Origin of the sequence: Caballeronia sp. TF1N1 (assembly GCF_022878925.1) — a bacterium.
In the GTDB taxonomy this organism is placed as follows: Bacteria; Pseudomonadota; Gammaproteobacteria; order Burkholderiales; family Burkholderiaceae; genus Caballeronia.
Map to the genome: position 1 here is coordinate 1,997,788 of NZ_CP084626.1, position 113,085 is coordinate 2,110,872.

The 113,085-nt window shown below is 61.9% G+C and carries 105 protein-coding genes and 7 tRNA genes; 37 read left to right on the forward strand and 75 right to left on the reverse strand.

Translation table 11 applies throughout. The features are described from left to right. Positions 1–14 precede the first annotated feature (14 nt). On the forward strand, positions 15–335 hold the full coding sequence (locus tag LDZ28_RS09250; RefSeq protein ID WP_370652024.1) for a hypothetical protein: 321 nt from the start codon (positions 15–17) through the stop codon (positions 333–335). 38 nt (positions 336–373) lie between these two features. Here the strand turns inward: LDZ28_RS09250 and LDZ28_RS09255 are convergent, their stop codons facing one another. The 3 genes from LDZ28_RS09255 to LDZ28_RS09265 form a co-directional block, all read right to left on the reverse strand. Further along, a complete protein-coding gene (locus tag LDZ28_RS09255; RefSeq protein ID WP_244825728.1) occupies positions 374–517 on the reverse strand; it encodes a hypothetical protein in 144 nt (47 codons plus the stop codon). 289 nt (positions 518–806) lie between these two features. After that, positions 807–986, reverse strand: a complete 180-nt coding sequence (locus LDZ28_RS09260) for a hypothetical protein (protein WP_244825729.1) — start codon at positions 984–986, stop codon at positions 807–809. An 82-nt stretch (positions 987–1,068) separates the two neighbouring features. Then, positions 1,069–1,145: transfer RNA gene (locus tag LDZ28_RS09265), tRNA-Pro, on the reverse strand. A gap of 138 nt (positions 1,146–1,283) precedes the next feature. Between LDZ28_RS09265 and LDZ28_RS09270 the strand changes: the two genes are divergently transcribed. Continuing rightward, complete coding sequence (locus tag LDZ28_RS09270; RefSeq protein WP_244825730.1) at positions 1,284–1,742, forward strand: histidine phosphatase family protein; 459 nt, start codon at positions 1,284–1,286, stop codon at positions 1,740–1,742. A 139-nt stretch (positions 1,743–1,881) separates the two neighbouring features. Continuing rightward, positions 1,882–2,694, forward strand: coding sequence for a GNAT family N-acetyltransferase (locus tag LDZ28_RS09275; RefSeq protein WP_244825731.1), 813 nt, complete (start codon positions 1,882–1,884; stop codon positions 2,692–2,694). 18 nt (positions 2,695–2,712) lie between these two features. Here the strand turns inward: LDZ28_RS09275 and ppx are convergent, their stop codons facing one another. Then, a complete protein-coding gene (gene ppx / locus LDZ28_RS09280) occupies positions 2,713–4,224 on the reverse strand; it encodes an exopolyphosphatase (RefSeq protein WP_244825732.1) in 1,512 nt (503 codons plus the stop codon). Positions 4,225–4,477: 253 nt separating this feature from the next. Between ppx and ppk1 the strand changes: the two genes are divergently transcribed. Then, complete coding sequence (ppk1, locus tag LDZ28_RS09285; protein ID WP_244825734.1) at positions 4,478–6,541, forward strand: polyphosphate kinase 1; 2,064 nt, start codon at positions 4,478–4,480, stop codon at positions 6,539–6,541. Positions 6,542–7,693: 1,152 nt separating this feature from the next. On the opposite strand, the gene phoR is transcribed toward ppk1, so the two are convergent. The 11 genes from phoR to LDZ28_RS09340 all read right to left on the reverse strand — a co-directional run bounded on the left by phoR (position 7,694) and on the right by LDZ28_RS09340 (position 19,900). Further along, entirely contained in the window at positions 7,694–9,007 is a 1,314-nt protein-coding gene (gene phoR, locus LDZ28_RS09290; protein WP_244825736.1) for a phosphate regulon sensor histidine kinase PhoR, read from the reverse strand. Positions 9,008–9,077: 70 nt separating this feature from the next. Further along, positions 9,078–9,779, reverse strand: a complete 702-nt coding sequence (gene phoB, locus LDZ28_RS09295) for a phosphate regulon transcriptional regulator PhoB (RefSeq protein ID WP_244825738.1) — start codon at positions 9,777–9,779, stop codon at positions 9,078–9,080. A 33-nt stretch (positions 9,780–9,812) separates the two neighbouring features. Further along, complete coding sequence (gene phoU / locus LDZ28_RS09300; RefSeq protein ID WP_244825740.1) at positions 9,813–10,517, reverse strand: phosphate signaling complex protein PhoU; 705 nt, start codon at positions 10,515–10,517, stop codon at positions 9,813–9,815. Positions 10,518–10,566: 49 nt separating this feature from the next. Next, positions 10,567–11,442, reverse strand: a complete 876-nt coding sequence (gene pstB, locus LDZ28_RS09305) for a phosphate ABC transporter ATP-binding protein PstB (protein ID WP_370652025.1) — start codon at positions 11,440–11,442, stop codon at positions 10,567–10,569. Between the two features lie 15 nt (positions 11,443–11,457). Then, a complete protein-coding gene (gene pstA, locus LDZ28_RS09310) occupies positions 11,458–12,345 on the reverse strand; it encodes a phosphate ABC transporter permease PstA (protein ID WP_244825742.1) in 888 nt (295 codons plus the stop codon). Then, the gene (gene pstC / locus LDZ28_RS09315) at positions 12,342–13,325 is read right to left on the reverse strand and encodes a phosphate ABC transporter permease PstC (RefSeq protein WP_244825744.1); all 984 of its coding nucleotides are present in this window, start codon (positions 13,323–13,325) and stop codon (positions 12,342–12,344) included. The genes pstA and pstC overlap by 4 nt, the downstream gene beginning before the upstream one ends. Before the next feature lie 126 nt (positions 13,326–13,451). Further along, positions 13,452–14,483, reverse strand: a complete 1,032-nt coding sequence (gene pstS / locus LDZ28_RS09320) for a phosphate ABC transporter substrate-binding protein PstS (RefSeq protein WP_244825745.1) — start codon at positions 14,481–14,483, stop codon at positions 13,452–13,454. A gap of 204 nt (positions 14,484–14,687) precedes the next feature. Continuing rightward, complete coding sequence (glmM, locus tag LDZ28_RS09325) at positions 14,688–16,046, reverse strand: phosphoglucosamine mutase (RefSeq protein WP_244825746.1); 1,359 nt, start codon at positions 16,044–16,046, stop codon at positions 14,688–14,690. 93 nt (positions 16,047–16,139) lie between these two features. Then, positions 16,140–16,940 carry a dihydropteroate synthase gene (folP, locus tag LDZ28_RS09330; protein ID WP_244828084.1) on the reverse strand — a complete coding sequence of 267 codons (801 nt, stop codon included), beginning with the start codon at positions 16,938–16,940 and terminating at the stop codon, positions 16,140–16,142. Positions 16,941–17,165: 225 nt separating this feature from the next. Further along, positions 17,166–19,052 carry an ATP-dependent zinc metalloprotease FtsH gene (ftsH, locus tag LDZ28_RS09335; RefSeq protein ID WP_244825747.1) on the reverse strand — a complete coding sequence of 629 codons (1,887 nt, stop codon included), beginning with the start codon at positions 19,050–19,052 and terminating at the stop codon, positions 17,166–17,168. Positions 19,053–19,225: 173 nt separating this feature from the next. Next, positions 19,226–19,900: an RlmE family RNA methyltransferase gene (locus tag LDZ28_RS09340; protein ID WP_244825748.1), complete on the reverse strand. Its 675-nt coding sequence runs from the start codon at positions 19,898–19,900 to the stop codon at positions 19,226–19,228. Between the two features lie 323 nt (positions 19,901–20,223). Between LDZ28_RS09340 and LDZ28_RS09345 the strand changes: the two genes are divergently transcribed. Beyond that, entirely contained in the window at positions 20,224–20,766 is a 543-nt protein-coding gene (locus LDZ28_RS09345) for a YhbY family RNA-binding protein (RefSeq protein WP_244825750.1), read from the forward strand. A 56-nt stretch (positions 20,767–20,822) separates the two neighbouring features. Here LDZ28_RS09345 and LDZ28_RS09350 read toward each other — a convergent pair whose 3' ends face one another. The 7 genes from LDZ28_RS09350 to gloB all read right to left on the reverse strand — a co-directional run bounded on the left by LDZ28_RS09350 (position 20,823) and on the right by gloB (position 30,718). Beyond that, positions 20,823–21,338 carry a DUF4149 domain-containing protein gene (locus LDZ28_RS09350; protein ID WP_244825752.1) on the reverse strand — a complete coding sequence of 172 codons (516 nt, stop codon included), beginning with the start codon at positions 21,336–21,338 and terminating at the stop codon, positions 20,823–20,825. After that, positions 21,338–21,814: a transcription elongation factor GreA gene (greA, locus tag LDZ28_RS09355; protein ID WP_244825754.1), complete on the reverse strand. Its 477-nt coding sequence runs from the start codon at positions 21,812–21,814 to the stop codon at positions 21,338–21,340. The genes LDZ28_RS09350 and greA overlap by 1 nt, the downstream gene beginning before the upstream one ends. A 117-nt stretch (positions 21,815–21,931) precedes the next feature. Further along, entirely contained in the window at positions 21,932–25,186 is a 3,255-nt protein-coding gene (gene carB, locus LDZ28_RS09360; protein ID WP_244825756.1) for a carbamoyl-phosphate synthase large subunit, read from the reverse strand. 51 nt (positions 25,187–25,237) lie between these two features. Next, positions 25,238–26,380 (reverse strand): glutamine-hydrolyzing carbamoyl-phosphate synthase small subunit, encoded by a 1,143-nt coding sequence (gene carA, locus LDZ28_RS09365; protein ID WP_244825757.1) that lies wholly within the window; start codon positions 26,378–26,380, stop codon positions 25,238–25,240. A gap of 363 nt (positions 26,381–26,743) precedes the next feature. Then, the gene (locus LDZ28_RS09370) at positions 26,744–27,976 is read right to left on the reverse strand and encodes a nitrate/nitrite transporter (RefSeq protein ID WP_244825759.1); all 1,233 of its coding nucleotides are present in this window, start codon (positions 27,974–27,976) and stop codon (positions 26,744–26,746) included. Between the two features lie 108 nt (positions 27,977–28,084). After that, positions 28,085–29,731: a transglycosylase SLT domain-containing protein gene (locus LDZ28_RS09375; RefSeq protein WP_244825761.1), complete on the reverse strand. Its 1,647-nt coding sequence runs from the start codon at positions 29,729–29,731 to the stop codon at positions 28,085–28,087. A 159-nt stretch (positions 29,732–29,890) separates the two neighbouring features. Then, a complete protein-coding gene (gene gloB / locus LDZ28_RS09380; protein WP_244825763.1) occupies positions 29,891–30,718 on the reverse strand; it encodes a hydroxyacylglutathione hydrolase in 828 nt (275 codons plus the stop codon). Positions 30,719–30,735: 17 nt separating this feature from the next. Between gloB and LDZ28_RS09385 the strand changes: the two genes are divergently transcribed. From LDZ28_RS09385 to LDZ28_RS09400, 4 genes are all read left to right on the forward strand, one after another. After that, complete coding sequence (locus LDZ28_RS09385; RefSeq protein WP_244825765.1) at positions 30,736–31,557, forward strand: class I SAM-dependent methyltransferase; 822 nt, start codon at positions 30,736–30,738, stop codon at positions 31,555–31,557. Then, positions 31,557–32,030, forward strand: a complete 474-nt coding sequence (gene rnhA / locus LDZ28_RS09390; protein WP_244825767.1) for a ribonuclease HI — start codon at positions 31,557–31,559, stop codon at positions 32,028–32,030. The genes LDZ28_RS09385 and rnhA overlap by 1 nt, the downstream gene beginning before the upstream one ends. A 29-nt stretch (positions 32,031–32,059) precedes the next feature. Beyond that, positions 32,060–32,797: a DNA polymerase III subunit epsilon gene (gene dnaQ / locus LDZ28_RS09395; protein ID WP_244825769.1), complete on the forward strand. Its 738-nt coding sequence runs from the start codon at positions 32,060–32,062 to the stop codon at positions 32,795–32,797. 68 nt (positions 32,798–32,865) lie between these two features. Then, positions 32,866–32,940 (forward strand) — tRNA-Val (locus LDZ28_RS09400). 96 nt (positions 32,941–33,036) lie between these two features. Here LDZ28_RS09400 and LDZ28_RS09405 read toward each other — a convergent pair. The 3 genes from LDZ28_RS09405 to LDZ28_RS09415 all read right to left on the reverse strand — a co-directional run bounded on the left by LDZ28_RS09405 (position 33,037) and on the right by LDZ28_RS09415 (position 35,704). Next, positions 33,037–33,510, reverse strand: coding sequence for a DUF2214 family protein (locus tag LDZ28_RS09405; RefSeq protein ID WP_244825771.1), 474 nt, complete (start codon positions 33,508–33,510; stop codon positions 33,037–33,039). Positions 33,511–33,561: 51 nt separating this feature from the next. Then, entirely contained in the window at positions 33,562–34,398 is an 837-nt protein-coding gene (locus LDZ28_RS09410; protein WP_244825772.1) for a hypothetical protein, read from the reverse strand. Between the two features lie 241 nt (positions 34,399–34,639). Continuing rightward, complete coding sequence (locus tag LDZ28_RS09415; RefSeq protein ID WP_244825773.1) at positions 34,640–35,704, reverse strand: glycosyltransferase family 4 protein; 1,065 nt, start codon at positions 35,702–35,704, stop codon at positions 34,640–34,642. Between the two features lie 866 nt (positions 35,705–36,570). Here LDZ28_RS09415 and LDZ28_RS09420 point away from each other — a divergent pair. Next, on the forward strand, positions 36,571–38,394 hold the full coding sequence (locus LDZ28_RS09420; RefSeq protein WP_244825774.1) for an ABC transporter ATP-binding protein: 1,824 nt from the start codon (positions 36,571–36,573) through the stop codon (positions 38,392–38,394). An 89-nt stretch (positions 38,395–38,483) separates the two neighbouring features. Here the strand turns inward: LDZ28_RS09420 and otsA are convergent, their stop codons facing one another. Both otsA and otsB read right to left on the reverse strand, forming a co-directional pair. Continuing rightward, positions 38,484–39,866: an alpha,alpha-trehalose-phosphate synthase (UDP-forming) gene (gene otsA, locus LDZ28_RS09425; protein WP_244825776.1), complete on the reverse strand. Its 1,383-nt coding sequence runs from the start codon at positions 39,864–39,866 to the stop codon at positions 38,484–38,486. After that, positions 39,863–40,615 (reverse strand): trehalose-phosphatase, encoded by a 753-nt coding sequence (gene otsB, locus LDZ28_RS09430; protein WP_244825778.1) that lies wholly within the window; start codon positions 40,613–40,615, stop codon positions 39,863–39,865. Before otsB ends, otsA begins: the two co-directional genes overlap by 4 nt. 241 nt (positions 40,616–40,856) lie before the next feature. On the opposite strand from otsB, the gene LDZ28_RS09435 reads away from it, so the two are divergent. Next, positions 40,857–41,456: an SCO family protein gene (locus tag LDZ28_RS09435; protein WP_244825780.1), complete on the forward strand. Its 600-nt coding sequence runs from the start codon at positions 40,857–40,859 to the stop codon at positions 41,454–41,456. A gap of 17 nt (positions 41,457–41,473) precedes the next feature. On the opposite strand, the gene LDZ28_RS09440 is transcribed toward LDZ28_RS09435, so the two are convergent. The 6 genes from LDZ28_RS09440 to uvrC all read right to left on the reverse strand — a co-directional run bounded on the left by LDZ28_RS09440 (position 41,474) and on the right by uvrC (position 45,696). After that, the gene (locus tag LDZ28_RS09440) at positions 41,474–41,959 is read right to left on the reverse strand and encodes a GNAT family N-acetyltransferase (protein ID WP_244825782.1); all 486 of its coding nucleotides are present in this window, start codon (positions 41,957–41,959) and stop codon (positions 41,474–41,476) included. A gap of 172 nt (positions 41,960–42,131) precedes the next feature. Beyond that, a tRNA-Cys gene (locus tag LDZ28_RS09445) sits at positions 42,132–42,205 on the reverse strand. A 77-nt stretch (positions 42,206–42,282) separates the two neighbouring features. Further along, positions 42,283–42,358, reverse strand: a tRNA-Gly gene (locus tag LDZ28_RS09450). Positions 42,359–42,460: 102 nt separating this feature from the next. Further along, positions 42,461–42,536 (reverse strand) — tRNA-Gly (locus tag LDZ28_RS09455). A gap of 188 nt (positions 42,537–42,724) precedes the next feature. Next, positions 42,725–43,321, reverse strand: a complete 597-nt coding sequence (gene pgsA / locus LDZ28_RS09460; protein ID WP_244828086.1) for a CDP-diacylglycerol--glycerol-3-phosphate 3-phosphatidyltransferase — start codon at positions 43,319–43,321, stop codon at positions 42,725–42,727. A 119-nt stretch (positions 43,322–43,440) separates the two neighbouring features. Next, on the reverse strand, positions 43,441–45,696 hold the full coding sequence (uvrC, locus tag LDZ28_RS09465) for an excinuclease ABC subunit UvrC (RefSeq protein WP_244825784.1): 2,256 nt from the start codon (positions 45,694–45,696) through the stop codon (positions 43,441–43,443). Positions 45,697–45,829: 133 nt separating this feature from the next. On the opposite strand from uvrC, the gene earP reads away from it, so the two are divergent. From earP to LDZ28_RS09485, 4 genes are all read left to right on the forward strand, one after another. Next, on the forward strand, positions 45,830–47,011 hold the full coding sequence (earP, locus tag LDZ28_RS09470) for an elongation factor P maturation arginine rhamnosyltransferase EarP (protein ID WP_244825786.1): 1,182 nt from the start codon (positions 45,830–45,832) through the stop codon (positions 47,009–47,011). A 314-nt stretch (positions 47,012–47,325) separates the two neighbouring features. Then, on the forward strand, positions 47,326–47,883 hold the full coding sequence (efp, locus tag LDZ28_RS09475; protein ID WP_086966248.1) for an elongation factor P: 558 nt from the start codon (positions 47,326–47,328) through the stop codon (positions 47,881–47,883). A gap of 263 nt (positions 47,884–48,146) precedes the next feature. Beyond that, positions 48,147–48,491 carry a BON domain-containing protein gene (locus LDZ28_RS09480; RefSeq protein ID WP_244825788.1) on the forward strand — a complete coding sequence of 115 codons (345 nt, stop codon included), beginning with the start codon at positions 48,147–48,149 and terminating at the stop codon, positions 48,489–48,491. A 189-nt stretch (positions 48,492–48,680) separates the two neighbouring features. Beyond that, positions 48,681–50,066: a sigma-54 dependent transcriptional regulator gene (locus tag LDZ28_RS09485; protein WP_244825790.1), complete on the forward strand. Its 1,386-nt coding sequence runs from the start codon at positions 48,681–48,683 to the stop codon at positions 50,064–50,066. A 127-nt stretch (positions 50,067–50,193) separates the two neighbouring features. Here the strand turns inward: LDZ28_RS09485 and nagZ are convergent, their stop codons facing one another. The 22 genes from nagZ to LDZ28_RS09595 all read right to left on the reverse strand — a co-directional run bounded on the left by nagZ (position 50,194) and on the right by LDZ28_RS09595 (position 70,310). Then, positions 50,194–51,222 carry a beta-N-acetylhexosaminidase gene (nagZ, locus tag LDZ28_RS09490; RefSeq protein ID WP_244825792.1) on the reverse strand — a complete coding sequence of 343 codons (1,029 nt, stop codon included), beginning with the start codon at positions 51,220–51,222 and terminating at the stop codon, positions 50,194–50,196. Positions 51,223–51,294: 72 nt separating this feature from the next. Next, positions 51,295–51,696: a holo-ACP synthase gene (acpS, locus tag LDZ28_RS09495; RefSeq protein WP_244825794.1), complete on the reverse strand. Its 402-nt coding sequence runs from the start codon at positions 51,694–51,696 to the stop codon at positions 51,295–51,297. Positions 51,697–51,703: 7 nt separating this feature from the next. Beyond that, positions 51,704–52,477: a pyridoxine 5'-phosphate synthase gene (gene pdxJ, locus LDZ28_RS09500; protein WP_244825796.1), complete on the reverse strand. Its 774-nt coding sequence runs from the start codon at positions 52,475–52,477 to the stop codon at positions 51,704–51,706. Beyond that, the gene (gene recO, locus LDZ28_RS09505) at positions 52,474–53,430 is read right to left on the reverse strand and encodes a DNA repair protein RecO (RefSeq protein ID WP_244825799.1); all 957 of its coding nucleotides are present in this window, start codon (positions 53,428–53,430) and stop codon (positions 52,474–52,476) included. The genes pdxJ and recO overlap by 4 nt, the downstream gene beginning before the upstream one ends. Positions 53,431–53,447: 17 nt before the next feature. Next, on the reverse strand, positions 53,448–54,347 hold the full coding sequence (gene era, locus LDZ28_RS09510; RefSeq protein WP_244825801.1) for a GTPase Era: 900 nt from the start codon (positions 54,345–54,347) through the stop codon (positions 53,448–53,450). A gap of 48 nt (positions 54,348–54,395) precedes the next feature. Further along, positions 54,396–55,514, reverse strand: coding sequence for a ribonuclease III (gene rnc / locus LDZ28_RS09515; protein ID WP_244825802.1), 1,119 nt, complete (start codon positions 55,512–55,514; stop codon positions 54,396–54,398). Between the two features lie 141 nt (positions 55,515–55,655). Then, positions 55,656–56,549 carry a signal peptidase I gene (gene lepB / locus LDZ28_RS09520; protein ID WP_244825803.1) on the reverse strand — a complete coding sequence of 298 codons (894 nt, stop codon included), beginning with the start codon at positions 56,547–56,549 and terminating at the stop codon, positions 55,656–55,658. Positions 56,550–56,612: 63 nt separating this feature from the next. Beyond that, positions 56,613–58,403, reverse strand: a complete 1,791-nt coding sequence (gene lepA, locus LDZ28_RS09525) for a translation elongation factor 4 (RefSeq protein WP_244825804.1) — start codon at positions 58,401–58,403, stop codon at positions 56,613–56,615. Positions 58,404–58,519: 116 nt separating this feature from the next. Next, entirely contained in the window at positions 58,520–58,774 is a 255-nt protein-coding gene (locus tag LDZ28_RS09530; protein WP_244825806.1) for a glutaredoxin family protein, read from the reverse strand. Between the two features lie 5 nt (positions 58,775–58,779). Further along, entirely contained in the window at positions 58,780–60,348 is a 1,569-nt protein-coding gene (locus LDZ28_RS09535) for a DegQ family serine endoprotease (RefSeq protein WP_244825807.1), read from the reverse strand. 18 nt (positions 60,349–60,366) lie between these two features. Continuing rightward, positions 60,367–61,410: a MucB/RseB C-terminal domain-containing protein gene (locus LDZ28_RS09540; protein WP_244825808.1), complete on the reverse strand. Its 1,044-nt coding sequence runs from the start codon at positions 61,408–61,410 to the stop codon at positions 60,367–60,369. Between the two features lie 4 nt (positions 61,411–61,414). Continuing rightward, positions 61,415–62,038, reverse strand: coding sequence for a sigma-E factor negative regulatory protein (locus tag LDZ28_RS09545; protein ID WP_244825809.1), 624 nt, complete (start codon positions 62,036–62,038; stop codon positions 61,415–61,417). An 82-nt stretch (positions 62,039–62,120) separates the two neighbouring features. Then, entirely contained in the window at positions 62,121–62,720 is a 600-nt protein-coding gene (gene rpoE, locus LDZ28_RS09550; RefSeq protein WP_244825810.1) for an RNA polymerase sigma factor RpoE, read from the reverse strand. Between the two features lie 96 nt (positions 62,721–62,816). Further along, entirely contained in the window at positions 62,817–63,281 is a 465-nt protein-coding gene (locus tag LDZ28_RS09555; protein ID WP_244825811.1) for a protein YgfX, read from the reverse strand. Between the two features lie 29 nt (positions 63,282–63,310). After that, complete coding sequence (gene fabF / locus LDZ28_RS09560; protein ID WP_244825812.1) at positions 63,311–64,549, reverse strand: beta-ketoacyl-ACP synthase II; 1,239 nt, start codon at positions 64,547–64,549, stop codon at positions 63,311–63,313. A 146-nt stretch (positions 64,550–64,695) separates the two neighbouring features. After that, complete coding sequence (gene acpP / locus LDZ28_RS09565; protein WP_004197638.1) at positions 64,696–64,935, reverse strand: acyl carrier protein; 240 nt, start codon at positions 64,933–64,935, stop codon at positions 64,696–64,698. 266 nt (positions 64,936–65,201) lie between these two features. Next, on the reverse strand, positions 65,202–65,942 hold the full coding sequence (fabG, locus tag LDZ28_RS09570) for a 3-oxoacyl-ACP reductase FabG (protein WP_244825814.1): 741 nt from the start codon (positions 65,940–65,942) through the stop codon (positions 65,202–65,204). 13 nt (positions 65,943–65,955) lie between these two features. After that, complete coding sequence (fabD, locus tag LDZ28_RS09575; protein ID WP_244825816.1) at positions 65,956–66,888, reverse strand: ACP S-malonyltransferase; 933 nt, start codon at positions 66,886–66,888, stop codon at positions 65,956–65,958. 174 nt (positions 66,889–67,062) lie between these two features. After that, positions 67,063–68,052, reverse strand: a complete 990-nt coding sequence (locus tag LDZ28_RS09580; protein WP_244825818.1) for a beta-ketoacyl-ACP synthase III — start codon at positions 68,050–68,052, stop codon at positions 67,063–67,065. After that, positions 68,052–69,191 (reverse strand): phosphate acyltransferase PlsX, encoded by a 1,140-nt coding sequence (gene plsX / locus LDZ28_RS09585; protein WP_244825820.1) that lies wholly within the window; start codon positions 69,189–69,191, stop codon positions 68,052–68,054. The genes LDZ28_RS09580 and plsX overlap by 1 nt, the downstream gene beginning before the upstream one ends. A 133-nt stretch (positions 69,192–69,324) precedes the next feature. Then, on the reverse strand, positions 69,325–69,504 hold the full coding sequence (gene rpmF / locus LDZ28_RS09590; RefSeq protein ID WP_007741736.1) for a 50S ribosomal protein L32: 180 nt from the start codon (positions 69,502–69,504) through the stop codon (positions 69,325–69,327). 182 nt (positions 69,505–69,686) lie between these two features. Beyond that, a complete protein-coding gene (locus tag LDZ28_RS09595; protein WP_244825822.1) occupies positions 69,687–70,310 on the reverse strand; it encodes a DUF177 domain-containing protein in 624 nt (207 codons plus the stop codon). 397 nt (positions 70,311–70,707) lie between these two features. Here LDZ28_RS09595 and LDZ28_RS09600 point away from each other — a divergent pair, with 397 nt between their 5' ends. Next, positions 70,708–71,328, forward strand: a complete 621-nt coding sequence (locus LDZ28_RS09600) for a Maf-like protein (RefSeq protein WP_244825824.1) — start codon at positions 70,708–70,710, stop codon at positions 71,326–71,328. Next, the gene (locus tag LDZ28_RS09605) at positions 71,325–72,044 is read left to right on the forward strand and encodes an SAM-dependent methyltransferase (protein WP_244825825.1); all 720 of its coding nucleotides are present in this window, start codon (positions 71,325–71,327) and stop codon (positions 72,042–72,044) included. Before LDZ28_RS09600 ends, LDZ28_RS09605 begins: the two co-directional genes overlap by 4 nt. 48 nt (positions 72,045–72,092) lie before the next feature. Here LDZ28_RS09605 and LDZ28_RS09610 read toward each other — a convergent pair whose 3' ends face one another. The 4 genes from LDZ28_RS09610 to LDZ28_RS09625 are packed head-to-tail and all read right to left on the reverse strand — an operon-like array spanning position 72,093 to position 75,183. After that, positions 72,093–73,073, reverse strand: coding sequence for a S49 family peptidase (locus LDZ28_RS09610; RefSeq protein WP_244825826.1), 981 nt, complete (start codon positions 73,071–73,073; stop codon positions 72,093–72,095). A gap of 46 nt (positions 73,074–73,119) precedes the next feature. Beyond that, positions 73,120–73,512: a Rieske 2Fe-2S domain-containing protein gene (locus LDZ28_RS09615; RefSeq protein ID WP_244825828.1), complete on the reverse strand. Its 393-nt coding sequence runs from the start codon at positions 73,510–73,512 to the stop codon at positions 73,120–73,122. Further along, positions 73,509–74,168, reverse strand: coding sequence for an HAD-IA family hydrolase (locus tag LDZ28_RS09620; protein WP_244825830.1), 660 nt, complete (start codon positions 74,166–74,168; stop codon positions 73,509–73,511). Before LDZ28_RS09620 ends, LDZ28_RS09615 begins: the two co-directional genes overlap by 4 nt. A gap of 10 nt (positions 74,169–74,178) precedes the next feature. Beyond that, positions 74,179–75,183, reverse strand: a complete 1,005-nt coding sequence (locus LDZ28_RS09625; protein WP_244825832.1) for an RluA family pseudouridine synthase — start codon at positions 75,181–75,183, stop codon at positions 74,179–74,181. 903 nt (positions 75,184–76,086) lie between these two features. On the opposite strand from LDZ28_RS09625, the gene LDZ28_RS09630 reads away from it, so the two are divergent. The 6 genes from LDZ28_RS09630 to LDZ28_RS09655 all read left to right on the forward strand — a co-directional run bounded on the left by LDZ28_RS09630 (position 76,087) and on the right by LDZ28_RS09655 (position 83,607). Next, complete coding sequence (locus tag LDZ28_RS09630; protein WP_244825834.1) at positions 76,087–79,482, forward strand: Rne/Rng family ribonuclease; 3,396 nt, start codon at positions 76,087–76,089, stop codon at positions 79,480–79,482. 204 nt (positions 79,483–79,686) lie between these two features. Continuing rightward, positions 79,687–80,793 carry a GTP 3',8-cyclase MoaA gene (gene moaA / locus LDZ28_RS09635; protein ID WP_244825835.1) on the forward strand — a complete coding sequence of 369 codons (1,107 nt, stop codon included), beginning with the start codon at positions 79,687–79,689 and terminating at the stop codon, positions 80,791–80,793. Further along, positions 80,793–81,410 carry a molybdenum cofactor guanylyltransferase MobA gene (mobA, locus tag LDZ28_RS09640; RefSeq protein WP_244825837.1) on the forward strand — a complete coding sequence of 206 codons (618 nt, stop codon included), beginning with the start codon at positions 80,793–80,795 and terminating at the stop codon, positions 81,408–81,410. Before moaA ends, mobA begins: the two co-directional genes overlap by 1 nt. A 76-nt stretch (positions 81,411–81,486) precedes the next feature. Then, positions 81,487–82,791 carry a gephyrin-like molybdotransferase Glp gene (gene glp / locus LDZ28_RS09645; protein ID WP_244825839.1) on the forward strand — a complete coding sequence of 435 codons (1,305 nt, stop codon included), beginning with the start codon at positions 81,487–81,489 and terminating at the stop codon, positions 82,789–82,791. Between the two features lie 64 nt (positions 82,792–82,855). Further along, entirely contained in the window at positions 82,856–83,131 is a 276-nt protein-coding gene (locus LDZ28_RS09650; protein ID WP_049655276.1) for a hypothetical protein, read from the forward strand. Further along, a complete protein-coding gene (locus LDZ28_RS09655) occupies positions 83,128–83,607 on the forward strand; it encodes a GNAT family N-acetyltransferase (protein ID WP_305038162.1) in 480 nt (159 codons plus the stop codon). The genes LDZ28_RS09650 and LDZ28_RS09655 overlap by 4 nt, the downstream gene beginning before the upstream one ends. Before the next feature lie 47 nt (positions 83,608–83,654). Here the strand turns inward: LDZ28_RS09655 and LDZ28_RS09660 are convergent, their stop codons facing one another. The 5 genes from LDZ28_RS09660 to pncB all read right to left on the reverse strand — a co-directional run bounded on the left by LDZ28_RS09660 (position 83,655) and on the right by pncB (position 89,514). Continuing rightward, positions 83,655–85,112, reverse strand: a complete 1,458-nt coding sequence (locus LDZ28_RS09660) for a DNA recombination protein RmuC (protein WP_244825840.1) — start codon at positions 85,110–85,112, stop codon at positions 83,655–83,657. Beyond that, the gene (locus LDZ28_RS09665; RefSeq protein WP_244825841.1) at positions 85,109–86,089 is read right to left on the reverse strand and encodes a D-glycerate dehydrogenase; all 981 of its coding nucleotides are present in this window, start codon (positions 86,087–86,089) and stop codon (positions 85,109–85,111) included. The genes LDZ28_RS09660 and LDZ28_RS09665 overlap by 4 nt, the downstream gene beginning before the upstream one ends. A 10-nt stretch (positions 86,090–86,099) precedes the next feature. Then, positions 86,100–87,470 (reverse strand): sodium:proton antiporter, encoded by a 1,371-nt coding sequence (locus LDZ28_RS09670; protein WP_244828090.1) that lies wholly within the window; start codon positions 87,468–87,470, stop codon positions 86,100–86,102. Positions 87,471–87,499: 29 nt separating this feature from the next. Beyond that, positions 87,500–88,171, reverse strand: a complete 672-nt coding sequence (locus LDZ28_RS09675; RefSeq protein WP_244825842.1) for a lactate utilization protein C — start codon at positions 88,169–88,171, stop codon at positions 87,500–87,502. A gap of 149 nt (positions 88,172–88,320) precedes the next feature. Beyond that, positions 88,321–89,514, reverse strand: a complete 1,194-nt coding sequence (gene pncB, locus LDZ28_RS09680; RefSeq protein ID WP_244825843.1) for a nicotinate phosphoribosyltransferase — start codon at positions 89,512–89,514, stop codon at positions 88,321–88,323. Positions 89,515–89,835: 321 nt separating this feature from the next. Between pncB and fdxA the strand changes: the two genes are divergently transcribed. From fdxA to LDZ28_RS09695, 3 genes are all read left to right on the forward strand, one after another. Then, positions 89,836–90,159: a ferredoxin FdxA gene (gene fdxA, locus LDZ28_RS09685; protein WP_062633607.1), complete on the forward strand. Its 324-nt coding sequence runs from the start codon at positions 89,836–89,838 to the stop codon at positions 90,157–90,159. Positions 90,160–90,299: 140 nt separating this feature from the next. Beyond that, positions 90,300–90,375, forward strand: a tRNA-Asn gene (locus LDZ28_RS09690). A 103-nt stretch (positions 90,376–90,478) separates the two neighbouring features. Beyond that, positions 90,479–90,554 (forward strand) — tRNA-Asn (locus tag LDZ28_RS09695). Between the two features lie 80 nt (positions 90,555–90,634). Here LDZ28_RS09695 and LDZ28_RS09700 read toward each other — a convergent pair. Genes LDZ28_RS09700 through LDZ28_RS09710 form a run of 3 tightly spaced genes read right to left on the reverse strand, consistent with a single transcriptional unit; the run spans position 90,635 to position 93,359 of the window. Next, positions 90,635–91,219, reverse strand: coding sequence for an LUD domain-containing protein (locus tag LDZ28_RS09700; RefSeq protein ID WP_244825844.1), 585 nt, complete (start codon positions 91,217–91,219; stop codon positions 90,635–90,637). Then, on the reverse strand, positions 91,216–92,619 hold the full coding sequence (locus tag LDZ28_RS09705) for a lactate utilization protein B (protein WP_244825845.1): 1,404 nt from the start codon (positions 92,617–92,619) through the stop codon (positions 91,216–91,218). Before LDZ28_RS09705 ends, LDZ28_RS09700 begins: the two co-directional genes overlap by 4 nt. Continuing rightward, on the reverse strand, positions 92,616–93,359 hold the full coding sequence (locus LDZ28_RS09710; RefSeq protein ID WP_244825846.1) for a (Fe-S)-binding protein: 744 nt from the start codon (positions 93,357–93,359) through the stop codon (positions 92,616–92,618). Before LDZ28_RS09710 ends, LDZ28_RS09705 begins: the two co-directional genes overlap by 4 nt. A 128-nt stretch (positions 93,360–93,487) precedes the next feature. Here LDZ28_RS09710 and LDZ28_RS09715 point away from each other — a divergent pair, with 128 nt between their 5' ends. From LDZ28_RS09715 to LDZ28_RS09735, 5 genes are all read left to right on the forward strand, one after another. Then, positions 93,488–94,234 (forward strand): FadR/GntR family transcriptional regulator, encoded by a 747-nt coding sequence (locus LDZ28_RS09715; RefSeq protein WP_244825847.1) that lies wholly within the window; start codon positions 93,488–93,490, stop codon positions 94,232–94,234. Between the two features lie 289 nt (positions 94,235–94,523). Continuing rightward, positions 94,524–95,003 (forward strand): CreA family protein, encoded by a 480-nt coding sequence (locus tag LDZ28_RS09720; protein WP_244825849.1) that lies wholly within the window; start codon positions 94,524–94,526, stop codon positions 95,001–95,003. A gap of 266 nt (positions 95,004–95,269) precedes the next feature. Next, complete coding sequence (locus tag LDZ28_RS09725; protein WP_244828092.1) at positions 95,270–95,956, forward strand: AzlC family ABC transporter permease; 687 nt, start codon at positions 95,270–95,272, stop codon at positions 95,954–95,956. Beyond that, complete coding sequence (locus LDZ28_RS09730) at positions 95,953–96,285, forward strand: AzlD domain-containing protein (RefSeq protein ID WP_244825851.1); 333 nt, start codon at positions 95,953–95,955, stop codon at positions 96,283–96,285. The genes LDZ28_RS09725 and LDZ28_RS09730 overlap by 4 nt, the downstream gene beginning before the upstream one ends. Positions 96,286–96,431: 146 nt before the next feature. Next, positions 96,432–97,196: a DUF4088 family protein gene (locus tag LDZ28_RS09735; RefSeq protein WP_244825852.1), complete on the forward strand. Its 765-nt coding sequence runs from the start codon at positions 96,432–96,434 to the stop codon at positions 97,194–97,196. Positions 97,197–97,220: 24 nt separating this feature from the next. On the opposite strand, the gene LDZ28_RS09740 is transcribed toward LDZ28_RS09735, so the two are convergent. The 3 genes from LDZ28_RS09740 to LDZ28_RS09750 all read right to left on the reverse strand — a co-directional run bounded on the left by LDZ28_RS09740 (position 97,221) and on the right by LDZ28_RS09750 (position 100,204). Continuing rightward, positions 97,221–99,386: an ATP-dependent helicase gene (locus LDZ28_RS09740; RefSeq protein ID WP_284503805.1), complete on the reverse strand. Its 2,166-nt coding sequence runs from the start codon at positions 99,384–99,386 to the stop codon at positions 97,221–97,223. 109 nt (positions 99,387–99,495) lie between these two features. After that, a complete protein-coding gene (locus LDZ28_RS09745) occupies positions 99,496–99,756 on the reverse strand; it encodes a hypothetical protein (protein ID WP_244825855.1) in 261 nt (86 codons plus the stop codon). 73 nt (positions 99,757–99,829) lie between these two features. Further along, complete coding sequence (locus tag LDZ28_RS09750) at positions 99,830–100,204, reverse strand: hypothetical protein (protein WP_244825857.1); 375 nt, start codon at positions 100,202–100,204, stop codon at positions 99,830–99,832. A 345-nt stretch (positions 100,205–100,549) separates the two neighbouring features. On the opposite strand from LDZ28_RS09750, the gene LDZ28_RS09755 reads away from it, so the two are divergent. From LDZ28_RS09755 to fumC, 4 genes are all read left to right on the forward strand, one after another. Beyond that, complete coding sequence (locus tag LDZ28_RS09755; protein WP_244825859.1) at positions 100,550–100,771, forward strand: RNA-binding S4 domain-containing protein; 222 nt, start codon at positions 100,550–100,552, stop codon at positions 100,769–100,771. A gap of 28 nt (positions 100,772–100,799) precedes the next feature. Next, positions 100,800–102,230, forward strand: a complete 1,431-nt coding sequence (locus LDZ28_RS09760; RefSeq protein WP_244825860.1) for an MATE family efflux transporter — start codon at positions 100,800–100,802, stop codon at positions 102,228–102,230. A gap of 435 nt (positions 102,231–102,665) precedes the next feature. After that, positions 102,666–104,288: a phospholipase D family protein gene (locus tag LDZ28_RS09765; RefSeq protein ID WP_244825862.1), complete on the forward strand. Its 1,623-nt coding sequence runs from the start codon at positions 102,666–102,668 to the stop codon at positions 104,286–104,288. 53 nt (positions 104,289–104,341) lie between these two features. Next, positions 104,342–105,748: a class II fumarate hydratase gene (gene fumC / locus LDZ28_RS09770; protein WP_244825863.1), complete on the forward strand. Its 1,407-nt coding sequence runs from the start codon at positions 104,342–104,344 to the stop codon at positions 105,746–105,748. Positions 105,749–105,807: 59 nt separating this feature from the next. Here the strand turns inward: fumC and LDZ28_RS09775 are convergent, their stop codons facing one another. Then, positions 105,808–106,341 (reverse strand): acyl-CoA thioesterase, encoded by a 534-nt coding sequence (locus tag LDZ28_RS09775; RefSeq protein WP_244825865.1) that lies wholly within the window; start codon positions 106,339–106,341, stop codon positions 105,808–105,810. A 77-nt stretch (positions 106,342–106,418) separates the two neighbouring features. Continuing rightward, the gene (locus LDZ28_RS09780) at positions 106,419–106,565 is read right to left on the reverse strand and encodes a hypothetical protein (RefSeq protein WP_244825866.1); all 147 of its coding nucleotides are present in this window, start codon (positions 106,563–106,565) and stop codon (positions 106,419–106,421) included. Positions 106,566–106,704: 139 nt separating this feature from the next. On the opposite strand from LDZ28_RS09780, the gene LDZ28_RS09785 reads away from it, so the two are divergent. After that, positions 106,705–107,427, forward strand: a complete 723-nt coding sequence (locus LDZ28_RS09785; protein WP_244825867.1) for a helix-turn-helix transcriptional regulator — start codon at positions 106,705–106,707, stop codon at positions 107,425–107,427. 62 nt (positions 107,428–107,489) lie between these two features. On the opposite strand, the gene LDZ28_RS09790 is transcribed toward LDZ28_RS09785, so the two are convergent. Together LDZ28_RS09790 and LDZ28_RS09795 are read right to left on the reverse strand one after the other, a co-directional pair. Next, complete coding sequence (locus LDZ28_RS09790; RefSeq protein ID WP_244825868.1) at positions 107,490–108,461, reverse strand: thymidylate synthase; 972 nt, start codon at positions 108,459–108,461, stop codon at positions 107,490–107,492. Between the two features lie 146 nt (positions 108,462–108,607). Next, the gene (locus LDZ28_RS09795; protein WP_244825869.1) at positions 108,608–109,987 is read right to left on the reverse strand and encodes a sigma-54 dependent transcriptional regulator; all 1,380 of its coding nucleotides are present in this window, start codon (positions 109,985–109,987) and stop codon (positions 108,608–108,610) included. A gap of 943 nt (positions 109,988–110,930) precedes the next feature. On the opposite strand from LDZ28_RS09795, the gene LDZ28_RS09800 reads away from it, so the two are divergent. Further along, entirely contained in the window at positions 110,931–111,434 is a 504-nt protein-coding gene (locus LDZ28_RS09800; protein WP_244825870.1) for a dihydrofolate reductase, read from the forward strand. 59 nt (positions 111,435–111,493) lie between these two features. Here the strand turns inward: LDZ28_RS09800 and pmbA are convergent, their stop codons facing one another. Further along, positions 111,494–112,864 carry a metalloprotease PmbA gene (gene pmbA, locus LDZ28_RS09805; RefSeq protein WP_244825871.1) on the reverse strand — a complete coding sequence of 457 codons (1,371 nt, stop codon included), beginning with the start codon at positions 112,862–112,864 and terminating at the stop codon, positions 111,494–111,496. Positions 112,865–113,085 lie beyond the last annotated feature (221 nt).

Consider the following 113,085-nt stretch of genomic DNA (forward strand, 5'->3'; position numbering starts at 1 on the left):
TAAGAGGAAGATCGATGATTTCGATGAAGAGAATCCACCCGGGCGCAGTCGTTGCCGCTCTCGCGCTTACCGGCGCGCTCGGCGGATGCGCCCACGGCCCGACCATGACCTACTTGCCATCCGGCGACACGGGCTTCGCCATCAACTGCAGCGGCGGCGATGCGAGCACGAGCTGGGCGGCCTGCTACAAGCAAGCGGGCGAAGTGTGCGGTGCATATGGATACGACGTGGTGTCGAAGGACAATGACAACGGCGCGACTTCCGGTGGCACGGTCGCGGGTATCTTCGGCGCGAACATCAAGAATCGTTCGATGGTGATCCGCTGCAAGCAGTGACGCTTGCATGCGTGCCTGCGTGAGCGCTCAAGGGAACATCACGCGCTCGCGGGCTTGGTCCGGTTGCGCTTTGGCGTTTTCCTGCGCCAGCGGCCGGACAATGGATCGATACGCGCGGCAAACGCAAAGAGGAATGCAAGCGCGAGCGGAGCAACGATAGCGAAAACCGACAGCAGATTCATGGCGAAACCAGAATGCACTAAGTCGTCGGATATTAACCTTGCGGCAAATGTTTCGCTTAAATGTCAGTTAGAAGTTAAGGTCAGTATGGATGACCGACGCGTCGTTCCTACCGCGCAAACGTGTGGCGCCGGCGTATTGAAACTTGCACGCCGTTACGCTCGGAAACAAGCGCACACAGTTGCCGAGGCCAAGCCTCCATAAAATGTCTGCAGCCCGCGCTTCTCTCTGCGCGAACAGTCCGCGCGGGTTAGAAGCGCCGGCGCTCATGCGTCGGCGCTTCGCCTTCTTTCACTTTGGATCGGCCGACGTCGGCGCGATGAGCATCGACGGCGGGGTGTCGTCGGTCGGTACGCCCTTATAGTCGGGCGGGTCTTGCGGCGGATGCTTTTGATTGGCGGGTTCGGTGCATGCAGTCAGCATGAGTGCGAGCGTGGCGGCACCTAGAACGGACACGAAGTTACGCAGCATGAAGTCCCCAAGAAGACGTTAAAACCGACGTCATAAAGACAAAGGGGTTACAAGCCGTGACTTGTAACCCCTTCGTGTATGGTGGTCGGAGCGAAAGGATTCGAACCTTCGACCCTCTGATCCCAAATCAGATGCGCTACCAGGCTGCGCTACGCTCCGACAAGCCGCAGATTATAGCTTGCTTGCCGCGGCGCCGCAAACACTTCCGGCAGAGGGAACGAATGTTGCCACTTTAGCGAGTGACGGCCGCTGCCCGGTCATGCAAGCTCTTGCCATTTCGAATTTGCGGAGACAACGATGAACCTCATCCTTTGGCGTCACGCCGAAGCCGAAGATCAGGCCGCAAGCGATCTCGCGCGTCAACTCACCTCGCGCGGACGCAAGCAGGCGCAAGGCACCGCAAAGTGGCTGAAGGCGCGTATCGACGACGATGCGGTCTTCATCGCAAGCCCGGCCACGCGCACCATTCAGACCGTCGAAGCCTTCGGCGATCAGTATCGCGTGATCGATCAACTCGCGCCCGGCCGACGTGCACAGGACGTGCTCGATGCCGCCGGCTGGCCCGATGGCATCGCGGAAACGGTGGTCGTCGTGGGCCATCAGCCTACGCTCGGACACGTTGCCGCGTGGCTCATGACCGGCGACGAAGCGGACTGGTCGATCAAGAAATCAGGCGTCTGGTGGTTCCAGTCGCGCTCGCGTCACGGCGACGGCCAGGTCGTTCTGCGCGCGGTGACGAACCCCGATCTGCTCTAGCCGAAAGGCCGTGTAATCGCAGGTTCAACAGAATGTCGTTTCATCGAAACGTCACTGCGATGCCATGCGAGCGTCATTGCGCGTTACTACATTGGCGAGGACCGAAACCCTCAAGCTTTCGTCCTGCCGAGGAACGCCAATGCTCGATATGCCGACGCCCTTCCTGCCAACCGGAGCGTCATCGTCGCTCTCGCTCGATTCGCGCCGCCAGCTTCCGCGTACCGCGGAAACCATCACCGGGCAGCATCGGCTGCAAGTGTCGTGGGCGCGTTCCGGCGACGCCGTGCGTGAAGCCCAGCGGCTGCGTTACCGCGTGTTCTCCGAGGAGATGGGCGCGCACCTCTCGGGGCCTGCGGGCCTCGACGTGGATGTCTTCGACGCCTACTGCGATCATCTGCTCGTGCGCGATCTCGATACGTTGAAAGTGGTCGGCACGTATCGCGTGCTGCCGCCGCATGAGGCCGCGCGGATTGGGCGGCTGTATGCGGAAGGCGAGTTCGATGTGTCGCGGCTTGCGCATCTGCGGCCGAAGCTCGTCGAGGTGGGCCGCTCGTGCGTGCATCCCGACTACCGCAACGGCGCGGTGATCATGTCGCTATGGGGCGGGCTCGCGGCCTACATGAAGCACAACGGCTACGAAACGATGCTTGGCTGCGCGAGCGTCGGCATGGTCGACGGCGGGCACTACGCGGCGAACCTTTACACGTCGCTCGCCGCCGATGCCCTCGCCGCCCCCGAATATCACGCGTTCCCGCATACGCCGCTGCCGGTGGAGGAATTGCGCACGGGCGTGGAAGTGAGCCCGCCGCCGCTCGTGAAGGGTTATCTGCGTCTAGGCGCGAAGATATGCGGCGCGCCTGCGTGGGACCCGGATTTCAACACGGCGGACTTTCTTACCCTCTTCCGCCTGTCGGATATCAACGCGCGTTATGCGCGGCACTTCATCGGTTGATTCAAGGCGCGGCGTTCGTCAATCGCCGGTATAGACCACGCGATACGGGCGCCCGATCTTTTCCCACTCCATGGCTTCCTGAACGAGGCTGTAGTCCGTGAGCGGATTGCTCGCGACCCACTCGTTGGACAGCCGCACTTCGAAGCCTCCCGCCGCGCTCTTCACCTCGATGCCGGGCAGCCCCACATCCGCGCGCCGGCGCGACAGCAACACCGCAAGACGCAGGCAAAACAGCAATGTCCAGTCGACATCGCGCGCTTGCGCGAGCTTGCCGAGCTTGCCCGCGTGACCCAGCACGAGCGTCGCGAGCCGCGCCTGGTCCGTGCGCGAAAAGCCCGGCATGTCCGCGTTGCTCGCGATATACGCTGAATGCTTGTGATACGCGCTATGCGCAATTGACAAGCCGATCTCGTGAAGCGACGAAGCCCACGCGAGGAACATGCGTTCTTCCTCGCGACGTTCCGCATCGGGTTCGCCGAGCTGATCGTAGAAGCTGATCGCGAGCGAGCCGATGCGTTCGGCCTGCGCGGCATCGACGCCATAACGGCGCTTGAAGCCTTCCACGGTGACGGTGCGCATGTCCTGGTGCTGCGAACGCCCGAGCAGGTCGTAGAGCACGCCGAGACGCAAGGCGCCGTCGGTGGTATCCACATAATCGATACCCAGTTCCTCGAACACGCCGAGCATGATCGAAAGGCCGCCCGCGAGCACCGGAATGCGGTCCGGCTTGAGCGCGACGAGCTTCAGCCGATTGACGTTCTCCGCCTTGATGACCGCGCGCTTCAGACGCTCCAGCCCGCCGCGCGAAATGCCGTGCGTGATGCCAGGGTCGTTGAAATCGTTCGCTTCGACGAGTTCCGCGAGCGCGCGCGCCGTGCCTGAAGAACCAATGGCCTGATCCCAGCCGGTCTGCTTGTATTCGCGCGAGATGATCTGGATTTCGCGCTTGGCCGCGAGTTCGGCCTGGCGCATGGTGTATTCGTCGACGTTGCCGGCCGGAAAGAACGTGCGGCTGTGGCTCACGCAGCCGATATACAAACTCTCCATATGAATCGGCGTGTAATGGGAGCCGATGATGAACTCCGTCGAGCCGCCGCCGATATCCACCACGAGGCGCTTGCCCGCGCTCGCCGGCACCGAATGCGCGGCGCCCGCATAGATGAGCCGTGCTTCTTCCCTACCGGCGATCACTTCGATCGGAAAACCCAGCGCGCTTTCCGCCTCGCCGATGAATTCGTGCGCGTTCTTCGCCACCCTGAGCGTGTTGGTGGCCACCGCGCGCACCTGATCCGGATGAAAGTCGCGCAGACGTTCGCCGAAGCGCTTCAACGCTTCGAGCCCGCGCAACTGCGACGCACGGTCGAGCATTTTGTCCTTCGACAGACCCGCGCCAAGGCGCACGGCTTCGCGCAAGGCATCGACCTGGTAAATTTGGCTGCCTGCGGGCGTTTCTTCCACCCGCCCCACGATCAGCCGGAAACTGTTCGATCCGAGGTCGACCGCGGCAAGAAGATGAGGATGAGTGACCATCGGATGTCCAGGGATCGTGGGAGGAGGCGCGCTTTGCTGCAGCGCAGGATTCTATTCTACGTCGACTACTTATGCGCCGATGTCAATGGGTGAATCACGCTCGACCGCGGTAATCACGCGCCCTGCGCTAGCGACGCTAACCACAATGTGAGTAGAATTTGTGACAATCGTTCTGTCACAATAAAGCCATCTTACTGTGAGACTATCCGAACGTTCCCTTGCCCTTCCGATCGAGACACCATTCTCCCAGCCGATGTCCATACGCTATCCGCTCTTCAACCGCGAACTGGGCATTCTAGGTTTCAACGAGCGAGTTCTGGCGCAGGCCGCCGATATCTCGGTTCCCTTGTTGGAACGCCTGCGCTTCATCTGCATCACGAGCAGCAATCTCGACGAATTCTTCGAAGTCCGCATGGCCGGGCTTCAGGAGCAGATGCGCGACAACCCCGGCTCGCTCTCGCCGGACGGCATGTCGCTGCAGCATGTCTACGATCTCGTCTCGGAACGCGCGCAGCGCCTCGTGCATCAGCAATACGTGATGCTGCATGAAATCGTCTTGCCCGCGCTCGAGATGGAAGGCATCTATTTTCATGGCGCGGAAAGCTGGAGCGAGCAGCAAAACGCCTGGGCGCGCGAATATTTCCTGAACGAACTGCTGCCGGTGCTGACGCCGATCGGCCTCGACCCGGCGCATCCGTTTCCACGCGTGCTGAACAAGAGCCTGAACTTCGTCGTCGAACTGGAAGGCACGGATGCTTTCGGCCGTCAGGCCATGATGGGCATCGTGCAGGCGCCGCGCGCGCTGCCGCGGCTCGTGCGCATGCCCGAGGCGCTGTCGGGTTATCCGCATGGCTTCGTGCTGCTGAGCACGTTCATGCAGCACTTCGTGAGCGAGCTGTTTCCACATCTCATCGTGCGCAATTGCAACCAGTTTCGCATCACGCGCAATAGCGAACTTTTCGTCGATGAAGACGAGATCACGAATCTGCGCGTCGCCTTGCAGGGTGAGTTGCCCGCGCGGCATCTGGGCAATGCGGTGCGGCTCGAAGTATCGGCGGAGACGCCACCGCATCTCGTGCGGCGTCTGCTCGACGAAAGCCAGTTGAGCGAGCGCGATTGTTATCGCGTGAACGGGCCGGTGAATCTCGTGCGGCTCATGCAACTGCCTGAAATGGTGGACAGGCCGGACCTCAAGTTCGTGCCGCACATTCCTTCGGTGCCGAAGTCGATCGCCAACACGACCAATCTCTTCGATGCGATCGATCAGGGCGATATCCTGCTGCATCATCCTTACGAGAGTTTTCAGCCGGTGCTCGAACTGCTGTTGCAGGCGGCGAAAGATCCGCAAGTGATGGCGATCAAGCAGACCATCTACCGGACCGGCACCGATTCGCCCTTGATGGATGCGCTCATGCAGGCCGCGCGCAATGGCAAGGAAGTGACGGTAGTGGTCGAGTTGCTGGCGCGTTTCGATGAAGAGACGAACATCAACTGGGCGTCGCAACTCGAAGCGGTGGGCGCGCATGTGGTGTATGGCGTGGTTGGCCACAAGTGTCACGCGAAGATGATGTTGATCGTGCGGCGCGTCTCGCAGGGCGGCAAGATGGTGCTCAAGCGTTATGCGCACTTGGGCACGGGAAATTATCATCCGCGCACGGCGCGTCTTTATACCGACTTCGGTCTCATGACCGCTGATCAGCAGATGTGCGAGGACGTGCATCATGTCTTTCAACAGCTGACTGGAATTGGCGGAGAGATTCCGCTGCATCTTTTGTGGCAATCGCCTTTTACCTTGCACGCGAAATTGATCGATGCGATTCGCGCCGAGGCGGAGCATGCGCGCGCGGGCCGGCGGGCGCGGATCGTCGCGAAGATGAATGCGTTGCTCGAGCCTACCGTGATTGCTGCCTTGTACGAGGCATCGCATGCGGGCGTGAAAATCGATTTGATCGTGCGTGGGGTTTGTTCGCTCAAGCCTGGTGTGGAGGATCTTTCGGAGAATATTACCGTTCGGTCTATTGTCGGGCGCTTCCTCGAACATCATCGCATCTTCTATTTTTATGCGAACGGGCAAGAGGATGTGTATCTGTCGTCGGCGGACTGGATGGATCGGAACTTCTTTCGACGCGTCGAGGTGGCGTTTCCGATTCGCGATCGGCGGCTTAAGCGTCGGGTGATTGCTGAAGGGTTATCCGTCTGTCTTGGGGATAATCAGTCTGCCTGGGTCATGCAGAGCGATGGGCATTATCGTAAGCGGCGGTCGGGGAAGTCTATTCGCAATGCGCAGTTGGGGTTGTTGGCTAAGTTTTGTTCTTAGGGTGTTGGTTTTGTGGTGGGTTTTTCGGTGGGTTTTTTCCTGGGAGATTGAGCCGTTGTCGCGCGGTTTGTTTCAGTAGCCGCCTCCCCGGCGGAGGGGTAACTTTCTTTGCGGCTGCAAAGAAAGTCACCAAAGAAAGCAGCTTTAGAACCGGCTTCTGAAGCACAACTGGTTCCTCGCTATTCACCACAAGCCCTTTGGGCACTTCTCATCGCTCATGCTCGTGGTGAATGCTTTATCTAGCACCGGCGCCTTCTGGGAACTTGAGCCGTTGTCTCGCGGTTTGTTTCAGTAGCCGCCTCCCCGGCGGAGGGGTAACTTTCTTTGCGGCTGCAAAGAAAGTCACCAAAGAAAGCAGCTTTAGAACCGCCTTCTGAAGCACAACTGGTTCCCCGCTATTTACCACAAACCCCTTGACCACACCCCCTTGCTGATGCTGGCGGTAAATCTACGTTAAGCACAGACTTGTCAGTAGACAGCGTTAAGGAAGACTTTTGTCTCGTTGTTCTTTGCTTGGGGTGTAGGTGAAAAGTTAACCATTAGGGCGTCATAATCTATTTTTCGTTGTGGTCGGCCACCGTATGTGTGTTCTACTCCTGGCACATGTAAAACACGCATGCGCTTTTTCGTTAGGCGGCGCGAAGGCTCTACTCGCTTGTGCGTGCTAACGATTTACCACGAGCGTGAGCGACGGGGAGTGCCCAAGGGGCTTGTGGTAAATAGCGAGGAACCAGTTGTGCTTCAGAAGCCGGTTCCTAAGCTGCTTTCTTTGGTGACTTTCTTTGCAGCCGCAAAGAAAGTTACCCCTCCGCCGGGCAGGCGGCTACTGAAACGAAACGCGAGACAACGGTACAACTTCCTAGCAAGCGCTAAACAAAGATCTCTAAGCGGCCAAAGGCTTCCTCGAAGCGGCCTAAAAGAGAAGCGTGCGCCTGGAAATTGACCTACGACGAACGTTAGCAATGGGAAGTGCCCAAAGGGCTTGTGGTAAATAGCGAGAAACCAGTTGTGCTTCAGAAGCCGGTTCCTAAGCTGCTTTCTTTGGTGACTTTCTTTGCAGCCGCAAAGAAAGTTACCCCTCCGCCGGGAAGGCGGCTACTGAAACAAATCGTGAGAAAACGGCTTAACTTCCCAGAAAGCTAAACAAAACCCCTAAGCCGCCAAAGACTTCCTCAAAGCAGTCCTTGAAGAAGGAAACCGAACAACAAACGTACTCCCCTTCCCGACTTCACTTTTGACATCGAGCTCCGCATGATGCCGCTGCAGCACATGCTTGACGATAGCAAGCCCGAGCCCGGTGCCACCCGTATCCCGCGACCGACTCCGATCCACGCGATAAAACCGCTCGGTAAGCCGCGGAATATGCTCGGCGGGAATCCCATACCCGCTATCACGCACAGTGAAAACCGCCCGATCCGCCACACGTTGCCAAGAGACTTCAATCGCCCCGCCATCCGGCGTATAACGCACCGCATTGGTAACGAGATTCCCCAGCGCACTGACGACCTCGGTCTCCGCGCCTGCGATAGTCAACGAATCATCGATATGAAAGGCAATCCGATGACGCCCGCCAGAAAGATTCACTGCGTCGTCTTCGAGATGCCGCATCACCGCGCGCATATCGAGCAACTCGTCGCCAGGCGGACGCACATCGCCTTCCAGATTCGCAAGCACCAAAAGATCACGCACGATATTCTGCATGCGCGAAGCCTGCTGTTCCATCATGTCCAGATAACGCATGCGGTCCGCCTCGCTGAGCGGCAACTCACGCATGGTCTCAAGAAAGCCCGATAACACCGTCAGCGGCGTCTTCAATTCATGCGAGACATTGGCGACGAAATCGCGTCGCATCGAATCGGTACGCTCGAGTTCGGTAATGTCCTGCGTGAGTATCAGCTTGCGATGATCGCCATAAGGAAATACCTGCACCGATACCGTGTGCTGCCGGTTCACGCCCATGCCGCGCATCACAAGCATTTCCTCGTAATGATGCGAGTTCAAATAGCGAATGAAGTCCGGGTGCCGCACGAGATGCGTGATGTGCTGGCGCAAATCGCGTTTGGCATCGAGCCCGAAATGCTTCTCGGCGATAGCGTTGCACCACTCGATCTGATCGTGATCGTCGAGCATCGCCACGCCATTCGGCGAAGCCTGGATCGCCTGAATGAAGCGCGAATGCTGTTGCTCGACCTGCCGCACTTGCGCATGCCAGCGCTTCGCCAGCTTGTGCAAGCGGTAATAGATTTCGCCCCAAATGCCGAGCGCGCTAGGCACTTCACCATACACGGGCGCTTCGAGCAGACGCCAGAGACGCTGTGTGTGATAGGTGGCGAAAAAGCCCTGCAGAACCAGCATGACGACGGCGACAGCCAGCGCCACGCGCACGCCGGCAAACGCGCCGATCGCCGCACAGAGCGCGGCGAGCAGTACGAGGGACACGACTGACCGCGTCCAGATGATATTCATGTTGTCGGCGAGTCCAAGCGACGAACGCGCGGTTCGTCATAAACATGCGGCAGAGACTAGAGCACGCTTATCAGGCGCTCTTCGCGAGCCGATATCCGCTGCCGCGCACCGTTTCGATCATAGCATCGCAGCCTGCGGGCTTGAGCGCGGCGCGCAGGCGCTTGATGTGAACATCGACCGTGCGCTCTTCGACGAATACGTGATCGCCCCACACCTGATCCAGCAACTGCGTGCGGCTATGCACGCGCTCCGGATGCGTCATGAAAAAATGCAGCAAGCGGAATTCGGTTGGGCCGAGATCGAGCTTGATGTCGTTGCCGGAATGGCTCGCCGCCACGCGATGCGTCGCCGGATCGAGCCGCAAACCATTGATGGCAACCACATCTTCCGTCAGCTGCGGGGCACGCCGGCGCAACACCGCCTTGATGCGCGCCATCAGTTCTTTCGGCGAAAACGGCTTGGTGACGTAGTCGTCCGCGCCGATCTCGAGCCCAAGCACCTTGTCCTGCTCGTCGCCGCGCGCGGTCAGCATGATGATCGGAATATGCTTCGTGCGCTCGTTGTTGCGCAAGTCGCGCGCGAACGCAATGCCGGACTTGCCGGGCAGCATCCAGTCGAGCAGCACGAGATCGGGCAGCACGTCGCTGATCAGGTTTTGCGCCTGCTCAGCGTTATACGCGCGAATCGGGCAATGTCCCGCGTGTTGCAGATTCACCGAGATCAGTTCGGAGATCGCGGGTTCGTCTTCGATGACGAGGATACTGCTGGGCATCGGCACCTCTTGACCTTTTGCTTTGAGAGAAGATTAACTGAGCGCTTCGCGTTCGAGCTGGTCGCGCGAGATATGCCGCACGTCCGTACCCTTCACGATGTAGATGATGAACTCGGCGATGTTCTTCGCGTGATCGCCGATACGCTCCACCGCCTTCGCAATGAACAGATAGTCGAGGCCGGCCGAAATGGTGCGCGGGTCTTCCATCATGTAGGTGACGAGCTTGCGCACGAAGGCGCGGAATTCGTCGTCGATGGCTTTGTCGTCGCGCACGATCTGCGCGGCGGCCACCGTGTCCAGACGCGCGAACGCGTCGAGCGCGCGGCGCAGAATCGACACGGCCATCTCGCCCGAGAGCTTGATCTCCGCGATATTCACCGCGCGGCCCGCGCCGTCTTCGTTGATGCGTTTCACGCGCTTCGCGATCTTTTCAGCTTCGTCGCCGGCGCGTTCGAGGTTCGTGATGGTCTTCGAGATCGCCATGAGCAGACGCAGGTCGCGCGCGGCCGGCTGGCGGCGCGCGATGATGTTGCTGCACTCTTCGTCGATCTCGACTTCCATCGTGTTCAGACGCACTTCGGCGGCAATCACCTGATCGGCGATCGCCATGTCGAATTCGTTGAGTGCCTGCATGGCCGCGATGATCTGCGACTCCACGAGACCGCCCATTTGCAGCACTTTCGACGACACCGCGTTGAGATCGGCGTCGAACTGGCTCGACAGATGTTTATCGGACATATGTGCTCCTTAAGTCCTTTTATGTTTCAGTTCGCCTGATCTGGCCGGATCAGCCGAAACGGCCCGTGATGTAGTCTTCCGTTTCCTTGCGCGTGGGCTTGATGAAGATCTTCTCCGTATCGCCGAATTCGATCAGCTCGCCAAGGTACATGTATGCAGTGTAGTCCGAGCAACGGGCTGCCTGCTGCATGTTGTGCGTGACGATCACAACCGTATAGTCACTTTTCAGTTCCGCGATCAGTTCCTCGATACGGCCCGTGGAAATCGGGTCGAGCGCCGAGCAGGGCTCGTCGAGCAACAGCACTTCCGGACGAATGGCGATGCCGCGCGCAATGCAAAGGCGCTGCTGCTGGCCGCCCGACAATCCGTAGCCGCTTTGCTGCAGCTTGTCCTTCACTTCGTTCCAGAGCGCGGCCTTGGTAAGCGCCCATTCGACGCGGTCGTCCATCTCCGAGCGCGACAGTTGTTCGAACATCTTCACGCCGAACGCGATGTTGTCGTAGATCGACATGGGAAACGGCGTAGGCTTCTGGAACACCATGCCCACGCGCGCGCGTAAAAGCGAGATGTCGCGCGTCGTGTCGAGCAGGTTGACGCCGTCCATCAGAATCTCGCCTTCGCCACGCTGCTCGGGATAAAGCGCGTACATCTTGTTGAAGGTGCGCAGGAGCGTGGACTTGCCGCAGCCCGAAGGTCCGATGAACGCCGTCACCTTCTTCTCGGGAATGCGCAGGTTGATATTCTTCAGCGCGTGATACTTGTTGTAGAAGAAGTTGAGGTTCTTCACTTCGATCTTCGGCTTGATCGAATCGGCGGCTTGCGAGCCGTGCTTCGGACGCACGCTGCCAGGAACGGGACCACGCTCGACGGGCGCCGCATCCGCTTTCGAATCAAGGTGGTTGACACCACTTTCGACCATGTTCATGGAATCACTCCGCCTTTATTTCTTCGAGATAATCGTGCGCGCGAGGATATTCAAACCCAGCACGCCGAGCGTAATAAGGAACACACCGGCCCACGCGAGCGTCTGCCATTGCGGGAACGGGCTCATCGCGAACTTGTAGATCGTGACCGGAAGGTTCGCCACCGGCTGATTCATGTCCCACGAGAAAAACTGATTCGACAGCGACGTGAAGAGCAGCGGCGCGGTTTCGCCGGCAATCCGCGCGACCGCCAGCAACACGCCCGTGACGATGCCGCCAATCGACGCCTTCAGCGTGATCGACATCACCATCTTCCACTTGGGCGTGCCGAGCGCGAAAGCCGCTTCGCGCAGCGCGTTCGGCACGAGCTTCAGCATGTTTTCAGTGGTGCGGATGACGATCGGAATCTGCAGCAAGGCGAGCGCGATCACGCCGGCCCATCCCGAGAAGCGACCCATCTTCGCGACGACGAGCGCATACACGAACAAGCCCACGACGATGGAAGGCGCCGACAACAGAATGTCGTTGATGAAGCGCGTGACGCTCGCAAGCCAACGCTTCTGGCCATATTCCGCGAGATAGACGCCCGCCAGAATGCCGAGCGGCGTGCCGATGAACGTGGCGATGATGACGAGCATCAGACTGCCGACGATAGCGTTGGCAAGACCGCCGCCATCGGTGTTCGGCGGCGGCGTCGACTGCGTGAAGAGTTCGAGCGACAGGCCCGCGACGCCGAGCTTAAGCGTCGTGAAGAGAATCCACACGAGCCACAGAAGGCCGAAAGCCATCGCGGCCAGCGAGAGCGTCAGCGCGATCGCATTGGTGCCGCGTCGACGGCTCTGCAGCTTCTTGCGCGTGGCGTCCACGCGGTCGGGGTCCTGATTGAAGGTGGCGGGACGGCTCACTTGACTCCCTCCCCGCGTTCCATGCGCAGCAGCATCAGCTTGGACAACGCGAGCACGACGAACGTGATCACGAACAGGATGAGCCCGAGTTCCATCAGCGCCGACGTATGCAGGCCGGGGCTTGCTTCGGCGAATTCGTTGGCGAGCGCCGAGGTGATGCTGTTGCCCGGCGAGAACAGCGACACGTTGTCGAGCAGATTGGTGTTGCCGATCACGAACGTCACCGCCATGGTCTCGCCGAGCGCGCGGCCGAGGCCGAGCATCACGCCGCCGATCACACCGGCGCGCGTGTACGGCAACACGATCTTCCACATCACTTCCCAGGTCGTGCAGCCGATGCCGTATGCCGATTCCTTGAGAAGCACGGGCGTGACTTCGAAGACGTCGCGCATCACCGAGGCAATGTACGGAATGATCATGATGGCGAGGATCACGCCCGCGCACAGAATGCCGATACCGATAGGCGCGCCCTTGAAGAACATGCCGATGACTGGCACGTCGCCGAGCAGATGGCCGAGCGGCTTTTCGAAGTATTCCGCGAAGATCGGCGCGAACACGAGCAGACCCCACATGCCGTATACGATCGAGGGAATCGCCGCGAGCAATTCGATGGCGACACCGAGCGGCCGGCGCAGCCACGCTGGCGAGAGTTCCGTGAGGAAGAGCGCAATGCCGAAGCTCACCGGCACGGCGATGATGAGCGCGATGATCGACGTGGCAATGGTGCCGTAGATCGGCACGAGCGCGCCGAAGCTATCGGTCTGTGGGTCCCACTCCGCGCGCCAGAGAAAGCTGAGTCCGAACTTTTCGATGGTCGGCATCGACGCAATGACGAGCGAAACGATGATGCCGCCAAGCAGAAGCAACGTCACCACGGCCGCGAGCCGCGTGATGCCGCCGAATATGATGTCGCCGAAACGGCTCGGCGCGCGCTGCGTATGCGCGGCCGGCGGTGCCGACGCTAAGTTGATGTCCGACATGGGAGCCTTGGTTGTGCTGCTTGTCAGAGCGCGCGGCACGTCATTCGACGTGCCGCGCGGCATTGCCTGCACTGCATTTCCGTCCTGACTTCAAGAGCTTAGGACAGTTTCAGACCATGGTACCGCTTACTGCGCAACCGCCTTGCCCGACGCGTCCTTGACCTTCGCCTTCCATTGCGTGCGGATTTCGGCGACGACCGAATCCGGCAGCGAGATGTAGTCGAGATCGTTCGCGGCTTGGTTGCCGTTCTTGAACGCCCAGTCGAAGAACTTCAGCGTTTCCGTGCCTTGCGGCGCCTTGTCCTGCGTGGCGTGCAGCAGAACGAACGTTGCACCGACGATCGGCCATGCGTTCTGGCCCGACTCGTTCGTGAGGATCTGGTAGAACGACTTCGACCAGTCCGCGCCGGCAGCCGCCGCCTTGAAGGTTTCCGTCTTCGGCTCGACGACCGTGCCAGCCGCGTTCTTGAGACCCACGTAGGTCATCTTGTTCTGCTTGGCATACGCCCACTCCACGTAGCCGATCGCGCCCGGCAGACGCTGCACGAACGCCGCGACGCCGTCGTTGCCCTTGCCGCCCGTGCCCGTCGGCCAGTTGACCGTCGAACCTTCGCCGACCTTCGACTTCCACTCGGGATTCACTTTCGACAGATAGTTCGTCCAGATGAAGCTCGTGCCCGATCCGTCGGCGCGGCGCACCACGGCGATGTCGGTATCCGGCAGCTTGACCTTCGGGTTCAGCGCGGCGATAGCCGGGTCGTTCCACTTCTTGATCTTGCCCAGGTAGATGTCGCCGAGCACTTCGCCCGACAGCGTCACTTCACCGGCCTTCACGCCCGGCACGTTGATGACCGGCACCACGCCGCCGACGACCGTCGGGAACTGGAACAGGCCTTCCTTCGTGAGTTCTTCATCTTTCAGCGGTGCGTCCGAGCCCGCGAAATCCACCGTCTTCGCGATGATCTGTTTGACGCCGCCCGACGAGCCGATGCCTTGATAGTTCACCTTGCCGCCGCCCGTTTTTTGGTAGGCGTCAGCCCACTTGGTGTAGATGGGAGCTGCGAAGGTGCTGCCCGCGCCGGTGATATCCGTGGCGAATGCGGAGACGGCGAACATTGCGCCGATGACGCCGGCCAGCGCGGATTGCATCAATTTCATGAGACCTCCAGAGTGTGTGAGCGTGTAGCGAGAGAACCGACACGGCGAAATATAGGCACTCTTCGTGACAGTACCGTGACGTTTGATGAACGCCGCGTGTCATTGCGCTTACGCACTGAAAGTCGAACGTGCGTTGGCTTGTAACCAAAGAAAAAGCGGACCGTAGTCCGCTTTTGGTGAGACGTGACGCGCTTTAGGGATCGTCTACGAAGTTGCGTCCTTCACGACCTGAGCAATCGTTTCCGCGTGTCTAACCGCATCCTGATGCGCCGCCGCTTCCACCATGACGCGCAGTACCGGTTCGGTTCCCGAGGCGCGAATCAGTACCCGCCCGTGCGATTCGAGGGCCCGCTCGGCATCTTCGATCGCGCGGCGAATGGCCGCATTATTTTTCCAGTCCGCGTTCGGACTCATGCGCACGTTGATCAGTTTCTGCGGAAACAGGCTGACGCCGTCGAGCATGTCCGCGAGGGATTTGCCACCGCGCTTGATGGCGGCGAGCACAAGTAGCGCGGACACGATGCCGTCGCCCGTGGAATGCCGGTCGAGCGAAAGAATGTGGCCCGAGCCTTCCGCACCGAGTTGCCAGCCGTTCTCGCGCAGCTTTTCGAGCACGTAACGGTCGCCGACGGCCGCGCGCACGAACTTCACGCCCGCCTCTTTCAACGCCACTTCCACGGCCATGTTGGTCATCAGCGTGCCGACCGCGCCATCCACCTTGCCGTCCGTCGCAATGCGGTCCTTGACCAGCACGTAGAGCAGTTCGTCGCCGTTGAAAAGCCGGCCGGTGGAATCGACGACTTGCAGGCGGTCAGCGTCGCCATCGAGCGCGATGCCGATATCCGCCTTGTGTTCGAGCACCGTGCGCACGAGCGCATCGGGCGCGGTGGCGCCGACTTTATCGTTGATATTGAAGCCGTTCGGCGACACGCCAATAGGCACGACTTCCGCGCCCAGTTCGTGGAACACGTGCGGCGCGACGTCATAGGCGGCGCCGTGCGCGCAATCGAGCACGATCTTGAGGCCGCGCAGATCGAAGCTCGCCGGGAAAGTGCTCTTGCAGAACTCGATATAGCGCCCGCCCGCGTCGTCCAGACGCTTCGCCTTGCCGAGACGCTCGGAGGGCGCACAAGCCATCGGCTGGTCGAGCTGCGCTTCGATTTGCAGTTCGACTTCGTCCGGCAGCTTGTTGCCGTCGGCGGAGAAGAATTTGATGCCGTTGTCGTCGTACGGATTGTGCGATGCGCTGATCACCACGCCCGCCGAAAGCCGCAGCGCGCGCGTGAGATACGCGACGCCGGGCGTGGGCATCGGGCCTGCGAGCATCACGTCGACGCCCGCGGCGGAAAAGCCCGACTCCAGCGCGGCTTCGAGCATGTAGCCGGAAACCCGCGTGTCCTTGCCGATAAGCACCGTCGGACGGTTGCCCTTTTGCGGCGAACGGTCCGCTCCCGCGAGCACCTTGCCGGCCGCGTAACCCAGCCTGAGAACGAAATCCGGTGTGATCGGCGCCTCGCCGACGCGCCCGCGAATTCCATCAGTTCCAAAATATCGACGTGCCATTGTTGCTGACCCTCCTCGCGGACATATGGCGCCTGTTCTTGGCCCGCGACATGTGTTGATCGATTCGGCGCGTGCGCCTTCGCCGAAGTTCTTTCAATGCTTCTCGTGATGCGTGGCGTCTCTCGTGGCTCGCCAGATTTTCAGCGCATCCACGGTTTCCGCGACGTCGTGCACGCGGATGATCGCCGCACCGCGCTCCGCCGCGCAAACCGCCCCGCTCACGCTCGCCGCAAGCCGTTCGTTCGCCGCGCGCCCGGTGACTGCGCCGAGCATCGACTTGCGTGACATTCCCGCGAGCAGCGGATACCGCTTGCCTACCGGCAGCGTCGCGGCGAGGTTCGCCAGCAGCGCGTAATTATGCTCGACGGTCTTGCCGAAGCCGAAGCCCGGATCGAGACTTACCCGCTCCAGCGCGATCCCCGCCTGCGCCAGCGCCGCGACTCGTTCGGCGAAAAACGCACGGACGTCCGCGATGACGTCGGCGTACACCGGCTCGCGAAGTTGCATCGTGCGCGGTTCGCCGAGCATATGCATCACGCACAAGCCGCAGTTACTGTCTTTAACGGCATCGAGCGCGCTTTCCTGACGTAAACCCCAAATGTCGTTGATCATGTCCGCGCCTGCATCGAGCGCGGTGCGCATCACGGCGGGCTTGTAGGTATCGACCGAAAGCGGAACGTTCATGTCCCGCAACGCTTCGACGATCGGCACCACGCGCTCCAGTTCTTCAGCAAGCGGAACCGGCGGCGCGCCCGGACGAGTCGATTCGCCGCCAATATCGATGATGTCCGCGCCGTCGGCAAGCATGCGCTCGGCGCGCGCCAGAGCGGCATCGCGCGGAAGGAAGCGGCCGCCATCGGAGAACGAGTCAGGCGTGACGTTGAGAATGCCCATCACGAGCGGGCGTTCGAATGTCAGCGTGAACCGACCGCATTGCAGCGGCTGCGCTGAAAGCTGGGAGGGAGATGGAGTGATCAAGCGTGTCGGAAAAAAGCTGGATTGCTGCAAGGGGCGTAACGCACGCGCGAAGTGTGATCCGATGTGTGCGCCGTCGTGAGCCATAAAGCAAAAATGGGCCGGAGTGCGATGCACACCGGCCCATGATCGGACTAGGAGAGCTTAGGCCGGCGCGGTTGCGCTGCCCGGCTTGACTTCCGTGCCGCTGTTGCCGCCCGGAGGCGTATCACCCGAAGGCGGCGGCAGGTTCTTTGGCGGACGCGGCGGACGATCCTCCATGATGTCCGTGATCTGGTCTGCGTCTATGGTTTCCCATTCGAGCAGCGCCTTCGTCATGGCTTCCACGCGCGCGCGGTTGTCTTCCAGCAGCTTGCGGGCGAGCTGGTACTGCTCGTCCAGGATGCGGCGGATTTCCGAATCGACCTTTTGCAACGTGGCTTCCGAAACCGTCTTCGCGCCCAGCTTGCCGAACATGCCTTCGGGTTCGGTGTCGACGTAGACCATCGTGCCAAGCGTGTCCGACATACCGTAGCGCGTCACCATGTCGCGGGCCATCTTGGTCGCGCGCTCAAAGTCGTTGGACGCGCCGGTGGACATGGAATTCAGGAACACTTCTTCCGCTGCTCGGCCGCCAAACAGAATCGCGATTTCTTCCAGCATCTTGTCGCGATACAAATTCACGCGGTCGTGTTCAGGCAATTGCCAGGTGACACCCAATGCCCATCCGCGCGGCATGATCGTAACCTTGTGCACCGGATCGGCATGCGGCAACAGCTTCGCCACCACGGCGTGACCGGACTCGTGGAAAGCCGTGTTGCGACGTTCTTCCTCGCGCATGACAGCCGACTTGCGCTCCGGACCCATGAAAATCTTGTCCTTCGCGTCTTCGAAGTCCTGCATCTCGACGATCCGCTTGCCGCGACGCGCCGCAAAAAGCGCAGCTTCATTGACGAGGTTTGCGAGATCGGCACCCGAGAAGCCCGGCGTACCACGCGCGATGACCGAAGCGTCGACGTCGTTCGCAATCGGCACCTTGCGCAGATGCACCTTCATGATGTGTTCGCGACCGCGAATGTCCGGCAGACCGACATACACCTGACGGTCGAAACGACCCGGACGCAGGAGCGCCTTGTCGAGCACGTCGGAACGGTTCGTCGCAGCGATCACGATAACGCCGGAATTCGCTTCGAAGCCGTCCATTTCCACGAGCATCTGATTGAGCGTCTGCTCGCGTTCGTCGTTACCGCCGCCCATGCCGGCGCCGCGATGACGACCGACCGCGTCGATTTCGTCGATGAACACGATGCAAGGCGCGTGCTTCTTTGCTTGCTCGAACATGTCGCGAACGCGAGCCGCGCCCACGCCGACGAACATTTCCACGAAGTCGGAACCCGAGATGCTGAAGAACGGCACCTTCGCTTCACCCGCGATAGCGCGAGCCAGCAGCGTCTTACCCGTGCCAGGAGGCCCGACTAGCAACACTCCTCGCGGGATGCGGCCGCCCAGCTTCTGGAATTTCTGCGGGTCGCGCAGGAAGTCGACGAGCTCGGACACTTCTTCTTTCGCTTCGTCGCAACCCGCGACATCGGTGAAATTGATAGCGTTATTGTTTTCGTCGATCAGCCGCGCTCGCGACTTGCCGAACGAGAAGGCCCCGCCTTTGCCGCCCCCCTGCATCTGCCGCATCATGTAAAACCAGAAACCGATGATGAGAATGGTCGGTCCAAGATAGTACAGCGCGGAAACCAGCGCGTTGGGTTCATCGTCAGCCTTGCCGCTAACCTGAACGCCGTATTTCATCAGATCGCCGACCATCCAGATGTCGCCAGGCGACACGATTTGGTATTTCTGGCCGTCTGCCGGAGTGACCGTCAGATTCCGCCCTTGAACGGTGACATTCTTCACCTTGCCGTTCTTCGCGTCGTCCATGAACTGCGAATAGGACACACCTTCCTGGACGCGGGGCTTATCGAACTGCTTGAACACCGTAAACAGCACCAGTGCGATCACGAGCCACACTGCCGCTTTAGAGAACATATTGTTGTTCAAAGCACCACTCCTCACTCATAGACGGGCGCCTACATAAACCTTGCGGCGCCACCAAAGCATTCTAATCCAGACCGCAAACCCCTGCCATAAGGTTTATCTACCGCGCAAATAGCGGAAGACAGGGGTTTTTCGGCATATTCGGCGAAAATATCGCTATTTTTCGCCGAAATGATTTACTCGTGTTCCACAGTCGGATGTTTGAGCCGCCGCCCGAGTACAAAAGTCTCCGACGATTTGTCGCGAGACGCCTTGGGCTTGCGCGGCGCCACCACTTTGAACTGGTGCTTGAACTTCTCGACGATTTGGCTGTAACCGCTGCCGTGAAAACATTTGACCAGCAACGCACCGTCCGGTTTCAGATGGTTCTGCGAGAACTCCAGCGCCAGATCGCAAAGATGTTCGATACGCGCTGCATCCGCGCTCGCCACGCCAGACAGGTTTGGGGCCATGTCGGAAATAACAAGGTCTACCTGACGCTCGCCAACAATTTCCGCGAGTTGCGCAAGCACGGCGTCTTCGCGGAAGTCGCCTTGAATGAAGGTGACATCGGCAATGGGGTCCATCGGCAGAAGATCGAGCGCGATGATCGTGCCGTCTATACCGCCTTCGCGCTGCGCATCGCGCTTCGCGCCCTGAGCGAGTTTGTTACGCGCGTACTGACTCCACGAGCCGGGCGTCGAGCCGAGGTCGACGATCACCTGCCCTGGCTTGATGAGCTTGTCCTGCTCGTCGATCTCCTTGAGCTTGTACGCCGCGCGCGCGCGATAGCCCTCGCGCTGCGCCATCTTCACGTAAGGGTCGTTGATGTGGTCATGCAACCACGAATGATTAAACCGGTTCTTTGCCATTCAAACTGAGCCCATGCTGCGCGCCGGGGACTAACCTCTTGCGCGCGTGCTTATTCTTGCTGTATCGCGCAATGCTTTTAGCGGATAATACGCGTCTTGTCGGCCGGACCGGTTCCCGTGCGCTGCAAAGCGCTCGAAATTTGCGTTTCCGGCCTATTTGTTTATTCGGGCGGCTTGCCCAGCACTTCAGGTGCTTTTCATCTGATCGGTCCATGACGGCGCCGCGTGTCCATACCGCCCGCGCTTCGTGCGTCCGACAGCGCTGCAACGCCCAGCCGACGCCAAACCCGCCGCCCACATTTTAGTCGAGTCCCTTATTCCACATGCCAGCTCTTAAACTTTCCCCGGCCCAGCGCGCCGATCTGCGCTCCCAGGCTCACGCCCTCAATCCGGTCGTGCTCGTCGGCGCCGAAGGCCTGACCGAGGCCGTGCTGAAAGAAATCGGCGTGCACCTCGAAGCGCATCAGCTCATCAAGATTCGCGTGTTCGGCGACGAGCGTGAAGCACGCGTTGGCATCTACGACGAAATCTGCGATCGCCTGGATGCCGCACCTGTTCAGCATATCGGCAAGCTGCTCGTGATCTGGAGACCGGAAGGCGCCGCGCCCGCCAAGACCCGCACCGCCCGCACCCGCAGCACCATGCCGCCGAGCGCTGGTGAAATTGCCGAGGAGCGTTCGACCAAGGGTCGCGCGCCGCGCATCGTCAAGGCCGTCAAGATCACGCGCGACGCACCCGCCGTCAAGAAACCCCGCAAACAAACGCTCAAAGTGCTAGGTAACGAACGCGTCACCGCGGGCGGCAACGTCAAGCGCGCGAAGAAGCGTCAGGCTGGCTCGAAGCGTCAACATCAGGCCGTCAAATGATGAGACGGCGCGGACGATGATTCAAAACGTCCGCGCCGTCTCTCGCAGCATCTTCTTCAGCTACGCGCGCGCTTGGCCGCGACCTTCGCGGACTTGCCCTTCGGCACGATCTTGACAGGCGCCGCACCGGGCAAACGCCACACGAGCGCAATACCGCACAGGCATTCGATCAAATAAATCGCGCTCGAAATGCCATGCAGAACGCCGAACTCCTTCGCATAAGGCGAATTCGCGAGTTCCATCCCCGCTTCCTGCGCCGAGATGCGCAGCGAATTCATGAACGGCTGCAACGCGAAGTATCCGACGAGCACGCACACCAGCATGACCGCGACGAGCCACCGCACGCGCTTGTAGTCGACGATGCCGCTCTTCACGAAGCGATTGCCGATCAGGATCAGAATCAGCGCGCTGACCACGCCGATATACGCTTCGATGCGAAAGAGCTGCGCCGCCACCGATCCCGCCGACGTACGGTCGAGCACCGAAAAGAGCACGGGCGCGGCGACGAGACCGAGGGTCAGCAAGCTGCCGACCCAAATCATCGTCACCGTGCGAAAGAGTCGATGCTCCATCAGACGTATCGAACAGCGATGATTTCGTACTCACGCGCGCCGCTCGGGGCCTGCACCGAGGCGACGTCGCCCTCCGTCTTGCCGATCAGCGCGCGCGCAATGGGCGAGCTGACGGAGATGAGACCGTGGTCGATGTCGGCTTCGTCGTCGCCGACAATCTGATACGTCACCTTATGACTCGACTCGAGATCTTCCAATTCGACGGTCGCGCCGAACACCACGCGGCCTTCCGCTTCGACCGTTTTCGGGTCGATCACTTGCGCGGCGGCAAGCTTCGATTCGAGATCCGCAATGCGGCCCTCGATAAAGCCCTGCTTTTCTTTCGCGGCATCGTACTCCGCGTTTTCCGACAGATCGCCCTGCGCGCGTGCTTCCGCGATCGAGTTGATGACCGCGGGACGCTCGACAGCCTTCAGGCGTTGCAATTCGTCGCGCAGCAACTCCGCGCCGCGCTTCGTCAAGGGAATCGTGCTCATAGACAATCCACAAACAAAAACAGCCGTAAAAAAATTACCGCGGTTAAGCGCATCTCCCCAGAACGAGAAGACGCCGCTTAACCGCGGCTCGTGATACTTGGACCGGTAATCGAAGCCTTAGTTTAGGCGAGCGTGGAGGCCTTGTAAATCATAGACTTCCAAATCGCGCAGATAACGCAGACCTTCGACCGCCGCGCGCGCGCCGGACATCGTCGTGTAGTACGTGACCTTGTTGGCCTGCGCGCTCATACGGATGGAACGCGAATCGGCGATGGCCGCGCGCGTTTCATCGACGGTGGTAAAGACCAGCGCGATTTCGCCGTTCTTGATCATGTCGACGATATGCGGACGCCCGTCCTTCACCTTGTTCACGACCTTCACGGGCACACCCGCCGCCGCGATGGCCGCGGCCGTCCCCTTGGTCGCGACGATCGGGTAGCCGAGTTCGTGCAGCATGCGCGCCACTTCGACGGCCTTCGGCTTGTCGGCATCCATCACGGTCAGAAGCACCGTGCCGGATTCCGGCAGACGCGAACCCGCCGCGAGTTGCGACTTGAAAAGCGCTTCGCCGAAGGTGCGGCCCACGCCCATCACCTCGCCCGTCGAACGCATCTCGGGCCCGAGCACGGGATCGACCGCCGGGAACTTGACGAACGGGAACACCGCTTCCTTCACGCTGAAGTACGGCGGAATCACTTCCTTCGTCACGCCTTGCTGCTTGAGCTTCTGCCCGACCATTGCGCGCGCCGCGATTTTCGCGAGCGGCAGGCCCGTCGCCTTCGACACATACGGCACCGTGCGCGATGCACGCGGGTTTACTTCCAGCACGTAGATGACATCCTTCTTCGAGCCATCGTCTTGCGGAACCTGCTGGATGGCGAACTGCACGTTCATCAGACCGACCACGTTCAGCGCCTTCGCCATGGCGGCGGTTTGCCGCTTCAGTTCGTCGATGGTGTCTTGCGCGAGCGAATAAGGCGGCAGCGAGCAAGCCGAGTCGCCGGAATGCACGCCCGCCTGTTCGATATGCTCCATCACGCCGCCAATGAAGACGTCATCGCCATCGGAGATACAGTCCACATCGCATTCGATCGCGTCGTTCAGGAAGCGGTCGAGCAACACCGGCGAGTCGTTCGATACCTTCACGGCCTCGCGCATGTAGCGTTCGAGATCGCGCGGCTCGTGGACGATTTCCATTGCGCGGCCACCCAGCACATAAGACGGACGCACGACCAGCGGGTAACCGATTTCTTCCGCGAGCCTGAGTGCTTCGTCTTCGGCGCGCGCGGTGCGATTCGGCGGCTGGCGCAGATTCAGATCTTTCAGCAATTGCTGGAACCGCTCGCGATCCTCGGCGGCATCGATCATGTCCGGCGACGTACCGATGATCGGCACGCCGTTCGCTTCGAGGTCGAGCGCGAGTTTGAGGGGCGTCTGGCCGCCATACTGCACGATCACGCCGACCGGCTTTTCCAGCTCGACGATTTCGAGCACGTCTTCGAGCGTCAGCGATTCGAAGTACAGACGATCGGATGTGTCGTAGTCGGTCGAAACCGTTTCAGGATTGCAGTTGACCATGATGGTTTCGTAACCATCTTCGCGCATGGCGAGCGCGGCGTGCACGCAGCAATAGTCGAATTCGATGCCCTGCCCGATCCGGTTCGGGCCGCCGCCGAGAACCATGATCTTCTTCTTGTCGGTCGGATTGGCTTCGCACTCGTCCTCGTAGGTCGAATACATGTACGCCGTCTTGGTCGCGAACTCGGCCGCGCAAGTATCGACGCGCTTATAAACCGGCCGCACCTTCAACTCGTGACGACGGCGGCGCACGTCTTCCTGCTTCGAACCGGTGAGCTTCGCAAGACGCCGGTCGGAAAAACCGCTCTTCTTCAGATACAGCAATTCGTCCTTGCCAAGGCTTTCGATCGTGCGGCCTTCGAGCGCCTTCTCCTTCAGGATGATCTGCTCGATCTGCGCAAGGAACCACGGGTCGATCGACGTTTCCTCGAAGATTTCCCGAGCCGTCAGACCAAGGCGGAACGCGTCGCCGAGATACCAGATGCGGTCCGGTCCCGGCTCGCCGATTTCGCGGATGGCTTCGTCGCGGCTCGTGGTCTTTTCGTCCAGACCGTCGACGCCCACTTCGAGACCGCGCAGCGCTTTCTGGAACGATTCCTGAAACGTGCGGCCCATTGCCATGACTTCGCCGACGGACTTCATCTGCGTGGTCAGGCGCGAGTCGGCTTCGCGGAATTTCTCGAACGCGAAACGCGGCACCTTCGTCACGACATAGTCGATGGTCGGCTCGAACGACGCCGGCGTCTGACCGCCTGTGATCTCGTTCTTCAACTCGTCGAGCGTATAGCCGCACGCGAGCTTGGCCGCGACCTTGGCGATAGGAAAACCCGTTGCCTTCGATGCCAGCGCGGACGAGCGCGACACGCGCGGGTTCATCTCGATCACGACCATGCGGCCGTCGTCGGGGTTAATCGCGAACTGCACGTTCGAGCCGCCTGTGTCGACGCCGATTTCGCGCAACACGGCAAGCGACGCGTTACGCAGAACCTGATACTCCTTGTCGGTCAGCGTCTGCGCGGGCGCGACGGTGATCGAGTCGCCGGTATGCACGCCCATGGGATCGAGGTTTTCGATCGAACACACGATGATGCAGTTGTCCTTCTTGTCGCGGACAACTTCCATCTCGTACTCTTTCCAGCCGAGAAGCGATTCTTCGATCAGCAGTTCGCGCGTCGGCGAAAGATCGAGACCGCGCCGGCAAATTTCCTCGAACTCTTCCTTGTTATACGCGATGCCGCCGCCCGACCCGCCCAGCGTGAACGACGGGCGAATCACGGTCGGATAGCCGCCGCTGCCAGTGGCCTCGGCGATTTGCGCCTGCACGGTCAGCGCTTCTTCCATGGAATGCGCGATTCCCGACTTGGCCGAACCGAGACCGATCTTGGTCATCGCGTCCTTGAACTTCTGGCGGTCTTCGGCCTTGTCGATGGCTTCCGGCGATGCGCCGATCAGCTCGACGTCGTACTTTTCCAGCACGCCGTGATGGAACAGATCGAGCGCGCAATTGAGCGCGGTCTGTCCGCCCATGGTCGGCAAGATCGCGTCCGGCCGCTCCTTCGCGATGATGCGCTCGACCACTTCCCACGAGATCGGCTCGATGTAAGTGACGTCGGCCGTGTTCGGGTCGGTCATGATCGTCGCGGGATTGCTGTTGACGAGGATGACCTTGTAGCCTTCCTCACGCAACGCCTTGCAAGCCTGCGCGCCCGAATAATCGAACTCGCACGCCTGGCCGATGATGATCGGACCCGCGCCGATGATGAGGATGCTCTTGATGTCTGTGCGCTTCGGCATAACTGCTCTCGATGTTTTGTGTTGCGGTGTTCCGTTCTGTGCTCTCGACTGTCAGGCAGTGACCTTCTGCGTCTCCATCAGCTTGATGAAGCGGTCGAACAGATATGCAATGTCGTGCGGGCCGGGCGACGCTTCCGGATGACCCTGGAAGCAGAACGCGGGCTTGTCGGTGAGCGCGAAGCCCTGCAGCGTGCCGTCGAAAAGCGATACGTGCGTGACCTTTGCGTTAGCGGGCAGCGTGTCGGCATCGACCGCGAAACCGTGGTTCTGCGACGTGATGACCACGCGGCCGTCTTCCAGGTCTTTCACCGGGTGATTTGCGCCGTGGTGGCCGGTCTTCATCTTCATGGTTTTCGCGCCGACCGCGAGGCCCATGATCTGGTGTCCTAGACAGATGCCGAAGGTCGGAATGCCGCGCGCGATGAATTCACGCGTGGCCGCGATGGCGTAGTCGCACGGTTCCGGGTCGCCGGGGCCGTTCGAGAGGAAGACGCCATCCGGATTGAGCGCGAGTGCGTCAGCCGCGCTCGCTTGCGCCGGCAGCACGGTGACCTGGCAACCGCGCTCGGCGAGCATGCGCAGAATGTTGTACTTCACGCCGTAATCGAACGCCACGACGCGAAACTTCGGGGCTTCCTGCGTGCCGTAGCCGCTGCCGAGGCGCCATTCGGTCTGCGTCCAGTCATAGGACTTGTCGGTCGACACGACTTTTGCCAGATCCATGCCCGCGAGGCCGGGAAACGAGCGCGCGAGTTCGAGCGCCTTTGCTTCGTCGTCGCTGCCCGCGAGAATGCAGCCGTTCTGCGCACCTTTGTCGCGCAGAATTCGCGTGAGCTTGCGCGTGTCGATGTCCGAAATCGCGACGACGCCTTGGGCCTTCAAATAGTCGGAAAGCGACTGCTCAGAACGGAAGTTGGATGCGAGCACCGGCAGGTCGCGAATGATGAGACCGGCGGCATGGACTTTGGTGGCCTCGACATCTTCGGCGTTCACGCCGACGTTGCCGATGTGCGGATAGGTCAGCGTGACGATCTGGCGGGCGTAGCTCGGATCGGTCAGAATTTCCTGATAACCGGTGATGGCGGTGTTGAATACGACTTCGCCGATCGTCGAGCCGGTTGCACCGATCGATTGACCACGAAAGACCGTGCCGTCGGCAAGTGCGAGTAGTGCTGGGGAGAATGACGGCAACACGGAAGGCTCCTTGGGGGACACCCTGTTACCGACCTGTCTGTCCGAAATTCAGGCTTGGTTCCCGGCGTTCATTGCGATGAACGGGGATATCCTTTGCGCTTTTGTCAGCGGCGGCTCGTCAGGCGCGCGTCGCGGCTTGGATTAACGCGCTGGGTGGACCCAACGGGATAACGAAGCAGGCGATCGGCGGCGTGCGGCGCGCACTGCAAGGCGCAGCGAACGACGGTGAATGGGGGTAGGCGCTAGGGTGCGGGTTGATATGCTCAAACCTTCGAATTATAGCTTGAAAGCGGTCTTTTAGCCAAATTTGGGAATGGTCTGCTTGTTGTCACGCGCCTTTCGCCCGACGCGGCGCGCCCGACTTCAGTGCACGGCCTGCTTGCCCTTATCGAGCGCGGCGCTCGGCCACGCATACCATACGGCGCTTGCCACCTGCAGCGCGATGAGCGAAATCCACACGGTGAGATGCGCCGACACGGGATAGCGCCCGCCCACGGACGGCCAAAACGACAGCGCGGCGCCGACCCCGACCTGAAAACCAAAGATGAGCAAGAAAATGACGAGCGTGAGAGTCGTATTGGTGCGGCCAATCATGTGCGACGGGAAGTACTCCGCCATTATCGCGTAGCTCAGAATGCCTGTGCCGCCGAAAATGCCATACGCCGCGAGCAGCACCGCCGGCGGCAGCGGCGCGCGCAGCACCATGAGGATTTGCGTGATGACGAACAACACCATGCCGCCGCCGCAGAACGCATAGACCGATATGCCGCGCCGCTCGATACCGCGCGCTGCCGCGCCGAAGCCGACGCTGCCGAACATCATCGCGAGGCCGAGCACCGAGACGAGCGCGGAGGCGTGGGCAGGCGTGAGGTCCATCACGTCGAGGAGATAGGGCTTGATCCACAGGGATTGCATCGCGTAAAACACGCCCTGCGTGACGACGGAAAACGACGCGATCTTCCAGAACGCGCCGCTCTTCAAGATGTGCCAGGTGCCTTTGAACTGTGTGACGATGTCGGCCTGATGGCGCGCGTCGCTCTTGCGCGGTGCAAATAGCAGGATGGCCGCGGACACGATCAGCGTGAACACGCCGAGTCCGACGCAAACTTGCCGCCAGTTGGCAACCTGCAGAAGCGATGCGAGCGGCGAGCCGACCGCGACGCCGCCGAGACCGCCAACGGCCATCGTGAAGCCATTGACGAGCGGCAGTCGCGCGACAGGGAAATGCTGCGCCGACGCCTTGAACGCTGCGCTCAGACAGACCGAAACACCGACGCCGATCAAAAGCCGCCCCACCATCAGCCCGGCCAATCCTTGCGACGCCCCGAAAACCCAGATTCCAACCGCCGCGAAAACCAGCATGCCGGCCGTCACCGTGCGCGGCCCGAAGTGATCGAGCAGCACGCCGACCGGAATCTGCGCGAGCGCAAAGCCTATGAAGTAAAGCGAAGTCAGCAGACCCAGGTCTGCCGCCGACAAACCGAGGTCGTGCGTGATCAGCGGCGCGAAGCCGAGATTCACGCCCCGGAACAAGTACGAGACGAAATACCCGGCGGCGAACAGAAAAAAGACGCGAAGACGAACTGAGGACGACATGCGATGCGAGCGCTTCATTGTTTTTTTGAAATGCCAGTTTAACTGGCGCACCAAAAGAAAACGCCGTCACCTTGGTGACGGCGTGGAATAAACCGAGAAGCGCGATGCTTAGTGTTTCGTGGTCTTCTTCGTGGTAGCGCGTTTGGCGGGTGTGGCTGTTTTGGCGACGGCCGGCTTCGCTGTGTAGGACTTGCTGGAACTCGAAACCTTCGTGTATTTCGTCGCCGAATGCGCCGTGGCCTTCGCCGATGCGTTCTTGGCAACCGGAGCGCGCGTACCGATCTTCGTCACGCCGCCCGACGAACGGCTCGACGCCGAAACGGTTTCCAGACGAACCGGACCCGGCTCGGCCGGCACTGCCTTGCCATACGGCACATGCAGAACAACGACTTGCCCCGGCATGAAGACTTCGCGATGCGTGCGGTTCCAGGCCCTGATCTGCCCGACCGACACGTTGTAGCGATCCGCCAGCGTCTCGATGGACTGTTTGCGGCGCACGCGGATGGCCATCTTGCGCGTGTCGGGCACGTCGCGTTCGACGGCCAGCATGGCGTTCGAGGCGACATCGGCGCTGATGTCCTCGTCGTCGTCGTCATTACGCGGCACGACGATGGTCGAGCCCGGCTTCAGACGCATGCCAGCCGGAATATGGTTCACCGACATGAGCGTGTCCGCATCCACGCCGATCTTCTCGGCAATAGCGGCCGGACGCGCACGCTCGGACACCGTGTAGGTCGTCCAGGACGACAGCGCGCCCGTGTACGAACTCAGATTGCGCTGGAACGTCGCTGCGTTGTCGAACGGCAGCAAGATCTGCGGATTGGTCGCGCCGAGAATGACCGGCTTCGAGAACGACGGATTCAGCGAGCGGAATTCCTCGACACTCATGCTGGCCAACTTCGCGGCCATGGTCACGTCGATGTCGCGCGCGGTCGTGACCGTCACGAAATACGGGTGATTCGGAATGTCGGGCAGCGCAAGGCCATATTGCTGCGGGTTGCTGACGATATTCTTGACCGCCTGCAGCTTCGGCACGTAATTGCGCGTCTCGTTGGGCATGCGCAGGCTTTCGTAGTCCGTCGGTAAACCTGCGGCTTCGTTGCGCGCGATGGCGCGCTGCACATTGCCCTCACCCCAGTTGTATGCGGCGAGCGCGAGATGCCAGTCGCCGAACATGTCATGCAGACGCGAGAGATAGTCGAGCGCGGCGCTGGTCGATGCCAGCACGTCACGGCGCTCGTCCTGCCACATGTTTTGCTTGAGGTTGTAGTCGCGGCCAGTGCCCGGCACGAACTGCCACATGCCAGCGGCCTTCGCGACCGACAGCGCCTGCGGGTTATATGCCGACTCGATGAACGGCAGAAGCGCCAGTTCCGTCGGCATATGACGTGCTTCGAGTTCTTCGACGATGTGATATAGATACTTCTGCGAGCGCGCAGTCATGCGCTCCACATACTCTGGGCGCTGCGCGTACCAGTTGACCTGCATGTCGACCAGGTCGGTTTGCAGATCCGGAATCTGGAAGCCCGCGCGAATGCGGTTCCACAGGTCCGACGACCCGACGAGCGAAGTGACAGGCGTCTTGTCGACGTCAATGGTTTCCTTGGCTGCGGCAGTGCGGCGAATGGTGTCCGCGACCTTTTGCTGCGAGGCTTCGGTGGGTGTTGCTGTGGTATTGGAGGTGAGCGCTGTCGGACCTTGACTGGCACACGCGGCCAGTGTCAGGACGGATAGCGCACTAAGTGTTAGTCGCATGAACGTTCCGGCTTCCAAAGAAGACGCTTGGAAATTTGAAGCCGATGGTACGGAACCGCACTTGCAACGTCAATAAGAATGCACGTAATTCCCCTGCAAAATCCTGCATCTATCGGCGTTTCCAAAGTTTCGGATTAAGTTCGCCCTAATTATGAGACATCAGCGGAACTTATCTTTCCAGCCGCGCATCACGCGAAATGCGTCGAGGCGGTCGGAAATCGGCTGTCCGAACTGAGTGGAAAGTGTTGCCTGAATGGCCTTGTCGTCCACGCGCAGAAAGGGGTTGACGCACTTCTCATGGCCGATGGTCGTCGGCAGCGTGGGCTTGCCGGCCGCTCGCAACGCGACGGCGTCGTCGTTCCAGCGCGCAAGCGCCGCGCTGTCCGGTTCGCATGCGCGCGCAAAGCGGATGTTCGAAAGCGTGTATTCGTGGGCGCAGTGCACTAGCGTATCGTCAGGCAGCGAGGCGAGCGAATCGAGCGAGGCGAGCATCTGCTGCGGCGTGCCCTCGAAAAGCCGGCCACAGCCGCTTGCAAAAAGCGTGTCGCCGCAAAAGAGATGCGGTGTGCCACGCGGGTCATGTGCCTGAAAGTACGCGATGTGACCGGCCGTATGGCCAGGTACATCGAGGACGCGAAACTCCAGGGCAGGCTGGTCCACGCGCACGATATCGCCTTCGGATAAGCGCGCAGTCAAATGCTCGATGCGCTCGCCGGCCGGTCCGTAGACCGGCACGCCACCCTCTGCCGTTCGGCTATCGAGCAGTGCTTTGACGCCGCCGACGTGGTCTTGATGATGGTGCGTGAGTAAAATAGCGGTCAGCCGCCAACCGCGTTCGGCGAGATACGCCTCGACGGGCGCGGCGTCGCCCGGATCGATCACGACCGCGTCGCGCGAGTCCGACACGAGCCAGATGTAGTTGTCCTCGAACGCCGGAACCGGAACGTATTCGAGCGAACCCTTAGCATGCGAATCCATAGCGATCATCTAGCGGCAACCCCAACATGTCAGACCGAGTGATTATAGACTGGCCCGCCTGGACAAGCTCCGCACCCGGACGTTATGTGCTCGAGTGGGAACAAGCGCAGCTCGATCGCGTGGTATCCGACATCTTCGGCTATCACGCGCTTCAGCTCGGCATGCCGCAACTCGACGCGCTGCGCGAAAATCGCATGACCGGCCGCGGGCTCGTGCTCGACGCGGAAAGCGGCGCGAGCGCGCCCTACACGATGCCGCAAGCGGCCTCGCGCAGCGTGAGTCCGTTGCCTGCCGCGAGCGCGCCGGAAGGCCGCGCCACGGTCTGGTGCGATTTGCTCGACTTGCCTTTCGAAGCGCAGAGCGTCGATTTGCTCGTGCTGCCGCATACGCTCGAATTTTCGCGCGATCCGCACAGGCTTCTGCGTGAAGCCGAGCGCGTGCTCGTGCCTGAAGGCCAGCTCATTATCCTTGGCTTCAACTCCTTGAGTCTGTGGGGCGCGCGCCAGTCGTTCGGCAAGGTCACGGGACGGCCGTTCGTGCCGGCGGCGCACGAGATGATCGCGTTCACGCGCATCAAGGACTGGATCAAATTGCTTGGATTCGACCTTGAACGCGGACGCTTCGGCTGCTATCGTCCCCCGCTCGTCACGGACAAGTGGCTGCAACGCTATCAATTCATGGAGCCCGCCGGCGACCGCTGGTGGCCCATCTTCGGCGCGGCGTACATGATCACGGCGGTGAAACGCGTGCGCGGCATGCGGCTCATCGGCCCGCGCAAATTGAAGAAACCCGCGCTCGCGCCTGGCCTTGCACCAGTCGCCGCACCGCACACTCGCAACGAGCATTGATGACTGACGAATCCGCATCGACGAACGCATCGAACAAAATCATCGACATTTACACGGACGGCGCGTGCAAGGGCAATCCGGGCCCCGGCGGCTGGGGCGCCCTGCTCCGCTTCGGCTCGCTCGAAAAGGAACTGTTCGGCGGCGAAGCCGCGACCACCAACAACCGCATGGAACTGATGGCGGTGATCGCCGCGCTCGAAGCCTTGAAGCGGCCCTGTCAGGCCGTGATCCACACCGACTCGCAATACGTGCAGAAAGGCATCAGCGAATGGATTCACGGCTGGAAGAAGAAGAACTGGATGACGGCAGCGAAGACGCCCGTCAAGAACGCCGATTTGTGGAAGCGGCTGGATGCCCTCGTCGCGCAACATCAGATTGAATGGCGCTGGGTCAAGGGGCACGCCGGGCATCCCGAAAACGAACGCGCCGATGCGCTCGCCAATCGCGGCGTGAGCTCGCTCGCCGATAGCTGAAACATGCACGAACCAACGACACACATCTCATGCGCCAACTGATACTGGACACCGAAACCACCGGCCTGAACGCTCGCACGGGCGACCGGATCATCGAAATCGGCTGCGTCGAACTGGTCAATCGCAGGCTTACCGGTAACAACCTGCATTTGTACGTGAACCCCGAACGTGACAGCGACCCGGGCGCGCTCGCGGTGCACGGCCTGACGACGGAGTTCCTGCGCGACAAGCCGAAGTTCACTGAGATTGCCGCGCAGTTGCGCGACTTCATTAGCGGCGCGGAGTTGATCATTCATAACGCGCCGTTCGACGTCGGCTTTCTCGACATGGAGTTCGCGCTACTCGGCTTGCCGAAAGTGTCGACGATGTGCGCCGGCGTGATCGACTCGCTCGCGCAAGCGAAGCAGATATTCCCCGGCAAACGGAACTCGCTCGACGCGCTCTGCGACCGCTTCGGCATCAGCAACGCGCACCGCACGCTGCATGGCGCGTTGCTCGACTCGGAGTTGCTCGCGGAAGTCTATTTGGCGATGACGCGCGGTCAGGAAAGCCTCGTCATCGACATGCTCGGCGACCAGCCCGCGCAAGGCACGACAGGCACACAGCGTATCGCGCTCGACGACCTCGATCTCACGGTCATCGCGGCAAGCGCGGACGAGCTCGCGGCGCATGAAGCCGTGCTCTCCGACCTCGACCGAGCGATCAAAGGCACGAGTGTGTGGCGCACGGAACCCGCGCCCGCGGAAAGCGATACGCTCGCCGCCTGATTTTTTCGAATTTGTTCAAAGAAGAGCTTTACGAATCGAGAACGTCCTGACATAATCTCAATCTCTTCGGGTGGTTAGCTCAGCGGTAGAGCACTGCCTTCACACGGCAGGGGTCACTGGTTCGATCCCAGTACTACCCACCACGACAGAGGCAAGCAGTTGCAGTCTGAACTGAATGCCATAAAAAACGGCGCCTTCGGGCGCCGTTTTTTTTCGTCCGCGCGCTTCGCCAGCCGAAGCTAAGACGCCCACACGCCGCGCGCCATTCCGCTTGCGGCAATCACCATCACGATCACCAGCGCCGCTTCCAGATCGCTCATCCACGCGAAGCGCCGGGCGCGCGTGAGATCGATCGGTCCGCCCTGCGCGAGCGTCACGCGCCAGCGAATCAACGCGAGCATCGGTGAAACTTCGATCAGCAAGATCAGCACGAGCGCGGTCATCTTCAGATGAAAAAGCGGCTCGTGCAAATAGTACGAGCCGCCTTTCTCGAAGCCGCCAAACGCGCGCATCAGCCCGGTGACGATCAGCACAATTGCAGTGATGCCCCACACGGAATCGGAGCGGAACACATCGCGCAGACGCACATCGTTCGCCTGCACCGACTGCGCGACATCGAGCCGCCGCAAGGCGCGCGCTCGCGCGAGCACGGCGCCCAAGGCGAAACCGAAACCAAGCAAGTGAAGCGCAGCGAGCAACCAGCGTATCAGCATCCTTTCCTCCATCGAAAACGAGAAGCAAATTCTGCGTTGCCGGCGACCTCGTCAGACTTGCCGCAAGGTCGTGTCGAGTGCGCGCGCCGCGTTGCGGTCACCGACGCTCGCCAACGGCGCGCGAAATACCGTCTTGCGATTGTGCCCCGCCGCTGCCGGCGAATCCCACAACAACTCGACCTTCGGACGGCGCGCGAACCAACTCTTCCTGAGGGTGCCATTGCGATGGATCGTCGATGCCGGCGCGGCCGGTTCCGTCGACGGCGCAAGAATCGAGATTTGCGCGGCTTCGTCGGCGACGGGCGCGGGCCACTTCACCGACAATTCCCGCGCATCGTACTGACCGAGCTTGCGGCTTTCCGCCCAGACCATTGCGGTGCGCGTGACGGGATCGAGCGAGATTGCAAAGCGGCCGATGGCAAAGCGCCGCGCCGCGATATTGGTACGCCAGAGCGCACGCGGACGGCATATCCACATCACGACTGCGTAGAGCGCCGGGCCGACCGCGAGCCAGCCGTTGGTCTCGGCGAGCGTGTGTACGAAACGGCGCCAGCCCGAAGCCCAGACGAACGCGCCCACGGAGAACATCGCGAAGGCAAACGCGAGAAGCGCAAGGAAGCGCAGCGCCTGCCGCAGCCATTGTGGCAGCGGATGCAGCGGCCGCTCGATGCGCGCCTTCGCACCCGGCAGCGCGATCAGCAAAAAAATCAGCACGAGATTCAGACACGCCCACGGCGACGATGTCATGGCGCGCAGCGAGGACAGATAGCCCATTTGCGACATCGACAACGCCCAGCGCGCCGCGAGTATCAGCCCGATGGCCCGCAGCGCGAATACCGTGCCGGCGCCGGGCGCCGGGCTCGCGCTGATTTGCTTGGGTATCGCCAAAAGTTGCGCTCCTGTCTTTCATTCGATGCACGCCGTCGCGCACTATCCACGCTAACGGCAATTTCGCTTCGCACTTGACGAAGCCCGGACATTATAGGGAGATTACGATTTTCCTCAGAGGTTTCGCGGACGAAAGCGGCTTAGCGCTCAGATGCGCCATTCAAGTGTGCCATTGCGACAACGCCCCGCGAGCCTTGCGGCGCGCGGGGCGTTGTTCGATACGAAAACAGCGTGCGAAAACTTAGCCTGCGTTCACTTCGCGCAGCACCGTGCGACGCTTTTGACGCAGCAGTTCCTCGTAGTTTTCGACATAGCGCGCGGCCATGACCTTCGACGAGAAGCGCGTTTCGAACGCCTCACGCACCTTCGCGCGCGACAGCGTGTCGAGACGCTTCACTGCGGCGATCGCCGAGAGTTCGTCTTCGACAACGAAGCCCGACACACCGTTCTCGATCACTTCCGGCACCGAGCCGCGGTTGAACGCGATCACCGGCGTGCCACACGCCATGGCCTCGATCATGACGAGACCGAAGGGCTCCGGCCAGTCGATCGGGAACAGCAGCGCGTGCGCGTTGCCGAGGAACTCGGTCTTTTCCGCTTCGCTGATTTCCCCGATGTATTCGACATGCGGCAGCGCGAAGAGCGGCTTGATTTCTTCCTCGTAGTAAGCGCGGTCGGCCTTGTCCAGCTTCGCGGCGATCTTGATCTTCATGCCGGCGGCCTGTGCGATACGGATTGCACGGTCCACGCGCTTTTCCGGCGAGATGCGGCCGAGAAACGCCAGGTAGCCGGGCTTGACGTTCGGGATCGGCGTGAGCAGATTTTCCGGCAGGCCGTGATACACCGTCGACAGCCAGTTCGCTTGCGGCAGCGGCTGACGCTGATTGTCGGAAATCGAGACAACCGGCACGTCGTTGAACGTCGAGAAGATCGGCTGCAATTCCGGCAGATCGAGACGACCGTGCATGGTCGTCACGAACGGCACCGGCTGACGTGCGAACAGCGAGAACGGGTAATAATCGATATGGAAATGCAGCACGTCGAATTCGTCAGCGCGGCGGCGGACTTCTTCGAGCAGCAGCATGTGCGGCGCCATCGTGTCGCGAATGGTCGGATCCAGACGCAGCGCTTGCGGCCAGAACGCTTCGAGCTTCGCGGACGTTTGCGAATCACCGCTCGCGAAGAGCGTGACGTCGTGTCCGGCCTCGACGAGAGCCTCGGTCAGATAAGACACCACGCGTTCCGTGCCACCGTAGAGCTTTGGCGGAACAGCCTCGTGGAGGGGCGCGATTTGAGCGATTCGCATGTCGGAAACTCCAAATAAAAAATCAGGCTAAGTACTTCAGTCGTGGACAAGGGGCGAATCGCTCGGCTCGGGCGGGAGCTGCTGCGGTGAATTCACCGCGTTGCAAAGCTGATGCACGAGAAAGAAAAGCGTGGTCGCCGGTCACTTGGGTTTTGCGCGAGACCTTCGAACGGATCGCATCAAAGCAAAAGCGATTCCATGTCTCAAAATAATCCGCACACCAGCAATAAACGCGTAACGGCTTTCGAGGTTGACGACATCCTACAAAAAGCTGTCAAAAAAACTTAGTGAAAACCCGGAGCGAATTATGGAGCTTTTTACAGAGCACGCAGGCAGGCATTTCAACTTATTTACCTTGTTACACGGGGGAAACATTTTGCAAGCCCCTGTTTATTAAGGCTGTTCTACATTGGACCCACGCGCTTGAACGATGCACGGGCGACGCCACGCTCTCGATGCTGCGAAGTCGATTTCGACCACCCATCAACCTACGCTGGCGCGACACGTGCTTTGGCATGGCGGTGCCACCGGTCTGAAATCGAACCCGTATAGCGTGGCTGCGGCAGGCGAGCTTAATTTGAGCGCTTGCTCCATCGCAAAAAGTTTCGCAAAGTGCTTACAATGCGCGCCGATGCCGCAAGGCGCTCGAATCGCGGTGGCGCTAGGCCTAGGGTTCGGTCCACTGCGGACGATGTCGAGGCGGCAAAACTGCCGCCCAGCATTAAACGCCCGATTGACGCCTGAGGCTTGAGCGATAGTGGCTACAATTCAGGCAATAGAGACGGCGCCGCGTCGCCGAAACGCTTTTCGCCCGGAAATCCGAAAGCGCAACACACGCTCAACCGCTCTACGACGAAAAAAGACCATTGGACCAACTTACCGTCTCTCAACGTAACGCACACAACGCCAAGCTCGCGAGCTATGCACATCGCCCGCTGGCGTTCCTTCTGCGTTACATACGCCGGCATCCGGTAGCGCATGCCATCGTCCTCTTCAGCGTGTTTGCCGCAGTTGGCTGCGCGCTCGCTTCCCAGTACGCGATCAAGCATCTGATCGATGTGCTCGGTCAGGGCCGGGGGCATCCCGGTCCGCTCTGGGGCGCGTTCATGATCCTGGTGGGACTGATCGCCGCCGACAACCTGCTTTGGCGGGTCGGTGGATGGGTCGGCGCGCACGTGTTCGTGATCGTGACGGGCGACCTGCGCAAGGACTTGTTCTCGTACTTGAGCGGCCATTCGCCGACTTACTTCTCCGAGAAACAGCCCGGCATGCTCGCGAGCCGGATCACGGCGACCTCGAACGCGATCTACACCTCCGAAAACGTGATGGCCTGGAACGTCCTGCCGCCGTGCATCGCGGTGCTGGGCGCGATCATCATGATCGTCGCGGTGAATCCGTTGATGGCGTGCTGCCTCATGGGCGCGTCGCTGATCCTCGCGTTCATTCTGTATCGGCTGGCCAAGCGCGGTTCTGCGCGGCATCACAGCTTCGCGTCGAAGGCCGCTTCGGTGGATGGCGAACTGGTCGACGTGATCGGCAACATGGCGCTCGTGCGCGCGTTCGGCATGACCTTCAACGAGCAGAAGCGTTTCGGCTCGACGGTGAAGGCCGAGATGGTCGCGCGTCAGCAAAGCCTCTTGTACCTGGAAAAGCTGCGCCTCTTCCACGCGGTCGTGACGGCGATTCTCTCCGCCGGGCTGCTCGGCTGGGCACTGTGGCTTTGGTCGAAAGGCCAGGCGACCTCGGGCGATATCGTGCTCGTCAGCTCGCTCGGCTTCACGATCCTGCACGGCACGCGCGACCTCGCCGTGGCGCTCGTGGATGTCACGCAGCACGTCGCGCGTCTGGCCGAAGCCGTGCAGACGCTGCTCGAACCGCATGGCATGCCCGACCGTTCCGACGCCACCGAACTCGTGCCACAGGGCGGCCGCGTCGATTTCGATGGCGTCACGTTCGCGTATCCGCGCCGTCGTCCGATTCTCGACAACTTCCATCTGCATATCGAACCGGGCCAGCGAGTCGGTCTGATCGGCAAGTCGGGCGCGGGCAAGTCAACCGTGCTCGCGCTTCTGCAGCGCTTCTACGAGACGCAGAAGGGCAGCATCAAGGTCGATGGCCAGGATATCAACGGCATCACGCAGGACAGCCTGCGACATTCGATTGCGCTCGTGCCGCAGGATATTTCGCTGTTCCATCGCACGGTGTTCGAGAATATTGCGTATGGCCGGCCCGAAGCGACGCGTGAGGAAGTCATGGCCGCCGCACGCGAAGCCCGCTGCACGGACTTCATCGAAGCAATGCCGGAAGGCTTCGATACCATCGTCGGCGATCGCGGCGTGAAGCTGTCGGGCGGTCAGCGTCAACGCATCGCGATCGCGCGCGCGATCCTTAAAAACGCGCCAATTCTCTTGCTCGATGAGGCGACGTCCGCGCTCGACAGTTCATCGGAAGAAGCCATTCAGCAGGCGCTCGACCGGTTGATGGTCGGCCGCACGGTGGTTGCCATTGCGCACCGTTTGTCGACGTTGCAGAACTTCGACCGCATCATCGTGATGAGCGCCGGCAAGGTGATCGACGATGGCTCGCCGCAAGAACTGCGCGACCGGCCGGGGTTGTATCGCGAGTTGCTGTCGAAGCAGCACGGCAAGTTGCCATCCATCGTTGCCACGCCGCATAAGCAGCCGGCCTAAGTTTCGACGACGACGTAAAAAAGCCGCGCTTTCCGAAAGGGAACGCGGCTTTTTACATCTGCGTTGGTTTGGCGTGATCGTTCGCCGCTCTACCCCGCCTTCAAGTCCCGCAAAAAGTTATCCCGCCACACGGAAACGTTGTTGTCGCGCAGTTGCGCCATCATCTCCGTGTAACGCGCCCGGCGCTCGTCGAGCGGCATTGCAAGCGCGGTGGCGAGTGCATCGGCCATATCGTCGATATCGAGCGGATTCACGATGAGCGCGGCAGTCAGCTCACGCGCGGCGCCAGCGAATTGCGACAACACAAGCACGCCGGGATCGTCCGGGTCTTGCGCCGATACATATTCCTTTGCCACCAGATTCATGCCGTCGCGCAATGGCGTGACGAGGCCGACATGCGCCTCGCGGAACAGCGCCGCGAGCACCGGCCGTTCATATTGCCGATGGATATAGCGAATGGGAGTCCAGTCCAGCTCGGCGTAACGCCCGTTGATGCGCCCCGACTCCGCTTCGAGTTGCAGGCGAATGTCGCGATAAGCATCGACGTCCGAGCGCGTCGGCGGCGCGATCTGCAAAAACGAAACGTTGTTTCGCTGCTGCGGCCGATGCTCGATCAGACGCTCGAACGCCCGAAATCGCTCGACCAGACCCTTCGAATAATCCAGCCGATCCACGCTCATCACGAGCTTGCGCTGATGCAGCGTCGCTTTGACGATCTGCACGTCGCGGCCGCTCTCGCCGTCTTTCGCGAGCGCCGCGACTTCGTCGGGATAGACGCCAATCGGATAAGCCGCCGCGCGCGCCGTCTTGCCGCACGCGCTGACCACGACCGGCTTCGCGCCGTCTTTCGCGAGCGTGCCGCCCGCCTCGGTTTCGATGTAATCGCAAAACGCGCGCAGATCGGGCTCAGTTTGGAAACCCAGCAGATCGAAGTCGCACAACGCTTCCACCAGGTTCCGATGACGCGGCACGCTCAAGAGAATCTGCGACGCTGGAAACGGTATATGCAGAAAGAACCCGATGCGATTTCGAACGCCCTGCGCCCGCAACGCCTGCGCAAACGGAATGAGGTGATAGTCGTGCACCCAGATCACGTCGTCGGGCTTGAGCAGCGGCGCGAGCTGCGCGGCCAGCCAGCGATTGACGCGGCAATAGCCTTCGTATTCGTTGCGGTCGAACTCGATCAGATCCGGCCGATAGTGAAACGCCGGCCACAACGTCGCGTTGGAAAACCCGCGATAGTACTGATCGTAGTCTTGCCGCGAAAGTCCGATGGTCGCGAACGTCACCGGCCCGTGCTCTTCCAGCTTGATGCTTTCCGGCGGCGCGTTCAGCACGTCGCCGCTCCAGCCGAACCACATGCCGCCGGTTTCCTTGAGTGCGTCGTAGACGCCGACCGCGAGGCCGCCCGCGGCCGGGCCGCCTTCGGAGATCGGCGCCACCCGGTTCGAAACGATGATCAGCCGGCTCACGCGTGCTTCCCCGCCGTGCCCGCGATCACCTGCAGCCAGTCGAGCAGCAGTTCGACGGATTCGATTCGCGCGCGCGCCACGGTGTCGCCGGGACCGACTTTGATCGACAGACCGTCGAATTCGTTGACGACCGCGAAGCCTTTCTCGTCCGTAATATCGTCGCCGATGAAGACGGGCTTGCGTCCCGTGAACGGCGGCTCGCTCATGTACGCGCGCACCGCGCGGCCCTTGTCGACGTCCTTCGGCTTGATCTCGTAGACCATCTTGCCGGGCTGAAGCACGTAGGCATCGGCGTATTGTGCGACGAGCCGCTCGGTGGCCGCACGCGCGGCCGGTTCGCGATCCGGCGCATTGCGATAATGCAGCGCGAGCGCGGCGCCCTTGATTTCGAGCAGCATGCCGGGATTCGCGCTGACGACGCCTTCGAGCGCGTGCTCCATGCGCAAAAGCCGCTCGTCGTTGAAACCTATGCGCTGCACGTCGCCATTCGAATCGCGCCGCTCGGCGCCGTGCATGCCGGCGACGGGCAAATCGGGCATCTGCAAGAAGGAATCGATGTTGTCGATACCGCGCCCCGACACAACCGCGACCGCGTTATTGGTGGCGCGTCGCAAGGCGGCGAGAATGTCGGGCACCGAGCGCGGCACGAAAATGCCATCCGGCGTGGAGGCGAGTTCGACCAGCGTGCCGTCGAAGTCGAAGAAGAAAGCGGTCTCGGCAAGAGACAGGGAATCGGGAAGAATTTGCATCGATCGTTGACCTGTGGTTTGCCTGTGATGGGCGCGTGCGTATCGCATGTTACTGCCGCAGGCTTTCCGTCTGGAAAGGAGCGGATTGACGATCGCATGGCGTCTTGCTTACGGAAGAGCAGGCGCGCGCGGCAAATTGTCTCAAAAATGTGCTTAAAGCTAAATCATGCGCCTCACGCCCATGAAAAGGCGTGTATTTTGCGGGCTTGATACAGCCGTTACAGTCCAAAGCAACCTTTCGATGCCCGTACCCTTCCGCCGCCTGCTTGTATCTGTTCTGCTCACCGCGCTTGCTGCCTGCTCGCGTCCCGCCGAGCCCTGGCATCTGACCGATGTTTCCGGCCATCTGCCCGATCTCGATTTTTCACTCGTCGATGACAGCGGCGCGCATGTGTCGGGCCAATCGTTGAAAGGCCGCGCGACGCTCGTCTATTTCGGCTATACGCATTGTCCGGATGTGTGCCCGGAAACCATGGCGCGTCTCATGCAGGTTCTGGCGCGCGTGGGGCCTGACGCGGACCAGACGCGCATCGTATTCGTTTCGGTCGATCCCGCGCGCGACACGCCCGCGTTGCTGCGGACTTACGTGCGCGCTTTCGACGGCAAACACGCCGTGGGCATGACGGGCTCGGATCGGCAAATCGAAGCCATCGCGAAGCGGTACCGCGTGGCGTATCAGATGGAGAAGCGCGATCCGAGCGGCGCTTACGAGGTCACGCACAGCTCGGCCGTGTACATCTTCGATCGCGATGGTCACGCGCGCCTGCTCGCCACCGACCGCGATTCCATCGACGCCATTGCAGCCGATCTCGAACGCGTGATCCACGGGAAGAGTACGTAGGAACGCGCTCGCAGGCGTTATGCGCCGAAGCCGGGACGGCGCATCCACACGTGCGGAATGCCGTCTTCGTCATGTACGCCCGACGACGCGACGAAACCGAACGCGCCATAAAACTTCTGCAGATGGGCTTGCGCGTGCAGACTGATCGGCTGATCCGGCCATTGCGCGATGATGTGATCGAGCGCGCGTTCGAGCATCGCGTTACCGAGTTTGAAGCCGCGAAATTTGACGGTCGTCAGCACGCGGCCAATGCGGACATCGGTTTCGCTTTCTTTCGGGAACCCTGGCAGCAACACACGTAGATAGCCTGCGAGTTGCTCGTCTTCGCCGTAGGCGAGCAAATGCCAGGCATCGACATCGTAGCCGTCGATATCGCCATAAACGCAGTTTTGCTCGACGACGAAGACCGCGCTGCGTGCCGCAAGCATGTCGTAGACCTCGGTCGTCGTGAGATCGTCGAAGCGCTTCCAGCGCCACTGAATGTCGGAGAGTCTGTCGGTCATGGATTTGGCATGCGGCGCGGCGGATGCTGCGCCAATGGAAAGTGCCGCAATTATGCCGCGCCGGCGCCACGCGGCGTATCGGGAGCTTCCTTGCAGCAATCGAGAATCGGCAGAAGCGCCGAAGATCCGACGTTGTAAAAAGAAAAAGCCCTGACGAATCAGGGCTTTTTTTTGGAGGCGCGAACCGGAGTCGAACCGGTCTAAACGGCTTTGCAGGCCGCTGCATAACCGCTTTGCTATCGCGCCATAAGCGGTGTGGTGGTCCCGGCCGAAACGCCGGCAAGTCCACCAAACAAAAAGGGAAGCGTTGCTTCCCCTTTGATTGGAGCGGGAGACGAGGCTCGAACTCGCGACCTCAACCTTGGCAAGGTTGCGCTCTACCAACTGAGCTACTCCCGCATTGATCTTTCCGTGCTGCGTTACTGCTTACACTTGCTTGCTGCTGTTTTCGTTGCCGCTTCGCTTGATACCGCTGCGCTGCATGCCTCGAAAACTTGAATCTGGAGCGGGAGACGAGGCTCGAACTCGCGACCTCAACCTTGGCAAGGTTGCGCTCTACCAACTGAGCTACTCCCGCGTTGCTGATGCTTTCTGCCGTCTTCGCGGTGCCTTCAGCTCTTTACTTCCTTGCTGCTGGCGCTGCGTGTTCGACAGAAACGAGATTATGTAGAAGCGAAGAAAAGGTGTCAACTGTTTTTGCGCGCCCTTTTCGTGTTTCGACGCAATTTTTAGCAAACTGAAGAACGGCTGCAAGGAAGGCTCAACTCACAGCATGCCGCCCCGCTCACGAATCTGCGGCCACGCGAGTTTCATGTAGTACAGCATCGACCAAACGGTGAGGAACGCGGCGACATCGATGAGCCACAAGCCCCACACGCGCGTATCGATCACCCATTGCACGCCGGGGATGCGCAACTGCCCATAGAACAGCAGCATAGGAATGGCGACCATCTGACATACGGTCTTGAACTTGCCCAGCGAATTCACCGCGACGCTCTTCGATGCGCCGATCTGCGCCATCCATTCGCGCAGCGCCGAGATCGTGATCTCCCGCCCGACGATCACGAGCGCGATCACCGCGTTCAAGCGCATGAGCTGCACGAGCACGAGCAAAGCGGCCGTCACCATGAGTTTGTCCGCGACCGGGTCGAGAAACGCGCCGAACGCGGACGTCTGATTGAGCTTGCGCGCGAGAAAGCCGTCGAACCAGTCGGTGAGCGCGGCCAGAACGAAGATGACCATGGCGAGCAAATTACGATGCTCGAGGCTCAACATCATGTCCGGCAAATAGAACACGCCCACGACGAGCGGAATCAGCACGATTCGCAGCCACGTCAGGAAAATCGGTAAGTTGAACGGCATGGACGAGAGCGAGAGCCACATGAAAGGGAGGTGCCATTGTGCCGCGTCGACCCGTCGCTCACAAGGCGGCGGGCCACGCGGCGCGGCCATTGCGAGCCGCGCCGCGCCGTGCGTCCGGCTCAATGCAACTGTCGATAAATCTGCTGCGCGAGTGCCAGCGAAATGCCTTCGACGCTCGCCAGATCTTCCACGCTCGCCGCCTGCACGCCGCGCAAACCGCCGAAACGCGACAAGAGCCGCTGACGCCGTTTCGCGCCGACGCCTTCGAGTTCTTCCAGGCGCGACGTTTGCCGCGTCTTGGCGCGCTTGGCGCGCATGCCGGTGATCGCGAAGCGATGCGCTTCGTCGCGAATCTGCGCGACGAGCATCAGCGCGGCGCTTTCCTTGCCGAGTTCGAGCGCGGAACGGGCATCGGCGAAGATCAGCGTTTCGAGCCCGACCTTGCGCCCTTCGCCCTTCGCGACACCCACCAGCATGCCATGATCGAGCCCGAGCTCCGAAAACACCTGGCGCGCGATCTCGACTTGTCCCTTGCCGCCATCGATCAGCACGATATTCGGCAGCGTCCCGCCAGCGGATACGGGCGATGCGGCATCCGGCGTGACGTTGGGATCGGCGGCGTCTTCGGTTTGCAACGTCGTGGCTTCGTCGCTGGCGTTGGCGGCGGCAAGCGCGACCATTTTCTCGTAGCGGCGCGTGAGCACTTGACGCATGGCGGCGTAATCGTCGCCGGGCGTGATGCCGGTGATGTTGTAGCGTCGATACTCGCCCGACTGCATCTTGTGATGGTGATACACCACGCACGATGCCTGCGTCGCCTCGCCCATGGTGTGACTGATGTCGAAGCACTCGATGCGCAGTTGCGCCAGGTCTTCCATGTCGAGGCTGAGCGTCTCGGCGAGCGAGCGCGTGCGCGCTTGCTGCGAACCTTGTTCCGATAGCAGACGCGCGAGCGCGAGCTTCGCGTTTTGCTCGGCCATGGAGAGCCACACGCGTTTCTGGCCTTGCGGCTGACGCAGTAGCGTGACCTTGTGTCCCGCCTGTTCGTTGAGCAGATCGATGAGCTCGCGGCTCGCGGGCGCGTGGCTCACGACCAGCACCGGCGGGATGCGATTGCCGATGTAGTGCTGTGCCATGAACGCTTCGAGCACTTCGGCTTCGAGGGCGCCTTCGCGGGATGTTTCGGTGGCTTCGATGGCGTCTTCCGAGTCGATCTCTTCGTTGGCATCGAGTGCGTCGTTGGCTTGCGTTTCGTCGTTGGCCTGGGTTGCATCGGCGGCTGGCGTCATGTTGTCGGCTGTGCGCGCGTCGTTGGCTTCGAGCACACCGCCGCCGTCCATTGCATCGTCCGCTCCGGCGACACCCGCAAGCACCGCGACACTCGCACGAGCGGCACCCGATTCGCTCAATGCTTCCGTCGCTCCGACCGCGTCCGGCGCGTGCTCTTCCAGGTCATCCCCAAGCGCATCCTCATCGCCCAGCGCGATCGCGCTTTCGACATGCGCCGGGAAATACGCCTTGTCGCCGAGATGCCGGCCGCCGCGCACCATCGCCAGATTCACGCACACCTTGCCGCCGAGCGCCACGACCGCGAGGATATCGACGTCGCTCTCGCCGCCGACTTCGATCGCCTGCTGATGCAGCACCGTCGACAGCGAACTCATCTGATTGCGCACGGCCGCCGCCTGCTCGAAGCGCAGATCGGCGGCGAAGGCGTGCATCTTCTGCTCGAGTTCCTTCATCACTTCGCCCTGCCGGCCGAGCAAAAAACGCGACGCGTTCGATACATCGCGCGCGTAGTCGTCTTCGTTGATGAGTCCCGTGCACGGCGCCGTGCAGCGCCCGATCTGATGCAACAGACACGGCCGCGTGCGATTGCTGAACACCGAGTCTTCGCACGTGCGCAGCTGAAAGACGCGCTGCAGAATCTGGATGCTCTCGCGCACGGCCCACGCGCTCGGGAACGGCCCGAAATACTGGTTCTTCTTGTCCACCGAGCCGCGGTAGTACGCCATGCGCGGAAACTTGTGCCCGGTCAGCTTGAGGAACGGATAGGACTTGTCGTCGCGAAAAAGAATGTTGTAGCGCGGCGCCAGCGCCTTGATCAGATTGTTTTCGAGCAGCAACGCTTCCGCTTCCGAGCGCGTCACGGTCGTCTCGATCTTGCGGATGCGCGTCACCATCATCGCGATGCGCGGCGAGTGCAGCGTCTTCGTGAAGTAGCTCGACACGCGCTTCTTCAGATTGCGCGCCTTGCCGACGTAGAGCACCTTGCCGTCGCCGTCGTAATAGCGGTAGACGCCCGGCAGATTCGGCAATTGCCTGAGCGTTTTCTTCGGGTCGAAATCCGGTGCGGGAGCGTCGTTGTCAGTCATGCAGCGAGTAAGCGTGGAGCGCGAGGAGGCATCGGCACGGCGCGAGGACGCTTTACGTCCGGGCGCGACCGGTATCTTAGAATCGCCAGTTTAGAACATTACGCCGCCGTCCCGCCGGCCGCCTTCGACGCCCATGTCAACGACACATCATCGGCAACAAGCCGGCCACGAGCCCCACAGCCAGCTCGCTTGCGACATCTTCTGCGCGGTCGTCGACAATTTCGGCGACGTCGGCGTGTGCTGGCGGCTCGCGCGCCAGTTGCGCCGCGAGCACGGCTGGCGCGTGCGGCTGCTGGTCGATGATCTCAAGGTTTTCCACGCACTGTGCCCGGAAATCGATGTCGCGCTCGCGCGGCAGGAAGCGGCGGGCGTCGTCGTCGAACACTGGCGCGATCCGGCGCACGCGGGCGATACGCTTCAGATCGCCGATGTCGTGATCGAAGCGTTCGCCTGCGAAATCCCGCACGCGTATATCGCCGCGATGGCGCGTCGCGCGCGCAAACCCGTGTGGATCAACCTCGAATACCTGAGCGGCGAAGACTGGGTCGCGGACTTTCATATGCGGCCGTCGCCTCATCCGCGCTATCCGCTCGACAAGAGCTTCTTCTTTCCCGGACTCGGCGCGGGAACCGGCGGCGTCATCAAGGAACGCGATCTGGACCAAGCGCGCCAGCGTTTCGACGCGTCCGCCTGGTGGCGCGAGCGCGTGGGCATCGAAAAGCCCGCGCCCGATCGGACGGTCGTCTCGCTCTTCGCCTACGAAAATCCCGCCGTCGATACCCTCCTCGCTCAATGGCGCGACGGCGACGCGCCCGTCACCTTGCTCGTGCCCGAGGGCCGCATCTCCGGCGCGCTTGCGCGTTTTTTTGGACTGACGGGCTTTGCGGCGGGCGCATCGGCGCGGGCGGGCGCGCTCGAAGCACACGCGCTCGGCTTCGTCGAACAACCGCGCTTCGACGAGCTTTTATGGGCCGCCGACATCAACTTCGTGCGCGGCGAAGACTCGTTCGTGCGCGCGCAATGGGCCCAAAAGCCTTTCGTATGGCACATCTATCCGCAATCCGACGACGCCCATCTGCCCAAACTCGACGCGGCGCTCGACCATTACACGCAGCAGCTTTGCGCCGACGCGCGCGGCGCGGCGCATCGCTTCTGGCATGCCTGGAACGGCGTTGGCACGGTGGACTGGGCGGACTTCTGGGCGCATCGGCGCGAATTCGAGGCGCGCGCGCGGCAATGGGCGGCAGAACTCGCTCAAGTCGGCGATCTCGCCAGCAATCTCGTCGCGCACGCCACTGAGCGGATGGCGAAATAACATCTACCGAAGGCGTCGCGCTGCCTCCAATCCAGTGGCCAAATCGGCAAAAACTCAGTTAAAATAAGCGGTTATCCGAGGGACGGCATTGTTCAGCCAAAAGATTTCGCACCCTACGCCTTACGCTTGGGTTCGGAAACCGAAGCCCTGAACGCCGATCAGAAAAAAAGCCGGAACCTCGTAGCACAGAATTCTCGCGCGGTGGCCCGCGTTCGGACCTTACGGTCGAACACGCGACGCAACACAAAGACACCGCTGCCGATTTATTCATTCCGCAGCAATTCAAGCCAAACATTCGTACAGGACTAGTTTTTATGAAGACCGCACAAGAACTCCGCGTCGGCAACGTCGTCATGATCGGCAGCGATGCCATGGTCGTTCAACGCGCCGAGTACAACAAATCGGGCCGTAACTCCGCGGTCGTCAAGATGAAGTTCAAGAACCTGCTGACGGCCGCAGGCATGGAAACCGTCTACAAGGCGGACGACAAGTTCGACGTCGTCGTGCTGGATCGCAAGGAAGTGACGTACTCGTACTTCGCTGATCCCATGTACGTTTTCATGGACGCCGACTACAACCAGTTCGAAGTCGAAGCCGAAATGATGGGCGACGCGCTCAACTACCTCGAAGACGGCATGACTTGCGAAGTCGTGTTCTACAACGAGAAGGCCATCTCGGTTGAACTGCCGACCACGCTGGTTCGTGAAATCATCTACACGGAACCGGCCGTCAAGGGCGACACGTCGTCGGGCAAGGTGCTCAAGACCGCCAAGCTCAACACCGGATTCGAACTGCAAGTGCCGCTCTTCTGCAACATCGGCGACAAGATCGAAATCGACACCCGCACCAACGAATATCGCAGCCGCGCGTAAGCCACGCCCGGAACTGCTCGCGGCAATGACGTTTTAAGCGTCGTTTTACACCGCACAAGAAAGCGCCCCTTCGCGGGCGCTTTTTTCTTTTGCATGAAGTTTTTGACAAATTCAGGCAAACTTTACCGGTCGCGACCTAATTAAGCGATTAGCGACCGGCCGCAGAGGCTCATCCGCGCTTGATTCGTAAGGATCTAGTCCAAAACTTACGCGGTGGCACGCATTCTGCTCCGTCCGCTTAATACGGACTTAACAATAACGACATGCGTAGAAAGCCCATCATCGGCAGTCATCTGCTGCTCGCCGCGATGCTCGCGCTGCCCGTTTTCGCACTCACGGCGGGTTGCCAGTCGACACCGTCGCGCGAAGCGGCAGGCGACTATGCATCCGACGCTTCGGTGACGGCTCGCGTGAAGGCCGCATTGATCGCGGAGCCGGGGTTCAGATCGCTCGTGGTAAGCGTGGCGACGTATCGCGGCGTCGTGCTGTTGTCCGGGTATGTCAATTCGGAGGATCAGATCCAGAAGGCAATCTCGATCACCCGCAGCGTGTCGGGCGTGCAATCCGTCAATAACGATCTGCGCGTCAAGACGCAACAGTCGCAATAGCCGCAACAGTCGCACTAACGAGAACCAAGAAGAAAGCGCAGGACGAACAAACGCAGCGGGACCTGTACGCAGCACGCCGAAAAAGGGCGCGCATATCCCGCCCATGACGTGCCGGAGCCCTCGCATCGCTTCGAAGGCCATGCTTGCGGCGACGGCGAATCACAGTCCATTTAATACGTTGTGTCCGCCATGCCACACGCACTGATTGTCGAAGACGATCCCAATAGCTTGTCCGGCCTGTCCGCGATCCTGACGGCCGACGACTTCACCGTCGACACCGCGACGACGCTTGCAGAAGCGCGCGCTGCCTTGTCGCGTTCCATTCCCGATGTCGTGCTCATCGACTTGAATCTGCCGGACGGAAGCGGTCTCGACCTGCTGCCGAGCCTGCCTTCTCATGCGCCCGACGGCGCGCTGCCCGTGATCGTGATGACCGGCAACGCAACCGTCGAAAGCGCGATCGAAGGCCTGCGGCACGGCATCTGGGACTATCTGCTCAAGCCGGTCAACATTCCACGCTTGCGCAGCCTACTCGCGCGCATTCCGCGTCCATACGAGCTGACCGAGGAAGTGCAGGCCCTGCGTTCGACACTACGCGAACTCGGCCACTTCGGCGAGATGCTCGGGCGCAGCGCGGCCATGCAGCATGTCTACGATCTCATCGAACATACCGCGCCAACCGAAGCCGCCGTGCTGATTTGCGGCGAAGCGGGCACGGGCAAGAAGATCGCGGCGCGCACGATTCACGAACTGAGCCGCCGTCGCAAGGGGCCGTTCGTCACGTTCGATTGCTCGGCGGCGCGCGATGGCGCGCATCGTTCGATGGAAAGCGTGCTGTTCGGCCACGAGCGCAACGCGTTCGCGGGCGCGGAGAATCGCGAGCCGGGGCTGCTCGAGCAATCGGGCGGCGGCACGCTGTTCCTCGATCAGATCGATTCGCTTCCCGCCGCCCAACAAGAAGCGCTGTTACGCGCGCTCGACTCGCAGACCTTCATGCGCGTGGGCGGCAGCAACCGCATCATGACGGACTTCCGCTTGATCGCGGCGTCGCGCACGCCGATCCGCGATGCCGTTGCGAACGGCGCGTTGCGCGAAGATCTGTTCCAGCGTCTTGCGGGTTCGTCGATCAATCTGCCGCCGCTGCGCGAACGCGACGACGACATCGCGCTGGTCGCCGAGCAATTCGTCGACGAGCTGAATCGCGAGAACCATATCGCGGGCATCACGAGCGGGTCGCCTAAACGCATCAGCCCTGCGTTCCTGCGGGAATGTATCGCGAACGAATGGCCGGGCAACGTGCGCGAGTTGCGCGAACGCGTGCGCCGGGCATATCACGCGTCGGGCGAAACGATCGAAACCTTGCGCGCCGATGAACAAGGCGGCAGCGGTCGCGGTCTGAACGGCAGCAGCGTGCAGGTCACGGTTGGGACCGCGCTCGCCGATGTCGAAGACATGCTGATTCGCGCGACGCTCGAAGCGGTTGGTGGCACGCGGCATCGGGCTGCGACGCTGCTTGGCATCAGCCCGAAGACGCTTTACAACAAGTTGCAAAGAATGAAGCTGGAATCGTCCTAATGGTCGGCGCCGCCGGGCAACGCTCGGCGCGCTCCAATCACACAAGCAAAAGGCCACGGTTTGTCTGCCGTGGCCTTTTGCTTGGCGCTCCGCCGTGGCGGACGTTGACTTGCTTTCGCCGATCGCCTCAACCCAACGCGCTCTTCACCAGCTCCCGTGCCGCCCGATATTCCGCCTGCCCCTGCAACTTGCTCCAGCGCGGCGCCTTGCCACGCGGACGCATCTGCTTGAGACGCTGCTCGGATGCTTTCGTAGGCGTATAGCGCAACTGGTTCAGCACCTTGCCCGCCTCTTTTGGCTGATTGCAGATAAGCACCATGTCGCAGCCCGCGGTGAGCGCGGCGCTCGCCGCTTCGGTGAGCGTGCCGCCGGCGCGCGCGGCTTCCATCGAAAGATCGTCGCTGAAGATCGCGCCATTGAAGCCCAGCTTGCCGCGCAAAATGTCCTGCAGCCAGATACGCGAGAAGCCCGCGGGTTTGTCGTCGACTTGCGTGTAGATCACGTGCGCCGGAATGACAGACGCCAGCGACAAGCCGAGCCAGTCGTAAGGACGGATATCGGCGGCGAGGATCTCTTCGAGCGAGCGATCGTCCGTGGGCAACGCGACGTGAGAATCCGCCGAGGCGAACCCGTGTCCAGGAAAGTGCTTCCCGCAATTGGCCATGCCGGCAAGCGCAAGCCCATGATTCAGGCTCTTGGCAAGCAGCGTCACTACACGCGGATCGCCATGCAACGCACGATCGCCAATGACCTGCGACTGACCGTAGTTCAGGTCGAGCACCGGCGTAAAACTCATGTCGATGCCGCACGCGCGCAATTCCGAAGCGAGCACGTAACCGAACGCCGTCGCCACCTTGGTGGCCGCGAGCACGTCCTTGTCCCACAGCGCGCCGAGCTTGCCAGGCGCGGGCAGCACCGTGAAGCCATCGGTGCGAAAGCGCTGCACGCGTCCGCCTTCGTGATCGACTGCGATAAGAATGTCTTCGCGTACCGCGCGAATCGCATCGGTCAATGCGACGAGTTGCGCGCGATCCTTGAAGTGCCGCGCAAAGAGAATGATGCCGCCCGTCATCGGATTCGAGATGCGCTCGATATCCGCGTCGTTGAGCGTCGTGCCCTCGACATCGAGCATGACTGGGCCGGGAGTGCGTTTCATCGAATTCAATTGGATCGTTACCGTCGTTGTTGGAGTGATGCCCTGCCCTGAAGCGCGCATGTCGCCGCGCTATCACGCATCCGGCGTTTCGGCGATGACGAACGACACCGCGTAATCGCGCTCGTCGCTGATCGTCACCTGCGCCGTGATATTGCGCTCGGCAAGCCATGTGGCCAGTTCGCCCGATGCCTTGACGACCGGTTTGCCGCTCGCCTCGTTGAGCGTCTGAAGCGCGCGCCAGGTCATCGGCCAGCGCATGCCGAGGCCGATCGCCTTCGAGAACGCTTCCTTGGCGGAAAAGCGCGTCGCGAGAAACGCGAGGCCGCGCACTTCGGACCGCGCGCGCCGCGCATGATAGATGCGCAACTCGTCCGGCCCGAGCACTTTTTCGGCGAAGCGCCCCTTGGTGCGCTCCATCACCGCCGCCACGCGGCTCACCTGCACGATGTCCGTGCCGATTCCGTAGATCGCCATGATGTGCTCAGCGCTTCGTCTGCGCGGCGAGGCGCGATGCGACCATGATCGCTTTCATCTCGCGCACCGCGTTGTCCCAGCCCGCGAAGATCGCGTGCGCGACGATCGCGTGGCCAATGTTCAATTCGACGATGCCATCGAGCGCGGCGATTGGCTGGACGTTGGTGTAATGCAGACCGTGGCCCGCGTTCACCTTGAGCCCGAGCGAGTTGCCGAAATCGACGCTCGTCGCGACGCGCTCGAATTCGCGGCGCTGTGCGGCTTCATCGTGCGCTTCGGCATAGCTGCCCGTATGCAGTTCGATGACTGGCGCGAGCGCTTCCTTGGCCGCGCGAATCTGTGTCTCGTCAGGATCGATGAATAGCGATACGCGGATGCCCGCATCGGCCAACTGCCTGCACGCGGCCTTCACGGCTTCGAACTGGCCGGCGACATCGAGACCGCCTTCGGTCGTCAGTTCCGAGCGCTTTTCGGGCACGAGGCAGACGTCTTGCGGCTTGATCTCGCACGCGATGTCGAGCATCTCGCGCGTCACGGCGCATTCGAGATTCATGCGCGTTCCGAGCAGCGGTCGAAGCGTGCGCACGTCGGCATCGACGATATGACGGCGATCTTCGCGCAGATGCAGCGTAATGCCGTCCGCGCCCGCTTCTTCGGCGGCGAGCGCGGCGCGGATAGGATCGGGATAGGTCGTGCCGCGCGCCTGGCGCAGCGTGGCCACGTGATCGATGTTCACGCCGAGGTCGATCACACTGGCAGGCGATGAGAGAAAGAAGCTCATAGATTTTGCAGGTCTAACAGGATCTGACGAGTGGCGAGCGGCGTGCCGCCCAGATAGACGTTGAGCAAAAAGCGCATCAGCGTCTTGCTTTGCGCGGCGGTTTGCGCGCTGGTGTAATCGTCGCGCTCCATGTCGATGAGTGTCTGACCGAAGATGACCGGCCATTGCGCGGGCAAGTCGTCGGAGGCTTCGCGTACGCCACGCTCGGGATCGAACATATAGCGGCCTTCGGGCACGACGCTCTGACGCGTCACGGTGCGCGTGAGCGCCATGGCGTAGCCGGTTTCCTTGAGCAAGACGCGCTCGAAGGAACGCAGCACCTGCACGGCGGGTTCGTCGTGCGCGAGGCGCGAAAGCGTGAGCACGTAATGATTGAAAAGCGCCGGATGCGCGTCTTCACGCGCGCAAAATTTGACCAGCAGCTCGTTGACGTAGAAGCCGCAGAGAAGCGCGTCGCCGGTCAGGGGCAGCATGCCGCCGACCCATTCTGCCGTGGTCAGCGTGCGGACTTCGCCTTTGCCCGTCCATGAAAGACCAAGTGGTTGGAAGGTTTGCAGCACACCGCGCAGCGCGGAATGCGGACGCTTTGCGCCCTTCGCGACCAGCGCGATACGGCCATGATCGCGCGAGAAGACATCGATGATGAGACTGGTCTCGCGATACGGATAGCTATGCAGCACGAAGCCCGGCTGCTCACTGACGCGAAAGTCGGAACGCGGACGCGGCGACGGCTTGTCTTGCGAGGAGTTAGACGAAGAAGAAGCGGGCGCGCGTTTGCGTTTGGGCGCGGCGCGCGTCGGGCGTTCGGTTGCGTCGAAATCATCCTCGCGTGCCGGACGGCTGCTTGCTTCGGATTGGCTCGCGCGCGCGGGACGCTCGCTCGCCTCGAACTCGTCCCTGGCGGGATCATCAGCGGGCGCGGATATCCGGGCGTCGTTCGTGCCGTCGTCCATGGATCATTCGCAAAAGGTCATTCGTAGCCGTAAGCGCGCAGGCCCGCTTCGTTGTCGGCCCAGCCGCTCTTGACCTTGACGAAGGTTTCCAGATACACGGGACCGTCGAAGAGCTTTTCCATGTCGAGCCGCGCCTCGGTGCTGATCGTTTTGAGCTTCGCGCCCTTCTGGCCGATGATCATTGCCTTGTGGCCGTCGCGATCGACGAGAATGGTCGCGAAGATACGGCGCAGGCGCCCTTCCGTCTCGAACTTGTCGATCAGCACCGTGCTCGTGTAGGGCAACTCGTCGCCGGTCCAGCGGAACACTTTCTCGCGCAGAATTTCGGCCGCAAGAAAGCGCTCGCTGCGATCCGTCAGATCGTCTTCGCCGTAGATAGGCTCGCCTTCAGGCAGATACGGCTTGATGACCGCCATGAGTCGCGTGATGTCGTCGGTATTCTTCGCCGACAACGGCACGATCTCGCGGAAGTCGCGCAACGCGGACATCTGCTGCATGAACGGGAACAACGAGGCCTTGTCGCCCACGCGGTCGAGCTTGTTCGCAATCAGAATGGTGGGCGTGCCGGTCGGGATCAGGTCGAGCACGCGCTGGTCGTCCGGACCGAAGCGGCCTGCCTCGATCACGAAGAGAATGGCATCGACCGAGGAAAGCGTGGACGTCACCGCGCGATTCAGCGAGCGGTTGAGCGCGCCGCTATGGCGCGTCTGGAAGCCGGGGGTATCGACGAAAATATACTGCGCGTCGTCGAGCGTGTGAATGCCGGTGATTCGGTGCCGCGTCGTCTGCGCCTTGCGCGAGGTGATGCTCACCTTCTGGCCGACGAGCGCGTTCATCAGCGTGGATTTGCCGACGTTGGGGCGGCCGACGATCGCGACCATGCCGCAGCGGAAACCGGAAGATGTGGGAGCGTTCATAAGATGTGTTCGTTATGCGCAGATGCGCGTGGCGCCTGGTGATGCGCTTTAGTGACCGGCGTCGGCGGCGCGCACGACGCGGGGCGCGGGCGCTTCCGGGCTCGCGCTGCTACGGCTTTCGTTGCTGCTTTTGTCCGCGGGCGAATCTGCCTCGCTCGTGACCGCATGACTGCCCTCGGCAACCGGCGGCGCTTCGCTCTTGCTCGAACGTTCCGGCCGATGGATCACCACGCGCTCCGGCTTGTCCGACGCCGCGAACGACGCCGCCGATGGCTCGACATGCGTTGCGCGAATCACGGCGAGTGGCGCGGTGGACGGCTTGTCTTCACCCTGTGCATGCGAGCCGTGATGTACTCGGTCGCGATCCCGCTCGCGCCGGTCCGGCGAGCGCAGATCGAGCGCAGCCTGCACGCCTGTCACGCCCGGAACGACTTCGGCTTCCGCCAGCTTCGCGGCCCGCGCGCCCTTGCGTTTGGGCTTGACGGCGAGCGTCGGAGCGGCGGCCATGACGTCGTCGAGCGCTTTCTTCGCCGCAGCCTGCTCCGCCGCACGACGGCTCGCGCCCGAACCGGACACTTTCACGTCCAGTTTCGGCACCGAGCATTCCACTTCGAATTGCTGATTGTGGGCCGCGCCGTGCGTGGCGACGACGGTGTAAGTCGGCAGCGCGATCTTGTGGCCCTGAAGATATTCCTGCAGCAGCGTTTTTGCGTCTTTGCCGATGGTGCGCGGATCGATGTGATCCAGCACCGCCGTATAAAGCCGCTTGATGACGGTGTACGCGGCGTCGAAACCGCCGTCGAGGAAGATCGCCCCGAAGATGGCTTCGAGCGTATCCGCGAGAATCGACGGCCGGCGAAAACCGCCGCTGCGCAGTTCGCCTTCGCCGAGACGAAGACATTCGGACACGTTCAGCGCCTGCGCGATTTCATACAACGACTGCTGTTTGACGAGATTCGCTCGCACGCGCGAAAGATCGCCTTCGTCGAGCTTGCCGAATCGCTGGAACAAAAGCGCGGCCACCACGCAATTTAGAACGGAATCGCCGAGAAATTCGAGCCGTTCATTGTGCGTGGCGCTGTGACTACGGTGTGTCATCGCCTGGCGCAGCAATTCCGCATTGCGAAATTCGTACCGCAACCGGCTTTCCAACGGAGAAGAGGGCATGGACAGAGTATAACGCGCCCGCGCGGACGGTCGATTCCGCCCGGCGGGCCAGGAAAACACGTGGCGAGACGGTGTTAGCCGCGCTTCTTCACGCCGTTTCGAAGCATTGTCGGGGCGCGTTACGCGCGAACTCGCGCCCGATCAATCGAACGAACCGATACGCTTCAGATTGCTGAAGTTCATCCAGATGAAAAACGCGCGACCGACGATATTCGCGTCCGGCACGAAGCCCCAGTAGCGGCTGTCGGCACTGTTGTCGCGGTTGTCGCCCATCATGAAGTAATGGCCCGGCGGCACCTTGCACGTCACGCCTTGCGCGTTGTAGTTGCAGTTGTCGCGAAACGGGTAATCGTCTGCGCCCATGACGAACGGCGGCACTTGCGGATTGTTCAGGATGGCGTTCTTGCGGCCGTCGAGGTCTTCGACGAACTGCTTCGCGTAACCAACCCGCTCTTCGTCGAAGTAATCGGGCAGCGGCGTTTCGGGCACCGGTTTGCCGTTGATCGTGAGCTTCTTGTCTTCATACGCGATGGTGTCGCCCGGCAGGCCGATCACGCGCTTGATGTAGTCGACCGACTCGTCCTTCGGATAGCGGAACACGACCACATCGCCGCGCGACAGCGGCTTGCCGCTGGTCAGCTTGGTATTGCTGATCGGCAGACGCAGGCCGTATTCGTACTTGTTCACGAGGATGAAGTCGCCGACGAGCAAGGTTGGCACCATGGAGCCCGACGGAATCTTGAACGGCTCGACGACGAACGAGCGCACCACGAACACCGCGAGGATCACGGGGAAAAAGCTCGCCGTGTATTCGAGCCACCACGGCTGACGCAGCTTGTCGTCATGCAGACGGGCGCGCGTCTGCGCGGCATTTTCATCGGCGAAACGCTCGCCCACGCGTTCCTGTTGACGGTCGAACTCGGCGACCGCGGCATCCGCCGAACGGCGGCGCTGCGGCTGGAACACCAGCTTGTCCAGCACCCATGCAATGCCCGTCAACACGACGAGAATCAGGAGAATCAGTGCGAAATTCATTCAATCGCTTCCGGTTGTTATCTTCAGTTCTTGTTATTGGCGTTCAGGCGCACCAGGCGGGACTTAGTCGTCCACACGCAGGATTGCGAGGAAAGCCTCCTGCGGGATCTCGACCGAGCCGACCTGCTTCATGCGCTTCTTGCCCGCCTTCTGCTTTTCAAGCAGCTTCTTCTTACGTGAAATGTCGCCGCCGTAACACTTGGCGAGCACGTTCTTGCGCAAGGCCTTGATGTTCTCGCGCGCGATGATGTTCGAGCCGATGGTCGCTTGAATTGCCACGTCGTACATCTGGCGCGGGATGAGTTCGCGCATCTTCGACGCCACTTCGCGCCCGCGATGCTGGCTTTGCGAACGATGCACGATGACCGAGAGCGCATCGACCTTGTCGCCGTTGATGAGCATGTCGACCTTCACGACATCCGCCGCGCGATATTCCTTGAACTCGTAATCCATTGACGCATAGCCGCGCGAAGTGGACTTCAGCCGGTCGAAAAAGTCGAGCACGATTTCGGCCATGGGAATTTCATAGGTGAGCTGCACCTGCCGGCCGTGATACTGCATGTTGGTTTGCTGGCCGCGCTTGTTCGTACAGAGCGTGATGACCGAGCCGACATATTCCTGCGGCATATAGAGGTTCACGGTGACGATAGGCTCGCGCACTTCCTCGATCTTCGGCGGCTCAGGCATCTTCGCCGGATTCTCGACCGAGATGGTGGTGCCGTCGCGTTGCAGGACCTGATAGATCACCGTGGGCGCGGTGGTGATAAGGTCCATGTCGAATTCGCGCTCGAGCCGCTCCTGCACGATTTCCATGTGCAGAAGGCCGAGAAAGCCGCAACGAAAACCAAAGCCCAGCGCTTGCGAGACTTCCGGCTCGTACTGCAACGACGCGTCGTTCAGCTTCAGCTTTTCGAGCGATTCGCGCAGCGCGTCGTACTGGTTCGCTTCGACCGGATAGAGACCCGCGAACACCTGCGGCTTCACTTCCTTGAAGCCCGGCAGCGGCTCGGCGGCGGGACGGTTCGTGAGCGTGACGGTATCGCCCACTTTTGCCGCCGTCAGTTCCTTGATGCCCGCGATGACGAAGCCCACCTGCCCCGCCGACAACTGCGAGAGGTTGGTCGACTTCGGCGCGAACACGCCGAGATGCTCGACCGGATACTGCGCGCCGGTCGCCATCATCTTGATCTTGTCTCGCGGACGCAGCGTGCCGTTGACGATACGCACCAGCATGACCACGCCGACGTAATTGTCGAACCACGAGTCGATGATGAGCGCCTGCAACGGCGCTTCCGTGTCGCCCTTCGGCGGCGGCACTTTGAGAATGAGCGATTCGAGCACGTCTTCCACGCCCAGACCGGTCTTCGCGCTGCAATGCACGGCGTCCGTCGCGTCGATACCGATCACGTCTTCGATCTCGGTGATTGCGTTCTCGGGGTTGGCGGCCGGCAAGTCGATCTTGTTCAACACCGGCACGACTTCGACGCCGAGCTCGATGGCGGTGTAGCAGTTCGCGACTGTCTGCGCCTCGACGCCCTGGCTGGCATCGACGACCAGGAGCGCGCCTTCGCATGCGGAAAGCGAGCGGCTGACTTCATAGGAGAAGTCGACGTGTCCGGGGGTATCGATCAGATTGAGGTTGTAGACCTTACCGTCGCGCGCCTTGTAGGTCAGCGCGGCCGTCTGCGCCTTGATGGTGATGCCACGCTCGCGTTCCAGGTCCATTGAATCGAGCACCTGCGCTTCCATCTCCCGGTCGGACAGACCGCCGCACAACTGGATGATGCGGTCAGCGAGCGTGGACTTGCCGTGATCGATGTGCGCAATGATCGAAAAGTTACGAATATGATTCATTCAGTGCCGATCAAGCGAAAAAGGCGCGCCCTCGAATAACGCGGAGCACGCCTTGAAAATTTGGGGAAAACTTCAGCATTTTAGCCGAAATAGGGATGGGCCGGCGCTTTTCGCCTTTAGCCCTGATCGAGCGCCGCCCTGACCGCGTTTGCGTCGAGCCGATACTGGCATAGTTCGACGCCTGCCAGCATCAGCACCGGCACGCGCTCGTCGTAACGCGCTTCGAGCGCCGGATCTTCGTCGATATCGATCCAAAGAATTGCTCGGCCAAACTGCTCTGCGATGGGTTCGAGCTCGGCGCGCATGTCCTCGCAGAGATGACACCAGGCGCGACCATACAGGATAAATGGCCCGCCCGGTGACTGGCTCATGTCGATTACTTTTGCGCCGGCACGCGCGGGCGCAACGGCACGAACTGTGTGTTGTCGCCGCGCCGCACGAGCACCGCGATCATCTTGCTGGCGTCGAGATTCTGCGCCACGGCCTCGAACTGCTTGGAACTCGTGATATCGGTATCGCCGACGCGCAGGATGATGTCGCCCTTCTGAAAGCCCGCGCGCGCGGCCGGACCTTCCACTGCATCGACCTGCACGCCGCTCGTCAGCTTGAGCGACTTCTTCTGATCAGCCGTGAGGTCGCTGACCGCGAGTCCCAGGGAATTGCTGGCGCGTTCCTTCGGCTGCGTCGGCTTCTTCTGCTCGGTCTTCGCGACCTTGTCCGGCTGCATCTCGGCGATCGTAATAGGCAGATCGCGCGACTGACCCTTGCGCCAAACCGTGATGGTGGCCTTGGCGCCCGGCTTCGTGTCGCCCACCATGCGCGGCAGATCGGTGGCCGTCTCCACGTTCACGCCATTGAACTTGAGAATGATGTCGCCCGGCTGCACGCCCGCCTTGTCCGCGGGACCGCCCGATTCCACGCTCGACACGAGCGCACCCTGCGCCTTCGGCAGACCGAGCGAGTCGGCGACGTCCTTCGTCACTTCGCCGATCGCCACCGCGATACGTCCGCGCGTGACCTTGCCCGTCGTCTTCAACTGGTCCGCGACGCGGATGGCTTCGTCGATCGGAATGGCGAACGAGATGCCCATGAAGCCGCCGGTGCGGCTGTAGATCTGCGAATTGATGCCGATCACCTCGCCCGCCATGTTGATGAGCGGACCGCCCGAGTTGCCCGGATTGACCGCCACATCGGTCTGGATGAACGGCAGATAGTCGCCGGTGTCGCGGCCCTTCGCGCTGACGATGCCCGCCGTCACCGTGTTGTCGAGGCCGAACGGCGAGCCGATAGCGAGTACCCATTCGCCCACGCGCACCTTGTTCGAGTCGCCGATGGTGATCGCCGGCAGATTCGCCGCGCTGATCTTCACGACGGCCACATCCGTGCGCTCGTCCACGCCCACGAGACGCGCCTTGAACTCGCGCTTGTCGGTGAGCGTGACGTAGATGGTGTCCGCGTCGTCCACGACGTGGGCATTGGTCATCACATAGCCGTCCGTGGACAGGATGAAGCCCGAGCCTACGCCACTGCTTTGTTCCGAGTTGTCCTGGCTGTCGTCGGGCGTGCGGCTGCCGCCCTTGCCCTGATCGCCGCCGCTGCCGCCACCGCCTTGTCCGCCGCCGCCACCCTGGCCACCGCCACCGCCGCCACCGCCGTTTCCGCGCGGCGAGCCGGGCTGACCGGGCATCGGAATACCGAAAAAGCGCCGGAAGAATTCGGACATGTCGCCTTCATCGAGGCCAGGCGGCAAACCACGCAGGTCGCTGCTCGACCCGACACGCGACGTCGTGCGGATATTGACGACCGAAGGCCCCACCTTGTCGACCAGCGTGGTGAAGTCGGGCAGATTCACCGTTGGCACTGCCGCTGCTGTCTGCGAGAGGAACGGCAGGCACACGGCGAGCGCCGCGGCCGCGAAGAACTTGCGCAGCGAGTAGTTGCTCATATGTCTAAGGCCGAGGGATTACTTGGAAGGCTTGTATTCTATGGCAGAAGCAAATTGCTGCAACGTGGATTGCGGCACCTCACCCAGCAAGGTAATCCAGAAATCGCCGCGGCGCTTGACGAGCACATGAGTCGCGCCGCTATTACCGGCGCCTTCCTTGCGCGCGCTTTTCTCCACCGGTTCGATAAAAACCGAGATGGCGGCGAGGCCGTCGGAGAACACGGCCTGATCGACCGGGATGGCCGGCTGGCCTGGCTGGCTCGACGCCATCGGACGGCGCAACTCGCGAATCTTGCGAAAGCCCGCGATATTCGGCGTGAGTTGCCAGCCTTGCGCTTCGATATCCACCGGCTGCACGGGAGGCCGCACCGTGGTCCAGCCCGCCGTGCTGCGCATGCCGCTTGCAATCGACGCCTTGTCGATCGCCCCGCCTATACGCACCTGAGAGAATGAAAGCTGTTCCAACACCTGGCCGTCCGGATCGAGCGTCTGGGCGCGCAACAGCAAACCAGTCTTGGCATCCGCCCAAAGCTTGTACGCGAACCGGTAAGAATCTCTTGGATCGAGTTCGAGCACTTGGCTTTCGAGCCCCGCCACGCGGTCGGTGCCCAAGAGCTTCGGTTCGTAGACGGACAGAACCTGATCGCCGCTCGTCGATAACAAAGCGGGAAAAGAATCCTTGCTCTGCCGATGTTCGACCACGAGCAGATGGCGCTCCGGGACGAACGTGTACATGTCGTCGTCGTGACGAAGCATGCGGCGCGGGGCGCCGTCGAGACTTTCGAGCGATTCGTATTCGCCGTCGCCGCGCGTGGCGACATGCGTGATGCGCGACGACTGCACCGTCGCACCGCGCTGATAAACGAAAGTACCCTCGTAATTCTGCTGCTGGGCCGCTTCGTGAATGCGGTTAAGCAGAGTGGCGGCTGTCTTGCGCTGCGCGGCGGGGTCGTCCCCCTGAGCGAAACTGCTCGATGCCGCCGCGAACAACGCGGCTGCGCAAAGCATCAACGCCGGCAGCCGCCCCCAATATCTAGTTTTATTCAACCGCACACTCGCCATCAGGTTATTGGCCCTGCGTCGTCACCGCCGCGCGAATCAAAGGCATGGAGCCGGGCATGGCCGGCTGCTGGGAGAACTGTTGATGCGCTTCGAGGTATTGATCGAGGCTCGCGTCGCGGATGATGTTCGCCTCCACCAACGGCGCGCGCGTGCTCACCGCCGGCACGGACGCCATGGCGACGCGCTGAACCGAGTCGCCCTGCGTGCTTGCCACTGGCGCGCCCAGACGGCTGTCGACGCCCTGCAACTGCGGCACGACGATCCACGTGAGCGTGGCAGCCGCCGCGGCAACGGCGAAAGCCGGCACGACACGACGGCGCAACATGCCGCCACGCGCCTTCTGTGTCTGTGCCACCGCAGCTGGCGCCAGCACATGCGCCTCGGCCTCGAAACGCGCTGCAAACGCTGTCATGAACGCGCTGCTCTTCGCCGGGCTTTCTGCCAGATCGTCGGAACGCAGCGCGTCGCCGATCAGGTGATAGTCCGACCATGACGCGCGGTCACGGTTATTGAGTTCAGCAAGAAACTGGCTGATATTTCCGAGTTCGTCGAGCGACTCGCCATCCACAAACGCGGAAAGGCGCTCACCGCGCGAACTGTTATTCGATTGCACCGGAACCGACCCCATGATGCTCCCCATCTCTGACACCACCCCGTAGTGACACCACCTAACCCAGATATTGCGTCCCTGCCCCGGGGCGACGCGCTGCTTACCAGCGCTTGCCTTCAGGAGTGTCCAACAACGGACGCAATTTTGCCGCAATGGCTTCGCGAGCACGGAAAATTCTTGATCTGACGGTGCCGATTGGGCATGCCATCATTTCGGCGATTTCTTCGTAACTTAAACCCTCGATTTCCCGGAGCGTGATGGCGGTGCGTAATTCCTCGGGTAGCAGCGCCATCGCAGCATTGACCGTCTGGGCAATCTGCTTGCTCATCAACATCGACTCGGGCGTGTTGATATCCCTTAGTTGGTCTGCATCGGAGAAAGTTTCCGCTTCTTCTGCATCGGCTTCGGTAGAAGTTGGAGCGCGGCGTCCTTGAGTGGCAAGGTAATTCTTTGCCGTGTTGACCGCAATCCGGTAGAGCCAGGTGTAGAAGGCCGATTCGCCGCGAAACTGCGGCAGCGCGCGATAAGCCTTGATGAAGGCGTCCTGGGCGACGTCCTCGACCTCGGCGGGGTCGCGCACGAGGCGCGAGATCAGTCGAATGATCTTGCGGTGGTATTTGGCGACCAGCAGTTCGAACGCGGCCTTGTCACCTTTTTGGACACGCTCGACCAGCAATTGGTCGATTTCTTTTTCGCTCACCTGGGAAATCCGTTTCACTTTGGGGAGTTGCGCGGACGGCTATTGTAGCCTCCCAGCCTTCGCGTTATCCCGGATGCTCATCGACCGTTACAGTCTTTACAGACAAGAGCTGGCCGCGCGGCGGGCGCTGACTGAAAGCTGGCGGAAAGTATCGGCGTCGAGGGAATCGGCGGCGATGAGCAGTGCTTCGCGGCGTTTTATTTCCGTCGATACGTCGAGCGCGAGCAAGCGCCCGCTCCACTGCGCGCAGCCGATGATGCGCCAGTAGCGCGCGTTCCCGGCACGGTCCCAGACGGTCAAGCCCTCCGCATGCAGACCGATGGCCGCCGGTTGCCGACGCGCCCAGCGCCGCGCAGCAAAACCGAGCGTAGCGACGCATACCGCAGAGGCGGCGAAGGCATCGAACGCGCCGGCGTGCCCGTGTACGCACTGGAACACCGCGAAACCGGCGACGACGATGAACCCGAGCAGCGCGGCCTGCAGAAAACGCGACGGCCGCAGCGCGATGCGCGGCGGCGTGCCGGCATCCCGTTGCGGCCGATCGACAAACGCGCTCGTCATTCCGTTCCCGTCCCAACGAGCGCGCGTGCTCAGTGACGCTTGAAGACGAGCGAACCGTTCGTTCCGCCGAAGCCGAACGAATTTTTCACCGCGACGTCGATCTTCATTTCCCGCGCGGTGTTCGCACAGTAGTCCAGGTCGCACTGCGGGTCCTGGTTGAAGATGTTGATGGTCGGCGGCGAAATCTGGTTATGGATCGCGAGCACGGTGAAGACCGACTCCAGCCCGCCCGCGCCGCCCAGCAAGTGGCCGGTCATCGACTTGGTGGAATTGACGACGACGCTCCTCGCGTGATCGCCGAGCGCGCGCTTGATGCCCGTGGTTTCCGCGATATCGCCGAGCGGCGTGGACGTGCCGTGCGCGTTCACGTAGTTCACTTCGTCGACATTGACCTTCGCGTTCTTCAACGCGTTGACCATGGCGCGACGGCCGCCGTCGCCGTCTTCGGGCGGCGCGGTCATGTGATATGCGTCGCCGCTCATGCCGTAGCCGAGCACTTCCGCATAGATCTTCGCGCCGCGCGCCTTCGCGTGCTCGTACTCTTCGAGCACCATCACGCCCGCGCCTTCGCCAAGCACGAAGCCGTCGCGGTCGGTGTCCCACGGACGGCTGGCCGTGGCGGGGTCGTCGTTACGCTGCGAGAGCGCGCGCGCCGCCGCAAAGCCGCCGATACCGAGCGGAGAAACCGTGGCTTCCGCGCCGCCCGCGATCATCACGTCCGCGTCGCCGTATTCGATCAACCGCGATGCTTCGCCGATGCAGTGCAAACCGGTCGTGCAAGCCGTGACGATGGCCAGATTCGGACCCTTGAGACCGAAGCGGATGGACAGATGACCGGAGATCATGTTGATGATCGACGCCGGCACGAAGAACGGCGAAATACGGCGCGGACCGCGATTGAGCAGCTCGGTTTGGGTGACTTCGATCATCGGCAAGCCGCCGATGCCCGAACCCACCACCACGCCCACGCGCTCCGCGTTTTCCTCGGTGATTTCGAGGCCGCTGTCCTGCATGGCCTGCACGCCGGCCGCAAAGCCGTAATGGATGAAGGTATCCATGTGGCGCGCTTCTTTGGCGGGCATGTAGTCTTCGATGTTGAACCCCTTCACTTCGCCCGCGAAACGCGTGGAGAAGTTCGTGGCATCGAACTTGGTGATGTTGGCGATGCCCGACTTGCCCGCGACCAGATTCGCCCAGCCGTCGGCAACGGTATTGCCGACAGGCGAAACGAGCCCAAGGCCTGTAACAACAACTCGACGACGGCTCACGATAACCCCTTATCCATAGAATGACGAAAAACAAAAGCCACAGCGGCCACAGGAAACCGCCCTGTGTGCCCTGTGGCTGTTAAATCGGTCTGAGCAGCGACAAAACATCTGGCTCGATGAGCGATGAGTCGCTGGCGCGTCCGGCCTTAGGCCTTGACGTTGGCGCGAGCGTAGTCGATTGCTTGCTGAACCGTGGTGATCTTTTCTGCCTCTTCATCGGGAATTTCCATGCCGAACTCGTCTTCCAGTGCCATCACCAGTTCGACGGTATCGAGCGAGTCAGCGCCGAGATCGTTGACGAACGAAGCTTCGTTCTTGATTTCAGCTTCGGCCACGCCAAGTTGTTCGGCGACGATCTTCTTCACGCGCTGTTCGATATTGTCCATGCAGCCCTCCGAGGGATAAAAAGTTCAAAAATACGAGTGCGCGCATTTTATCAGGTTTGGACCCGCAAAATACGGCGCGTCAGTTCCATGCTGCGCTGCCCGACGCGCTCCTACAAGAGGGCTTGCCGGGCTTCACAGCGATTTTTTCTGCCACCGAGTCCGGCGGTGCGCGCCATGCCTTGAGCATTTTGCGCGCCCGTCTCGGCGCGGATATTAAGCGAAAAACGGCGAAATGCCTATTGCGCCCTTTCCTCGCCTTTACAGCTTTACATGTACATGCCGCCGTTCACGTGCAAGGTCGTGCCGGTGATGTATCCAGCGAACGGCGACGCCAGGAACGACACAGCATGCGCGATATCTTCCGGGCTGCCCAGTCGGCCAAGTGGTATCTGCGCGGTGAGCGCGGTGCGCTGCTCTTCGGGCAAAACCTTGGTCATGTCGGTATCGATGAAACCCGGCGCGATGCAGTTCACCGTAATGCCGCGGCTGCCGATCTCGCGTGCGAGCGCCCGCGTCATGCCCGCCACGCCCGCCTTCGCCGCCGCATAGTTGGCCTGGCCGGGATTGCCCGACGAGCCGACCACCGACGTGATGTTGATGATGCGCCCGCCACGCGCCTTCATCATCGGGCGCAGGACGGCGCGTGATAGACGAAACACGGCGCGCAGATTGGTGTCGATGACGGCGTCGAATTCGTCGTCTTTCATGCGCATGGCAAGCTGATCTTTGGTGATGCCCGCGTTGTTCACGAGAATGTTCAGGCCACCGAACTCCTTGACCGTGGACTCGATGAACGAGTCCGCGGCGGCTGCGTCGTTGACGTCGAGCACCGCGCCGCGACCCTTGCCGCCCGCTTGCTGCAACGCTTCGCCAATGCCGGCCGCGCCGCTTTCGCTCGTCGCCGTGCCGATGACCGTCGCGCCCTGCCGCGCGAGTTCCAGCGCGATTGCCCGGCCAATGCCGCGCGACGCGCCCGTGACGATAGCTACCTGATTGTCCAGATTCATTGTTCCACTCCGACTATGCAGCGATCAGTTTGCGCGTTTCTTCGAGCGATGCCGGATCGAAAATCGATCCGCCGACGAGGTTGCCGTCGATCCGCTTCGTGAGACCCGCGAGCACCTTGCCCGGACCGCATTCAATCACGTGCGTGACGCCTTCGCGCGCAATCGCCTGCACGCATTCGACCCAGCGCACCGGGCCTGCTGCCTGACGCACGAGCGCGTCCTTGATAGCGGCGGGATCGGAGACGTTTGCCACGTCGATGTTATTGATCAGCGGAATCCGCGGCGCCTCGATGTCGACCTTCGCGAGGTAATCGCGCAACTGGTCCGAAGCGGGCTTCAGCAGCGACGAATGAAACGGCGCGGAAACCGGCAGCGGCAGCGCGCGCTTCGCGCCCTTCGCCTTTGCGATTTCGCATGCCTTTTCGACGGCCGCCTTGGAGCCCGCGATCACGACTTGCGCCGGCGCGTTGAAGTTGACGGCTTCGACCACGCCCGCCGACGACGCTTCGGCGCATACGGCGCGCACGGTGTCGTCGTCGAGACCCAGGATCGCGGCCATGCCGCCGACGCCCACCGGAACCGCGCTCTGCATTGCTTGCGCGCGGAATCGCACGAGCGGCACGGCATCCGCGAAAGCCAGCGCGCCGGCCGCGACGAGCGCGGTGTATTCGCCGAGGCTATGGCCTGCAACGATCGCCGGCTTCAGACCGGTTTGTGCTTCCCACACGCGGTAAATGGCATAAGCCGCCGTCAGCATGACGGGCTGTGTGTTGGTCGTGAGATTCAGCTCTTCGGCCGGACCTTCGGCGATCAGCTTGCCGAGATCCTGGCCGAGCGCATCGGATGCCTGCTGCACGGTGTTGCGCACGACGGCGTGATCGGCGAATGCGTTGAGCATGCCGATCGACTGCGAACCTTGGCCGGGGAAAACGAACGCAAATTTCATATCGTCCTCGTTGGATTGGAACGATCCGCCTCTCTGCGCCGGCCGGCAAATGGCCGACGCCGGCTGTGCTTGCGCCGCGCGCGCATGGTGTGGCCGCGGCGGCCTTTTCAGCGGATCGAATTCAGATTGATGGGGATCGAGAAGATTGAGGAAGAAAGCGAGTGGCTTGAGCGATCAATAGCGGAAGACCGACGCGCCCCACGTGAAGCCGCCGCCCACGCCTTCGATCAGCACGTTCTGGCCACGCTTAATACGCCCGTCGCGCACGGCGACATCGAGCGCGAGCGGAATCGACGCCGCCGACGTATTGCCATGCTCGCCCACCGTCACGACCATGCGCTCCTGCGGCAGATGCAGCTTGCGGCAAGTGCTCTGCATGATGCGGATATTGGCTTGATGGGGGATCAGCCAGTCGATGTCGTTCGGCGTGAGCTTCGCTTTCTCAAGCGCTTCGATAGCCACTTTTTCGAGCACGTTGACGGCGAGCTTGAACACCGCCTGGCCATCCATGTGCAGGAACGCGCTGCCGGAAATCACACCGCCGTTCACGTTGCCCGGCGTGCAGAGAATGTCGGAATAGCTGCCGTCCGCATGCAGCGCGCTCGACAGCACGCCCGCTTCCTCGGACGCCTGCAGCACGACCGCGCCCGCGCCGTCGCCGAACAGCACGCAGGTCGTGCGGTCCTTGAAGTCGAGAATGCGCGAGAACGTTTCCGCGCCGACGACGAGCGCCGTGCGATTCAGACCGCTGCGAATGAAACTGTCCGCCGTCGCGACGCCATAAGCGAAACCGGAACAGACGGCCTGCACGTCGAACGCCGCGCCGTTGTTCTTGATGCCGAGCTTGTTCTGCAAGAGACACGCCGTGCTCGGAAACACGAAGTCCGGCGTGGAGGTTGCCACGATAATGAGATCGATGGATTGCGGGTCGATGCCCGCCGCCTCGATGGCTCGTTGCGATGCGACCAGCGCGAGATCGCTCGTGGTTTGATCAGGAGCCGCAAAGTGCCGTGCGTGAATGCCGGTTCGCGCGACGATCCATTCGTCGCTCGTCTCGACGCCTTCTTTAGCGAGACGGTCCGCCAATGCCTGATTCGTAACGCGCTCGGCCGGCAGATAGCTGCCTGTGCCGAGCACTCGAGCGTAAAGATTGGATTGAGCCATTATGCCTTCGAGTGTAGCGCAGTCCCCGAGGCGTCCGGCGGATTCGGACGCGAGTTCGGCTGCGGGTTCAGTTCCGTCGCGACGCCGCTTGCGGCATCGGTGGCGGAAGTGCTCGCGGCGCCTTCGCGCGCGGCAGGCGCATTCTCCTCCATTGCGCGCACGAGACGTTCGAGCACACCATTTTTGACGGCATCATACCCGCGTTTGATGGCCCACTCAAACCCGAAGGCTTCGGCCGATCCGTGGCTCTTGATCACGAGGCCGCGCAATCCCAGCAAGGCGGCGCCGTTATATTGCGCGGGATCGACGCGCTTCTTGAAACGCTTGAGAACGGGCAGCGCCACGAGCGCCATCAGCTTGCTCGGCAGGTTGCGGCTGAACTCTTCCTTGATGATGTCGGCAAGCATTTTCGCGAGACCTTCGGAAGTCTTCAACGCGACATTGCCGACGAAGCCGTCGCAAACCACGACATCGGTCGTGCCTTTATAGATGTCGTTGCCTTCCACGTTGCCGTAGAAGTTGAGCGTGCTCGCACGCAGCAGTTCGCCCGCGCGCTTGATCGTTTCGTTGCCCTTGATGACTTCTTCGCCGATATTGAGCAAGCCGATGGTCGGCCGCTCGCGCCCTTCGATCGCCGAAACGAGCGCGTGGCCCATTTCCGCAAACTGCAGCAGATGCTCGGGTTCGCAGTCGACATTGGCGCCGAGATCGAGCACGGTGGTGTAGCCCTTCTGGCTCGGCATGGCGAACGCGATGGCCGGCCGCTCGATACCGGCGAGCGTTTTCAGCACATAGCGGGAGACCGCCATGAGCGCGCCGGTGTTGCCGGCGGAGATGCAGGTTTGTGCCTCGCCCTCTTTGACGAGGTTGAGCGCGACGCGCATCGACGAATCTTTCTTCTTGCGCAGCGCGACTTCGACGGGGTCGTCCATGGCGACGACTTCGGTCGCGGGAACGACAGTCAGGCGTGGTTCGTCCAGCGCCTTCAATTTTTTCAATTGCGCGCGAATGGACTGCTCGATGCCGACGAGCATCAGATGCGCGTCGGGATGCGCGCGCACGAAATTGACGGCAGCGGGAACGGTCACGGCCGGACCGTGATCGCCTCCCATGCAGTCAATGGTTATCTTTACGGTCATGGGAAGCGACGAATTTCAGGCACAAAAAAGCGGCAGTGAAATGCCGCCTTCTTGTCGTACCGGGAAAGTGTCAAAAGCGTAGCAGGCGCGAGCGTCCGCTGTGCGGTGACGCATCAGGCCAAGCGCGAAACGCTTAGTCGTTCTTCGTCTTGACGACTTTCTTGCCACGATAGTAGCCATTCGGGCTCACGTGGTGACGCAGATGCACTTCACCCGTGCTCGGCTCAACTGCCAGCGGCGCTGCGTTGAGGAAGTCGTGGGAACGGTGCATGCCGCGCTTCGACGGCGACTTCTTGTTTTGCTGAACTGCCATGATTACTCCAGAAAAATTTTGCGAATTCTAACACAGCCCGAACCGCCGACAGCCCTCGACCTGCAGGCCATCGGGTTGATCGTGAGCGCTTCGCGCCACCAGTTTGTTGCGTGCTGCCGATCCTGCTAGAGCTTTGCCCCGGCTCATTGCCAACATTGCCAAGGCTCGAGCTTTGAGTCCGTTCAATGCTTCTTGTCGTCCTTGAGCTTCTGCAGAACGGCAAACGGATTGGGCTTGTCCGATTTTCCGGAAGCGCCCGGTTCGCCGTCCGCTTCGCCTGCTTCGTCACCGTCTTCGCCCTGGAGCAGACTTTCATGCACCTTCGGGCAGACGTTGTGCTTCGGCACGAGCGGCAAGGCCAACAACAACTCTTCTTCGATCAAGTCGATCAGATCGAACTGATGCGAGCCTACGATCACATCGACTTCATCGTCATCGAGCGGATACTCGTCCGCTTCTTCTTCCGTCGCCACGATCCGATCAGTCGCATCGACATCGAGATGCTGCGAATACGGCAAAAGACAGCGCTGGCACATCAGATAAACCGAGCCGTGCACCGCGAGGCGCAAATAAGGCTGCGGCGCTTCCGTGCCGTTGTCCTGCAATTCCGGCTGGGTCGATCCCTCGGCCTGCCAGGTGAACACCGTGTCGCGGTCTGGCGCATCTGCCGGCACTTCGGCTAACATGCGCGGCAGTTGCGAAACGCGGACCGCGCCCGCTGCCTGCCTGCCGCTCTTGGCAAAATCGTAAAGATCGAGCGCGCGCGGATTGGCGGGGCTCGCAGGTTTGCCAGGATTCTGAGTCATGTGCGCTCCTGCTATGTGCCGTGCGTTGTTCGTACGTGTTTCGTTCGGGTGCGGTCGGCGCTTCGGTTAGCGCTTGAGTCTGCACTTGGCTACGCGCCCGCTGCTACAGTCCGGTACTGCTACGAGTCAGTATGCACCGCCCGGTGCCAAAAGGCAGGCGTGGCTTGCCCGGATTTGCAGCATGACGTCAAACGTGCTTTGTTTGCGTCACCTTGGTTTGCGCCACCGCTGTTAATTCCGCGGTACTAGTTATCTCTTCCCTATTCACCGGCTAGAGCGCCCAAGCACCATACCGATGAAAAGCCCAAAACTATAACGGCTTTGTTCTTTCGAGTCAAACACTTAAGGACTCGTTCGCAACCCGTCGTTTTTCACCCATTTTTGCTGATTTCCGTTTATGTCCGACGTTTTTGCTTCGTCTTCGCCCACGCGGCGCCTGGTTCTGGCGTCGGGTTCGCCATATCGGCGCGAGTTATTGGCGCGTTTGCGCATACCTTTCGATGTCATCGTGTCCGGTGTCGATGAAACGCCGCTTGCCGGCGAATCGCCCGAGGCAACGGCCGTGCGTCTTTCCATCGCCAAGGCGCGCGCGGCGGCCGTCGAGGCGCCGGACGCGCTCGTGATCGGCTCCGATCAGGTCGCGACCTTCGACGGACGTCAGATCGGCAAGCCCGGCACGCACGACAACGCCGTCGCGCAACTGCGCGCGATGCGCGGCCGCGGCGTCGACTTCCACAGCGCGCTGTGCGTGTTCGACAGCGCCACGGAAAACGTGCAATCGGCCGATATCGTCACCCGCGTGCAGTTTCGCGATTACACAAACGCCGAAATCGAAGCCTACCTTCGCGCCGAAACGCCCTACGACTGCGCGGGCAGCGCCAAGTCCGAAGGGCTCGGCATCGTGTTGCTCGATGCGATCGACTCCGACGATCCCACCGCGCTCATCGGCCTGCCGCTCATCGCGCTGAGCAAGATGTTGCGCGCGGCCGGTTTTCCCCTTCTCGGAGCGGCAGCATGAGCGGCGTCCTTTATCTGATCCCCAATACGCTTGGCGAAGGCGATGCCGAAGCACTCGCGCAAGTGCTGCCCGAGCCGGTGCGCGCGCAGGCAGCCGCGCTAGGTTATTACATCGGCGAGAACGCCAAGACGACGCGCGCATTCCTCAAGAAAGTAGGCACGACGCGGCCGATTCAGGAAATCGAGGTTCGGGAGCTGAACGTCAATACGCCGCCCGGCGAAATCGACAAACTGCTCGCGCCGATTCTCGCCGGCGCCGACGCGGGACTCGTCTCGGAAGCCGGCTGCCCCGCCGTCGCCGATCCGGGCGCGCTGCTCGTGCGGCGCGCGCATCAGCGAGGCGTGAAGGTCGTGCCGTTCGTCGGACCGAGTTCAATTCTGCTCGCGCTCATGGCGTCGGGCATGAACGGCCAGAGCTTCGCGTTCAACGGCTATCTTCCCGTGGATGCCGCCGAGCGCGGCAAGCGCCTGCGCGAGCTGGAACAACTGTCGCGCAAGGCGAACCAGACGCAGATTTTCATTGAGACACCGTATCGCAATCGGGCGATGCTGGACACGCTCATCGCGATCTGCGCGCCGTCGACGCTGATCTGCGTCGCGGTGGATTTGACGCTGCCCGGCGAAACCATCGTGACGCGCACGGCAGCGGACTGGAAGAAGCAAGCCGCGCCGGAATTGCACAAACGGCCGGCGATTTTTCTGTTGCTGGGGGCTTGAGGTCGGTGCGGTCAGGCGTGGGTTTGTGCGCCGCTCGCCCTCACGCCCTCACCGCACCTGCACCTTCCCGCCAAGCGTCAACGCCCGCACCGCCGCATCGCCGACAGAAGCGCCAAAGCGCTTCACCACCTTCTCGCCGATGCTTTCCTTCTGCGTGTAATCGACGATATCCGGCTGCTTGATGATCTCGCGCGCGACGTAGCTGGCGTCGCCGAAACCATCCGCGAGTCCAAGCTGGACGCTCTTCTCGCCTGTCCAGAACTCTCCCGAAAACAAGTCAGGATCGTCCTTCAGACGCGTGCCGCGCCCCTGTTTCACCGCGTCGATGAACTGCGCGTGGATCTGGTCGAGCATGTCCTGGGCGTGCGCGGTCATCTGCGGCGTCTCGGGCGAAAACGGATCGAACGAACCCTTGTTCGCGCCCGCCGTATGCATGCGGCGCTGGATGCCGAGCTTGTCCATCAGCCCGGTGAAGCCGAAACCGTCCATCAGCACGCCAATCGAGCCGACGATGCTCGCCTTGTCCACGTAGATCTTGTCCGCCGCCGCCGCGACGTAATAGCCGCCCGACGCGCACATGTCATCGACGACGACGTAAAGCGGCGTCTTCGGATACTTCGCCCGCAAACGCTTGATTTCGCGATAAATAATGCCCGCCTGCACCGGCGAGCCGCCCGGACTGTTGATGCGCAAAATCACGCCCGCCGTGCCGTCGTCCTCGAACGCGCTTTCGAGCGCGCCGCCGATGTTGTCGGCGCTGGCATCGCCATTACTCGAAATCTCGCCCTGCAAGTCGATGAGCGCGGTATGGCGCGTACTCTTGGCGACGTGGTCGCCGGTCAGATCGAACACGCGCCAGGCGATCACGGCAATCACCGCGAGAAATACGAAGCGAAAGAAAATGCGCCAGCGCCGCGCCGCACGCTGCTCGCGAACGGATGCCAGCGCGATGCGTTCGAGCGCCTCGCGCTCCCAATTGTCATTGCCGCGATCGTTACCGCGCGGGTTTTGAGGAAAGTTGTCGGACATGCGTTTGCCTTCTGGTCGTCAAACCAGCTCAAGGAAAAATGGGGATTCAGGCCGGGCGCAGCGTGTCGTCGGGCAGCCAGAAGACCGCGCGGCCTTCGGGCGTGTCGCGTTCCTCGACGGCGAGTGCGCGCAGACGCGCGCCGCGGCACGGACCGCCGACGCACTTGCCCGTGTCGGGCTCGTAGATCGCGCCGTGCGTCGCGCACATCAAGTATAGGCCCGAGCTTTCGAAGAACTGGCCTTCGACCCAGTCGAGTTCCATCGGGACATGCGCGCAGCGGTTGAGGTAGCCGAAAGGTTTGCCGTCGTAGCGCACGAAGAACACCACCGCTTCGCCGCTCGCGTCCGCCGCATTCAGGCGCCGGCCCGCGCCGCCGTCGACGAGTTCATCGGCGGCGCACACGCGCACGGCGTTCGCGGCTTGCGTCGGCTCGCTCATGCGTGCTCCCGCAGCCAGCCCGCCAGAGACGCGATGCTATCCGCGCAGAACTTCGGTTCCAGCTTCGTCAGCGAATCTGCCGGATGCGCGCCGTAGCCCACGCCGATGCCCGCCGCGCCCGCGTTGATCGCCATCTGCAGGTCGTGCGTGGTGTCGCCGATCATCACCGTGCGCGACAAATCCTGGCCGAGTTCGCGCGTGAGTTCGTGGAGCATGGCCGGATGCGGCTTCGAAAAGGTTTCGTCGGCGCAGCGCGTGGCGTCGAAATGGCTCGTGAGGCGCGACTCGTCGAGCGCGCGGTTCAGTCCGACACGGCTCTTGCCCGTCGCCACCGCGAGAAAATAGCCCTCTTCGCGCAGTTCCCGAAGCAACTCGCGCACGCCAGTGAAAAGTTCGGTCGTCTGGCCGGTCGTCAAAAAGTGATAGCGATAACGCTCGGCCAGACGCGGATACTCGGAAGGATCGAGCGTGGGCGCGCAAATCTGCAGCGCGTCCCTGAGGCCGAGGCCGATCACGTAGCTCGCGGATTCATCGGCCGGAACTGGCAGCCCCAGATCGCGGCATGCCGCCTGAATGCTGCGCGTGATGTGCGCGGTCGAATCCATCAAGGTGCCGTCCCAGTCGAAGACGATCAAATCGAATTGCTGCCGCGCCATGTAACGTGTCTCACTGTTGATCTTGGTTTAAGAGCTTGAGCTGGTCGATGCAGCGCCGGCATTCCGCCGGCAGCGGCGCTTCGAGCTGCAGCGGCTCGCCGGTCGCCGGATGCGTGATTTTCAGTCGATAAGCGTGCAAAAACATGCGTTTGAGCGACGGTTTCGCGTTCGGACGCGCGAGCTCCTTGTTGAGCGCGAAATCGCCGTATTTGGCATCGCCCGCAATAGGCAGGCCGAGACTCGCCATATGCACGCGAATCTGGTGCGTGCGGCCGGTTTTAAGTTCGGCCTCGACCCAAGCGTAGTCGTCCCAGCGCTCGATCAGATTGAAAACCGTATGCGATGGCAGACCGTTCTCCTGAATCCGCACGCGCCGCTCGCCGTCCGCCGCCACGTACTTGTGCAGCGGCTCCTTGACGATACGCCGCCGTCCCCAGTCGCTTGGCCAGTCGCCATGTCCGAGCGCGTAGTAACGTTTGTCGATGCGATTCTCACGAATCTGCTCGTGCAGATTGACGAGCGCCGCGCGCTTTTTGGCAAGCATGAGCACGCCGGACGTCTCGCGATCCAGCCGATGCACGAGTTCGAGAAATTTCGCGTGCGGGCGCGCGTTGCGCAATTGTTCGATGACGCCAAACGCCACGCCGCTGCCGCCGTGTACCGCGACGCCCGACGGTTTGTCGATGACGATCAAATGGTCGTCCTCGAAAATGATGGGGAATTCAGCGGCCGGCGCGTTCGACGACAGCGGTTTTTCATCCGGCTGCGCGATACGAATGGGCGGCACGCGCACGAGATCGCCGATTTCGAGCCGGTACGCGGAATCGATCCGGCCTTTGTTCACGCGCACTTCGCCACTGCGCAGAATTCGGTAAATATGGCTTTTGGGCACGCCCTTGCAGACGCGCAACAGAAAATTGTCGATGCGCTGACCGGCAGCGGTTTCGTCGATTTCGATCATCGACACCTGCTCGCTTGCGACCTGTTTATGGGATGTTTTGCCTAACTCATTCATTCTGAATATAATTTGCGAGCAGTCTGAAAAACAGCGTGACACGAAAACCGTGGCTGCGAACTATCAGACTGTACAGGTGCAAGCAATAAACCATCATTTTACTTGTGCCCAGGGCCGGTTGCTCGCCCGGAAAATCGAGCAACAAGTTGCACGCACGGCGATATCACCGGCAGGGACGGGGCCCACAGGCGCGTTCGGTCGAGTGATCGTCGATCGGTAACGGATTTTTGGTCAAAAAGAATTTTTATCGGCGAGAAGCGATGGCGCCCGGTCGTTGAAGCCGGTCGCCCGCCCAGATTTTCCCCTGCCATCGAGCAACGGGACGAACGGCAAATCGAAGCTCGCCGATTGCGAACAACTCGCGACGACATCGCGGCTGCGCTGATTCCGGCGAAGCGCGATAGCAGTTAAAAAACGTCGCAGTGAGGCGAGACATGCGGCACGCCAGCGGAGCTTTCGGGTCTGCGGCCGTGCCAGCGCGGTCAGGCAAGGGTCGAGGTCGGCGAAGAAGCATCGCGCGAATTACGCGAGGCCGCCCTCCTGCATTGCCGCCGTCGGAGGAGAAGGCTCTGTTCGAAGAGCGCAGCGGGTTTGGCGCGTCTAATTTGAGACGCGAAACCCCCGGCGCCGCCGTTTTTCCTCGACGCGTTTTACCGCGCAGCGCACCGTATCGGCGCGCCTCCCAGTTGTCGCAAGGTGCCCCACGGCCCGGCCCGCTCATGCGCCCGTGCCCGCTTTCGGCAATTCTCCCGCCAGAAGTCCCGCTCCAGCGTGCTTTGTGACAACACACAAAAAGCGCGGCACGCTCGCCCTCCCGCTTCGCCCGCCGATGTTCGACCACGGGTTCGAACTCCGCGCCGATTCGCAAGATGAGGGACGGCAGGGCCGCTCTGGAGCCGTTCAATGAAACGCATGCTGTTTAATGCGACGCAGCAGGAAGAACTCCGCGTCGCCATCGTCGATGGGCAGAAGCTCATCGATATCGACATCGAAACCGCCGGGCGCGAACAGCGCAAAGGCAACATCTACAAGGGAGTCGTCACCCGCATCGAGCCGTCGCTCGAAGCCTGTTTCGTCAACTACGGCGAGGACCGCCACGGTTTTCTGCCGTTCAAGGAAGTCGCCCGCCAATATTTTCGCGACGGCATCGAGATGCGCTCCGCGCGCATTCAGGACGCGCTGCGCGAAGGCCAGGAACTGATCGTTCAGGTCGAAAAGGAAGAACGCGGCAACAAGGGCGCGGCGCTGACCACGTTCATTTCGCTCGCCGGACGCTATCTCGTCCTGATGCCGAACAACCCGCGCGGCGGCGGCGTGTCGCGCCGGATCGAAGGCGACGAGCGGCAGGAACTGCGCGAAACCATGGCGCAGCTCGAATTGCCGGAAGGCATGAGCATCATCGCGCGCACAGCGGGGATCGGACGCTCGGCCGAAGAACTCCAGTGGGACCTGAATTACCTGATGCAACTGTGGCGCGCGATCGAAGCCGCGTCGCAGAGCGGTGTCGCCGGCCAGCCCATGCTGATTTATCTCGAATCGAGCCTCGTCATTCGCGCGATTCGCGACTATTTCCAGCCGGATATCGGCGAAATTCTCATCGACACGACCGAAATCCATGATCAGGCGCGCGCCTTCATGGACATCGTGATGCCCGACAACCTGCAAAAGGTGAAGCGCTATCACGACGACGTGCCGCTGTTCTCGCGTTTCCAGATCGAGCATCAGATTGAAACCGCGTATTCGCGCACGGTGCCGCTGCCTTCGGGCGGCGCGATCGTGATCGATCACACCGAGGCGCTCGTCGCCATCGACGTGAACTCGGCGCGCGCGACCAAGGGCGCCGACATCGAGGAAACCGCCACGCGCACCAATCTGGAAGCCGCCGACGAAGTCGCGCGCCAGTTGCGTCTGCGCGATCTGGGCGGGCTGATCGTGATCGACTTCATCGACATGGAGTCGGCAAAAAGCCAGCGCGAGGTCGAACAGCGCCTGAAAGACGCGCTCAAGCACGACCGTGCGCGCGTACAAATGGGCAAGATTTCTCGCTTCGGGTTGATGGAACTGTCGCGTCAGCGGCTGCGTCCGGCACTCTCCGAAGGCAGCCACGTCACCTGCCCGCGTTGTAACGGCACGGGCCATATCCGCGATACCGAGTCGTCCGCGCTGCAAGTGCTGCGGATCATTCAGGAAGAAGCGATGAAGGAAAACACCGCGGCGATTCATTGCCAGGTGCCGGTCGAAGTGACCGCCTTCCTATTGAACGAAAAGCGCTCGGAAATCAACAAGATCGAGTCGCGCTTCAAGGTCAACGTCGTTCTGATTCCGAACAAGCATCTGGAGACGCCGCATTACAAGCTGGAGCGTCTGCGTCACGACGATGCCCGTCTCGACGAACCGCGCGCCTCGTGGAAGATGGCAGTGGAAGCGGCAACCGAGATGGAATCGGAAACCGGCTACAGCAAACGCACCGAGGAAGTAAAGCCGAAGCAGGAAGCGGCGGTCAAGGGCATCACGCCCGAGAAGCCCGCGCCGAGCGCGCCGGTCAAACCGGCGCCGGTCGAGGCCGCGCCCGTTGCAGCGACGCCGGAGCCGGCGAGCGGCGGGTTCATCGCGTGGATCAAGAACCTGTTCGGCATTCAGCCTGAAGTCAAACCGGCGCCCGCGCCGGTCGAAGCGCAACCCGCCACGCGCGCGCCACGCGAGCGCCCGGAGCGCGGCGAACGCACGGGCGGCGGCGATCGCAACCGTAATCGCCGTGGCGGTGCGAATCGCGATGGCGCGGCCGTGGGCGCCGCTGCCGGCGCAAACGGCGTGAATGGCGCGGTTGGCGGCGGCAATGGCACGGGCCGTCAAGGCGCACGCCGTGAAGACCGCGAGGCGCGTCCGGGTCGCGAAGGCCGTGAATTGCGCGAAGTTCGCGAGCCGCGTGAAGCACGCGAAGGACGTGAAGGACGCGAGCCCCGCGAGGCGCGTGAGGCACGTGAGCCGCGCGAACGCAATCAGGACCGAAACGCCGAACGCGCACCGCGCGCCGAGGCTGCGGAGCGTCCGGAACGACGCGAGCGTGCGGATCGCGGCGAGCGTGGTGAACGTGGCGATCGTGCGGAACGCACCGAGCGTCCGGAACGTGGCGAGCGTCGCAAGCCGCAAGCCGAAACCGCCGTCGAAGCACTGACGCCAAGCGAAGCGGTGCCGTCGGAAATCGTCGAAACGGCGCAAACCGACGACGACTTCGCGCAGCAAAACGGTCTCGACGCGGTATCGGCGGAACAAGCCGCGCGTGATGGCGAAGAGCGTCGTCGCCGCCGTCGCGGTCGTCGTGGCGGTCGTCGCGAACGTGAAGATGACGGCACGACGGTGAATCACGCCGCCGATGTCGCCGAAGCGGAAGGCGCAGCCGAAAGCATGTCGGCGCAAGCTGGCGTGTTCGACGCGGAAGCCGCGCAAGAAGCCGCCGCGCGTCGCGAACCGCGTCCGGCCGTTGCCGCGCCGCAGCCTGTCGCCGAACGCAGCGTGGAAAAGGCGCCCGAGCAAGCCGTCGCTGCACCGGTGCAAGCGCCTGTGCGCGTCGAGCAGCCGTCGCAGACCGAGGCTATCGAAGCGAACGCGCAGTTGAAGGCGACGACGCCCGAACCGGCGCCGGAGTTCTTCGCGAAGTCGGATGCTTCGCTCGCGGTCGATAACCCGTTCGGCCCGACGCCGAAACTCGCGGAAACGAAGCCCGCCGATCCTTTCGCGCCTGCCACGCCTGCTGCTCCCGCGGCCGTGGAAGAAGCGAAGCCTGTCGAAGTGGCCGCGCCTGTCGAAACCGCGAAGCCAGTGGAAACGGCCAAGCCGGTCGAAGCTCCGGCTGAGGCAATCGCGGAAACGCCGTCCGCCGAAGCCGCGCCGGTACGGGCCGAACCCGCCGAACCCGTCAAGGTCGCCGCGGTTGCAGCGACGCCTGAGGCGACTTCGGTTCCGCCCGTGCAGGTCCAGGCCGTGGAAACGGTGACAACTGAAAGCGTGATTGAAACGGCAGTGGCTTCGCAGCCCGTCGCAGTGGAAGCGGAACCGGTGAAAGCCGCCGCGCCCGCGGCTGCACCGGCCGCGACGCCGGTATCGACGGAAGCGTTGCAGCCGATGCTCGAATCCGCCGGCCTCGTCTGGGTCAACACGGACGCCAGCAAGCTGCGCGACGCCAACGCCGCAGCCGAGCGCGAAGCCGCGCCGGCACGCGTGCCGCGCGAGCGCAAGCCGCTGCCGCCTGTGAGCGCCGCGCCGATGCAGCAAGTGGAAACCGGCAAAGACGCGCAGTAAGCGTAGTGCCGCAACCGGGCGTTCCACGGAACGCCCGGTTGCGCAGGAAAAACGCCATCGGCTAACGTCGATGGCGTTTTTTTTGACGCCTAGGTATGGAAAGCCTGTACCAAAGGGTAAGACGACTGGTTCGCCGCGTTCCGCTAAAATGACTGCGTGCTTCTACTATTCGAACAAGCCTCCGAGCCGAGCAAGACCGCCGCCATGTCCCGACGCATCATCCCCTTAGCCGATGTCAGCGCCATTCCGGATTTTTCCGGCGCGGTGGCATTGCCATCCGGGTTGCTGACGGACACGCTCGCGCGTCCGCTGCGCGATCTGCGCATCTCGGTCACGGATCGCTGCAACTTCCGCTGCGTCTACTGCATGCCGCGCGACGTGTTCGACAAGGACTACCCGTTTCTGCCGCATTCCGCCCTGCTCTCGTTCGAGGAAATCGAGCGGCTGGCGCGCGTCTTCGTGGCCCACGGCGTCGAAAAAATCCGTTTGACGGGCGGTGAGCCGCTACTGCGCAAGAACATCGAATTTCTGATCGAACGACTCGCGCTTCTGCGCACGCCCGAAGGCCGTCCGCTCGATCTTACGCTGACCACCAACGGATCGCTGCTCGCGCGCAAGGCACGTTCGCTCAAGGAAGCGGGGCTGTCGCGCGTCACGGTCAGTCTGGATGCGCTCGACGACACGCTTTTTCGCCGCATGAACGACGCCGATTTCGCCGTGGCCGACGTGCTCGACGGCATCGAAGCCGCGCAGTCGGCGGGCCTTTTGCCGATCAAGGTCAACATGGTCGTCAAGCGTGGCACGAACGATCAGGAAGTCGTGCCGATGGCGCGTCACTTCAAAGGCAGCGGCGTGGTGCTGCGCTTCATCGAATACATGGATGTCGGTGCGTCGAACGGCTGGAACATGAGCGAGGTGTTGCCGTCCGCGCAAGTTGTCGAGCGGATCGCCGAGCACTTCGCGCTCGCGCCGCTCGAAGCGCATACGGCCGCCGAAACCGCGCAACGCTGGGGCTATCTCGACGGCAGCGGAGAAATCGGCGTGATTTCGAGCGTCACGCGCGCGTTCTGCGGCACTTGCACGCGCGCGCGGCTCTCGACCGAAGGCAAGCTGTACCTCTGCCTTTTCGCCACGTCCGGCCACGATCTGCGCGCGCTCATTCGCGGCGGCGCGAGCGATGCCGACGTCGCCAACGCCGTTGCGCACATCTGGCACGCGCGCGGCGATCGCTACTCGCAATTGCGCGGCAGCGCGGCGGGAAACGCGCGCCGTGAAGCGCCGCGCGTCGAGATGTCGTACATCGGCGGTTGATGCCCGTGGCCCCGGAAAATCAGACTACCGGACTCGTGCTCGCGGGCGGACGCGGCTCGCGCATGGGCGGCGTCGACAAGGGACTACAGCTCCTGCGCGACGAACCGCTCGCGTTGCATGTGCTGCGCCGCCTCGCGCCGCAGACGGACGCCATGCTCATCAGCGCGAATCGTTCGGGCGACGACTACGCTCGGCTCGCTACGCGTTTCGATGCACGCGTCATCGCCGATTCGCTCGCCGATTATCCCGGCCCGCTTGCCGGCATCGCCACTGCATTGCGCGCGGCGCACACCGAGTTCGTGCTGACCGCGCCTTGCGACGCGCCCTTCGTCGATTCGCAACTCGGCACCACGTTGCGACGCGCGCTCGACGAACATGGCGCGGACATCGCTTATGCGGCGACCGTCGATACGGACGAAACGCGCATCGCGCATCCGGTTTTCGCGCTGATTCGAACCTCGCTCGCCGACGATCTCGACGCCTGGCTTGCCGCCGGCGAACGCAAGGTCCGTGCGTGGTACGCGCGCCACAAGGCGGTGCAAGTGCCATTTCACGATGATCGCGCGTTTTACAATATCAATGATTTGCATCAGCTAGCTGAACTGGCGCGTCGTTAGCCACGCGCATTCGTTCAGGTTCAGCCGGTTCCAGCATCGCTGTCCTTCCCGACTTCGGTCGCGACCATTCCGATTCATGACCACGTCCAGGCCCTTCTCCGCTTGCGTCACTTACTACGATCCGAACGCGCTGCCGGTTGCGGCCGCGCAGGAAATCGTTCGTCAGTGGGCCATGCCGCGTGGAACTGCCGGGCGTGTCGAACGCGTAAGTCTTTATGAAGCGCTCGGCCGCGTGCTCGCCGAAGACGTGATCTCGCCCATCGATGTCCCGGCATTCGACAACTCCGCAATGGACGGCTACGCGTTCAAGAGCGCCGCGCTCAATGCCGCGCGCGATGCCGTCGAACTGAACGTCGCAGGTATCGCGCTCGCCGGACGTCCCTTCAGCGCCGAACCCAACGCGGCTCAATGCGTGCGCATCATGACGGGCGCGCTGATTCCGCCAGGCTGCGACACCGTCGTGCCGCAAGAACTCGTCACGCGCGCTGACGACGTCATTCGCTTCCCATCAACCGTCGTAAGCGAAGGCCAGAACCGGCGGCTCGCTGGCGAAGACTTGGCTCGCGGAAAGGCCGCTTTGCAAGCAGGCCGTATCGTGCGGGCGTCCGACCTCGGTTTGCTCGCGTCGCTCGGAATTGCCGAAGTCGCGGTTCGGAAGCGTCTCGTCGTCGCGTTCTTTTCCACGGGCGACGAGTTGCGCTCCGTCGGCGAACCGCTTGCGCCCGGCAGCCTCTACGACAGCAACCGCTACACCCTTTTCGCGATGCTGCGCCGCCTCGACGTCGAGACGGTCGATCTGGGCATCGTGCGCGACGACCGGGCATCGTTGGAGAAGGCGTTGCGCGAAGCGGCGCAAGCAGCGGATGTCGTCATCAGCTCGGGAGGCGTCTCCGTTGGCGACGCCGATTTCACGCGCGAACTGATGAACTCGCTCGGCGACGTCGCGTTCTGGAAGATCGCCATGCGTCCCGGCCGCCCGCTCGCATTCGGCCGCTTGTGGTCGGGACCGCGCGCGGGCACGGGCGAATCGGCGCTCTTCTTCGGCTTGCCGGGGAACCCCGTTGCCGTGATGGCCACGTTCTACTTCATCGTCCGTGAAGCCTTGCTGGCCATGTCGGGCGCCGCACGCCAGCCGCTCATCGAGATTCGCGCGACCTGCGCCGAGCCGATCAAAAAGCGCGCGGGCCGCACGGAATTTCAGCGCGGCATCGCAAGCCGCCGCGCCGACGGACAATGGAGCGTCGTGACCACCGGGCCGCAAGGTTCAGGCGTGCTGAGTTCCATGAGCCGGGCCAATTGCTTCATCGTGCTCGAACACGATCGCGGCAATCTCGAAACGGGCGATTCCGTGGATATCGTGCCGTTCGACGGCCTCGTTTGAGCGCGCCAAAAAGCAGGGCGACGCGATCACCACCATTTTTTATCGATAGACGGGTTTTTAGTCCATGAAAAAGCAGATCTCATCCATTGCACCCGGACAGACGGCCAAGGCCCTGATCCTCGTGTATCTGACTTTCAGCGTGCCGATCGTGCTGCTCGGCGTGGTAGTCGCGTTCGTGCGATACGGCTCGGTGGAAGTGAGCACGGTCACGAGCGCGCTGCTGCTCAACGCAATCCTTGGCTTCGTGCTGTTGTGGATTGCGTGCCATGCTTATAACTGGGTGGCGTCGCGTTTCGGCGGCATAGAAATCGTGTTGTCCGACGCACCGGAGGAAGCGTGAGCGGCGCGTCGATTCGCCCCGCCACGCCCGCCGATATCGGCGCGATCTACGCGCTGATGTACGAACTCGCGGAATTCGAGAAGCTCACGCATTTGTTTATCGCGACCGAAGACGGCGTGCGCGATGCGCTCTTCGGCGCGCGTCCGTCAGCCGAAGCGCTGGTCGCGGAACAGGCGGGCGAAGTGGTCGGCTATGCGCTCTTCTTCCATAACTTCTCCACGTTTCTCGGCAAGCGCGGGCTGTATCTGGAAGATCTCTACGTGCGCCCGACGTTGCGCGGCAGCGGCCTCGGCACGCAGATGCTCAAGCGGCTTGCGGCACTTGCGGTCGAGCGTCAGTGCGGCCGCTTCGAATGGTCGGTGCTGGACTGGAATCAGAACGCCATCGACTTCTATGAAAAGATGGGCGCAACCGTATTGCCGGACTGGCGCATCGTGCGTATCACCGGTGAGTCGCTGGAGCGGTTGGCGTCTTAGACGCGGTTGCATCGCTGACGCGCAGGCCGCTTATCATCTGAAGCTCGTCAAAGCTCGTCGTCCCCGTCTCGCGGCAGCGCGGCCTCGTCATCCCCGAGCAGACCGCGCGCTTCCTCACCCGGAAGCGCTTCCACATCGCGCAGGCGCTTGCCCATTTGACGCGTGCGCGTCTGCGCCGCTTCGATCGAGCGCGTGACGGTTTCGAGTTGCGACTTCGTTTTCGCGAGTACATCGCCGAACTTGTTGAACTCGGTTTTCACCGCGCCGAGCACCTGCCACACCTCGCTCGACCGCTTTTCGATAGCGAGCGTCCTGAAGCCCATTTGCAGACTGTTGAGCAGCGCCGTGAGTGTAGTCGGACCGGCCACGCTCACGCGATGCTCGCGCTGTAGATAGTCGGTCAGACCCGGACGCCGCAGCACTTCGGCATACAAACCCTCGGTCGGCAGAAACAGCAACGCGAAGTCGGTCGTATGCGGCGGCGACACGTACTTCTGCGCGATGGAGCGCGCCTCCGCGCGCAAGCGTCCTTCGAGCGCACGCGCGGCTTCTTCCACACCGACGGGATCTGCGCGATCTTGCGCATCGACGAGACGCTCGTAGTCCTCGCGCGGAAACTTGGCGTCGATAGGCAGCCACACCGGCGTCGCGGCATCGCCCGGCGCGCCCGGCGTGTCGTGACGGCCCGGCAACTTGACTGCAAACTCCACGCGTTCGTTGCTCTTGGGCACGGTCGCGACGTTCTTCGCGTATTGATCCGGCGTGAGCAACTGTTCAAGCAACGACTCCAGTTGCACTTCGCCCCAAATGCCGCGCGTCTTGACGTTGGTCAGCACCTTCTTCAGATCGCCGACGCCCGCCGCGAGCGTCTGCATCTCGCCTAAGCCCCGATGCACTTGTTCGAGCCGGTCCGACACCAGCTTGAACGATTCGCCGAGCCGCTGCTCCAGCGTGGAATGCAGCTTTTCATCGACGGTGCGGCGCATTTCATCGAGCTTCGCCGAGTTGTTCGCCTCGATGTCCTTGAGGCGCGCTTCGAGCGTCGCGCGCACTTCGCCGAGCCGCCGTTCGTTCGCTTCCGATAGCTGGCCGAGATGCAAAGTCATGGAGTCGGCGAAGCGCTTGAGCGCGTTGCCCTGATCGTCGCGCGCCTGCTGACTCTGCTGCGCGAGTTGCTGCGCAAGCGCGTCGAACTGCGCGTTCTGCACGCTCGACGTGCTCGCCAACTGCGTCGCGAGCGTCTGATGAAACTGCGTGAAGCCGCTTTGCGATTCCATGCGCGAGACGCGCGTGCTCTCCGCGATATCGCCACGCAAGCCGCGTTCGAGCCGCTCCTGCGCCCGCGTCTGCGCCTCGCCCATGTCGTTCACGCGGTCGGTGAGCGCGACGAATTCCTCTTCGATATCGACGCGGGACGTGCGCCGCATCGTCGCAAACAGGACGACGAGCGCAACCAGAAGCGCAATCGCCAGGAGCGCGATCGCGCCGTACAACAGTTCGATCATTTTTTCAGCACGTCCGGGTTGATCGGATTCGGCGGATTGCCGGCGCGCGGTCCTTCACCCAAACCGGCGATGAGATTGTCCGCGGCGAGATTGGCCATCGCGCGGCGCGTCGACTCGGTGGCGCTCGCGATATGCGGCGTCAACGCGACGTTATCGAGCAACAGGAAATCGGGATTGAAGTCGGGTTCGCCTTCGAACACGTCGATCCCCGCGGCCGCGATACGCTTCTCGCGCAGCGCGGCGATCAACGCCGAATCGTCGACGATTCCGCCGCGCGCGATGTTGGTAAGCGTGGCCGTCGGCTTCATCAACGCGAGTTCGGCCGCGCCGATGGTGTGATGGTTCTCCTTGGTGTAGGGCAGCACGAGCACGACGTGATCCGCGCGCTTCAACAAGTCTTCCTTCGACGCGTACTCCGCGTTGAGTTGCGACTCGATCTCCGGCGCGACGCGCGAACGGTTGTGATAGATCACGCGCATGTCGAAGCCCACCGCGCGGCGCGCCAGCGCTTGCCCGATCCGGCCCATGCCGATCACGCCGAGCGTCGAGCCGTACACGTCGGTGCCGAGGAACGAATCGAAACTCCACTTCTGCCATTTGCCCGCGCGCAGAAAGTGCTCGGATTCGGTGACGCGCCGGGCCGCAGCCATCATGAGCGCCCAGCCGAAGTCGGCGGTGGTTTCGTTCAGCACGTTGGGCGTGTTGGTGCCGAGCACCTTGTGCGCGTCGAAGGCGTGCATGTCGAAGTTGTTGTAGCCGACCGCCATGTTCGCGACGACTTTCAGGTTCGGCGAGCCCGCCAGTTCCGTTTCGCCGACCATCTCGCCGGCAGTGAACGCGCCGTCCTTGTCGGCCAGACGCGCGCGAAACTCCTCCTGGCCAAGCACGTCGCCCGGATTCAGATCGACTTCGAAATACTGTTTCAGACGTTCGACCACATCGGGAAAAGTGGGACGCGCAACAAGCACCTTCTTCATCGAATTGCTCCTAGAAAAATAGCCAGCCCAAGACGGCGAATAACGGCAACAGGACGATGCCAGACCATCCCATATAACCGAAGAAGCCCGGCATGCGAATGCCGCGCGATTCGGCGATTGCCTTCACCATGAAATTCGGCGCATTGCCGATATACGTGTTCGCGCCCATGAAGACCGCGCCCGCCGAGATTGCCGCGAGTGTGGACGCGCCCGTGGTCATGAGCGTGGGAGCGTCGCCGCCCGCGAGATTGAAGAACACGAGATACGTCGGCGCGTTATCGAGGAACGAAGACAGGATGCCCGTGGCCCAGAAATAGGCGAGATCGTGCGGCTTGCCTTGGTCGGACACCGCGTGCACGATGCCCGCGAACGCGCCCGACTCGCCCGCGCGCAGAATCGTAATGACCGGCGCGATGGTGATGAAAATAGCCGCGAAAAGCTTCGCCACTTCTTCGATAGGCGCCCAGTCGAACGCGTTGCCCTTGCGCGCGCTTTTGGGCGTGAGGACGAGCGATGCGAGCAGCACGATCACCAGAGCCGCGTCGCGCACGACGTTCTGCAAATGCAGATGCGTGCCGTACACATCGAACACGACGCCCGGCTTCCAGATGCCGCTCATCAGCACCAATGCGACGACCGCCGCGAGCAGCAAAAAGTTGATCCTGCCGTCGATGTGAACTGCAATCGTCCTGACCGAGCCGAGCTGCGTTTTTTCTTCCTTGCGCCAGAAATAAGTATCCAGCGCGTAGAAGAGCGCGAGGAGAACGACGGAGACGAGGAGCATCGGCAGAAAGAGATGCGTGGTCGTCCAGAAGAAACCGACGCCGTTCAGAAAGCCGAGGAACAAAGGTGGATCGCCGAGCGGCGACAACGAGCCGCCCACGTTCGCCACGAGAAAGATGAAGAACACGACCACATGCACGACATGCCTGCGGTTTTCGTTGGCGCGCAAGAGCGGGCGGATCAGCAGCATGGCCGCGCCGGTCGTGCCCATAAGGCTTGCCAGCACGGTTCCCAGCGCGAGCAACGAGGCATTCAGACGCGGCGAGCCGCGAAGATCGCCGTGCACGCAAATGCCGCCCGCGACCGTGTACAAGGAAGCCAGCAAAACGATGAACGGTATGTACTCTTCGAGCATCGCGTGAACGAATACGCCGAGCGCCGTGCCGCCGCCGAACGCAGCCGCGAAGGGTACGAGAAACGCAAGCGCCCAGAGCAACGCGATCTTGCCGAAGTGGTGATGCCAGAGCTTCGCCGCGACGAGCGGAAACACCGCGATGGAAAGCAGCATGCCGAAGAACGGAACGCCCCACGCCGCCGACAAGCTCGCGCCATCGACCGTGGCCGCCGACGCGTTCGACATCGCGCCGAGCAATGCCATGCAGCCGAGGAGAAGAGACCGCACTGCGCTCACGCTTCGGTCACGACGATTACATGCACGCGATACGGCCCATGCGCGCCCAGCACGATGGTCTGCTCGATATCGCCGGTGCGCGACGGCCCGGAAACGAAGTTCACCGCACGCGGCAGTTCGCCCCGTTCGGCGCGAATCAGAGCGAAGGCGTCTTCATGCGCCGCGACGATGCGCGAAGCCGGCACGACCGCGATATGCGTCTGCGGCAAGAGCGCGCCGGACGCGGGCGTATCCGGGCCGGACAGCAACACGAGCGACCCGGTTTCCGCCGTCGCGCAAAAGCAGCCCGTGATGCCGACGAGATCCGCGTCTTCCGGCTTGCGTAACGACGCCTGAATGCCCGCCTGGGTCCACGGCAACTCAGCCAACGCAGGCCATGCGACGGCATCGGTGGCAAGATTCAACGAGCGGAGGTAGCGCGCGGCTTCGGCGGGAGCATCGTCGAGCGCGGCGACTTCGGCGACGGTGGTCGAGAGCCGTTCGGCTTCGAGCCGAAACCGCGCGATGAGCGCGTCGCGGGTGTCGGGCAACGGCGGGCGCGGACCTTCGGGATGACGCGTCAGATAGTCGTTCGCGGTGGCACGCTCGGCTTCGGTCGGCTCACCGCGTCTGCCCTGCGCGCTGCGTATGCGCGCGAGAATATTGCGGCGCGCCGCCGATGTGTCCATGGTGCCGTCCTTACGAGTGCGAGAGTGTTCCGGATGCGTGCGCGCCACGAGTCCTGGCGGCACGATCGAATTATATCGAGCGGTCTTGAGCGCGCGCACCTCGGCCGAAAGGCATAGGCCGCGCGCGGGAACAAAGCACGAACCAAGCGTCAGTCGGTCTCGCCCGCTTGCTTCTCGATGCCGAACACTTGCCTCAGATAAGCAAGATATGCCTTGTCGTCGCACATGTTCTTGCCGGGGGAATCGGAGAGTTTCGCCACCGGCTGACCATTGCAGCGAACCATCTTGATGACGATCTGCAATGGCTGATAGCCCAGGTCATTCGTGAGATTCGTGCCGACGCCGAACGCGAGCTGACAGCGCCCGCGGAAACGCTCATACAGTTGCAGCACCTTCGGAATATCCAGCGCGTCCGAGAACACGAGCACCTTGGTGCGCGGATCGCAGCGGTTTTCCTCGTAATGCCGGATGAGGCGTTCGCCCCAGTCGAAGGGATCGCCGGAATCGTGACGCGCGCCGTCGAAGAGCTTGCAGAAGTACATGTCGAAGTCGCGCAGGAACGCCTTCATGCCGTAGACATCCGACAGCGCGATACCCAGGTCGCCGCGATATTCCTTCGCCCACATCTCGAAGCCGAAGATCTGCGAGTCGCGCAGACGCGGGCCGAGCGCCTGACACGCTTGCAGGTATTCATGCGCCATGGTGCCGAGCGGACGCAAACCATGCTTCATCGCGTAGAACACGTTGCTCGTGCCCGCGAACTGTTCGCCGAGCCGCTCCTTGAGCGTTAGCACGACTTCCTCGTGCCATTGGCCCGAAAAGCGGCGGCGCGTGCCGTAATCGGCAATCTTGCAGTCCGAATATTCGGGCGGTGTGGCGAGCAGTTTGATCTTGTCGCGCAGACGTTCGCGTCCGGTTTCGTATTCCGGCTTTTTCTGCATATTGCGGAAATACACTTCGTTGACAATGGCCAGCACCGGAATCTCGAAGAGAATGGTGTGCAGCCAAGGCCCTTCTATTTCGATGTCGATCTCGCCGTTGCCCTTCTTCGACGGCGCGATGCGAATGGACTTCTCGTTCAGATGAAAGAGCGCGAGAAAGTCGATGAAGTCGCTCTTGATGAAGCGCATGCGCCGCAGATAGTCGAGCTCTTCTTCCTTGAAGCGCAGGTTGCAGAGTTGACGCACCTCGTCCCGAATCTCGTCGATGAACGGCACCAGATCCACTTCCGGCGTGCGGCAGCGAAACCGATACTCGACGTGCGCCGCCGGGAAATGATGCAGGACCACCTGCATCATGGTGAATTTGTAGAGATCGGTATCGAGCAGCGAATTGATGATCATGGTTCTGGCTTGTACATCGATGCAAGGATGCCCGCGCGCTGTATAGGCCGCTACCGACCGCTATTGACGAGACGCGCCGCGCGCTGTCCGTTCATGTTACCCGAATGCGTGCACGGCATCCTGCCGCCCCGGCCCTTTTAGGAAAGCCGCATACATTAATCACGAATCGATATAAGGCGCATGGCGCGGCGCTCGCGTCGCCTTTTACCGTTACGCTACAATATGCGTTTTGGCGAGCGAGCCGCGCACGGCCCTGTGCCGCTGCCCATATGGTCATCTAAAAACGCCGCCCTCCCCCGAATTGCGCATGCAGGAGCCTGAATGACTCACGTTGTGACCGAAAGCTGCATCAAGTGCCGCTACACCGATTGTGTGGACGTGTGCCCGGTGGATTGCTTCCGCGAAGGTCCCAACTTTCTCGCGATCGATCCGGACGAATGCATCGACTGCGCCGTGTGCGTGGCTGAATGCCCGGTGAATGCAATCTATGCCGAAGAAGACGTTCCCGGCGACCAGCAACACTTCACCGAACTGAACGCGGAACTCGCGCGCAACTGGCCGAGCATCACGAAGACCAAGGCGCCGCTGCCGGAAGCCGACGAATTCAAGGACGTGAAGGAAAAGCTGGATCTGCTGGAGCGCTAAGCGGCTGTATTTGCCGCCCTGTCATTTGTCGGACGCGCAGGATCAATCAATTTCGATGCAAAAAACCGTTATTGAATGAAGATTGAGCGTTGACAGCGCAGAAAGCGCTCCCTATAATTTCGTTTCTCTGCAGTAGATGTTCCCCGATAGCTCAGTTGGTAGAGCGCCGGACTGTTAATCCGTAGGTCCCTGGTTCGAGCCCAGGTCGGGGAGCCACTCAGTATTGAGCAGGTTCCAGACAGAATCAAAGGAAAACCCAGCCGAGTTGTGAGCTGGGTTTTTTGTCTCATCAGAGACTCGTTTCAAGCGTAGTAGCTGTTCCCCGATAGCTCAGTCGGTAGAGCGCCGGACTGTTAATCCGTAGGTCCCTGGTTCGAGCCCAGGTCGGGGAGCCACCCAGTTTCGTACAAAAAGCCCAGTCATTCGACTGGGCTTTTTTGTTTGCGCAAATAGCAGTAGCGCTCTTCTAAAGCATCTAAGCAGCAAGCCAGACAACCGTCAGCGATCGCACGCCCTGTGCGCCGCGAATCAGCACGCCCTCGATATCCGCAGTGGCCGAAGGCCCCGTCACCAGCACCGCATAACGGGCCGACTGAAAATCGGGTCGTCGATAAACCTGCTGCAAGCCTTCGACGAGCTGCGAAGGATCGAGCAGCACGACGAGATGCTGCACGATATAGCCGATTGAATTGACGACGTACTCCTTTTCGCTGAACCACACGGAGCCAGTCTCCGCCACGCCGAAGCGCCCTCTCACGACGCCCACATCGACATCCTGAAGCGACGACGGAACGGTATCGACCGTAATCGGCCGCGTGCCTTCGATTCCCGCCACCGCCGACGCCACCGCTGCGCCATCGCCGAAACGTTGCGCGATCATCGCGCCGACTTCGTCGAGGCTCTGCGCTTCCACGCATGTTCCACCCATGGCGATGAGCGCGGTTTCGAAGCGCGTGCGCAGATCGCCCTCGGGCGTCGCGAAGACGGGCACATCGGGAAGCGGACGCGAAGCGGGCTGCGCCGCGCGGATCTTCGACAGAAAAGCTTCGCGAGTCGTCATTTGGCGATCTTCCGGTTTTTCTTGTACCACTCGTGGAAGGTCTCGGCGGGCGCTTCGGGCAAGTCACGCTGCCGGCCCCAGATGTTGAGCGGGTTGTACAGCACGAAGTTCGGCAGCCGCTTGAGCGCGCCGCCAAGCGATGCCACCGTCGCGCGATAAAGCGTCGGGCTCGCGAGCAGCCGTCCCGCCATCTTCAACACTTCCTGTTTCACGAACGGCACTTCGTGGCGTTCGGCGATCACCTCGCGCCACTTGTAAATCTGTTCATGAATATTCACCTTTACCGGGCAGACGTTGGTGCAACTGCCGTTCATCGTCGAGGCAAACGGCAGGCTGCTGTAGCGCTTGAGATCGTGCGTCGGATTGATGATCGCGCCGATCGGCCCCGAATAGGTGCCGCCGTACGATAGCCCGCCGCTTCGCCGATACACCGGACACGTATTCATGCACGCGCCGCAGCGAATGCACTTGAGCGAGAACCAGAAGTCGTCGAGCGCGAGGCGTTCGGAACGGCCGTTATCGACGAGGATGTAATGCATCTCCGTGCCCGGCCGAGGCGCGCGAAAGTGCGACGTGTACTGCGTGATCGGCGAGCCGAGCGCGCTGCGCGAAAGCATGCGCACGAACACGCCGAGATCGGCAATACGCGGAATGATCTTCTCGATGCCGATGGACGCGATATGCAGCGGCGGCACGTTCGCCGAGAGATCCGCGTTGCCTTCGTTCGTGCAGACGACGACCGTGCCCGTTTCCGCCACCGCGAAATTGCAGCCCGTCATGCCGGCCGTCTTCTCGCGCACGAAGTACGGCCGCGTGTCCATGCGCTGGCTTTCGGCGAGATAGTGGATGTCGCTGTTGTCCGGATCGGTGCCGATCGTGCGTCCAAAAAGCTCGGCCACATCCGCGCGCAGCTTGTGCACGGCCGGCACGACCATATGGCTCGGGTCCTGGTGATCCAGCTGCTGAATGCGTTCGCCAAGATCGGTTTCCATCACCGTGATGCCACGCGGTTCGAGATAGTCGCGCATGTAGCATTCGTCGGTGAGCATGGATTTGCTCTTGACGAGCGTGGTCATGCCGCGTTCGCTCATCAGCTTGTGGACGAGCGCGTTGTGCTCTTCCGCGTTGGCCGCGAAGTGCACCACGACGCCGTTCTTCTCCGCCTGATCCGCGAACTGCGCGAGGTATTCGGAGAGATTGGACAGCGTATGTTCCTTGATGCCCGACGCGAGATTGCGCATCTCCTCCCATTCGGGAATACCGTGCGCCTGCGCGTCGCGCTTGCTGCGCAAGTCCCACAGCCGCTTGTCGTGGAACGCGACGTGATCCGGCTTCTGCAGAAATGCGCCCGCCGCCTTCGCGTGATCGATTCTCACCGACTTGCCCGAGGTCTTGCTCATGCGCGCGCTCCGTTGAGAACCTGCGCGATATGGATGAAACGCGCATCGAGTTTGAGACGCTCGGCGCATCCCTGCTGATGCATGAGACACGACATGTCGCCCGACACGATGTACTGCGCGCCCGCGCCGACGTGATCGCGTACTTTGTCCTGACCCATGCGCACGGACACGGCTTCCTCGGTCACGGAGAACGTGCCGCCGAAGCCGCAGCATTCGTCGGGTCGCGCGGGCGTGACGAATTCGATGCCCTTCACGCCTTCGAGCAGCGCGCGCGGCTTGGAAAACGGCGCCGCCGCCACTTCCGAATTCGACGTTTCGCGCAAGTGCCGCACCGCGCTGCAACTGTTGTGCAGCCCGACGCGATGCGGGAATTCGGCCCACGGAAACTCGCGCACCTGCAAGACGTCGTGCAGGAATTCGACGAGCTCGTAGGTGTTTTTTCTGACCTTCGATACCGCGCTCGTCTGTTCGATGGCCGTGAAGTGCTCGCGCACGTGATGCACGCAACTCGCCGATGGTCCGACGACGTAGTCGTAATCCGCGAAGTTGCGCGCAAACACGCGCTCGGCGCCGGCGGCTTCCTTGTGAGCGCCGCTATTGGCCATCGGCTGGCCGCAGCAGGTTTGATCCTGCGGGTAATCGACATCGAGTCCGAGGCGTTCGAGCAGTTCCAGCGTGGCGACGCCGATCTGCGGATAGAAGGCGTCGATGAAACAGGGCACAAACAGGGCGACTTTCATGGGATCCGAAACGGCGACTTGAGGATTGGGGGCCGGTTTTTGGTAAGCTTGGTCTGACCAAGACTTTAAAGAGATGGCTCTTTCGTGTCAAACTCCGAAAGTCCCGATTTACCTCCACTGCTCGAACGATGCCTTTTCAGCCCGTCCACTCGCATTCCTACGCCCGCGTGCGCTTGTCGGACGTGGTGTCGGGGCAGATACGCGAGCTGATCTCGAACGGCACGCTCCTGCCTGGCCAGCGCCTTCCAGCCGAGCGCGATCTGGCGGAACAACTCAACGTTTCGCGGCCGTCGCTGCGCGAGGCGCTTATTCGGCTGGAGTCGGACGGCTTCATCCGCGCGGTGGCGCGCGGCGGCTTCGTCGTGTCGGATGTGACGGCGCCGCTCGTGTCGCATCCACTCGCCGCACTCCTCGAACAGCAACCCAACGCCAGCGCCGATGTCCTCGAATTGCGTCATGGCCTTGAAACGCTGTCCGCTGCCTACGCCGCCGAGCGCGCCTCCGAGGCGGATCTGACGCGCATCGCCGATGCATTCCAGGCGCTCGAAGCCGCGGTGGCCGACAAGAGCACGCGCATTGCCGAAAAAGACGCCGCGTTTCATCTGGCTATCGCCGACGCCACGCACAACGTCGCGCTGGCGCACGTCATGCACGGTCTCAACGAATTGGTGCGCGAGTCCATGCTGACATCGCACCGTCTGGTCGATTACGACGATGAAGTCGAAGCGAACTTGCTCGCCCAGCATCGCGCCATGTTCGATGCCATCGCCGCCCGCGACCCCGCCCGCGCCCGCGAATGCGCCGGAGCGCATCTCGATTACGTGCGCACGCTGTATCGGGATCAGCCAGCGCGCAGGATTCGCGTGATGGAATGACCAATCGTAACGTGCCGGTAAGAGAGCATAGGATTGCGCCTACACGTATTTAGGACACACGCGGCTAACGCCGCGCGCGCTTCCTCGCGATACTGGAATCGTCAAAAACAACACGCGAAGGAGGTCGACATGCCTTACCTACTCGGATGGCTGCTCGGTGTGCCGGTCGTGGTTCTGGTGATCCTGTATTTGATCTTCCATTGAATCGCCGATTGGCCGAATGCTTGCGGGAAAACAGCAAGGGCGTCGATACAATACGACGCCCTTTCTCTTTTTCCGAAGGATCACGATGAACCGCACTCTCCTCACCGCTACCGCTGCGGCGCTCGTTACCTTGTTCGGCGCGGCAATAGCGCAGGCCGAGGAAATCGCGAGCGTCAACACCAATTTCCGTTTCACCGGTTCCGACCGCGTGACCGTCGAAGCCTATGACGATCCGCTCGTCGCGGGCGTTACCTGCTACGTGTCGCGGGCGCGCACGGGCGGCGTGAAAGGCACGCTCGGCATCGCGGAAGATCCGACGGAATCGTCTATCGCCTGCCGTCAGGTCGGGCCGATCAAATTCACTCAGCCGCTCAAGCAGAAGACCGATGTCTTCTCCGACCGCATGTCGTTCATCTTCAAGACGCTGCACGTGGTGCGCGTGGTCGACGCCAAACGCAATACGCTCGTCTACTTGACCTACAGCGATCGCATTGCGACCGGCAGCCCGAAGAACAGCGTGACGGCGGTGCCGGTTCCCGAAGGCACGATCATTCCCGTGAAGTGAAGGAAGTGAAGCGATGCGCGCGCCCCGCCGCGCCCACAATGAAGTTGTAAACTGTACGACTTGCCGGCAGGCTGGTTGAAACCGTCACGCGAGCCACGAGCGCCGCACGATCGTACAAGCCCGATGCGTACTGCATGCCTTATCCTCCCGGCGACCGATATGAATGCCCAAGCGCTCATATTGGCTTATAACGGAGGCACGATTTGAAAGCAGTATCCAGCCCCGCGCTGCGGGAATTCGCCGCCGGCGCGCGCGACACCATTCCAATGATGGTCGGCGCCGCGCCCTTCGGCGTCATCTTCGGCACGCTCGTCACGGCGAGCCCGCTCACGCTCTGGCACGGCCAGTTGATGTCGCTCGCGGTGTTCGCGGGCTCGGCGCAGTTCATCGCCATCGGCATGATCGCGGGACACGCGAGCTTCATCGTGATCTGGGCCACGACCTTCGTCATCAACTTGCGGCACGTCCTTTATTCGGCGACGCTCGCGCCTTATGTCGCGCATCTGCCCGCGCGCTGGCGCTGGGCGCTGTCGGGTCTGCTCACCGACGAAGTGTTCGCCGTCGCTTACGCGCATTACCAGAAGCGCGCGCCGGGCGAAATCGGCCCGCACTACTTCTTCGGCTCCGGCCTCTCGATGTATCTGAACTGGCAGCTGTGGACGCTCGTCGGCTTGCTCTTCGGCGCCGCATTCCCAGGGCTCAAGTCGCTCGGGCTGGACTTCGCGATGGTCGCGACGTTCATCGCCATCATCGTGCCGCAACTGGTGGCCGTGCGCTTCGTCGCGGCGGCGATTGCATCGGGCGTGCTGTCGTTCGCGTGGCAGGACTGGCCATACAAGCTCGGCTTGCTTGCGGCGGTGCTGGTGGGAATCGGAGTCGGCATGGCGATCACGCTGATGGAACGACGCAAGCGTGAATCGAACGGCGACGACCGCAAGGAGCGCGCACGATGACCACATCGAACTATGTGCTGCTGATTCTCGGCATGGCGCTCGTCACGTATCTGATCCGCGCGGCCGTCTTCGTGCTGGGCGAGCGGCTGCCGTTTCCGCCCATCGTGCGCACGGCGCTCGGCTTCGTGCCGGTGACGGTGCTGACCGCGATCATCGTGCCGATGACCGTCTCGCCGCATGGCAACGGCGCGGAAATCACGTGGCGCAACCCGCAACTCATGGCCGCCGTGGTTGCGGTGGCCGTGTGCGCGTGGACCAGGCGGCCCTTGCTTACCATCGGGGTGTCGCTCGCGGTTTTCTTCGTTTGGCAGTTCGTCGTCTTGCGTTAAAGGCTTCTTCGCGCAACGGCTTTCAGAGCACCCTCAAGTTCCCGGCTGTAACGCCGTTATCAGAAACGAATGGACTCCGCCGTCGAAGCGGACGCCAAAGGCATTTCCCGCCATCGGGCCATCCGAGCGCGGAACCGGGAACCAACATGCGTCAAATAACCCTATCGTTTCGCGACGAGACCATCGCTTCATTGCATCGCGACTATGAGGCGTTCATGCGCCTGTCGCTCAAGCTCGACCCGCAGTTCGTCACGCCGACGTTCGAGGACTTTCTGCGCGCCAAGCTGCTCGACAATCCGACGCCGCTGACCGAGCAGGCGGTGCAGCGCATGCTGTCGCAAGGCCAGTACGCGTGGGCCAAGCGCGCGCTCGACAAGGAATTTCCGGATGTCGTCGAGATTTTGATCCGACAGGCGGCCGAACACGGTTTCGCGTTCGCGATCCGCTCGGACTGGAACGCCGAGGATCTCGTGAAGGCATCGCGCGAATGGGCGACGGCCATCGTCACCGAGGCGAAGGGCGATGCTTCGCAAGTCGATGTGCTCGCCTCGCAGATCAAGTCGGCCGCCATGGATATCCGCGAAGTCGAGGAGAAGATGCAGACGCCCGCGTGGCGCCTCGCCGATTCGCTGCGTCAGCGCACCTATGAGACGAAGATCGCGGTGGAAAACAGCGTTGGCTCGAATGCGCGCGAGAAGCTCGGTGAATTGCGCTGTCTGCTGCGGCTCGGCATTTTTTATGGGTCGATTCAGAAACAGGAAGCGCAGCAGGTACTCGAATACATTCGCTCGCTGCGGCCGGAGTTGTTTGTCGATGAACCTTATGATGGGTTCACGCGGTTTGCCGCATGGCTGCGGAGCATCTTTGCGCCGGCGCCGCGCGTGCCGAAGACTTCGCGGGCGCAGCGTTAGGCGTGGACCGGGCGCCGCTTACCGCTAATCCCACATCCCCTTCAAGCGCGCCGCGATATCGATCTTCGCCTTAGCCGCGGCCGCGAGTCCCGCCGCCGTCGGCGCGGCGGCGACCGGAACCGGCGGCCACGCGGTGGCTTCGAAATTCTGCATCAGATGCTGCGGAATAAAGCGCGTGCGTTGCGCCCACACGTGCCGGTCGCCCAGATGCGTCTGGTTGTGCACGTAAAAGCGCTGCGGCGTGACGATATGCAGATCTTCCTTCGCGCGCGTCATCGCTACATAAAGCAGCCGCCGCTCTTCGTCGATTTCCTCGTCGCTACCCGTGCCCAGATCGGATGGAATGCAGCCGTCCACGCCGTTCAGCACGAAAACGTTGCGCCATTCCTGCCCCTTCGCCGAATGGATTGTCGAGAGAATCAAATAATCTTCGTCGATGAGAGGCACGCCGGACTCGTCGCTGGTCGCATCGGGCGGATCGAGCGTGAGTTCGGTGAGAAAGCGCTCGCGCGTGGGATAGGTCGACGCGATGCTCTCCATCTGCAATACGTCGCCAATACGAATGGCCGCGTCTTCGTGATTGCGTTCGAGATGCGGCTCGTACCATCGGCGGATCATTTCGAACTCCGCCGGCCAGCCGCTCTCGCGGCCGCAGAGCTTCGCCATCAGGCCGACGAAACGCGGCCAGTCTTCGCTGGCGCGGGCGGGCGCATGGAAGGCGGCAATCGCATTCGATGAACGTTCGGCTTGCGCCACGCTGTCCAGCAGCCGCCCGGCGATGGCCGGCCCGACGCCCGGCAGCAATTGCGCCACGCGAAAGCCGGCGACACGATCGCGCGGATTTTCCGCCCAGCGCAATACGGCGAGCACGTCCTTGACGTGCACGGAGTCGAGAAACTTGAGCCCGCCGAATTTCACGAACGGAATGTTCTTGCGCGTGAGTTCGATTTCGAGCGTCGCGCTGTGATGCGCCGCGCGAAACAGCACGGCCTGCGACTTGAGCTTCATGCCGCCCTCGCGCGCCTCCAGCACTTGCTCGACGATATAGCGCGCCTGATCGGCTTCATCGGCGACACTCACCACGCGCGGTTTTTGCGCCGATGCCTTGTCGGTCCAGAGGTTCTTCGTATAGCGCTCGGTGGCCATGCCGATCACCGCGTTGGACGCTTCGAGAATGGGCTGCGTCGAACGATAGTTGCGATCGAGCGTGACGGTCGCGGCGGGCGGGTCGAAGTGCCGCGGAAAATCGAGGATATTGCGCACCGTCGCGCCGCGAAACGAGTAGATGGACTGCGCATCGTCGCCGACGACGGTGAGGCCGCGGCCGTCCGGTTTCATCGCCAGAAGAATGGTGGCCTGAAGGCGGTTGGTGTCCTGATATTCGTCGACGAGCACGTGATCGAAGCGGCTCGACAGATCGGCGGCGATAGTCGGCTCAGCCGCGAGATGCGACCAGTAAAGCAAGAGGTCGTCGTAATCGAGCACGCTTTGCGTCTGTTTGGCCGCGACGTAGGCGGCGAAGAGACGCTTCAAGTCCGCCTCCCACTCGCGGCACCACGGATACGACTGATCCAGCACGGCGGCAAGCGAGGCGCCCGTGTTGACCACGCGCGAATAAATGCTGAAGCACGTGGACTTGGCGGGAAAGCGCTTCTCTTTCGACGATAACCCGAGCTCGTGGCGCACGAGGTTCATGAGATCGGCGGAGTCTTCGCGGTCGTTGATGGTGAACGACGGCGCGAGTCCGACGAGATCGGCGTAATCGCGCAGCAAACGCGCGCCAACGCTATGGAACGTGCCTGACCACGTGAGACCTTGCGCGATGGCCGCCTTGGTGCCAAGCGCGTTCATGGCGATGCGCGTGACGCGACGCGTCATCTCGACAGCGGCGCGGCGCGAGAAAGTAAGCAAAAGGATGCGATGCGGGTCGGCGCCTTTCACCAGCAGATGCGCGACGCGGTGCGCCAGCGTGTTGGTCTTGCCAGACCCCGCGCCCGCGATGACGAGAAGCGGTCCGCCGCAGCGGTTGGGTTCATCGACGCCGAATTCGACGGCGTGGCGCTGCGCCTCGTTGAGCTTGGCGAGATAGGCGGCGACCTGGGCTTCGGCTGCGTCGGCGGTGGCGGTTTCTTCAGGGAGCGTCAGCACGGGAAGAGGCGCAAAAAAGTGTGACGTGTACTGTATATCCATACAGACTGGAGACGCAAGGGTTTGCGCTCACCGGTTGGTTGGGCAAAAAAAAACGGCCCAGCGGGTTGCACCCGACTGGACCATTCGCACTACCCGAACAACCGTCCTGCTAATCCGCCTTTTTCGCGTTCTTGAGCTTCGCATCCGCAGCCGCTTCGTTCGCTTCCGACTGCGCTTCGGTTTTCTTCTTGTCGGCCTTGGCCTGAGCGACGGCCGCGTCCTTGTTGGCTTCGGCCTGCTTTTTCGATGCCTTCTTGTCCGCGCTGCTCGGCTGCTGATCGCTCGTCGTCTGCGCGAACGAAACCACTGAGACGCTCGCAAGCGTCCCGGCAATCACGGCGGCCAACACTGCATTCTTTGATCGAGTCATGGTGTGTCCTCCCTTTCTCAAGCCTCATGAAGCGCGCGCCACGGCACTGCGGCGCGCGTCCAACGCATCGAAATCAATGCTGCAAGCCCGTGTCCTTCGGCGTGTTGGATTCCGTCGCGTTCAACTCATCCTTGGCGGCGTCCTTATCCGCCTTGCGATTGATCTTCGCGTTACGCACCTGCTCCTTGTACTGCGCCTTCGCCTGCTTGTTCGCGGCCTTCAGGTCGGCCTGCGAAGCCTTCTTCGATGCCTTGTACTCCGCGTTCGCCTCGGCGTTCGCGTTGCGGCGCTGGACCAGCGGATCGGTCGGCGCGGGCGCGACGAGATTTTGCGGCGCAGGTGTCGCCGGTTGTGCCGGCACGGCGTCCGTGGTTTGGGCGAAAGCGCCCGAAGCGGCGGTCAGGGCGGCGAATGCGGTGCCGATCATCAGATTTCGAGTCTTAATCATGAGCGAGGTCCTCTCTTGGTTTAAGCGTCGGCGGCCATGAACTGCGATGACGCACGACTTTTGTCGATTGGAAAGATGACCGAAGCTGTATCGATCAAACTATCGGACTCGGCGATGCGCGTCCAAGTTCGACGAACCGAGTCGTTGTTACCGACCGTTTCATCTGGCTACAATTGCCATCGCGCCTGCTTTCAATACGATGACAGCGCGCGCCGAAGTCCGTCATGCACCAGCACGGCGCGTGCCCAGCTATTCGAGGGCGGCCACTGGTTTATCATTGACGCCTCCGCCCCGAATTCATCTCGAATCCACCTCGAATCAACCCGAGTAACCTCCGCGCCCGCCATGCCACCGCTTCAATTCACCCTTACGGGCGACTACGTCGAACTTCATAACTTGCTCAAGCTGATGGGGCTCGCCGACAGCGGCGGCTCCGCGAAAGCGCGCGTTGCCATGGGCGATGTCCGCGTCGACGGCAAAGTCGAGATGCGCAAGACCTGCAAGATTCGCGCGGGTCAGGTCGTCGCGCTCGATGGTCAGAAGATCCAAGTCCGCGCGCCGGAATAAACCGTCGCCACGAATGGCCGCTCAAGACATGCAATCCCATTTCACGCGCGCGGCGGCGCATCCGCCGAGTTTTTCGCGCCATGCCGTCGATACGGCGCGGCTCGCGGCGCCGCTCGCCATCGCGCAACTCTCGCAAATGGCGATGGGCGTCACCGACACCATCCTGCTCGGCTCGTTAGGCCCCGATGCGCTCGCTGCCGGCGGCCTGGGCGCGAACGTGTTCTTCGTGATCGTGACGCTGCTGCAGGGCGTGCTTACGTCCGTCAGCGTATCGGTGGCGCATGCGCGTGGCGCGAACGCGGAACATCAGGTGCCGGGCATCTACTGGACGGGGCTCGTGTTGTCGGTGCTGCTTGCGGTGCCCGCGTTCGTGCTCCTGAGCTACGCCGAGCCGATTCTCCTCGCGTTCCATGAACCCGCGACGCTGGCCCGGAATATCGGTGAGTATTGCGCCGTGCTGCGCTGGGGCACGCCGGGCAGCCTCATCGGCATTGGATTGATGCGCGCGTTTCTGCCGGCTATCGGCGCGGCGCGCAGGCTTTTGTGGGTGTCGATCGGCGGTGTGTTCGTCAACGGTTTCCTCAACTACGGGCTGATTCACGGCGCCTGGGGCCTGCCGCGCGAAGGGTTTCTCGGCTCGGCTGCGGCGACCACGATCACCATTTGGGGCATTGCGCTCGCGCTCGTCGCGCTGTTGCATCTGCGGCCGCGCTATCGTCATTTCGTCGTCGCGGCGCGTCCGCGCATGCCGCTCATGGGCGAACTCTTCGGCATCGGCTGGCCGGTCGCCATCACGTATGGCGTCGAATCCACGCTGTTTCTCGCCACCGGCCTCATGGTCGGCTTGCTTGGCGAAGCGCCGCTCGCCGCGCACCAAATCGCGATCAACGTGGCGTCGGTGGCCTTCATGGTGCCGCTTGCCATCGGACAGGCGGCGAACGTGCGCGTGAGCTATTGGGTCGGCGCGGGCGTGCCGCTCGCGGCGCGTCATGCGGGCTTCGTCGCGCTCGCGCTCGGCGTCGGCTTCATGGTGCTGTCGGGACTCGTGCTGATTACCGTGCCGCGCGCGATCGTCGGGCTGTATCTGCATCTCGGCGATCCGAAAAACGCGCAGACGGTTGCGCTCGCGGCCTCGCTGCTGGGTGTCGCCGCCGTGTTCCAGATCGTCGATGGCATGCAGACGGTCGGTTCCGGCTGCCTACGCGGCCTCAAGGACACTCGCGTGCCGATGCTCGCCGCCGCGTTCGGTTACTGGGGCGTCGGTTTTCCGACGGGTTATGTGCTCGCGTTTCACTTCGAACTGGGCGCGAAGGGCTTGTGGTGGGGCCTCGCGGCGGGGCTCGCGAGCGTTGCCATGCTGATGACGCTGCGTTTTCATCGAATCAGCCGGCGGATGGTCGAGACGGGAAGCGTGAAGGTTGCGGATGGCGCGACCGCGCCGGTTCACGGCCCGACCTGAGCGCGTGGTTCGAGCAAATAAGCATCACAACCGCTTCCCCACATACAAAGCACGAATCCTTGGTTGGAGAGACCAGCAGGCATTGTTAGGATGAACCCGTCTCCTCCTTGAGACTCCAGTGACAGGGGTTCAAGCCCGCTCCACCCGAGCGGGCTTTTTTTCGTCCGCGCTCTGGCGCCGATACGCGGGTTCGCATACTGCCTTTCCGGGCGAATCGTCCAATTTCCCATAGAATATTTTCGAGACCAGCACCGGCGAGAACGGTAATTGCTACGTCGCGAAACCGAGCATCGGCATCGTCATGAATGCCGGGCCGTATCGAGACCACGAAAAAGAGGAATGACAGTGTCGCGAAACCGGGGAATGGATGAAGCTGCCATCGGTGCAAGTGCAAGTGCAAGTGCAAGTGCGAGTGCAAATGCAAGAACGAGCAGCATGAGGAAGATTTCGAGTCGCACCGCGCGCCTCTTCGCAACGCTCGCGCTGACGGCACTTTGCGCCGCTTGCGCGACACGCCCGCCCGCCACGGCGTTCGATCGCCCGGTGAGCCAGGCATTGCCGGCTAGCGAAAGCACGCCGCTCGGCGACGCGCTCGCGCCGCTCGAACGCAAGCACCCGGACCAGTCCGCCGTGCGTCTCCTGCCAAGCGGCACTGAAGCGCTGCAGGCGCGCATTGCACTCGCGCGCGCGGCGACGAAAACGCTCGACATGCAGTACTACATCGCCGAGGAAGACAACACCGGCAAGCTGTTGCTCGCCGCCGCGCTCTACGTGGCGGACCACGGCGTGCGCGTGCGCATGCTCGTCGACGACCTGAACTTCAAGGACATCGACCGCATCATGGCGGCGCTGAACACGCATCAGAACATCGAGATTCGCGTGTTCAACCCATACGGCAGCGCGCGCGAGAGCTTCACCGAACGCACGCAGAACTTCTTCTCCAATGTCGATGGCTTCACGCGCCGCATGCATAACAAGGCGATGATCGCGGATAACCAGATCGCCATCGTCGGCGGCCGCAATCTCGGCGACGAATACTTCAGCGCGAGTCCGACGCTGCAGTTCCGCGATCTCGATGTCTTCACCGCCGGACCCATCGCGCAAAAAGTCTCCGCGAGTTTCGACGACTACTGGAACAGCGCGCTGTCGTATCCGCTGCGCGTGTTGAACAAGCAGAAATTCGACGCGTCCGAGCTAGACAAGACGCGCGACGATCTGCGCGCGCACTGGCGCGCGCAAGCCGAACCGCTCAATGCCAAGCCGCTGAACGCGACGCCGCTCGCGCAGCAGATCGCGCAGGAAGATCTGGAACTCGTCTGGGCAGAGACCGAGTTCTGGGCCGATTCGCCGTCGAAGATCGAGAACCCGAGCGAGGACTACAAGAGTCCGCCGATGACGCGTCTCGCCGACCTGCTGAAGAGCGCGCAAAGCGAATTCCTGATTCTGTCGCCCTACTTCGTGCCGCACGATGCAGGCGTGAAGGCGCTCGCCGATGTCACGCGGCGACACGTGCGCGTCGCCGTGCTGACCAACTCCCTCGCCGCCACCGATGCCGTCGCGGTCCAGGCGGGCTACGCGCCGTATCGCATTCCTCTGCTGCAAAACGGCGTGGAACTGTACGAATTCAAGCCGATTCAGATCCAGGGCGAAGGCCGTCCGCGCGCCGGGCTCTTCGGCTCGCAATCGCGCGCGAGTCTGCATGCAAAGGCGTATGTCATCGATCGGAGTATCCTCGTGATCGGCTCGATGAATCTCGATCCGCGCTCGGCGCTGCTCAACACCGAACTCGCGCTCGTGATCCATAGCCAGCCTATCGCCGATCAGACCGCGAAGCTGTTCGATCGAGGCATCACGCCCGAGGTGAGCTATCGCGTGGAACTGGCGAGCGCGGCGGTGATGGCGAGTCTGCAGCGCACCGGTTCGCCGCAATCCGGCCTCGTCTGGACGACGAAGGGCAAGGACGGCATGGTCACCTATAACTTCGATCCCGAAGCGGGCTTGTATCGAAACGTGATGACGGGCCTCTTCATGCTGCTGCCAGTCGACAAGCAGTTATGAAGCGGGCGGCTCGCATCGGCACCGAATCTGACTCTCGTAAGGAGCTTCAAGCAATGACACAGAACGCAAAGGGCGATGTACGCATGGAGAAGGACACGTTCGGCGAGATTGCCGTGCCGAACGACAAGCTTTGGGGCGCGCAAACGCAGCGCTCCTTGCAGAACTTCAAGATATCGACTGAAAAGCAGTCGCCCGAGCTGATCACGGCACTCGCTATCGTCAAGCACGCAGCCGCCGACGTGAACGAAGAGCTGAAGGTGCTCGACGCCAAGAAAGCCAAGGCGATCAAGGCAGCCGCGCAGGAGATCATCGACGGCAAGCATCCGGACGAGTTTCCGCTCGCCGTGTGGCAGACGGGCTCCGGCACGCAGACCAACATGAATCTCAACGAAGTCATCGCGAATCGCGCAAGCGAGCTGCTCGGTGGTGAGCGCGGCGAAGAGCGCCTCGTGCATCCGAACGACGACGTGAATCGCGGACAGTCGTCCAACGACGTATTTCCGACGGCCATGCATGTCGCCGCCGCATTTGCCATCGTCAGGCATCTCGTGCCGGCGCTCAAGACGCTGCGCGACACGCTCGACAAAAAATCGAAGGCCTTCGCGGATATCGTGAAAATTGGCCGCACACACTTGCAGGACGCAACGCCGCTCACGCTCGGCCAGGAATTCTCAGGCTATGTCGCGCAACTCGATCAGGGCATTCGTCACGTCGAGGCAACCTTGCCGCATCTGTATCAGCTTGCGCAAGGCGGCACGGCCGTCGGCACGGGGCTCAATGCGCATCCGCAGTTCGCGGTGAAGGTCGCGGCGGCCATCGGCAAGCTGACCGGCCTGCCGTTCGAAACCGCGCCCAACAAATTCGAAGTGATGGCCGCCGCCGACGCGCTCGTCGCCGCGCACGGCGCGTTGAAGACAGTCGCCGCCGGGCTCATGAAGATTGCCAACGACATCCGCTGGCTCGCGAGCGGTCCGCGCTGCGGCCTGGGCGAACTTTCGATTCCGGAAAACGAGCCGGGCAGCTCGATCATGCCGGGCAAGGTCAATCCCACGCAGTCCGAAGCCGTGACCATGCTCTGTTGTCAGGTTTTCGGCAACGACGTGGCGGTGAACTTCGGCGGCGCGAGCGGCAACTTCGAACTGAACGTGTTCCGGCCGATGATCGCGCATAACGTGCTGCAGTCCGTGCGTCTGCTCGCGGATGGCGCGCTCAGCTTCAACGACAACTGCGCGGTCGGTATCGAGCCGAACGAGAAGCGTATCGAGAGTCTCCTGAACGAATCGCTGATGCTCGTGACGGCGCTCAATCCGCATATCGGCTACGACAAAGCCGCGCAGATCGCAAAGAAGGCGCACAAGGAAGGCACGACGCTGAAGGAATCGGCGCTGGCGCTCGGACACGTGACCGAGCAGCAGTTCGATGAATGGGTCAAGCCGCAGGATATGGTCGGCAACAAGTAGCTTGTCGATCGATCACGAAGCCCGCGTGCGCATGCGCGGGCTTCACCGGTCAATGCGCTTCAAACCTTCCCCGCCGCGACCTCTTCCGGCTTCAGTTCGACGATAGCGTCGAGCGCATCTTTCACGTCCATCGCGTAGCGCGCGAGACGCTTCTCTTCGTCCGATTCCGGCACGAACGCGGGCACGGGCGTCGGTTGACCTTTTTCATCGACGGCGACGAAGACCATCAGGCAATCGGTAGTCTGTTCGAGCTCGCCGACTTTCGGATCGCCCGCGTGCACGGAGATATGGATATGCATGCTGGTGCGCCCGGTTGCCACCACGCGCGCGCGTAGCTCCACGAGATTGCCGACGAGAATCGGCCTGCGAAAGCGGATATTGCCGACGCTCACCGTCACGGCATACCTCCCGGACCACATCGCCGCGCATGCGTACGCGGTTTCGTCGATCCACTTCATCAACGCGCCGCCGTGCACCTTGCCGCCGAAGTTCACCGAAGTCGGTTCGGCGAGAAAACGAAACGTGGTTTCGGCGCGGCCCGCGCGAAGGGCGCCGGGTTCGGCGGGAGCGAAAGTGGAATTGGGCGTATTCATGGGCGTTCCGTTTTATCGAAGTTGCACGCGCTCTTCAAGGCGCATACGCCCGATTATAGGGTCGGCAAAAAGCTCGGCTAATTGTGCACGGTCACGCCTTCGTCGATGGTGCCGTACATCGTGATGCTGCCGCCGCCCGCGCCCGCCGAAGACGGCCCGCCCGCGCATCCGGCGACAAGCGCGATCAACCCGGCGACGACGGTGACTGTGATGAATCTGATCATGCGAACTCCTTGCTGCCGCGAATACCGATACGAAGGGCCATTCTAGCGCCGGCTGCGGATGCATCGACGTTTCACCGGGCAGTGAAACATCGCGTGCGATCGCGCGCTAGAGTATCTGAAACGGTTCCGGAGAAGCGCCATGAACTCAAGCCCCGAAGACTCTCGTTCCCGCCACTTTCCCGGCCTTTCGCGCATTGGGGCGTTGCTCGCCGATCCGGGCCGCGCGGCCATGCTCTGGTCGCTGATGGACGGCACCGCGCGCCCCGCCGGCGAACTCACGATGATCGCGGGACTCTCGCCTTCGGCGGCGAGCGGACATCTCGCGCGTCTGACCGAAGGCGGGTTGCTGGCGCTGGAAGTGAGCGGGCGGCATCGCTATTACCGGATCGCAACCGCCGATATCGCCGCCGCGATCGAAGCGCTCGCCAATCTCGCGCGCGCGAGCGCGCCGGAGCGCGAGCCGCAGCGGCCGCCGAGCGCGGTGCCACTCGACATGCGCTACGCGCGCACGTGCTACGACCATCTGGCGGGCGAACTGGCGGTGCGTGTCTTCGATACGATGATCGCTCGCGACTGGCTCGCCGCAGACGGCGCCACCGAACTCGAAGCCACGAAAGACGGCGCGCAGGCCTTCGCGCAACTGGGTATCGACCTGACGGCACAGCGGGCGCGCCGCAGACGTTTTGCGTGTACGTGCATTGACTGGAGCGAGCGGCGGCCGCACTTAGGCGGCGCGCTTGGTGCGGCGTTTCTCGACGCTTGCGAAGCGCATGGCTGGATCGAACCGACGTCGAAGCGCCGTGTGCTGCGCGTAACGCCCTCAGGACAGCAACACTTCCAACAATTTCTGTCGATGCGCTGAGCCAAACAAAAACGCACGGTTTTGAGCCGTGCGTTTTTGCGTCCTGCGTGAGAAAACGATAATCAAACCGCCATCGGCGCCTTCAAAGCTTCATGGTGTTTATAACCTTCGAGCGCAAAGTCTTTCGGCTCGATTTGTTCCAGCCATTCCGGTTCATAGCGTTTCGTGACAGCGTAATCCGGCACGCGATCCGAAATGATGAGCTGGGGACTCGGAAAAGGCTCGCGCTTCAATTGCTCGTTCAGCATATCGAGTTGATTCTCGTAAATATGCGCGTCACCGATGAAATACGTGAACCAGCGCGGCTTGAAACCGGTCAGCCGTCCGACGAGATGCAGCAGCGCCGCGCCTTCGGTCAGATTGAACGGCGTGCCGAGCCCGACATCGTTACTGCGGATATAAAGACACAGCGAAATCTCGCGCGTCGTTACGTTCGGGATGAATTGATACAGCAAATGACACGCGGGCAAAGCAATCTCGTCGAGCTTGGCCGGATTCCACGCATGAAAAAGAATGCGCCGGTCGGTGGGACGCTCGATGATCGTATCGAGACATTGCCTCAACTGGTCGATCGCCTTATACAGCAGCACCTGCTCGCGGCCGTTTTCGACGAAGCTCGTCACCAGTTGATAACCGCGATTGGTGGCATCGGCGATCTGGTCGCCCGCGCAGGCATCCACGAGCTTGTAGGCCGGCCATTTGCGCCATTGCACGCCATACACGTCGCCGAGATCGTCCTCGCCCTGGCGATACGGATTCTCGAGCCACTGCGGATTTTCATTGGCGTTCGCGTCCCAGACCTTGCAACCGAGCGCGCGGAAATCAGCGGCGCTCTTCGAGGCGCGCAGAAAGCCGACCATTTCGCCGATCGCCGACTTGAACGCGAGCTTCTTCGTCGTAACGGCAGGAAAGCCTTGTTGCAAGTCGAAGCGCAACATCGCGCCCGGAATGCCGATAGTGCGGATGCCCGTGCGGTTTTCCTGCCACGTGCCGGTATCGAGAATCGTCTGGACGAGCTCGAGATACTGTTTCATTCGATGATCCTTGGAGGCGCGACGCGCCTAAGCGAATGCCGGCGCAAAGAAGCAATTTTACCAAGCGCAGCGCGCGGACGCTCTTCGTGACACAAAAGAAACGGGCGCTTGAAGCGCCCGTTCGAATGTCCTGCCAAGCCTGAGTCTTAGCCGCGCGTGGCGTGCTCCGGCGGCGCATCCACCTCGATATGGCGCATGCCATGCGCACTCAGCAACCGATACAGCGTGACGCGCGAGATGCCGAGTTCGTGCGCGGCATCGCCAAGACGCCCGCGATGACGCAGCAATGCGAGTTCGATGGCCTGACGCTCCGCCGCCTCGCGCGCTTGCGCAAGCGACACCGGCGCCACTTCGACGTATTCGCCCAATTCGAGATCGCGCGCGGTGATCTGCCGCCCTTCCGACATGACGATGGCACGCCGCACGCGGTTGATGAGTTCGCGCACGTTGCCCGGCCAGCCGTAGTTGTGGATCGCGGCGATGGCGCACGGCGAAAAGCCGCGCAGACGCCGGCTTGCGTCCTTCTTGAAGCGATCGAGCATATGCTTCGCGAGCAATTCGATATCTTTACCGCGCGCACGCAGCGGCGGCTCGTCGATCTGCAACACGCACAGGCGGTGATACAAGTCGGCGCGAAAACGCCCTTCGATCATCGCGGTTTGCATATCGACGTGAGTCGCCGAGATGATGCGGACATCGACGGGCGTCGAACCGTGACCGCCCAGACGCTCTACCTTGCGCTCCTGCAGGAAGCGCAACAGGCTGGCCTGGCTTTCGAGCGGCAGATCGCCGATTTCATCGAGGAACAGCGTGCCGCCGTTGGCCGCTTCAACGCGCCCGATCTTGCGCTGATTTGCGCCCGTGAATGCGCCGCGCTCGTAGCCGAACAGCTCCGATTGCAGGAGATGCGCCGGAATCGCGCCGCAGTTGATGGCCACAAACGGTTGATCGCGACGCGCGGAGCGCTCGTGAATGGCAACCGCCGTCAGTTCCTTGCCCGTGCCCGATTCGCCCGAAATGAACACGGGCGCGTCCGTCATGGCGACTTTGCGGATGGAGCGAAACAGCGCCAGCATGGCGTCGCACGATCCGACCATTTCGCCTTCGGCGCGGCCTTCGCTGCGCGAATCGTTCGATGCCGCGTCATGCAGCGCGACCATGCCGTAGGCGTGTCCCACGGAATCGACGATGCGATCGTTCGAAGTCGGCATCGTGACGTAGTCGAAACAATAGTCGCGAATCAGCCGGCGCACGGCGGCGTCTTCCAGTTGTCCGGAAACGGTGGCGGCGACCCAGCCGACGTTCGTCATGGTCAACGACGACTCGAACGCCGCCAATTCGTGAGACTCGAAGTGACTCGACAAGTCCAGCAGACCACCGATTGCCATATCGCTACGCAGGGCTTTCTTCGTGTCGCGCGCGCTCGCCACGATTTCGATTTGCCAGCCGCGTTCTTCGAAGCGCGCGCATAGCATCTCGCTGGGATCGCGAGTCACATAGATAAGTTGCCGCCGAGCGACGTCCATTATTCAGATCCTTTCTTCAACATTCGTTGAAAAGGTCGCGTAGTTCAGGCTCTCGCTGCATGCAGAAATCAATGTCCTCGCGCTGTGTGGCGAGCGGACTCGCGTTTCGATTCGTTGCCTCCGGGAACGACGCATCTGGCGCCGTGAACCCTTCCACGAATCCCTATTGACCGGTTCTGCGCCATTTTCGAGAGACTACTATAACCCATAAACCCCGCAAACAAATATCGTCAAGGCCCATTGGACTGGTCACAAAACCCTGACAGGACGGGGCTGGCAAGAATTTCTCAATGAATTATTAAAAGCAAATGAGACGTTTTAATAAGACAAAATCTTATACCTGATTCACAGGAAATTCATGTTTTTCTCCCTTCGCGTTTCACGTGTGAAACGTTTTCGTCCATTCGGCCGCGATGATTTTCTGCCGTTTTCATCATGATCTTTGCACGGTAACGGATTGCGACTGTTGGCATGTATCTGGCTATATTCGACGCATGCGGACAGGTAAGAAATGCAAGCCGCATTTCGTTTCGTCAGCAGATTTTCAGCCTGGTCGCATCTCAACTCGATATACCAGCCGCCTGACTGTTTTATTCCCGAAACACTTCCGGGAATACTTACTCGGATATGTCGCCACGATGGCTTTCGATCATTCTTTACCGGATTGCGCGCCGACTTCCCGTTCGTCGGACGAAGACGAGCGACGCGCCTTGTCGTGGACAAATGCGCGGGATGCAGCGAACACGAGCGACCCCGAATCGCACCAAAGGCAGTCTTCGAACTACGGCGTGAGCGTCACGCTATGGGACGAGTTCACGCCCGAGCGGCCGGGATTCGATCGGACCAAAGGCTGAGTCGAGGCAAGACAGCGGCGGGCGTCGGTTAAAATCGCGGCACGGTCGCGCCTCCTGCGCGCCTCACTCCTGCACGACTTTCCGACTACATGACGACGCTGACCCTGATCGTCGCCCGCGCGCGCAATGGCGTGATCGGACGCGACAACGACCTGCCCTGGCGCCTCCCCGAGGATCTCGCTTTCTTCAAGCGCACGACGATGGGCGCGCCGATCATCATGGGACGCAAGACGCATGAATCGATTGGCCGGCCGCTGCCCGGGCGGCGGAATATCGTCGTGTCGCGCGACGCCACGCGTCGCTATACCGGCTGCGATACCGTCACGAGCTTGGCCGATGCCCTCTCGCTCGCCATCGCCGACCACGCAAGCGAGGCCTTCGTGATCGGCGGCGCGCAGTTGTACGGCGACGCCATCGCGCAGGCGGACAAGCTGATCGTCACCGAGATCGATGCCGATTTCGAAGGCAACACCCATTTTCCGGCGCCGGACGCCGCGCATTGGCAGGAAGTCGCTCGCGATCCGCGGCGCGCCGCGCCACCGAACGCGTTCGACTTCGCGTTCGTCACGTATCGACGCCGGGCGGACGCATGAACGAAGGCCCCGGATAGCTCGCGCCATCCGGGGCCTTCTTCTTGAACCACCTCTGAGTTTTACTGCCCCGCGATGGTCATCCGCTCGATCAGCACCGAGCCGATTTCCTTCGTGCCGCGCACGACCGTATCCGCGCCGATCGCCTCGATGTGGCGGAACATTTCCTGAAGCGTGCTCGCGACCGTGATTTCCTCGACCGCGTGCTGAATCTTGCCGTTCTCCACCCAAAAGCCCGACGCACCGCGCGAATAGTCGCCCGTCACGTAGTTCACGCCCTGCCCCATCAGTTCGGTAAGCAAAAGGCCGGTGTCGAGCTTCTTCAGCATGGCCTCGAAGTCGTCTTCCGCCTTCGTATTCGAGCTTGTCATCGTCAAATTATGCGAGCCGCCCGCGTTGCCGGTGGTCTTCATGCCGAGCTTGCGCGCCGAATACGTGGACAGGAAATAGCCCTGCACAACGCCGTCATCCACCACATTGCGACGCTCGGTGCGCACGCCTTCCTCGTCGAACGGCGCGCTGCCCATGCCGCCCTTCACGTGCGGATCTTCGACGATCTGAACGTGCGGCGCGAACACCGGCTTGCCGAGGCTGTCGACGAGAAACGTCGTCTTGCGATACAACGCCCCACCGCTCACCGCTTGCACGAACGAGCCGAGGATGCCCGCAGCCAGCGGCGCTTCGAACAACACGCGGCACTTGCGCGTGTCGAGGCTCTTCGCGTTCAGACGCGCGAGCGCGCGTTCGGCGGCGTAGCGTCCGACGGCTTCCGGCGCGGCGAGTTCGGTGGCATTGCGGCGCGACGTGTACCAGTCGTCGCGCTGCATGTCGCGTCCGCTCGCGGCAATGGGCGCGCACGCGATGTAATGCCGCGAGTACGGATAGCCCGCGAGGAAGCCGCGCGAGGTCGCGAGCACGAACTGCGAATGCTGCGCCGATACGCTCGCGCCCTCGGAATTGGTCACGCGCTTATCCACCGCGAACGCGGCGGCTTCGGCGCGGCGTGCGAGCTCGGCGGCCTCTTCGGCGTCGATGACCCACGGATGATAAAGATCGAGGTCCTGAGGCGACTTTTCCAGCAAGTCTTCTTCCGCAAGCCCGGCGGCGCTGTCTTCAGCCGTGAAGCGCGCGATGTTGTAGGCGGCCGCAACGGTATCGCGCAGTGCTTCGCGCGTGAAGTCCGCGGTGCTCGCATTGCCGCGCTTCTTGCCGATGAAGACGGTCACGCCCACCATCTTGTCCCGGTTGTGCTCGATGGTCTCCACTTCGCCGCGCCGCACGCTTACCGAAAGGCCATCGCCTTCGGAGATTTCGGTGGCGGCATCGGTCGCGCCGAGTTCCTTCGCGTGACGCAGGATGTCGGAGGCAATCTCCTTGAGTTCGTCTTGCGTATGCGGGAAAAAGCGTTGCTTGACGTCCATGTCTGCTGCCATTTTGTGTGTGCCTTAGGAGGTCGGGGGCGCCGCGCGCCCGCGCGTGTCGTTGCAAGAGGATTCCCGCTTTCGTCCGGCCTTTCGATGAAGCAGACGGCGGGGTCGATTCGATCGACGCATGCTGCGATCATAGCAAGGACCGCGCACCCGCACCGCATGCACGATGCATCGCGCTTCGCGTGCGCGAGCCGAGCGCCGCGACGCGCAAGCTACAATATCGC

Coding starts and splice junctions, on each gene's coding strand:
- phoR (WP_244825736.1), bottom strand. CDS start 9,007: ATGAATATCATCTGGACGCGGTCAGTCGTGTCCCTCGTACTGCTCGCC.
- fabG (WP_244825814.1), bottom strand. CDS start 65,942: ATGAATCTGGACAATCAGGTAGCTATCGTCACGGGCGCGTCGCGCGGC.
- plsX (WP_244825820.1), bottom strand. CDS start 69,191: ATGACCGTAAAGATAACCATTGACTGCATGGGAGGCGATCACGGTCCG.
- LDZ28_RS09375 (WP_244825761.1), bottom strand. CDS start 29,731: ATGCGACTAACACTTAGTGCGCTATCCGTCCTGACACTGGCCGCGTGT.
- LDZ28_RS09275 (WP_244825731.1), top strand. CDS start 1,882: ATGCTCGATATGCCGACGCCCTTCCTGCCAACCGGAGCGTCATCGTCG.
- LDZ28_RS09625 (WP_244825832.1), bottom strand. CDS start 75,183: ATGAATGAGTTAGGCAAAACATCCCATAAACAGGTCGCAAGCGAGCAG.
- LDZ28_RS09535 (WP_244825807.1), bottom strand. CDS start 60,348: ATGAGCAACTACTCGCTGCGCAAGTTCTTCGCGGCCGCGGCGCTCGCC.
- earP (WP_244825786.1), top strand. CDS start 45,830: ATGTCAACGACACATCATCGGCAACAAGCCGGCCACGAGCCCCACAGC.
- ppk1 (WP_244825734.1), top strand. CDS start 4,478: ATGTCCATACGCTATCCGCTCTTCAACCGCGAACTGGGCATTCTAGGT.
- LDZ28_RS09745 (WP_244825855.1), bottom strand. CDS start 99,756: ATGACTCGATCAAAGAATGCAGTGTTGGCCGCCGTGATTGCCGGGACG.
- rnhA (WP_244825767.1), top strand. CDS start 31,557: ATGACTGACGAATCCGCATCGACGAACGCATCGAACAAAATCATCGAC.
- LDZ28_RS09260 (WP_244825729.1), bottom strand. CDS start 986: ATGCTGCGTAACTTCGTGTCCGTTCTAGGTGCCGCCACGCTCGCACTC.
- LDZ28_RS09610 (WP_244825826.1), bottom strand. CDS start 73,073: ATGTCCGACAACTTTCCTCAAAACCCGCGCGGTAACGATCGCGGCAAT.
- acpS (WP_244825794.1), bottom strand. CDS start 51,696: ATGGCGATCTACGGAATCGGCACGGACATCGTGCAGGTGAGCCGCGTG.
- LDZ28_RS09405 (WP_244825771.1), bottom strand. CDS start 33,510: ATGCTGATACGCTGGTTGCTCGCTGCGCTTCACTTGCTTGGTTTCGGT.
- LDZ28_RS09715 (WP_244825847.1), top strand. CDS start 93,488: ATGCCTTTTCAGCCCGTCCACTCGCATTCCTACGCCCGCGTGCGCTTG.
- ppx (WP_244825732.1), bottom strand. CDS start 4,224: ATGGTCACTCATCCTCATCTTCTTGCCGCGGTCGACCTCGGATCGAAC.
- rpmF (WP_007741736.1), bottom strand. CDS start 69,504: ATGGCAGTTCAGCAAAACAAGAAGTCGCCGTCGAAGCGCGGCATGCAC.
- LDZ28_RS09435 (WP_244825780.1), top strand. CDS start 40,857: ATGCCCGTACCCTTCCGCCGCCTGCTTGTATCTGTTCTGCTCACCGCG.
- glp (WP_244825839.1), top strand. CDS start 81,487: ATGACCACGTCCAGGCCCTTCTCCGCTTGCGTCACTTACTACGATCCG.
- dnaQ (WP_244825769.1), top strand. CDS start 32,060: ATGCGCCAACTGATACTGGACACCGAAACCACCGGCCTGAACGCTCGC.
- LDZ28_RS09415 (WP_244825773.1), bottom strand. CDS start 35,704: ATGCGAATCGCTCAAATCGCGCCCCTCCACGAGGCTGTTCCGCCAAAG.
- pstC (WP_244825744.1), bottom strand. CDS start 13,325: ATGTCGGACATCAACTTAGCGTCGGCACCGCCGGCCGCGCATACGCAG.
- lepA (WP_244825804.1), bottom strand. CDS start 58,403: ATGAATCATATTCGTAACTTTTCGATCATTGCGCACATCGATCACGGC.
- LDZ28_RS09605 (WP_244825825.1), top strand. CDS start 71,325: ATGAGCGGCGTCCTTTATCTGATCCCCAATACGCTTGGCGAAGGCGAT.
- acpP (WP_004197638.1), bottom strand. CDS start 64,935: ATGGACAATATCGAACAGCGCGTGAAGAAGATCGTCGCCGAACAACTT.
- LDZ28_RS09735 (WP_244825852.1), top strand. CDS start 96,432: ATGCGTCAAATAACCCTATCGTTTCGCGACGAGACCATCGCTTCATTG.
- fdxA (WP_062633607.1), top strand. CDS start 89,836: ATGACTCACGTTGTGACCGAAAGCTGCATCAAGTGCCGCTACACCGAT.
- LDZ28_RS09480 (WP_244825788.1), top strand. CDS start 48,147: ATGCGTAGAAAGCCCATCATCGGCAGTCATCTGCTGCTCGCCGCGATG.
- mobA (WP_244825837.1), top strand. CDS start 80,793: ATGCCCGTGGCCCCGGAAAATCAGACTACCGGACTCGTGCTCGCGGGC.
- LDZ28_RS09670 (WP_244828090.1), bottom strand. CDS start 87,470: ATGGCATTGCTCGGCGCGATGTCGAACGCGTCGGCGGCCACGGTCGAT.
- LDZ28_RS09780 (WP_244825866.1), bottom strand. CDS start 106,565: ATGATCAGATTCATCACAGTCACCGTCGTCGCCGGGTTGATCGCGCTT.
- LDZ28_RS09785 (WP_244825867.1), top strand. CDS start 106,705: ATGAACTCAAGCCCCGAAGACTCTCGTTCCCGCCACTTTCCCGGCCTT.
- pstS (WP_244825745.1), bottom strand. CDS start 14,483: ATGAAATTGATGCAATCCGCGCTGGCCGGCGTCATCGGCGCAATGTTC.
- LDZ28_RS09345 (WP_244825750.1), top strand. CDS start 20,224: ATGCCAGCTCTTAAACTTTCCCCGGCCCAGCGCGCCGATCTGCGCTCC.
- LDZ28_RS09660 (WP_244825840.1), bottom strand. CDS start 85,112: ATGATCGAACTGTTGTACGGCGCGATCGCGCTCCTGGCGATTGCGCTT.
- LDZ28_RS09750 (WP_244825857.1), bottom strand. CDS start 100,204: ATGATTAAGACTCGAAATCTGATGATCGGCACCGCATTCGCCGCCCTG.
- nagZ (WP_244825792.1), bottom strand. CDS start 51,222: ATGAAACGCACTCCCGGCCCAGTCATGCTCGATGTCGAGGGCACGACG.
- LDZ28_RS09650 (WP_049655276.1), top strand. CDS start 82,856: ATGAAAAAGCAGATCTCATCCATTGCACCCGGACAGACGGCCAAGGCC.
- phoU (WP_244825740.1), bottom strand. CDS start 10,517: ATGTCCGATAAACATCTGTCGAGCCAGTTCGACGCCGATCTCAACGCG.
- LDZ28_RS09250 (WP_370652024.1), top strand. CDS start 15: ATGATTTCGATGAAGAGAATCCACCCGGGCGCAGTCGTTGCCGCTCTC.
- greA (WP_244825754.1), bottom strand. CDS start 21,814: ATGAGCACGATTCCCTTGACGAAGCGCGGCGCGGAGTTGCTGCGCGAC.
- LDZ28_RS09765 (WP_244825862.1), top strand. CDS start 102,666: ATGAGGAAGATTTCGAGTCGCACCGCGCGCCTCTTCGCAACGCTCGCG.
- LDZ28_RS09255 (WP_244825728.1), bottom strand. CDS start 517: ATGAATCTGCTGTCGGTTTTCGCTATCGTTGCTCCGCTCGCGCTTGCA.
- LDZ28_RS09630 (WP_244825834.1), top strand. CDS start 76,087: ATGAAACGCATGCTGTTTAATGCGACGCAGCAGGAAGAACTCCGCGTC.
- fabD (WP_244825816.1), bottom strand. CDS start 66,888: ATGAAATTTGCGTTCGTTTTCCCCGGCCAAGGTTCGCAGTCGATCGGC.
- LDZ28_RS09270 (WP_244825730.1), top strand. CDS start 1,284: ATGAACCTCATCCTTTGGCGTCACGCCGAAGCCGAAGATCAGGCCGCA.
- rnc (WP_244825802.1), bottom strand. CDS start 55,514: ATGCCCTCTTCTCCGTTGGAAAGCCGGTTGCGGTACGAATTTCGCAAT.
- LDZ28_RS09800 (WP_244825870.1), top strand. CDS start 110,931: ATGACGACGCTGACCCTGATCGTCGCCCGCGCGCGCAATGGCGTGATC.
- efp (WP_086966248.1), top strand. CDS start 47,326: ATGAAGACCGCACAAGAACTCCGCGTCGGCAACGTCGTCATGATCGGC.
- LDZ28_RS09615 (WP_244825828.1), bottom strand. CDS start 73,512: ATGAGCGAGCCGACGCAAGCCGCGAACGCCGTGCGCGTGTGCGCCGCC.
- LDZ28_RS09790 (WP_244825868.1), bottom strand. CDS start 108,461: ATGAAACAGTATCTCGAGCTCGTCCAGACGATTCTCGATACCGGCACG.
- pmbA (WP_244825871.1), bottom strand. CDS start 112,864: ATGGCAGCAGACATGGACGTCAAGCAACGCTTTTTCCCGCATACGCAA.
- pstB (WP_370652025.1), bottom strand. CDS start 11,442: ATGAACATGGTCGAAAGTGGTGTCAACCACCTTGATTCGAAAGCGGAT.
- recO (WP_244825799.1), bottom strand. CDS start 53,430: ATGGACGACGGCACGAACGACGCCCGGATATCCGCGCCCGCTGATGAT.
- LDZ28_RS09350 (WP_244825752.1), bottom strand. CDS start 21,338: ATGGAGCATCGACTCTTTCGCACGGTGACGATGATTTGGGTCGGCAGC.
- LDZ28_RS09620 (WP_244825830.1), bottom strand. CDS start 74,168: ATGGCGCGGCAGCAATTCGATTTGATCGTCTTCGACTGGGACGGCACC.
- LDZ28_RS09665 (WP_244825841.1), bottom strand. CDS start 86,089: ATGAAGAAGGTGCTTGTTGCGCGTCCCACTTTTCCCGATGTGGTCGAA.
- otsB (WP_244825778.1), bottom strand. CDS start 40,615: ATGCAAATTCTTCCCGATTCCCTGTCTCTTGCCGAGACCGCTTTCTTC.
- LDZ28_RS09740 (WP_284503805.1), bottom strand. CDS start 99,386: ATGGATATACAGTACACGTCACACTTTTTTGCGCCTCTTCCCGTGCTG.
- LDZ28_RS09555 (WP_244825811.1), bottom strand. CDS start 63,281: ATGACGAGCGCGTTTGTCGATCGGCCGCAACGGGATGCCGGCACGCCG.
- LDZ28_RS09775 (WP_244825865.1), bottom strand. CDS start 106,341: ATGAATACGCCCAATTCCACTTTCGCTCCCGCCGAACCCGGCGCCCTT.
- LDZ28_RS09540 (WP_244825808.1), bottom strand. CDS start 61,410: ATGGCGAGTGTGCGGTTGAATAAAACTAGATATTGGGGGCGGCTGCCG.
- LDZ28_RS09440 (WP_244825782.1), bottom strand. CDS start 41,959: ATGACCGACAGACTCTCCGACATTCAGTGGCGCTGGAAGCGCTTCGAC.
- pncB (WP_244825843.1), bottom strand. CDS start 89,514: ATGATCATCAATTCGCTGCTCGATACCGATCTCTACAAATTCACCATG.
- LDZ28_RS09755 (WP_244825859.1), top strand. CDS start 100,550: ATGCCACCGCTTCAATTCACCCTTACGGGCGACTACGTCGAACTTCAT.
- pgsA (WP_244828086.1), bottom strand. CDS start 43,321: ATGCCGTTCAACTTACCGATTTTCCTGACGTGGCTGCGAATCGTGCTG.
- gloB (WP_244825763.1), bottom strand. CDS start 30,718: ATGATCGCTATGGATTCGCATGCTAAGGGTTCGCTCGAATACGTTCCG.
- LDZ28_RS09675 (WP_244825842.1), bottom strand. CDS start 88,171: ATGGACACATCGGCGGCGCGCCGCAATATTCTCGCGCGCATACGCAGC.
- LDZ28_RS09595 (WP_244825822.1), bottom strand. CDS start 70,310: ATGACTCAGAATCCTGGCAAACCTGCGAGCCCCGCCAATCCGCGCGCG.
- folP (WP_244828084.1), bottom strand. CDS start 16,940: ATGGGCATTCTCAACGTCACGCCTGACTCGTTCTCCGATGGCGGCCGC.
- phoB (WP_244825738.1), bottom strand. CDS start 9,779: ATGCCCAGCAGTATCCTCGTCATCGAAGACGAACCCGCGATCTCCGAA.
- era (WP_244825801.1), bottom strand. CDS start 54,347: ATGAACGCTCCCACATCTTCCGGTTTCCGCTGCGGCATGGTCGCGATC.
- LDZ28_RS09795 (WP_244825869.1), bottom strand. CDS start 109,987: ATGGACGTCGCTCGGCGGCAACTTATCTATGTGACTCGCGATCCCAGC.
- LDZ28_RS09485 (WP_244825790.1), top strand. CDS start 48,681: ATGCCACACGCACTGATTGTCGAAGACGATCCCAATAGCTTGTCCGGC.
- moaA (WP_244825835.1), top strand. CDS start 79,687: ATGTCCCGACGCATCATCCCCTTAGCCGATGTCAGCGCCATTCCGGAT.
- LDZ28_RS09340 (WP_244825748.1), bottom strand. CDS start 19,900: ATGGCAAAGAACCGGTTTAATCATTCGTGGTTGCATGACCACATCAAC.
- LDZ28_RS09720 (WP_244825849.1), top strand. CDS start 94,524: ATGAACCGCACTCTCCTCACCGCTACCGCTGCGGCGCTCGTTACCTTG.
- LDZ28_RS09710 (WP_244825846.1), bottom strand. CDS start 93,359: ATGAAAGTCGCCCTGTTTGTGCCCTGTTTCATCGACGCCTTCTATCCG.
- LDZ28_RS09600 (WP_244825824.1), top strand. CDS start 70,708: ATGTCCGACGTTTTTGCTTCGTCTTCGCCCACGCGGCGCCTGGTTCTG.
- glmM (WP_244825746.1), bottom strand. CDS start 16,046: ATGGCACGTCGATATTTTGGAACTGATGGAATTCGCGGGCGCGTCGGC.
- LDZ28_RS09530 (WP_244825806.1), bottom strand. CDS start 58,774: ATGAGCCAGTCACCGGGCGGGCCATTTATCCTGTATGGTCGCGCCTGG.
- LDZ28_RS09545 (WP_244825809.1), bottom strand. CDS start 62,038: ATGGGGTCGGTTCCGGTGCAATCGAATAACAGTTCGCGCGGTGAGCGC.
- LDZ28_RS09580 (WP_244825818.1), bottom strand. CDS start 68,052: ATGGCTCAATCCAATCTTTACGCTCGAGTGCTCGGCACAGGCAGCTAT.
- uvrC (WP_244825784.1), bottom strand. CDS start 45,696: ATGACTGACAACGACGCTCCCGCACCGGATTTCGACCCGAAGAAAACG.
- LDZ28_RS09730 (WP_244825851.1), top strand. CDS start 95,953: ATGACCACATCGAACTATGTGCTGCTGATTCTCGGCATGGCGCTCGTC.
- LDZ28_RS09760 (WP_244825860.1), top strand. CDS start 100,800: ATGCAATCCCATTTCACGCGCGCGGCGGCGCATCCGCCGAGTTTTTCG.
- LDZ28_RS09705 (WP_244825845.1), bottom strand. CDS start 92,619: ATGAGCAAGACCTCGGGCAAGTCGGTGAGAATCGATCACGCGAAGGCG.
- LDZ28_RS09725 (WP_244828092.1), top strand. CDS start 95,270: ATGATGGTCGGCGCCGCGCCCTTCGGCGTCATCTTCGGCACGCTCGTC.
- carB (WP_244825756.1), bottom strand. CDS start 25,186: ATGCCGAAGCGCACAGACATCAAGAGCATCCTCATCATCGGCGCGGGT.
- fumC (WP_244825863.1), top strand. CDS start 104,342: ATGACACAGAACGCAAAGGGCGATGTACGCATGGAGAAGGACACGTTC.
- LDZ28_RS09385 (WP_244825765.1), top strand. CDS start 30,736: ATGTCAGACCGAGTGATTATAGACTGGCCCGCCTGGACAAGCTCCGCA.
- pdxJ (WP_244825796.1), bottom strand. CDS start 52,477: ATGAGCTTCTTTCTCTCATCGCCTGCCAGTGTGATCGACCTCGGCGTG.
- LDZ28_RS09700 (WP_244825844.1), bottom strand. CDS start 91,219: ATGACGACTCGCGAAGCTTTTCTGTCGAAGATCCGCGCGGCGCAGCCC.
- LDZ28_RS09370 (WP_244825759.1), bottom strand. CDS start 27,976: ATGTCGTCCTCAGTTCGTCTTCGCGTCTTTTTTCTGTTCGCCGCCGGG.
- lepB (WP_244825803.1), bottom strand. CDS start 56,549: ATGAATTTCGCACTGATTCTCCTGATTCTCGTCGTGTTGACGGGCATT.